At 62.2% G+C, this 115343-nt stretch carries 103 protein-coding genes and 1 pseudogene (1 of these 104 only partly in view); 27 read left to right on the forward strand and 77 right to left on the reverse strand.

The window, feature by feature from the left end; all coding sequences use genetic code 11:
- The 3 genes from GYH35_RS08160 to GYH35_RS08170 all read right to left on the reverse strand — a co-directional run.
- A partial coding sequence (locus GYH35_RS08160) for a TonB-dependent receptor plug domain-containing protein (protein WP_161828129.1) occupies positions 1–638 on the reverse strand: 638 nt, incomplete at its 3' end.
- 66 nt (positions 639–704) lie between these two features.
- Positions 705–1442 carry an SDR family oxidoreductase gene (locus tag GYH35_RS08165; RefSeq protein WP_161815057.1) on the reverse strand — a complete coding sequence of 246 codons (738 nt, stop codon included), beginning with the start codon at positions 1440–1442 and terminating at the stop codon, positions 705–707.
- 18 nt (positions 1443–1460) lie between these two features.
- Positions 1461–2303: an SDR family NAD(P)-dependent oxidoreductase gene (locus GYH35_RS08170; protein ID WP_161815056.1), complete on the reverse strand. Its 843-nt coding sequence runs from the start codon at positions 2301–2303 to the stop codon at positions 1461–1463.
- 224 nt (positions 2304–2527) lie between these two features.
- Here GYH35_RS08170 and GYH35_RS08175 point away from each other — a divergent pair, with 224 nt between their 5' ends.
- Positions 2528–3283 carry an SDR family NAD(P)-dependent oxidoreductase gene (locus GYH35_RS08175; protein WP_161815055.1) on the forward strand — a complete coding sequence of 252 codons (756 nt, stop codon included), beginning with the start codon at positions 2528–2530 and terminating at the stop codon, positions 3281–3283.
- A gap of 3 nt (positions 3284–3286) precedes the next feature.
- Here GYH35_RS08175 and glcF read toward each other — a convergent pair whose 3' ends face one another.
- The 8 genes from glcF to GYH35_RS08215 form a co-directional block, all read right to left on the reverse strand.
- The gene (gene glcF / locus GYH35_RS08180) at positions 3287–4588 is read right to left on the reverse strand and encodes a glycolate oxidase subunit GlcF (RefSeq protein WP_161815054.1); all 1302 of its coding nucleotides are present in this window, start codon (positions 4586–4588) and stop codon (positions 3287–3289) included.
- Positions 4578–5756, reverse strand: a complete 1179-nt coding sequence (locus GYH35_RS08185; RefSeq protein ID WP_161828130.1) for an FAD-binding protein — start codon at positions 5754–5756, stop codon at positions 4578–4580. Before GYH35_RS08185 ends, glcF begins: the two co-directional genes overlap by 11 nt.
- On the reverse strand, positions 5753–7246 hold the full coding sequence (locus GYH35_RS08190) for an FAD-linked oxidase C-terminal domain-containing protein (RefSeq protein ID WP_161828131.1): 1494 nt from the start codon (positions 7244–7246) through the stop codon (positions 5753–5755). The genes GYH35_RS08185 and GYH35_RS08190 overlap by 4 nt, the downstream gene beginning before the upstream one ends.
- A 41-nt stretch (positions 7247–7287) precedes the next feature.
- Complete coding sequence (locus GYH35_RS08195) at positions 7288–8022, reverse strand: GntR family transcriptional regulator (RefSeq protein WP_161815051.1); 735 nt, start codon at positions 8020–8022, stop codon at positions 7288–7290.
- 73 nt (positions 8023–8095) lie between these two features.
- The gene (locus GYH35_RS08200) at positions 8096–9880 is read right to left on the reverse strand and encodes an IlvD/Edd family dehydratase (protein WP_161815050.1); all 1785 of its coding nucleotides are present in this window, start codon (positions 9878–9880) and stop codon (positions 8096–8098) included.
- A gap of 61 nt (positions 9881–9941) precedes the next feature.
- Complete coding sequence (locus GYH35_RS08205) at positions 9942–11339, reverse strand: ABC transporter permease (protein ID WP_161815049.1); 1398 nt, start codon at positions 11337–11339, stop codon at positions 9942–9944.
- The gene (locus GYH35_RS08210) at positions 11336–12181 is read right to left on the reverse strand and encodes an ABC transporter ATP-binding protein (protein ID WP_161828132.1); all 846 of its coding nucleotides are present in this window, start codon (positions 12179–12181) and stop codon (positions 11336–11338) included. Before GYH35_RS08210 ends, GYH35_RS08205 begins: the two co-directional genes overlap by 4 nt.
- A 66-nt stretch (positions 12182–12247) precedes the next feature.
- Entirely contained in the window at positions 12248–14869 is a 2622-nt protein-coding gene (locus GYH35_RS08215; RefSeq protein ID WP_161828133.1) for a DUF7133 domain-containing protein, read from the reverse strand.
- A gap of 81 nt (positions 14870–14950) precedes the next feature.
- On the opposite strand from GYH35_RS08215, the gene GYH35_RS08220 reads away from it, so the two are divergent.
- Both GYH35_RS08220 and GYH35_RS08225 read left to right on the forward strand, forming a co-directional pair.
- Positions 14951–15598, forward strand: a complete 648-nt coding sequence (locus GYH35_RS08220) for a VTT domain-containing protein (protein ID WP_161828134.1) — start codon at positions 14951–14953, stop codon at positions 15596–15598.
- Positions 15599–15869: 271 nt separating this feature from the next.
- Entirely contained in the window at positions 15870–16031 is a 162-nt protein-coding gene (locus GYH35_RS08225; RefSeq protein ID WP_161828135.1) for a hypothetical protein, read from the forward strand.
- A gap of 260 nt (positions 16032–16291) precedes the next feature.
- Here GYH35_RS08225 and GYH35_RS08230 read toward each other — a convergent pair whose 3' ends face one another.
- The 3 genes from GYH35_RS08230 to GYH35_RS08240 all read right to left on the reverse strand — a co-directional run bounded on the left by GYH35_RS08230 (position 16292) and on the right by GYH35_RS08240 (position 19309).
- Positions 16292–18022, reverse strand: a complete 1731-nt coding sequence (locus GYH35_RS08230) for a bifunctional protein-serine/threonine kinase/phosphatase (protein ID WP_161828136.1) — start codon at positions 18020–18022, stop codon at positions 16292–16294.
- Positions 18023–18031: 9 nt separating this feature from the next.
- Positions 18032–18856, reverse strand: coding sequence for a formate/nitrite transporter family protein (locus GYH35_RS08235; RefSeq protein ID WP_161815027.1), 825 nt, complete (start codon positions 18854–18856; stop codon positions 18032–18034).
- 312 nt (positions 18857–19168) lie between these two features.
- Positions 19169–19309: a hypothetical protein gene (locus GYH35_RS08240; protein ID WP_161828137.1), complete on the reverse strand. Its 141-nt coding sequence runs from the start codon at positions 19307–19309 to the stop codon at positions 19169–19171.
- Between the two features lie 205 nt (positions 19310–19514).
- Between GYH35_RS08240 and GYH35_RS08245 the strand changes: the two genes are divergently transcribed.
- The gene (locus tag GYH35_RS08245) at positions 19515–20147 is read left to right on the forward strand and encodes a LysE family translocator (RefSeq protein WP_161815025.1); all 633 of its coding nucleotides are present in this window, start codon (positions 19515–19517) and stop codon (positions 20145–20147) included.
- Here the strand turns inward: GYH35_RS08245 and GYH35_RS08250 are convergent.
- Positions 20144–21649 (reverse strand): thiol-disulfide oxidoreductase, encoded by a 1506-nt coding sequence (locus tag GYH35_RS08250; RefSeq protein WP_161828138.1) that lies wholly within the window; start codon positions 21647–21649, stop codon positions 20144–20146. The two genes, GYH35_RS08245 and GYH35_RS08250, sit on opposite strands and share 4 nt — an antisense overlap.
- Positions 21650–21888: 239 nt before the next feature.
- Between GYH35_RS08250 and GYH35_RS08255 the strand changes: the two genes are divergently transcribed.
- Positions 21889–22047, forward strand: coding sequence for a hypothetical protein (locus GYH35_RS08255; RefSeq protein WP_161815023.1), 159 nt, complete (start codon positions 21889–21891; stop codon positions 22045–22047).
- Positions 22047–22448 carry a DCC1-like thiol-disulfide oxidoreductase family protein gene (locus GYH35_RS08260; protein WP_161815022.1) on the forward strand — a complete coding sequence of 134 codons (402 nt, stop codon included), beginning with the start codon at positions 22047–22049 and terminating at the stop codon, positions 22446–22448. Before GYH35_RS08255 ends, GYH35_RS08260 begins: the two co-directional genes overlap by 1 nt.
- A gap of 2 nt (positions 22449–22450) precedes the next feature.
- On the opposite strand, the gene GYH35_RS08265 is transcribed toward GYH35_RS08260, so the two are convergent.
- Positions 22451–23380, reverse strand: a complete 930-nt coding sequence (locus tag GYH35_RS08265) for a LysR family transcriptional regulator (RefSeq protein ID WP_161828139.1) — start codon at positions 23378–23380, stop codon at positions 22451–22453.
- A gap of 102 nt (positions 23381–23482) precedes the next feature.
- Here GYH35_RS08265 and panB point away from each other — a divergent pair, with 102 nt between their 5' ends.
- Positions 23483–24334 (forward strand): 3-methyl-2-oxobutanoate hydroxymethyltransferase, encoded by an 852-nt coding sequence (gene panB / locus GYH35_RS08270; protein ID WP_202624164.1) that lies wholly within the window; start codon positions 23483–23485, stop codon positions 24332–24334.
- A gap of 7 nt (positions 24335–24341) precedes the next feature.
- Here the strand turns inward: panB and GYH35_RS08275 are convergent, their stop codons facing one another.
- Together GYH35_RS08275 and GYH35_RS08280 are read right to left on the reverse strand one after the other, a co-directional pair.
- Complete coding sequence (locus GYH35_RS08275) at positions 24342–25877, reverse strand: carboxylesterase/lipase family protein (RefSeq protein WP_161828140.1); 1536 nt, start codon at positions 25875–25877, stop codon at positions 24342–24344.
- Between the two features lie 12 nt (positions 25878–25889).
- On the reverse strand, positions 25890–27530 hold the full coding sequence (locus GYH35_RS08280) for a carboxylesterase/lipase family protein (protein WP_161828141.1): 1641 nt from the start codon (positions 27528–27530) through the stop codon (positions 25890–25892).
- 102 nt (positions 27531–27632) lie between these two features.
- On the opposite strand from GYH35_RS08280, the gene GYH35_RS08285 reads away from it, so the two are divergent.
- Complete coding sequence (locus GYH35_RS08285) at positions 27633–28301, forward strand: class I SAM-dependent methyltransferase (protein WP_161815018.1); 669 nt, start codon at positions 27633–27635, stop codon at positions 28299–28301.
- Between the two features lie 9 nt (positions 28302–28310).
- Here the strand turns inward: GYH35_RS08285 and GYH35_RS08290 are convergent, their stop codons facing one another.
- The 3 genes from GYH35_RS08290 to GYH35_RS08300 form a co-directional block, all read right to left on the reverse strand.
- Positions 28311–29993, reverse strand: a complete 1683-nt coding sequence (locus GYH35_RS08290) for a galactose-binding domain-containing protein (protein ID WP_161828142.1) — start codon at positions 29991–29993, stop codon at positions 28311–28313.
- Between the two features lie 156 nt (positions 29994–30149).
- Positions 30150–30413, reverse strand: a complete 264-nt coding sequence (locus GYH35_RS08295) for an MbtH family protein (RefSeq protein WP_129648496.1) — start codon at positions 30411–30413, stop codon at positions 30150–30152.
- 209 nt (positions 30414–30622) lie between these two features.
- Positions 30623–31336, reverse strand: coding sequence for a class I SAM-dependent methyltransferase (locus GYH35_RS08300; protein WP_161828143.1), 714 nt, complete (start codon positions 31334–31336; stop codon positions 30623–30625).
- Positions 31337–31536: 200 nt separating this feature from the next.
- Between GYH35_RS08300 and GYH35_RS08305 the strand changes: the two genes are divergently transcribed.
- Together GYH35_RS08305 and GYH35_RS35255 are read left to right on the forward strand one after the other, a co-directional pair.
- A complete protein-coding gene (locus GYH35_RS08305) occupies positions 31537–32046 on the forward strand; it encodes a cytochrome c (protein ID WP_161828144.1) in 510 nt (169 codons plus the stop codon).
- Positions 32033–32713: pseudogene (locus GYH35_RS35255) on the forward strand (HupE/UreJ family protein); the annotation flags it as partial. The gene GYH35_RS08305 and the pseudogene GYH35_RS35255, both read left to right, overlap by 14 nt.
- 391 nt (positions 32714–33104) lie before the next feature.
- Here GYH35_RS35255 and GYH35_RS08315 read toward each other — a convergent pair.
- Positions 33105–34064, reverse strand: coding sequence for a pyridoxal-phosphate dependent enzyme (locus tag GYH35_RS08315; RefSeq protein ID WP_202624165.1), 960 nt, complete (start codon positions 34062–34064; stop codon positions 33105–33107).
- Positions 34065–34261: 197 nt separating this feature from the next.
- On the opposite strand from GYH35_RS08315, the gene dgcN reads away from it, so the two are divergent.
- Complete coding sequence (gene dgcN, locus GYH35_RS08320; RefSeq protein WP_161828146.1) at positions 34262–35338, forward strand: N-acetyltransferase DgcN; 1077 nt, start codon at positions 34262–34264, stop codon at positions 35336–35338.
- A gap of 30 nt (positions 35339–35368) precedes the next feature.
- On the opposite strand, the gene hutH is transcribed toward dgcN, so the two are convergent.
- A complete protein-coding gene (gene hutH / locus GYH35_RS08325; RefSeq protein WP_161828147.1) occupies positions 35369–36913 on the reverse strand; it encodes a histidine ammonia-lyase in 1545 nt (514 codons plus the stop codon).
- Between the two features lie 221 nt (positions 36914–37134).
- Between hutH and GYH35_RS08330 the strand changes: the two genes are divergently transcribed.
- On the forward strand, positions 37135–41007 hold the full coding sequence (locus GYH35_RS08330; protein ID WP_161828148.1) for an ATP-binding protein: 3873 nt from the start codon (positions 37135–37137) through the stop codon (positions 41005–41007).
- Here the strand turns inward: GYH35_RS08330 and GYH35_RS08335 are convergent.
- From GYH35_RS08335 to ccmA, 11 genes are read right to left on the reverse strand one after another with little or no spacing between them, the layout of a single operon-like run.
- Entirely contained in the window at positions 40994–41536 is a 543-nt protein-coding gene (locus GYH35_RS08335) for a nitroreductase family protein (RefSeq protein WP_161828149.1), read from the reverse strand. The genes GYH35_RS08330 and GYH35_RS08335 overlap by 14 nt on opposite strands.
- Before the next feature lie 17 nt (positions 41537–41553).
- Positions 41554–42441: a MaoC family dehydratase gene (locus GYH35_RS08340; RefSeq protein ID WP_161815008.1), complete on the reverse strand. Its 888-nt coding sequence runs from the start codon at positions 42439–42441 to the stop codon at positions 41554–41556.
- A 39-nt stretch (positions 42442–42480) separates the two neighbouring features.
- The gene (locus GYH35_RS08345) at positions 42481–43572 is read right to left on the reverse strand and encodes a tetratricopeptide repeat protein (protein ID WP_161828150.1); all 1092 of its coding nucleotides are present in this window, start codon (positions 43570–43572) and stop codon (positions 42481–42483) included.
- Positions 43569–44000, reverse strand: a complete 432-nt coding sequence (locus GYH35_RS08350) for a cytochrome c-type biogenesis protein (RefSeq protein ID WP_161828151.1) — start codon at positions 43998–44000, stop codon at positions 43569–43571. The genes GYH35_RS08345 and GYH35_RS08350 overlap by 4 nt, the downstream gene beginning before the upstream one ends.
- Positions 43997–44530, reverse strand: coding sequence for a DsbE family thiol:disulfide interchange protein (locus GYH35_RS08355; protein WP_161815005.1), 534 nt, complete (start codon positions 44528–44530; stop codon positions 43997–43999). The genes GYH35_RS08350 and GYH35_RS08355 overlap by 4 nt, the downstream gene beginning before the upstream one ends.
- 13 nt (positions 44531–44543) lie before the next feature.
- Complete coding sequence (locus tag GYH35_RS08360) at positions 44544–46499, reverse strand: heme lyase CcmF/NrfE family subunit (RefSeq protein ID WP_161815004.1); 1956 nt, start codon at positions 46497–46499, stop codon at positions 44544–44546.
- A gap of 8 nt (positions 46500–46507) precedes the next feature.
- Entirely contained in the window at positions 46508–46966 is a 459-nt protein-coding gene (ccmE, locus tag GYH35_RS08365; RefSeq protein WP_161815003.1) for a cytochrome c maturation protein CcmE, read from the reverse strand.
- Positions 46963–47160 carry a heme exporter protein CcmD gene (ccmD, locus tag GYH35_RS08370; RefSeq protein WP_161815002.1) on the reverse strand — a complete coding sequence of 66 codons (198 nt, stop codon included), beginning with the start codon at positions 47158–47160 and terminating at the stop codon, positions 46963–46965. The genes ccmE and ccmD overlap by 4 nt, the downstream gene beginning before the upstream one ends.
- Positions 47161–47168: 8 nt before the next feature.
- A complete protein-coding gene (locus GYH35_RS08375; RefSeq protein WP_161828152.1) occupies positions 47169–47900 on the reverse strand; it encodes a heme ABC transporter permease in 732 nt (243 codons plus the stop codon).
- Between the two features lie 6 nt (positions 47901–47906).
- On the reverse strand, positions 47907–48578 hold the full coding sequence (ccmB, locus tag GYH35_RS08380; RefSeq protein ID WP_407700201.1) for a heme exporter protein CcmB: 672 nt from the start codon (positions 48576–48578) through the stop codon (positions 47907–47909).
- Positions 48579–48607: 29 nt separating this feature from the next.
- Positions 48608–49255, reverse strand: coding sequence for a cytochrome c biogenesis heme-transporting ATPase CcmA (gene ccmA / locus GYH35_RS08385; protein WP_161828153.1), 648 nt, complete (start codon positions 49253–49255; stop codon positions 48608–48610).
- 625 nt (positions 49256–49880) lie between these two features.
- On the opposite strand from ccmA, the gene GYH35_RS08390 reads away from it, so the two are divergent.
- Positions 49881–51086, forward strand: coding sequence for a tyrosine-type recombinase/integrase (locus GYH35_RS08390; protein ID WP_161828154.1), 1206 nt, complete (start codon positions 49881–49883; stop codon positions 51084–51086).
- Positions 51087–51185: 99 nt separating this feature from the next.
- Here the strand turns inward: GYH35_RS08390 and GYH35_RS08395 are convergent, their stop codons facing one another.
- Both GYH35_RS08395 and GYH35_RS08400 read right to left on the reverse strand, forming a co-directional pair.
- Positions 51186–53468, reverse strand: coding sequence for a S8 family peptidase (locus GYH35_RS08395; protein ID WP_161828155.1), 2283 nt, complete (start codon positions 53466–53468; stop codon positions 51186–51188).
- Positions 53434–54597 (reverse strand): AAA family ATPase, encoded by a 1164-nt coding sequence (locus tag GYH35_RS08400; RefSeq protein WP_161828156.1) that lies wholly within the window; start codon positions 54595–54597, stop codon positions 53434–53436. The genes GYH35_RS08395 and GYH35_RS08400 overlap by 35 nt, the downstream gene beginning before the upstream one ends.
- A 495-nt stretch (positions 54598–55092) precedes the next feature.
- Between GYH35_RS08400 and GYH35_RS08405 the strand changes: the two genes are divergently transcribed.
- Entirely contained in the window at positions 55093–55260 is a 168-nt protein-coding gene (locus GYH35_RS08405) for a hypothetical protein (protein ID WP_161828157.1), read from the forward strand.
- A gap of 285 nt (positions 55261–55545) precedes the next feature.
- Here GYH35_RS08405 and GYH35_RS08410 read toward each other — a convergent pair whose 3' ends face one another.
- From GYH35_RS08410 to GYH35_RS08545, 28 genes are all read right to left on the reverse strand, one after another.
- Positions 55546–55725, reverse strand: a complete 180-nt coding sequence (locus tag GYH35_RS08410; protein ID WP_161828158.1) for a hypothetical protein — start codon at positions 55723–55725, stop codon at positions 55546–55548.
- Between the two features lie 153 nt (positions 55726–55878).
- Positions 55879–56073 (reverse strand): hypothetical protein, encoded by a 195-nt coding sequence (locus GYH35_RS08415; RefSeq protein WP_161828159.1) that lies wholly within the window; start codon positions 56071–56073, stop codon positions 55879–55881.
- On the reverse strand, positions 56070–56447 hold the full coding sequence (locus GYH35_RS08420) for a helix-turn-helix transcriptional regulator (RefSeq protein WP_161828160.1): 378 nt from the start codon (positions 56445–56447) through the stop codon (positions 56070–56072). The genes GYH35_RS08415 and GYH35_RS08420 overlap by 4 nt, the downstream gene beginning before the upstream one ends.
- A complete protein-coding gene (locus tag GYH35_RS08425) occupies positions 56444–56668 on the reverse strand; it encodes a hypothetical protein (protein ID WP_161828161.1) in 225 nt (74 codons plus the stop codon). Before GYH35_RS08425 ends, GYH35_RS08420 begins: the two co-directional genes overlap by 4 nt.
- Before the next feature lie 418 nt (positions 56669–57086).
- Positions 57087–57386: an addiction module antidote protein gene (locus tag GYH35_RS08430; protein WP_161814995.1), complete on the reverse strand. Its 300-nt coding sequence runs from the start codon at positions 57384–57386 to the stop codon at positions 57087–57089.
- Positions 57387–57388: 2 nt separating this feature from the next.
- Positions 57389–57685 (reverse strand): type II toxin-antitoxin system RelE/ParE family toxin, encoded by a 297-nt coding sequence (locus GYH35_RS08435; protein ID WP_161828162.1) that lies wholly within the window; start codon positions 57683–57685, stop codon positions 57389–57391.
- Between the two features lie 242 nt (positions 57686–57927).
- The gene (locus tag GYH35_RS08440; RefSeq protein WP_161814993.1) at positions 57928–58446 is read right to left on the reverse strand and encodes a GspH/FimT family pseudopilin; all 519 of its coding nucleotides are present in this window, start codon (positions 58444–58446) and stop codon (positions 57928–57930) included.
- 3 nt (positions 58447–58449) lie between these two features.
- A complete protein-coding gene (locus tag GYH35_RS08445; protein ID WP_202624166.1) occupies positions 58450–61533 on the reverse strand; it encodes a pilus assembly protein in 3084 nt (1027 codons plus the stop codon).
- 31 nt (positions 61534–61564) lie between these two features.
- Positions 61565–62092, reverse strand: a complete 528-nt coding sequence (locus GYH35_RS08450) for a pilus assembly PilX family protein (protein WP_161814991.1) — start codon at positions 62090–62092, stop codon at positions 61565–61567.
- Positions 62089–63516 carry a PilW family protein gene (locus tag GYH35_RS08455; RefSeq protein ID WP_161828394.1) on the reverse strand — a complete coding sequence of 476 codons (1428 nt, stop codon included), beginning with the start codon at positions 63514–63516 and terminating at the stop codon, positions 62089–62091. Before GYH35_RS08455 ends, GYH35_RS08450 begins: the two co-directional genes overlap by 4 nt.
- Positions 63513–64085, reverse strand: coding sequence for a prepilin-type N-terminal cleavage/methylation domain-containing protein (locus GYH35_RS08460; RefSeq protein ID WP_202624167.1), 573 nt, complete (start codon positions 64083–64085; stop codon positions 63513–63515). Before GYH35_RS08460 ends, GYH35_RS08455 begins: the two co-directional genes overlap by 4 nt.
- On the reverse strand, positions 64073–64477 hold the full coding sequence (locus tag GYH35_RS34865) for a type IV pilin protein (protein ID WP_161814990.1): 405 nt from the start codon (positions 64475–64477) through the stop codon (positions 64073–64075). Before GYH35_RS34865 ends, GYH35_RS08460 begins: the two co-directional genes overlap by 13 nt.
- Positions 64478–64633: 156 nt before the next feature.
- On the reverse strand, positions 64634–65290 hold the full coding sequence (locus GYH35_RS08470; protein ID WP_161828164.1) for a glutathione S-transferase family protein: 657 nt from the start codon (positions 65288–65290) through the stop codon (positions 64634–64636).
- A 69-nt stretch (positions 65291–65359) separates the two neighbouring features.
- On the reverse strand, positions 65360–66115 hold the full coding sequence (locus GYH35_RS08475) for an ABC transporter ATP-binding protein (RefSeq protein ID WP_161828165.1): 756 nt from the start codon (positions 66113–66115) through the stop codon (positions 65360–65362).
- The gene (locus GYH35_RS08480; RefSeq protein ID WP_161814987.1) at positions 66105–66863 is read right to left on the reverse strand and encodes an ABC transporter permease; all 759 of its coding nucleotides are present in this window, start codon (positions 66861–66863) and stop codon (positions 66105–66107) included. The genes GYH35_RS08475 and GYH35_RS08480 overlap by 11 nt, the downstream gene beginning before the upstream one ends.
- A 21-nt stretch (positions 66864–66884) precedes the next feature.
- Entirely contained in the window at positions 66885–67334 is a 450-nt protein-coding gene (locus GYH35_RS08485) for a cupredoxin domain-containing protein (RefSeq protein ID WP_161814986.1), read from the reverse strand.
- 19 nt (positions 67335–67353) lie between these two features.
- Complete coding sequence (locus tag GYH35_RS08490; RefSeq protein ID WP_161828166.1) at positions 67354–67932, reverse strand: SCO family protein; 579 nt, start codon at positions 67930–67932, stop codon at positions 67354–67356.
- An 8-nt stretch (positions 67933–67940) separates the two neighbouring features.
- Positions 67941–68960, reverse strand: coding sequence for an ABC transporter substrate-binding protein (locus tag GYH35_RS08495; protein WP_161828167.1), 1020 nt, complete (start codon positions 68958–68960; stop codon positions 67941–67943).
- A 57-nt stretch (positions 68961–69017) separates the two neighbouring features.
- Positions 69018–70238 (reverse strand): EAL domain-containing response regulator, encoded by a 1221-nt coding sequence (locus GYH35_RS08500; protein ID WP_161814983.1) that lies wholly within the window; start codon positions 70236–70238, stop codon positions 69018–69020.
- Position 70239: 1 nt separating this feature from the next.
- Positions 70240–71349, reverse strand: coding sequence for a protein-glutamate methylesterase/protein-glutamine glutaminase (locus GYH35_RS08505; protein ID WP_161828395.1), 1110 nt, complete (start codon positions 71347–71349; stop codon positions 70240–70242).
- Positions 71350–71375: 26 nt separating this feature from the next.
- Entirely contained in the window at positions 71376–72182 is an 807-nt protein-coding gene (locus GYH35_RS08510; RefSeq protein WP_161828168.1) for a CheR family methyltransferase, read from the reverse strand.
- 40 nt (positions 72183–72222) lie between these two features.
- Entirely contained in the window at positions 72223–73995 is a 1773-nt protein-coding gene (locus GYH35_RS08515) for a methyl-accepting chemotaxis protein (RefSeq protein WP_161814981.1), read from the reverse strand.
- Between the two features lie 29 nt (positions 73996–74024).
- Positions 74025–74390: a response regulator gene (locus GYH35_RS08520; RefSeq protein ID WP_161814980.1), complete on the reverse strand. Its 366-nt coding sequence runs from the start codon at positions 74388–74390 to the stop codon at positions 74025–74027.
- Between the two features lie 14 nt (positions 74391–74404).
- Entirely contained in the window at positions 74405–75394 is a 990-nt protein-coding gene (locus GYH35_RS34550; RefSeq protein WP_235936737.1) for a methyl-accepting chemotaxis protein, read from the reverse strand.
- 23 nt (positions 75395–75417) lie between these two features.
- Positions 75418–75954, reverse strand: a complete 537-nt coding sequence (locus GYH35_RS08530; RefSeq protein ID WP_161814979.1) for a chemotaxis protein CheW — start codon at positions 75952–75954, stop codon at positions 75418–75420.
- Between the two features lie 9 nt (positions 75955–75963).
- The gene (locus tag GYH35_RS08535; protein WP_161828169.1) at positions 75964–77667 is read right to left on the reverse strand and encodes a methyl-accepting chemotaxis protein; all 1704 of its coding nucleotides are present in this window, start codon (positions 77665–77667) and stop codon (positions 75964–75966) included.
- 16 nt (positions 77668–77683) lie between these two features.
- Entirely contained in the window at positions 77684–79663 is a 1980-nt protein-coding gene (locus GYH35_RS08540) for a chemotaxis protein CheA (protein ID WP_161828170.1), read from the reverse strand.
- Positions 79660–79968, reverse strand: coding sequence for an STAS domain-containing protein (locus GYH35_RS08545; protein WP_161828171.1), 309 nt, complete (start codon positions 79966–79968; stop codon positions 79660–79662). Before GYH35_RS08545 ends, GYH35_RS08540 begins: the two co-directional genes overlap by 4 nt.
- Positions 79969–80188: 220 nt before the next feature.
- Between GYH35_RS08545 and GYH35_RS08550 the strand changes: the two genes are divergently transcribed.
- Complete coding sequence (locus GYH35_RS08550; RefSeq protein WP_161828172.1) at positions 80189–80830, forward strand: glutathione S-transferase family protein; 642 nt, start codon at positions 80189–80191, stop codon at positions 80828–80830.
- 2 nt (positions 80831–80832) lie between these two features.
- Here GYH35_RS08550 and GYH35_RS08555 read toward each other — a convergent pair whose 3' ends face one another.
- Complete coding sequence (locus GYH35_RS08555; protein WP_161828173.1) at positions 80833–81732, reverse strand: ROK family protein; 900 nt, start codon at positions 81730–81732, stop codon at positions 80833–80835.
- A gap of 180 nt (positions 81733–81912) precedes the next feature.
- Here GYH35_RS08555 and GYH35_RS08560 point away from each other — a divergent pair, with 180 nt between their 5' ends.
- Positions 81913–83556: a GAF domain-containing sensor histidine kinase gene (locus GYH35_RS08560; protein WP_161828174.1), complete on the forward strand. Its 1644-nt coding sequence runs from the start codon at positions 81913–81915 to the stop codon at positions 83554–83556.
- A gap of 3 nt (positions 83557–83559) precedes the next feature.
- Here the strand turns inward: GYH35_RS08560 and GYH35_RS08565 are convergent, their stop codons facing one another.
- Genes GYH35_RS08565 through GYH35_RS08590 form a run of 6 tightly spaced genes read right to left on the reverse strand, consistent with a single transcriptional unit; the run spans position 83560 to position 89322 of the window.
- Positions 83560–84033, reverse strand: a complete 474-nt coding sequence (locus tag GYH35_RS08565; RefSeq protein WP_161814972.1) for a DUF6644 family protein — start codon at positions 84031–84033, stop codon at positions 83560–83562.
- A gap of 1 nt (position 84034) precedes the next feature.
- Positions 84035–84538, reverse strand: coding sequence for a DUF6644 family protein (locus GYH35_RS08570; RefSeq protein WP_161814971.1), 504 nt, complete (start codon positions 84536–84538; stop codon positions 84035–84037).
- Positions 84539–84556: 18 nt separating this feature from the next.
- Positions 84557–85507, reverse strand: coding sequence for a hypothetical protein (locus GYH35_RS08575; RefSeq protein ID WP_161828175.1), 951 nt, complete (start codon positions 85505–85507; stop codon positions 84557–84559).
- An 11-nt stretch (positions 85508–85518) separates the two neighbouring features.
- Entirely contained in the window at positions 85519–86298 is a 780-nt protein-coding gene (locus GYH35_RS08580) for a hypothetical protein (protein WP_202624169.1), read from the reverse strand.
- Positions 86299–86306: 8 nt separating this feature from the next.
- Positions 86307–86735 (reverse strand): DUF6152 family protein, encoded by a 429-nt coding sequence (locus GYH35_RS08585; RefSeq protein WP_161828176.1) that lies wholly within the window; start codon positions 86733–86735, stop codon positions 86307–86309.
- 10 nt (positions 86736–86745) lie between these two features.
- Positions 86746–89322: a TonB-dependent receptor plug domain-containing protein gene (locus tag GYH35_RS08590; RefSeq protein WP_161828177.1), complete on the reverse strand. Its 2577-nt coding sequence runs from the start codon at positions 89320–89322 to the stop codon at positions 86746–86748.
- A gap of 376 nt (positions 89323–89698) precedes the next feature.
- Here GYH35_RS08590 and GYH35_RS08595 point away from each other — a divergent pair, with 376 nt between their 5' ends.
- On the forward strand, positions 89699–91165 hold the full coding sequence (locus tag GYH35_RS08595) for a porin (RefSeq protein ID WP_202624170.1): 1467 nt from the start codon (positions 89699–89701) through the stop codon (positions 91163–91165).
- A gap of 23 nt (positions 91166–91188) precedes the next feature.
- On the opposite strand, the gene GYH35_RS08600 is transcribed toward GYH35_RS08595, so the two are convergent.
- The 4 genes from GYH35_RS08600 to GYH35_RS08615 form a co-directional block, all read right to left on the reverse strand.
- Positions 91189–92130, reverse strand: a complete 942-nt coding sequence (locus GYH35_RS08600) for an SMP-30/gluconolactonase/LRE family protein (protein WP_161828178.1) — start codon at positions 92128–92130, stop codon at positions 91189–91191.
- Between the two features lie 17 nt (positions 92131–92147).
- Positions 92148–94550 carry a TonB-dependent receptor gene (locus GYH35_RS08605; RefSeq protein ID WP_161828179.1) on the reverse strand — a complete coding sequence of 801 codons (2403 nt, stop codon included), beginning with the start codon at positions 94548–94550 and terminating at the stop codon, positions 92148–92150.
- A gap of 232 nt (positions 94551–94782) precedes the next feature.
- Positions 94783–95538, reverse strand: coding sequence for a TfpX/TfpZ family type IV pilin accessory protein (gene tfpZ / locus GYH35_RS08610; protein WP_161814965.1), 756 nt, complete (start codon positions 95536–95538; stop codon positions 94783–94785).
- 72 nt (positions 95539–95610) lie between these two features.
- Entirely contained in the window at positions 95611–96120 is a 510-nt protein-coding gene (locus GYH35_RS08615; protein ID WP_161814964.1) for a hypothetical protein, read from the reverse strand.
- Between the two features lie 187 nt (positions 96121–96307).
- Here GYH35_RS08615 and zwf point away from each other — a divergent pair, with 187 nt between their 5' ends.
- The 7 genes from zwf (at position 96308) to GYH35_RS08650 (ending at position 104975) form a co-directional block, all read left to right on the forward strand.
- A complete protein-coding gene (gene zwf, locus GYH35_RS08620; protein ID WP_161828180.1) occupies positions 96308–97771 on the forward strand; it encodes a glucose-6-phosphate dehydrogenase in 1464 nt (487 codons plus the stop codon).
- A gap of 111 nt (positions 97772–97882) precedes the next feature.
- Positions 97883–99481, forward strand: a complete 1599-nt coding sequence (locus tag GYH35_RS08625; protein WP_161828181.1) for an amidase — start codon at positions 97883–97885, stop codon at positions 99479–99481.
- A 69-nt stretch (positions 99482–99550) separates the two neighbouring features.
- On the forward strand, positions 99551–100528 hold the full coding sequence (locus tag GYH35_RS08630) for a glycosyltransferase family 2 protein (protein WP_161828182.1): 978 nt from the start codon (positions 99551–99553) through the stop codon (positions 100526–100528).
- 148 nt (positions 100529–100676) lie between these two features.
- Positions 100677–101828 carry a DegT/DnrJ/EryC1/StrS family aminotransferase gene (locus tag GYH35_RS08635; RefSeq protein WP_161814960.1) on the forward strand — a complete coding sequence of 384 codons (1152 nt, stop codon included), beginning with the start codon at positions 100677–100679 and terminating at the stop codon, positions 101826–101828.
- Between the two features lie 3 nt (positions 101829–101831).
- Complete coding sequence (locus tag GYH35_RS08640) at positions 101832–103007, forward strand: glycosyltransferase family 4 protein (protein ID WP_161828183.1); 1176 nt, start codon at positions 101832–101834, stop codon at positions 103005–103007.
- 77 nt (positions 103008–103084) lie between these two features.
- Entirely contained in the window at positions 103085–103834 is a 750-nt protein-coding gene (locus GYH35_RS08645) for a BON domain-containing protein (protein ID WP_161814958.1), read from the forward strand.
- 172 nt (positions 103835–104006) lie between these two features.
- Complete coding sequence (locus GYH35_RS08650; protein ID WP_202624171.1) at positions 104007–104975, forward strand: ATP-grasp domain-containing protein; 969 nt, start codon at positions 104007–104009, stop codon at positions 104973–104975.
- Here the strand turns inward: GYH35_RS08650 and GYH35_RS08655 are convergent.
- Positions 104968–107064 carry a spermidine synthase gene (locus tag GYH35_RS08655; protein WP_161828185.1) on the reverse strand — a complete coding sequence of 699 codons (2097 nt, stop codon included), beginning with the start codon at positions 107062–107064 and terminating at the stop codon, positions 104968–104970. The genes GYH35_RS08650 and GYH35_RS08655 overlap by 8 nt on opposite strands.
- Before the next feature lie 98 nt (positions 107065–107162).
- Between GYH35_RS08655 and GYH35_RS08660 the strand changes: the two genes are divergently transcribed.
- Entirely contained in the window at positions 107163–108446 is a 1284-nt protein-coding gene (locus tag GYH35_RS08660) for a PQQ-dependent sugar dehydrogenase (protein ID WP_161828186.1), read from the forward strand.
- 48 nt (positions 108447–108494) lie between these two features.
- On the opposite strand, the gene GYH35_RS08665 is transcribed toward GYH35_RS08660, so the two are convergent.
- Complete coding sequence (locus GYH35_RS08665) at positions 108495–111242, reverse strand: exo-rhamnogalacturonan lyase family protein (RefSeq protein ID WP_161828187.1); 2748 nt, start codon at positions 111240–111242, stop codon at positions 108495–108497.
- A 267-nt stretch (positions 111243–111509) separates the two neighbouring features.
- Between GYH35_RS08665 and GYH35_RS08670 the strand changes: the two genes are divergently transcribed.
- Both GYH35_RS08670 and GYH35_RS08675 read left to right on the forward strand, forming a co-directional pair.
- Positions 111510–114287: a TonB-dependent receptor gene (locus GYH35_RS08670; RefSeq protein ID WP_161828188.1), complete on the forward strand. Its 2778-nt coding sequence runs from the start codon at positions 111510–111512 to the stop codon at positions 114285–114287.
- A gap of 94 nt (positions 114288–114381) precedes the next feature.
- On the forward strand, positions 114382–115343 hold the 5' portion of the coding sequence (locus GYH35_RS08675; protein ID WP_161828189.1) for an alpha-N-arabinofuranosidase. 589 nt of this gene lie beyond the right edge of the window; 962 of the gene's 1551 nt are visible here — the first part of the coding sequence; it begins with the start codon at positions 114382–114384; its stop codon lies beyond the right edge, outside the window.

Genomic DNA, 115343 nt, shown 5'->3' on the forward strand with positions numbered 1-115343 from the left:
TCCATGAAGAACTTGCCGGCCGCGAGGCTCACTTTTTCCTGCTCGTTGTCGCCGCGACTGGAGACGCCGCCTTGGACGGATCCCTTGATGCCTTCAAACTTGGTATCGAGAATGAAGTTGACCACGCCCGCGACCGCATCCGAGCCATAGGCGGCCGAAGCGCCGCCGGTAACGACGTCGACGCGCTGGATCAGAGCCTGGGGAATGATGTTGGCATCGGTCGTGCCATCGAAGCTCGTCGGCGGCAGTCGCTGTCCATTGAGCAGCAACAGCGTCTCGATCGAGCCCAGCCGGCGCAGGTTCAGATAATTGCCGGCACTCGGTGTGCCCGCCTGGGAACTGGTGACGTTCGAGCCGGCGGTGCCGACGAACTGAGGCAGCTTCGTGAGTCCGGCGGCGATGCTTTCCGGCGCCTTCTTCAGCAACTCCTCGCTCGTGACCAGTGTGATCGGAGTAGGGGCCTCATAGCCATTGGCCGTGCTGATGCGAGACCCGGTGACGACGATCATTTCAACACCGGCCGGGCTATCGGGCGAGTCGGCGGGAAGATTGACGGATTGAGCCTGCACCAGAGGCGAGCCCACGAGAAACGCCGCACCAAGCACCGCGCGGACCTGCTGAGTCTGCCGTTGTTTCATTTGTCCCCCGATAGTTGTGCGCGTTGGCTCGCGCACTAGTGTGAATAAAATATACAGCTACATCGATCAGAGGCTCATGCCGCCGTCGATGATGATGTTCTCGCCCGTCATGAAGCGCGCTTCATCGGAGGCGAGCAGGGTAGCGACCGCCGCAATCTCTTCGGGTGTGCCGAGACGGCCCATCGGCTGGCGAGCGATGAAAGCTGCGCGGGCTTTCTCGACATCGCCTTGCGCAGCCATCCGCGCTTGCAACGAAGGGCTTTCAACGGTGCCTGGACTGATTGAGTTACAGCGCACGCCCTCGCTGATGAAATCGCGCGCGACCGATTTCGTCAGTCCGATGACGGCCGCCTTGGTGGTGCCATAAATGAATCGTTCGGGCGCAGCCTTGACCGAGGAAACGACCGAGGCGATGTTGATGATCGAACCGTCGCGGCGCGCTCGCATTCCTGGCAGGAACGCTCGGATCATGGACGCCATCGTCACCACGTTGATGCGAAAACTGCGTTCGAGATCCTGGGTGGCGCCATCGAGCACGGTGCCGGTCGCAACGGCGCCGACGCAATTCACAAGGACCTGCACCGGGCCCAGCTCCACAGCCCATCGCTCGATCGCCTTCTCGTCGGTGGCATCGAGAACGGCAGTGCGAACGCCCGCAGGCGTCGCCCACGCCTGCAGCACCTGCCGTTGCATATCGACCGCGATAACGTCGCCATCCTCGCGCTTGAACGCTTCGGCGATCGCTCGACCGATGCCTTGCGCGCCCGCTGTAACGACGCAGGTCTTGCCGCTTAACTTGCCCAAGTACGCACCCTCGATGATTTACGCCGCATACAAACCGGCGGCGCCGTCGATTCGCATGACCTGTCCCGAGACGTAGCGGCTGTCGGGTCCGGCGAAAAAGCTGACCGCATCGGCGATTTCCGCGGGAGCCGCGTAACGTTGCAGCGAGGGGCCATCTTCAAGCATTGCCGGATCGGTGGTCCGAGTCGCCAGGAAACGTGCGGTCTTGGCTGGGCCGGGGCTCACGACATTCGCACGGACGCCCGAGGTTCGCAGCTCGAGTGCGAGGCAGCGGGTGTAATGGGCAATGGCTGCCTTGGCGCACGCATAACCGATTTCAATGGCGCTGCCCTGGTGAGCGAGAATGGAAGCGACATTGATGATCGAGCCTGCTTCTCGTTTCATCATGCCTGGCGCAATTGCCCGGCTCATCAGCATCGTGCCGATGAGATTGCGGTTGAGCACGGCATGAACGTCTTCGAGCTTGAAGTTCGTCGGCGTCGAAGGGTTGGGCTTGTTGCCGTCCGCGCCGATGTCGCCGCCGGCGCAATTCACCAAGACCGACACGGGACCGAGCTGCTCTTGCGCGGCCATGACCATCCGTTCGACTGCGGCGCTGTCAGTAATGTCTCCGGTGACGGCGGCAGTGTTGGCGCCTCCGGCTTTCAGCAGTTTCGCCAGCGCCGACAGGCTCTCGACTTCGCCGAAGCGGGCTGGCGCTTCTTCGGATATGTCATGCAGCACGATGTCAGCCCCGAGAGACATCAGTTTCTCTGCAATCGTGCGGCCCAAGCCGCGGCCGGATCCCGTTACGAAGGCAACCTGGCCGTGCAACGGCAGGGATGATCCGTGGGTACCGCGAGAGGACGGCGTGACGACCATATGAGTACTGTCCTTGGGCTGGGTCTGAACGATAATAGTATTTAATATACAGTTGTAGCAAGACTGAAGCGGCATTACTGACCTTAGAGCGCCGCAATGTTGTCTCCTCAATATTTTGATAATCCATTTAATTGGTCGATGGCTGAATTTAGTATACAGTTATGGCGACTCTATCGGGTCGCGACGACTCAGTCCACAGCAAAGCTTCTGAAGAGGGTAACGCCTTGAAAATCGACTTGACGGGCAAGACCGCTGTCATCGCCGGCGCCAGCGGCGGGCTTGGGGAGGCGATGGCGCACGCGCTTAGCGAGGCCGGCGCGCAGATCGCACTGGTAGCGCGCAATGAAGCCAAGCTGCGGGCGCTGGCGGATCAGCTGTCGGCGAAGGGCGGCACGGTTGCGTACTTCACCGCGAACCTGGTCGACGAAGCCGATGTCGCGAGACTCGCCGCGGCGGTGAACGAGCGGTTCCCGAAGCCGCAGATCCTGATCAATAGCGCCGGCACCAACCTGCGCAAGAACCTGATCGAGTTCACCCTGGAGGAGTTCAGAAGCGTCGTCGATTCGAGCCTCATCAGCACGTTCCTGGCGTGTCGCGCGTTCGTGCCCGGCATGATGGGCTCGGGCTATGGCCGCATCATCAACCTGGCTTCGATGCTGTCGCACGTGTCGTTGCCGGGACGCACCGCATATTCTTCAGGCAAGTCGGCATTGTTGGGGCTGACCCGAGCGCTCGCGCTCGAGCTGGCGGGGCAGGGGATCACCGTCAACGCGCTCAGTCCGGGGCCGTTCAGTACGCCGCTGAATGCGCCAGTGATGAACGATCCCGTGGCCAACGCCCAGTTCCTTGCGAACCTGCCCGTTGGACGTTGGGGGCGCGTCGAGGAGATCGGTGCGCTCGCTTGTTATCTTTGCTCGGACTACGCGGGGTTCGCGACGGGTACGGATATCGTGATCGACGGCGGGTGGACGGCGCGGTGAGTTTCAGCGCCGGTTGAAGTTGATGAGCGCCGGCGGGACAGGGCCGCCGGTTGCCCAATCGAGCAGTTCCACTGTGTGCACGACGGGAACGCGGGCGCCGCTCGCGATCTGCATGGCGCAGCCGATGTTGCCGCTGGCGATGACATCCGGTTGCAGTCGCTCGATGTGAGTCAGCTTGCGATCTCTCAACTGGCGCGCGAGGTCGGGCTGCAGAATGTTGTAAGTTCCGGCGGATCCACAGCAGAGGTGCGCCTCGTTCGGCGTCCGGACCTGGTAGCCGACGTGGGCCAGCAGCTTTTTAGGCGTCTCCGTCACCTTTTGTCCGTGCTGCAACGAGCAGGCAGCGTGATACGCGACAGTAATGTCCTTGCGCGCTCCCTCGGGTAGCCCTTGGCTCGCTAAAAACTCGCATACATCCTTTGCGAGCGCTGACACGCGTGCCGCCTTGTCAGCGTAAGCCACATCTTCGCGCAGCATGAAACCGTAGTTCTTGATCGTGGTCCCGCAGCCCGATGCAGTGATAATGATTGCATCCAGCCCACCGTCTTCAATCTCACGAATCCATGCGTCAACATTGCGCCGCGCGGCTTCCAGGCTCGCGTCCTCACGACCCATGTGATGAACCAGCGCTCCACAGCAGACCTCTCCGCGCGCGAAGATCACACCGCAGCCGATGCGGTTGAGAAGGCGCACGGTGGCAGCGCGGATTTCCGGCTTGAGCACCGGCTCGGCGCAGCCCTGCACGATGGCGACGCGGGCCGAAGACCTGGCGGCGGGCGATGATCGATCGGAGGGCTTTGGAGCAATGGCATCGGGTGCGAGCGCCAACATGGCAGCCATCGGTTTCAGTGGCGGCACCTTTGCAATCAGTGGCGTCAGGGGGCGCGCCAGACGCGCCAGTCGAAGCGCGAGCCGAAATCTTTTGGGATGAGGCAGCACGGAGGCGAGAAGCCCACGGAACAGCCTCTCGCGCAGTGGCCGCCGATAGCGACGCTCGATATAGGCTCGCGCATGATCGACCAGGTGCATGTAGTTCACGCCCGACGGGCAGGTGGTCATGCACGACAGGCAAGAGAGACAGCGATCGAGATGTTTGACCACCTCGGCGCTGGGCTCGCGCTCGTTCTCGAGCATGTCCTTCATGAGATAAATCCGCCCGCGCGGACTGTCCAATTCATCCCCGAGCAGCACATAGGTGGGGCAGGTCGCGGTACAGAAGCCGCAATGCACGCATTTGCGAATGACCGCTTCGGCAGAGGCCAGGGCAGGATCGCCGAGTTGCTCGGCCGTGAATTCAGTCTGCATTGCTTTCGTCCAGGAAGCGCCCGGTCTCGAATATTCCGTGCGGATCGAACGCGCGACGCACCCGAAACTCCAGCGCTGCTACAGCGGGTACGCGAGGATGGTGTGCCGGAACAACGGTGCGCATCGCTTCCGGAGCGCGCACGAGCATGGCGTGGCCCCCGGCTCGTTCGGCCGCCGGCCGAACCCGTCCGGCATCGCCATCGAAGGCCAGCCAGATCAATCCTCCTGCCCAGTCGAACAGCCAGCGCGCACCGAGCGATTCGAAGGCGTCGACGATCGCCGGCCCTGTGGAAGGAGCCACATCGATTCGCCACAGAGTTTTGCTGCTCGCCAAGGGGGTGACTTCGCGCACCGCTCGCCAGAACGATTCCGCTTCGGCGGCGGGCAGCGTGTGGAGCGTGCCATGGTCGCGCAAGACATCGACCAGCAATGCGCAGCGGGCGGCAACCGACGGCTCGAAGCCCTGAATGCACAGCGCGGTCGTCGATCGTTCGGCGCCACTCACCTTTGGGATATGCGCCGCCGCCGAAACTTCTGCGTGGCTGCTCATCGCCCGCGCCATGGCGGCATGAGCTCGAACAGGCGATAACCCGTAGATCACCATCGTCGCGCTCGCACGCGGCCTGGGCAGAACTTTCAGCGTCAGCTGTGTCATCGCTGCGAGCCTGCCCCAGCTGCCTGCCATTAGTTTGGGAAGGTCATAGCCGGTAACGTTCTTGACGACTTTCGCTCCGCCGACGAAACGTTCGCCTTTTCCCGAGATCGCTTCGAAGCGCAAGAGATGATCCCGTGCACCGCCCCGGGTCAGCCGTCCCGACCCAGCGACTCGCGCGGCAACGACACCGCCAATGGTCGCAGCTCCGGCGGGCTTGCCAAACAGTGGACCGTGATCCCAGGGCTCGAACGCGAGCATTTGTCCATGCGCGGCTACGAGCGACTCGACCTCGGACAACGGAGTACCGGCGCCAACCGTCAGCACCAGCTCGGGCGGGTCATAGTCGATGATCCCGGCGAAACCTCGCATGTCGAGCCGCACGGCATTGGATGGTTTGCCGATCTCGGTCTTGCTGCCGCCGCCTGCGATAGCAAGTCGAGTCCCGCTACGCGCGGCATCGGCGATAGCGTCGGACAAATCATCCGAGGTGGTTGGCGTGAGAACGGATGTCACAAGCGCGGCAGGTCGGGAAATGACACCTGGCCACGATGAACGTGCATTCGTCCAAGCTCGGCGCAGCGATGCAGTGTGGGGAACACCTTGCCGGGATTGAGCAGCAGCCCGGGATCGAAGGCGCATTTGATCCGCTGCTGGTGAGCAAGATCGATTTCACTGAACATGACCGGCATCAGATCTCGTTTTTCGACACCGACACCGTGCTCCCCGGTCAGCACTCCGCCGACTTCCACGCACAGGCGTAAAATATCGTTGCCGAATGATTCCGCCCGCTCGAGCTCGCCCGCTCGGTTGGCGTCATACAGGATCATCGGATGCAGATTGCCATCTCCGGCATGAAAAACATTGACCACTCGCAGGCCATGGCTTGCCGACATTCCGGCGATTCGCTGCAGAACCTCGGGCAGGCGGCGTCGCGGGATCGTTCCATCCATGCAGTAATAGTCCGGTGAAATTCGGCCAACGGCGGGGAAGGCGGCCTTGCGCCCCGCCCAAAAGGCGAGCCGCTCGGCATCGTTACGCGACACCCTGGTCGTTACCGCCGCGTTGGCTCTCGCAATCCGCTCGACTTCGCCGATGAGATAGTCGCATTCGGCCAGGGGGCCATCCAGCTCGACGATCAGCAGCGCTTCCACATCCAGTGGATAGCCGACATTTGCAAATGCTTCCGCGGCGTGAACGGCGGACCGATCCATCATTTCCATGGCAGCAGGAATGATTCCTTCCCCAATCACATCGGCAACGCATTGTGCCGCGCTCTGAATCGACGCAAAGCCAACCAGAACCGCGCGCGCGGTTTGTGGCCGTGGAAGGATGCGGACCGTCACTTCAGTTACCACGCCGAGCAATCCTTCCGATCCAACGATGACTCCGAGCAGATCGAGCCCCGCGGCATCGAGTTGGCGGCCGCCGAGGCGGATGATTTCGCCGTCCATCATCACCAGCTCCACCCCCAGCACATTGTTGGTGGTGACACCGTACTTGAGACAATGCACTCCGCCGGCGTTCTCGGCGACGTTGCCGCCGATCGAGCAGGCGATCTGGCTCGACGGGTCGGGTGCATAGAAAAAGCCCATTTCCTCGACCGCTCGGGTGATCGCGAGGTTGGTCACGCCGGGCTGCACGACCGCGAGCCGATTCTCATAATCGACGTCGAGTACGCGTGAGAACTTGCTCAGGCCGAGCAGCACGGCATCCGCGAGCGGCAATGCTCCTCCAGACAACGAAGTGCCCGCGCCACGAGGCACCACCTTCACGCCCTGGGCGTTGCAATAACGCATGACGGCGGATACCTGCGCCGTTGTTTCGGGCAGCACGACCGCCATCGGAGGTTGGCGATACGCGGTCAGGCCGTCTGTCTCATAGGGCTTCAGCTCGTGAGGCTGGCTGATCACGCCCTCGCCAGGCACGATCCTTCGCAAGGCCGCGATGATCTCGCCACGCCGCGCGAGGATCGCATCGTCGGGTTGCGGCATTGTCAGTGACATGCGGCTCTCATCTGGATCCTTCGTGCGAGCCGCTGTCCCGGTCAGGAGCGCTTCGCTTTGGCGGAGGGCTTCTGCGCAGGAGCAGGAGCCGCAGGCGCGGCCAGGCTGGAGAAGCGCTCGGGCTCCGTATAGGCCATGCGCAAATGGGTCAGCAACGCCATCTGCGGATCGCTGTTGTCGGCGCCCGTGACCAGGTCGAGCAGGGCCCGATGATGGTTCAATCGCCAGCGGCGAATATCCTTGCTGACGTGTTCCAGTGCTTTGTGCGCGAACAAAGAGGTCGTCAGGGAGTCCAGCGTGCGCTCGAGATACGGGTTGCCCGAGGCGCGCCAGATGACCGCATGAAACTTCCGGTCCAGCGCGGCGGCGTCGATCAACGGACCATCCCAGTGTTCCATCTGTTCGACCAAAGCTTCCAACTCGGCGCGGATCTGCGGCGTCATCCGTGCGCGGGCGAGTCGTAATGCTTCGCTTTCGATCACCAGGCGGAGGCTGTTGATCTGCTGCACCTCCTCGTTACTGAGCTGCAGGACGAACATGCCGCGCCGCTCGCGGTTTACTACCAGGCCCTGGTCTTGAAGCTGGGAAAGCGCCTCGCGAACAGGAATGCGGCTGATATTGAACTCGCGCGCGATCTTGCTCTCGTTCAAACGTTCGCCGGGCTGGTAGGTGCCGTCCATGATCTGCGTTCGCAACACCTTCACCAGATGGTTCCTGAGCGTCGAAGGCGGATGGTCGCGAAGTGCTTCGAGATCGGCAGCGTGCGTAGTTGCCATATCCATCGATGATTGAGTGCCGTTGATACCATACAATATACAGCACGGAGCCTGAAAAAGCCCCGGGCGGAGGCTAATGGTTGTGTCGGGGAGGCACCCGGCCGATGTGCTGAAATTGCGTTGCCATCTCCAGGCAGGCCCCCGTTTCCAACGAGCCGACATGAGCGCGATAGAGCGCTTCCCAAGGCGTATGGCTGGGCGCTGGCTTTGGCGCCGCCGTGGATTGTCGAGCGGCAATCTCCGCCTGCGACACCAGTGCGTCGCAACGGCCGGTATTCAGATCGATTCGGATGCGATCGCCCGTGCGTAGCCACGACAGGCCGCCACCGGCCGCGCTCTCGGGGGAAGCGTGCACGATCGACGGGCTGTCGGAGGTGCCTGACTGTCGGCCGTCTCCGATCGTGGGAAGGCTGGCAATACCGCGCTTGAGCAATGCATCGGGCGGCTGCATGTTGACCACTTCGGCCGATCCGGGCCAACCGACGGGGCCGGCGCCGCGCATGACCAGAATGCACTGCTCATCGATCTGAAGCGCCGGATCGTTGATACGGCGGTGATAGTCCTCGCCGCCATCGAAGACGATGGCTCGGCCTTCGAACACGCCTTCCTGGCCGGGCCGCTCGAGGTAGCGCCGCCGGAACTGCGGGGAGATGACACTCACTTTCATGAGCGCAAAATCGAACAGGTTGCCGCTGAGCGGAAGCAGCCCCGCGTTGAGTTTGAGCGGCTGGTCGTAGGGTCGAATGACCGCCCGGTCACGTGCTTCGCAACCTTCCAGGTTGGCGGCGAGAGACTGACCGTTCACTGTCAGCCGGTCGATGTGCAGCTTTCCTGCTCGTGCCAACTCCCACATCACCGCAGGCACACCTCCGGCTCTGAAGAAGCGCTCGCCCAGGAACTCACCGGCGGGTTGCATGTTGACGAGCAGGGGGATCGCATATCCCGTATCTCGCCAGTCCTGGGTCGCGATTTCGACGCCGGCGTGGCGCGCCATTGCGGCGATGTGAGGTTGTGCATTGGTGGAGCCGCCGATCGCGCTGGTCACTGCGATTGCATCCAGAAATGCCTCTCGTGTCAGGACCGCGGAGGGTCTGAGATCTTCATGAACCATGTCGACGATTCGGCGGCCTGTCTCGTATGCATATTGCGCGCGTTCGCGATACACGGCAGGGATGGCCGCGCAACCAGGCAATGAGAGACCGAGGGCTTCGGCAACGGCGTTCATCGTCGAAGCAGTACCCATGGTGTTGCAGTGGCCGAGTGAGCTTGCAGACGCGACTGCGGCGTCGAGGAACTGTTCCTCGTCGATCTCGCCGGCGGCAAGCCGCTTGCGACTTTTCCAGATCACCGCCCCGGACCCAACCGTCTCGCCTTCGAAGTGGCCATCCAGCATGGGCCCGCCCGATAACACGATGGCCGGCAGATCGACCGTGGCGGCTGCCATGATGCCGCTCGGCGTCGTCTTGTCGCAGCCGGTCGTGAGCACGACGCCATCGAGCGGGTAGCCATACAGAATCTCCACCAGCCCCAGATAGGCGAGGTTGCGATCGAGCGCGGCCGTCGGACGGCGGCAATTCTCGAAGATCGGGTGCACCGGGAATTCCATGGCAATGCCGCCCGCGTCACGAATTCCTTCACGCACGCGTCGCGTGAGCTCGAGATGAATGCGATTGCAAGGCGTCAGATCGCCGCCGGTCTGAGCGATGCCGATGATGGGTCGACCCGAACGCAGCTCCCGAGGCGTCAATCCATAATTCATGAAGCGTTCGAGATAGACGGCCGTCATATCGCTGCGCTCGCTGTTGGCGAACCAGTCCTGAGACCGAAGAGGCTTCGAGCGCGTCGTTCTGTTTTTCATAGTTGAATAAAATATGCAGTAGTGCCGTTGCGTCTGCGTGTAACGGCGTTCCCTTGGGACCTCAGTTTCGTGCTTGCAGAGGTGTGACGCGCTCGAGCAACTTGAACGCATACAGCATGACGCGGCCTCGGCTATCGCGCCGCGTGGGTCCATTGATCTCCGGCAGCCCCAGCGCGGGCAGGGCTGTGATCGCCGTGTCGTCGCCTTGTCCCGGATGCAGGGCCACCCAATAGAGGATTTTGGGCAGATCGGCAGGCGGTATCGACTGTCGCAGCCGACCGAGCACGACGGCCGGTAAGAAACGTTCGATGTCGGCCATCTGCAAGAGATCGGGCACCGCGGCGACAAAGAGGAGATTGCGAGCTCGTTGCACGGGATCCTCGACTTGGGCCGGCGTCCAGCCGAGCAGGGCAGTGCGAATTTCATCCAGGCGAGCGAGGGTGTATGGATCCGGCTCATCGCTCAGCGCCGCGATCGGCGCGACGATGCCGTCGTCCGGTGGCAGGCGCTCGAAGGCGATCTCGGCAAAGTCAGCTTCTGTGACCTCGCGCCAGGACTTCGGCGCCGAACCTTCCGTGAGGTAGTGGTCTGGCTCTCGCACCGGATCGGCCATCTCCGCCCGCACCTCCGAGGGCTGGACGATGATTCGATCTTGGAGTTCGGCGGCGACACCCACGCTCAGCCACACGCCGAGCACGACCAGGATCCACGGCTTGCCCTCGGCCGATGCAGAGTGACTGGGCTCCCAGCGAAACATTTTTACTGCGGCGAGGAGGCCAGCAAGGCCGATGAGGAGCAGCGCCACCAAGTCGAACGACACCGTATCGAGCGGCTGCCCGCCGAACGTTGCCTGCAACGACTGCACGGCGTACCGACCAGGAAAAAGTGCGGAGACGTGTTGCGCCCAGCCCGGCAGGCTCGATAGCGGCAGGGCGACCCCACCGACGATCAACATTGGCAGGAACACGCATTGGCCCAGGGCCTGCACGGCTGGGACGCTGTCACTGAGCATCGCGATCACGAGCCCGACACCCATCAAGGCGAAGGCCGCGAAAGTGAAGGCGAGCAGCAAGCTCAACGATGACTCAGGCAGGCTCGCGCCGATTGCGCATGCCAGGGCGAGTTGAATGAGCCCAGCGGTGAGCAACAGCAAATAGCGAACGGTCAGCAGGCTGACCAGAAACGCCCAGCTCGGCGTCGGCGCCAGCCGATACCGTCGCCACACTCCTCGCTCACGCTCGCTCACCAGTGTCGTTGGCAGGCCGAAGCACGCGCCGCCGAGCAAGGTGATGGTCAGGATCTCGCCCATGTGCCGCATCAGCGGCGGTTGCTCATGGCGATAGATGGCCCAGAAGGCGAAAAGAAACAACAGCGGGAACAGATAGCCGTAGATCAGCGCCATCGGGTTGCGGAAATTGAGCTTCACGCTGATCAGGAGATGGCGCAGCAAGCCCGTCATATGCCCGAGCTCGCGGCAGTCAACTCGAGGATGACGTCTTCCAGGGTGGCCCGCTCGCCCCGTAAGGAGACGATGCTGATCCGCTGCGCGTCGAGCGCAGCTACGAGCTCAGCCAGAGCAGCATTGACTTGGGTAGTCGCAAACCGAATGCCACTGCCGTCAAGGACGAGTTCAGTCGCGTGTGCGAGGCGCGGCAGGCGATCGAGAGGTGCACTGGTCTGCACGGAGATCATCGTGGTGTCGCGAGCGCGGGCGATCAGTTCGGTTGGCTTGCCCGCGGCGATGATGCGGCCCCGCGCCAGCACTGCCATGCGATCGCAGAGCCGCTCCGCTTCCTCCATATCGTGCGTGGCCAAGAGCACGGCACGTCCCTCGGATTTCATCTGACGGATATGCGTGTGGAACTCTCGACGCATTCGAGGATCCAGGCCTGCCGTCGGTTCATCGAGAACGATCACCTGTGGATCGTTGACGAATGCCAGGGCTAGCGCGAGTCGCTGCTTCTGACCTCCCGAGAGCGTATCGAAGCTTGCATGGGCAAAGTCCCGCAGGCCAAACCGGTCGAGCAGGGTGCCCAGATCGACTCGCCGATCGTAGAGGTCGGCGAACAAGCGGAGCGCCTCGCAGGAGGTGATCTTGTCCTGCAACCCCGTCGATTGCAGCGCTGCGCCGATGTGCGCCTTCGCCACCTGGGGATGGCGGCGTGCATCGATGCCGCAGACTTCGATTTCGCCGGCATCGGGCTGGATGAGGCCGATCAGGGATTCGAGCGTCGAGGTCTTGCCGGCGCCGTTCGGGCCGAGCAAGCCAAAGATCTCGCCGGCCGCGATCTCGAAGCTCACGTCGCACGCGGCTTGGATCGAGCCGTAACGTTTAGAAAGATTCCTGACAGCAAGCTTGGGCATGTCTCAGCGTTTACGGCGCACCAGCTCATCATCGCTCCACGGCGTCGTGCGATGAGCGTAGGCCGCCCGCGTCTCCTTCACTGCGGACGGGGAAACCGGCGTACCCGTATTGCTCCAGGACTGGCGAATGAAGGTCAACACCGAGGCGACTTCCTCATCCGACATCGCCGCGCCGAGCGGAGGCATGACACCCAACCGACCTTCCTTACCGTTGATGAGGATGCGGATGATCGCATCGCCGTCAGCGTTGGCGTAGGGGGAGCCCACCAACTTCGCGCCGACAGGTGGCGAGCCCTCTCCTTGCGCGAGGTGGCAGCCCACGCAAGTGTTGGCATAGACCTGCTTGCCAGCTACGAACAGTTTTTCTTCCGCCGGTGTGCGTGAGGCGAGGCGAGGCGCTGGTTTGCCAGGCCACGTGACCAAAGCGACCAGCGACTTTGCGGCATCGGCGAGCGCCCCTGAAGCGCTGGCCAGTTTGATGAGAGCGGCTGGCTCAGTCGGCAGCTGCAATCCTGCCGTGACAGTGCGACGACGGCCCATGCCTGGAATACCACTGCCGGCGCGACCGCCGGCGACGGCGCGGCCGACATCGCTGGCCGCGCCGCCTTGCACGCCCAGTGCAACACCGTTGAGCAAAGCGATGCGGAGAGGCTCGGGCTGCCGAGCGTCGGTCGCCATCGCCAGTGTGGCTTGGATGCCAGCGAGATCGCCACTATGGCCCGTCGCTCCCGCAAGGACTGAGATCGCATCCAAGTTGAATGGCGCCTGGCGGGTCAATTCCGTCAAGGCTTCGTTTTCCTGGCCGTGCAGGCCGCTCACCGCGATATCGACCAGGATCGGGTCGGAACCGTACTTGCGTAGCATCGCGATGATCGGTTTGAGCCGTTCGTTCCTTGGCAGCTCTCCCAGCGTGGCTGTGAGCTGGCGACGGACAAATCCATTGCCGTCATCGATTTTCTCGAGCACTGCTGTGCGGATGGAGGGATTGCTCAGCCAGCGCTCGGAAAGTCGGATCGCGGCCGCGCGAACATCAGGCGAGCGGTCATCCAACGCTTTGCTTACGCTCGCGGCTTCGAGCACGCCGAGGCCATCGAGCGTCCACAGCGCCTGGAGCCGTGTGTAGGGCGCCGGCGACTCTGCCGCCATCGTCGTGAGTGCGGGCGCGATCGACTTGTCACCGCGCTGAATCAGCAGCTGCTGCGTGGTGTCTCGCCACCAGCCGTTCGCATGAGTCAAATGCTTTACCAGCTGCGCGGACGTTTGTTTACTCATACGCGGCTCGTCATCGAACGACATGCCCTCGTGGACCACGCGGTAAATGCGCCCATAGTTGATGCCCTTTGCAAGGCCGCGCCGGGCGTTATAACTGCGCAAATAATCGGTCTGAATAGGCCCGTCCTGCGAGATGCCACGATACATGTCGACGACATATATCGCGCCATCCCAGCCGCCGACGACTTGCACAGGACGGAAACGCACGTCGGTCGAGGCGAGGAATTCGCCTTTGGGGTAATAGTCGCTCGCGCTGAGCTCGCCGTTGTCATTTTTCAGTTTCAGCAGATGAACGATGTTGGTGGGACCGTCCACGACAAAGGGTTGGTTGCGAATTTCTTCCGGCAGCCGGTTTCCTCGGTAGATCAAGGGCGAGGAGACGCCGCCGTAGTACGTGGATGAACCGTCCTCTCGAAAGATCTCGGCACGATAACCACGGTTGACGCCGCGAGTCGGATGCACCGGCCAGATCAAGGTGTCCTCCTGCTTCACCAGGGATTCGTACAGCCCCCGAGTTCGCACGGCATTCGGATTGCGAACGTAGTACCTGGCCGCCACGTAATCGACGAAGAGGGGATCGGTGTTGACGTTACGATAAATGCGCCCGCCATTGTCTTGAGTCACGCCCCATTGGCCCCGTGACAGCGTCGGAACGATCCGCAGCTTGCCGTCCTCGAGCTCCAGATTGTAGGTGTGCTCGGAGACGACCAAGGTGTTGTCCATGCCCCAGTAGAGTCCGTTGGCGCCGTGCTCGACGACTCCTTGAGTCGAGAAATGGGCGTCGATGAGCTCCTTGGTATCGGCGCGCAGGTCGCCATTGGTATCGCACGCCTTCCAGAGATTGGGAGGTTCGCCAATGAGGGCGCAGTTGTTATCGAGCACCTTCATGGCACGCGGCATGATGAGCTTGTCCATGAAGACGGTGCGCTTGTCGAACACGCGGTCATCGTTCGAGTCTTCCAGGATGACCACCTCATTGATCGGCTCGAATGAGTTGTCCATGCGCTCGTTGATGGAGAAGGCGTGCAGTTCCACCACCCAGGCGCGACCGTCGCTGTCGAACTCCAATAGGATCGGATCGCGAGTGAGCGGCTCGGCGGCGACCAGTTCCAGGCGGTAACCGGGCGCCATGTGGAAGGTCTTGATTGCCTCTTCCGGGGGCAGCGGTGGCGATACCTCGGGCTCGTCTTTCGTCACCGGCGCCGGCCACGGCCGATTGGCGACGGACGTGAGTGGTTTGGCGCCGGCCGTTTGCACGATGGCCATGAAAAGCACGATCAGGGCCGCGGCAGTGACCGCCGCCCACAGGGCAGCGCCAGTAATCCCCGCCCAAATTCCAGGTCGTGGCTGCATGTTCAAGGAAGTCCCCCGGCCGCGTGCGAAGCTTGAATGATATCTGTATTCTATATACACCTGACCGGGCGAGGAGGTCGAGTGTTGAAAATTGCTTTCGCAGGCACTCTCACTGCGGCCATCTTCCTGCTGCTATTTGCACTCGCCTGCTGGTTACGGATCGACGTGTTGATCGACACCGCGTGGCTTGCCGATCTCGATTCGACCATCGCCGCCGTTGCCTGTGTGGCTCTGCTGATAGCAGATGCGGTGTTGCCAGCCCCTTCGAGTCTCCTGCTCATTGCACTCGGTGCGCTGCTCGGCAAGGTATTGGGTGCAGCGGCGGGCTTCTTTGGAACCATGGGCGGCGCGGCGCTGGCGTTCTGGATTGGACGGAAAGGGTCCGTCCTGTTTGCGCGGATCGGCGGCAACGCGACCTCAGCGCAGCTGCAAAGCTACTTGAACCGATTCGGCGTGGTTACGGTCATCGCCACGCGACCCATTCCAGTGGTTGCGGAAACGGTCGCAGTACTGGCGGGCGCTTCCGGTATGGAGTGGGGCAGATTTCTGCTGGGTGCGGCTCTCGGCAATTTTCCCATCGCGATCGTCTACAGCATCCTCGGCTCATCCGCCGCCACGAATCGGATGCTGCTAGTCGCGCTCATCGCGATCATCGGCATCGCGACTGCATTGAGTCTGTTCCGGTCTCGACTGAAAGAGGCAGGGAAGGTCGAAGCTCGGCTTCCATGACGGCGAGCAGTCTGGCTCCTCCGGCCAATGGATTTGGCGCTGCGCCGATCCACACAATGTCTCCATTGCCTGCGGGCTCATCGACAACTGCATTGGAGATCGTCCCGACATGAAACTACTTCTCTCGACCCTATCGTTGGCAATCGCATTGACGGTCACTGCTTACGCTGAGTCACGTCTCACGAGTGGTGGAATAATTCGCATCACCTCAAGTTCGATCGAGGGCGGTTGGCATAGCGGCCGTCTGCATCAAGACGCGCGCAGGTGCTGGATGGTCAAGCTCGACAAACCCACCAAAGACCATTACACGATGCTGTCGTTGCTGGTGGTGGAACGGCTTCAACTCGCGAATGGCTCGGCCTGGAACGATGTAGCCGTGAAGCCGATTCTGCAGGATTCTCCGGCCGTGTGCCGTGAGTACGGCAGTGACTGAAGTTTTTGCCGCCGGTGAATCGAATCCGTCGCTTGCACGGCGAACGTCGAATGGACTTGACGATCATCAACGTCGATCAAGGGGCCAGAGGTGCTGGCGGTTCAGTCGTTCGCTGAAGCCACAGGTGTACGGCAAGGCTTCGGAAGCTCATACGAGCTGCATCTTTGAGATTACATAATATGCATTATGCGCCCTTGAGAGGTAGCAATTCGGGGTCGACCTCAGTCGCTTGCCGGCTTCCGGGAAAGGCTTTGGTGGCGCTAGCGGAACGCTAGCAGTACGATGACGATCAGCGTCAGGATGGCGCTAATCGTCTTCCAGAACATCACCGGATGTCGCTCCAACAACGGCTGCCGGTTTCTTCGTAGATAGGCTTCGTTGGGACGGCTCAGGTCGTACACGAACTCCGACAGCTCCTGATAGCGCCGGACCGGATCTGGATGCGTGGCTCTCTTTAGCGTCTCGTCGATCCACGCTGGTACATCGCGCTCATCATCCAGCAGCGATCGATACATCAAGCGTCGTTGCGCGGCCTTGGTGGTTGCCTGGGCGACGTCAGTGCCGAATGACAAGCGTCCCGTCAGCATTTGATACGTAATGACGCCCAGAGAAAACAAATCCGAGCGTGACGTGCCGGCGTCGCCAAGAAAGTATTCCGGCGCCGTGTATTGAGCCGTGCCGGCCGGTAGATTCTGTACCGACGCGGCGTTCTCGACGATGCCAGCAACCCGTGTGGATCCAAAGTCCATGATCTTCACCGTGCCAGTGGCGTCGATCATGATGTTTTCCGGCCGCAGATCCTGATGCAGCATTTCCAATCGATGGAACGCCTGCAAACCCTTGGCGATCTGCTGGACGATGCCTCGCACGGTGCTCAGTTTCGGCTTGGGATTATCAATCATCCATTGCGTCAGCGTCTGACCGTCGATGAACTCAGTGACCGTATACAGATAGTTGCGCTTGCGCGTTGGCGCGCAGGCTCGCACGACATGTGGGCTGTCGATACGACGTGCGATCCAATCCTCGAGCAGAAATCGTTCCAAATAGGCTGGATCGCCGCGCAGATCCACGGATGGCGTCTTGATGACCACCGCAGGGGCATCAGGCGCGGTGAGATCCGTGGCGAGATGCACGTGACTGCGACTGCTGATCCGGATGCTGCGAATGATTCTATAACCGTCGAACTCCATCCTCGGCGCAAGTTCCGGCGGCAAAGGCAGCTCGCTGAGCTGGTGATGGATCTCGCCTGCTTCCGCCTGGGGAACTGCATCGACGCGCACCAGCTGGATAGTGAGATTGTCGTCGCTGCCGTGCTCGAGCGCCTTGTCGGCGATGGATTTCGCAGCTCTATCGAGATCATCAGGGTGCTCGGACAAAACATCGATGATGACCTTGGGGTCAACGTACTCGTGAATGCCATCCGTGGCCAGAATGAGAACGTCGCCCTGCCCCACGCCCGCCGCCGAATAATCGATCTCGAGCTGTGGATTCACGCCCAGCGCGCGACCGAGATAGCTTTTCTCGCGAGAGATCCAGAGACGGTGATCCTGGGTGAGCTGCTCGAGCGATCGATCCCGCAGTCGATAGATTCTGGAATCGCCGACGTGAAAGATATGCGCCGTCGTGGACTTGATGACCAGCGCGCTCAGCGTGCACACGTAGCCGCGGTCCTGATCGTAGCGATACTGGCTCTGACGCGTTTGCGCGTAGAGCCAGGAGTTGATCGCCATCAACACGCGTTGCGCGGACTGCCGCACCGACCAGGCCGGTGAGGTGCAGTAGTAATCCTCCAGGAAGCCTTTCACGGTCGCCTCGCTGGCGATCTGACTGACATTGCTGCTGCTGACGCCGTCGGCCAATGCGACTGCGATGCCTTTGGCGGTCAGTTGCGGCTCGTCGGGAATGCACGCGCCGTGAAAGTCCTGGTTGATCTCCTTGCGGCCCCGGTCGGAATGCTGCCCTAAAGAGATCTTCAGTCGAACGGGCAGCATCAGATCCAATTACGCGGCACGCGGGAACGCCTGCTTCTTCGGCGCCGTGCGCAAGTGCGTCGAATACAGCGTCAGTCCGGTGAACGACAAGCCGCCGACCAGGTTGCCGATGACCGTCGGAATCTCGTTCCAGACGATGTAGTCCATGACCGAGAAATTGCCGCCCATGATCAGCGCCGACGGGAACAGAAACATATTCACCACGGAATGTTCGAACGTCATGGCGAAGAACACCATGATGGGCATCCACATGGCGATCACCTTGCCGCCGACCGATGTTGAAATCATCGCGCCCACGACACCGGTGGAGACCATCCAGTTGCACAGCACGCCTCGAACGAACAGCGTGAGCATGCCTGCCGCGCCATACTCTTTATAGCCAAGCGTGCGCGACTCGCCGATGCCGGCGATGACCTTGCCCACGGCATTCGGCTCAGTGGAAAAACCAAAAGTGAAGACGATCGCCATCATGATCGCGACCGTGACCGCGCCGGCCAGGTTGCCGGTGAAAACCAAGCCCCAGTTCTTGAGCACGCCGCCCAGCGTCACACCCGGTCGCTTGTCGATCAGCGCAAGCGGCGACAGCACGAACACGCCGGTCAGCAGGTCGAAACCGAGCAAGTAGAGCATGCAGAAGCCGACAGGAAACAAAATCGCGCCGATGATCGGATAACCGGTCTGCTGAGTGACCGCGACTGCGAACACCGCGGCCAATGCGAGAATGGCGCCGGCCATATACGCGCGGATCAACGTATCCCGCGTCGACATGAATACTTTCGATTCGCCCGCATCGACCATCTTGGTCACGAATTCCGACGGTGCCAGATAAGACATTGTTCTATTGCCTCTTGAATGTGAGCACGACCCGTTCGGAACCGGGCCGTTCGGGCATGAGCTTCAATGGGATCTCGAGCGCGTAGTGGACCGCGCGAGTGTTCAGCGGGAAGGAGAATTGCCCGCTATGGCAGCAGTGCCTTGCCGACCCGTCGTTGGATCGAACGAGCCTGTGCAGCAAGAGATATGCCAGTGCCCGAAGTCGCTTTTTGTGGGCTTAAATGCGGCGCTCATGCGCCGTTACGGTGCGGTCGATGTGGCTCGCTGCCCTTTTGCAGAGCTTTGGACGTCGCGAAGAGGTGTCGCGATAGTTTAGATCGCCGCCGCGACCACCCTGCTCCCGTGCTCAGCGGAGGCGGAGTCGGGCGTGGCGAGATTCATCACGGCTCCGGCGACGATGGCCGTCGCGGCGAGGGCGCGGAAACCGGAACGGAGGGGATGCTTGGCGAACATATCAATCCAATGAATTCGAGGAGACGTGAGCCAAGACTAACCAGGTGGCGAGCGAGGCTCTAATCGATTCTGTCCCCGGCGCCGATTGATGCTCTCTATGTGGGAGCACAGTAAGACGCTTGAATTTGCGATACAGCTCGCGAACTCGCGCGCGACTCCCACACCATCGTAAGATGACTCATTCTCCGGCCAGAAGGACTCGCCGATGCCCACGCTGAGCAATCATCTCCAGTTCGCGCTCGTGGCGCTCGCCATGGTGCTCACACCGGGACCGAACATGATTTATCTGGTCTCACGCGCGATTTGCCAGGGGCGCATGGCCGGATTGATCTCGCTTGGGGGCATCGCACTGGGCTTCGTGGTTTATCTGCTCTGCGCGGCGGCAGGTATCACTGCGATCTTCCTGTCGGTGCCGCTCGCGTACGATGCGCTTCGCATCGCCGGCGCGATCTATTTACTGTATCTGGCGTGGCAGGCGGTCAAGCCGGGTGGCCGGTCGCCGTTTCAGGTGCGGGATCTGCCCGAGGACAGTCCGCGTCGATTGTTCGGCATGGGCCTCTTCACCAGCTTGCTTAATCCGAAGATTGCGATTCTCTATGTGTCCCTGCTGCCTCAATTCATTCAGCCCGAGCACGGCAGTGTGTGGGTTCAGTCGCTGGTGCTGGGGCTCACGCAAATCACGATCAGTGTGAGCGTCAACGCAATGATCGTTTTCATGGCAGGCAGCGTCGCTCTCTTCTTTGCTTCGCGACCGTCATGGCAGGTGATCCAGCGATGGCTGATGGGCACTGTGCTGGCCGGGCTTGCCGTGAGAATGGCCGTCGAATCCCGACGCTAGTGCGTGCACACCTTCGGGCGCGCAAAGTCCACGTGCTTGAAGATGAGCAGCTTGCGCTCCCAGAAGCTCGCGTGGGTGAACGCGCCCAGTGAGTGAGCGGTCGCCTTCTCGTAGCGAACGCCATTCAGTTCGTAGGTGACCCACTGCTCGGGCTTCTTTCTCAGACGCTCCTTGAGCGAGAACATCACCAGGCCCTGGTTTCGATCCGCGAAGTGCTGCAGGTCAGGGTCCGAGGACGCCTTGATCATCGCGACGTCGCTCTGGTACGGAAACAGCGCCAGCGGCTGCGTGATCACCAGATGATTCGACACACCCGCCTCCGTGTGCAGATTGCTGAACATGGCGATGGACGCCTCCGTGCGCAGCCCGAGATAAGGCGCCGTGCATACGATAAATAGCGTCGCCGGCACGGCATACAGCCACATCGGCCGCTGCGGCCCGACCGTTCCACGCCATGGCAGATGATTGATGGCCGCATCCGCCAGCAACAGCATGGTCAAGCCACCGTACACGACCCACATCAGCACCCACACCGATTGGTAAGCGTGCGAGGGCGGAATGCTCGCCTGGCGGCTGAATACCGAAAGAACGCCGACCAGCGTCACCGCGCCGCCAATTACGACACCAAACGGCAATGCCTGACCCAGCAGGCCGAAGCGGTCGCGCAGTAGCCGGAACAATCGCGCGCAGCTGTCGTAGAACCGTTCGCTGACTTCACGCGGCACAGACAGGATATAGAGCGCCAGCACCAAGCTCGAGAAATCCATGTACCACGAGTACACGGAGATCGGGATCACGAAATGAAACATCAGCGCCAGCAGCAGGCCGACCGCGAACCAGCGCTTCCAATACAGCGAGACGATGGCGATCGCCTCGACGATGAACGTGCTCCAGATGGCGAGATACTTGCCGGTGAGGCTGTTCTGCAAGCCGAAGCCATCGGCCAGCGGCATGTACAACGCAACGGCGCAGCTGACCCGTGGATCGAGAAAGTCCGAGTTGATCTTGTGGAAGATGCCGTAGAAATACATGACGGCCAGCAGCGCCCGCGCTACTACACGCATGTTCTCGTAGATGTTTTCTCGCATCTGCGCCGAGTTGCCATAGCGCAGGACGGCATGTGCACAGATCGCGAGAATGCCTGCGTTCATGAACGCGGCGATCATTTTGTTGTTGCCGGCGACGGGCATGGCGATGGCGTAGCGCGTCGCCATCACGCCTGCCAGAAGCACCAGCAGAGGGGTCCAACGCGGACGCCAGATCAACAGGAGTGCGACCGAGATCGCGGCCCAGCTCATGAGTCCGAGCAACGGACCGTCGCGGAATAGCAGCATGCCGCGATCGCCGGCGAGGCTGAAAATAGCCGCGGCGGCCCACACGGGCGAAAACGCAATCAAGCCATCGGCAGAGACCCGTTCCGTCGCTTCACTCATCGATGGGCGCAACTGACGCCAGAAATTGTCCCAGAACCCGTGAACGGAACGATCCGCTTGAGCGCTCATGCTCCTGTGTCCCCTCCTCTACCCTATGTTTGTTTCTGATCGAGCGCTGTTTTGAAGTGGGCCGAGTGTGCCAGCGGCCTTGCCTCGGCGCCACCTGTCACCAACCAGCGCCACCGCGCCGCGCACGGAAGACTGAAGCGAAAAGCGTGCCGTCGTGTAAATACGGCATATGCGCAGTGCTAATGAATGTCACATCCCGTTGAAGTACTATCGGTGCGAGTTCAACAGGTACCGAAGGCATGCTCACACGCCGTAAATTGGCGCTTTATTTTCTTGCCGCCCTGGCGCTCGCCGGTGCGTACGACGCTTTGCGCAACCTGCCCGTGCTGAGCGGTTGTAATTTCTACTCCGAGTGCCCGGACAATTCTTCCTCCGCCACCGGCAGGCGCACCGACTGATGGAACCGTCGGCCAACTGGCTGCTCTACGATGGCGAGTGCCCCTTCTGCTCGCGTTACGTCGTTCATGTCCGCCTGCGCGCAGCGGTGGGGCCAGTGATGCTGGCGAATGCACGCGAGCATCCGGCACTGGTCGAAGAAGTGCGACGGCTCGGTCATGACGTGGACGAAGGCATGGTGCTGAAGCTGAACGGTCGCTACTACCATGGCGCCGATTGCATCCATGCGCTGGCGCTGCTGACGACGTCGGCCGGCTGGTTCAATCGGATCAACTCAATCGTGTTTCGCTCGCGGGCCTTTTCGCGCTTCGCCTATCCCATCCTGCGCGCGGGGAGAAACTTCACCTTGAAGCTGCTCGGCCGGTCGCGACTGGATCCCTCGCCCGCTTCCCACGACGGCTGACTTCAGCGGATCGCTGCCGACAATTCCAATCCCGGCACATTGTGGAGCTTGCCGATCTCCTGGTTGGTGATCGCCACGAACTCTCGCGCGGCTGGCGAGAGGTGGTGCCAATGCCGGAACGCCCAGCCGATGGCGACGGACGGCAGATCGGTGATCGGCACCGCCTTTACCGAGCCGCTGCGCTCGAAGTTATAGGCGTGCACGGCCGGCACGATGGCCTGCCCCAGGCCCAGCTCGACGAACAGCTTCGCGGTGTCGAAATCGTCGAATACAACTTCGGCCTTCAGCTCCACGCCGCGTTGTGCGGCGGCCTGTTCGATGGCGCTGTGATGGGTCGTGCCACCAGCCAGCCCCAGGTAACGAATGCCCTTGAGATCCTGCAACCGCAACTTGCGCCGACGCGACAACTCATCGTCCTTGGTCGTCAGAAGAAACATGCGCTGCTTGGCGATGGTCTTCTCGTTGATGCCGCGCGCCGGCTCGCCAGTTGTGACAAAACCCAGATCCGCTTGATTGAGCCGCAGGATCTCGAAACAGCGTCGGGTCGAGCTGGCTGGCAGAAATCGCAGGTTGACGCCGGGGTGTTCTTTTCTGAATCTCACTACCGCATGACGCATGAAGTGACGCACAGTGGTGCCGCCGGTGGTGATGGTCAGCGTATCGGACTCGCCGTGCTGTAACGCTCGCACCCGTTGCAGCCCGACCTCGATCGCATCCAGTCCTTCCAGCGCGAAGTCCTTGAGGATCTTGCCGGCGGCAGTCGGCTGCACGCCGCGGGCATGCCGTTCGAACAATCGAATGCCGAGCTCGGCTTCCAGCCGTGCGATGTGCTGACTGATGGAGCTCTGGGTTCGCTGCAGCTCGCGCGCCAGGGAGCTCATGCTGCCGGCCTCGCAGGCCGCGACCAGGATGCGGAGATCTTCGAGTGTCATGCAGCCATATAAGCATTTCCTTGGGTCGATGCAAAGAACCTTAGCGTTGACTAATGTCCGGGCAAATGGAATTGTGACCGCGCCGAGACTGGGGAGCACGCTGTGAAAGGCCAAAGACTTTCGACCAACGACATCGTCACGATGAAACGCCGTGGCGAGCGCATCGCCATGCTGACCGCCTACGACTACACGTCGGCGCAGATGGTCGATGCCGCCGGGGTCCACGTGATCCTGGTCGGCGACACCGTGGGCATGGTCGTGCAAGGCCAGGACACGACGCTCCCGGTCACGCTGGACCAGATCGTCTATCACTCCCAGATGGTCGCTCGCGGCGCGCAGCGGGCGCTGCTGGTCGGCGATATGCCCTTCATGACCTACCAGGTGAACGTCGAGGACGCGTTACGCAATTCGGCGCGCCTGATGACCGAAGGCAAGGTCGGTGCCGTGAAGATCGAAGGTGGCGTGGCGATCGCGCCGACCATCGAGCGGCTGGTCAATGTCGGCATCCCGGTGTGCGGCCATCTTGGCTTTACGCCCCAATCCACGCACGCGATGGGTGGTCCTCGCATTCAAGGCAAGGAGCCCTCCGCGGCTGCCTCGCTGGTCGCCGATGCCAAGGCGCTCGAAGCCGCCGGCGCGTTTGCGATCGTGCTCGAGCTCGTGCCTGCGTCCGTGGCTCAAGAGATTTCCCAGCGCGTGTCGATTCCGACGATCGGCATCGGCGCCGGGCCGCACTGTGACGGCGAGGTCCAGGTGTTTCATGACCTGTTCGGGCTGTACACGGACTTCAAGCCGCGTCATACCCGCCGCTATCTGAACGTGGCGCAGGACGTAGTCACGGCCGCCCGGCAATTCGTCAGGGATGTGTCGGAAGGAACGTTCCCGGGCGCGGAGCAAACCTCGGACATCGGCCCGGAAGCCAAGGAACGCTTCCGAGCCTTGTTGACCGCTTGAAAATCGCCTATCGCACGAGCTCCTTGCCCTCCCATACCTTGCGCTCGGGCGCACGCGGGTCGTTCACGACTTTCGACTGGGTATCGAAAACCATCGTGGCGCGGCTCTGGGCATCGTAGGTCGGCCAGTTCGGCAGGCCGGCATGATTCGGATTGCCGGTGCGCGCGAAGGCAATCCACGCCTCGCTCATCGCATCTTCGACGGCCTTCGCGCCCGGCCGCGCCGTTGGGCTCGCTGTCGCGTTGCTGAACACGAATGCGATTTCGGAGCCATGCGCGGCTTTCAACGGCGACGCCTCGAAGTCGAAGCTATACACATACACGGGCGAGACTTTCGAGGCGACGTCAGCGAGCCGCACTGTGCCGATGTGAAAACGATTGCTGCGAATCGCGACCATCAGATCCCACGGAGATGCTTGCGGTCGAGACTGCTTGTAGGCCGCGATCAGAGCATCCGTATTCACGCCGTAGTCACGCTGCAGGTCCTCACGGAGCTGTGCTTCGGTCATCTTGCCGAACAATGGATGCTCGCGTGCGTAGATCGAGTATTCGTCCTTGTTCGAGCCGACCATCACCGGGATGCCTCGCGCGCTTGCCGCGGCTTCGGGGTCGAACATGTTGGCGGGCAAATAGCTGCCATCAACGACCGGGCCGAAGTCCGGGATCGTGCGGCCCGTGGTTGTCACTGCGGCGAGCAGCTCATCCATGGGGACAGCCTGCAACTCGGCGACTGTTTTGACGCCCAGTTTCTGCATCACGGTCTGTGCGTTCCTGGTGGCCATGTCGGCAGCCATGCCTCGCCCACGTGCGCCGCTTTGAATGATGCCTCGCTGGAAGAGTCCTTTCGCTGACGGCACACCCAGCAGTGTCGACACCTTCACGCCACCGCCCGACTCGCCGAAGATCGTCACGTTGCCCGAATCGCCGCCGAAGGCTGCGATGTTGTCTCGGACCCATTCGAGCGCGAGTTGCATGTCCTGCACGCCCGTGTTGCCCGATGTAGCGAACTCTTGGCCCCCGGCCTCGGCAATATGCAGGTAACCGAACACATTCAAGCGATGATTGATGGTCACGACCACCACATCGCCACGCTTCGCGAGCCTCGCGCCGTCGTAAAGAGGCTCGGAGCCTGCGCCCGCATAGAAGCCGCGACCGTGCAGCCACACCATCACCGGACGTTTGGCGTTGCCGGCGATGGCCGGCGTCCAGACGTTCAGCACCAGGCAGTCTTCGCTGGGTGACAGCAGCTCGCCCGGCGTCGTCGTGCGACGGCCCGGGTCACCCGCCTGCGGACAGATCGAGCCAAATTTCACCGCGTCCTTCACGCCCTCCCACTTTGCGACGCGCTTCGGCGCTTTGAACCGCGCGGCGCCGGCAGTGGACTGGCCGTAGTGCACGCCTTTGAAAACATACACAGCGGGATCTTGCAGTTGAGCGCCCCGCAGGCGCCCTTCCTTGGTCGCAACGATCGGCTCATCCGCGTGGGCAGTGGTGAAACACAGCCAGGCGCTCGCGAACATCGCGAGCCAACGCCAGGTTCTCATGGGCCAGTCCTCTTATGAATTCGATAGCTTCAATGCCGATTGCATGGCCGCGCGTCGCGGCCCGAACGGGTCGTTCACGATGGCGCTGGAATCGTTGAGCACCAGGGTCGCGCGCTGTGCGGCCGTGTACGGTGTCCATTTCGGCAACTTCGAGGTATTCGGATCGCCGGTGCGCGCGAACGCGATCCATGCATCGGCCATCTTGTCCGCCAGCGCCGCGGCACGTGGGCCGCCGCCGGTGAACCTCGACGACCGCTCGGTGTTGTCGAACACGAAAGCGATCTCCAGGGCGTGGGGCGATTTCAATCGCCCGCCTTGTACAGGGGTTTCCCAGGTGAAGTAGTAACAATGCACCGGCGCTTTGCCGAGCGCTGCGCGCCGCTCCGCGATCGTCATCAGCGGCGCGCAGTAACGCTGATCGCTGATCATCAAAAAGAACAATTCGGAGGGCGTGGCGCTCGGCTCCGCCTTGCGATAAGCCGCGAGCACGGACTCGGCTTGATCCCCGAGCAAACCCTTGGCGCGGGTTTGTAAGCCCGCCTCATCGAGCTTGAAGGCCGCCATATCGCCCGCGAGCTGCAGCGTCATCTCCGTGCGATTGGTGCCGATGATCAAGGGCACGTCCGCCATCAATGCCGATGCCTGCGGATGAAACGGATGCTGCGGCAGGACCTTGCCATCCACGACCGGGGCGAAACCATTGGTCGTGTGGGACAGGCGATGCTTGCGGCTGGCGGCATAGAACGCGCCGATCATCTTGTCGACCGGCACTTCCTGCAGCCTGCGAAAATCAGTCCGCGAGATCTGCAACTCTGCGAGCAACGCCTCCGTCGACTTGGCCGCGTCCTCCTGTGAGACGACCTTGATCGTCGGCCCACTTTGATTGACCGCGGCGTGAAACAATCCTTTTGCGTCCGGCATCGCGAGCAAGGTGCCGACTTTGCGGCCACCGCCGGACTCGCCGAAGATCATCACCCGATTCGGATCGCCGCCGAAGCTTTCGATGTTGTCGCGGACCCAGCGCAGCGCCTGAACGATATCCAGCATGCCGACGTTGCCGGTGTTCGCGAACTCCGCACCGCCAATGCCGGCCAGATACGTGAAGCCCATGACGTTCAATCGATGATTGATCGTGACGACCACCACATCGCCGCGCTTGGCGAGATTGGCGCCGTCATAGCCGGGCGAGGATCCAGAGCCCGCCGAGAAGCCGCCGCCATGAATCCAGAACATCACCGGACGCTTGCCGCCGTCTCGCAAGCCTCGCGTCCATACGTTGAGGACCAGGCAATCTTCGCTTTCCGGACGATCGCTCAGTTCGCCAATCAAGGCCGCTGGGCCACCGGTCGCGGGTTCTCTGCCGGGCTCTCTTTGCGGAGTACTCGGGCCGTAGTCGAGCGCATCGCGCACGCCCTTCCAAGCCATCGGCGGCTGAGGGGGCATGAAGCGATTGCGCCCGCCCGTCGGCGCGCCGTAAGGCACGCCCTTGAAGATGTGCACGCCTTCTCGAGTGAGGCCTTTGATTTTGCCGGCGGTCGTTTCGGCGACAGGATCCGTTGTGGCGAACGCCCGGGCAGTTTGTAACAGCCCGACGGTTACCGCCGCGCCCACACCGCTCGCAATGATTTCACGCCGCGAGTACTTGCCGGCCATAGTCCCCCTCGATCATGCATTCGTTAGTGTGCGACCATACTAACCCTGCGCACCGGCCTGGCCAGTGCTGACAATGTAAAGAAAAGTGTCCTGACTCCAGATATGGCCCTGCCCAAACGCGCGATCGCTGCCAGCTTCCTGCCGGATCGATATCGTTACTGGTACTCGCTGAGCAAACTCGCGATGGATCCGCTGTACGAAGCAATGCCCGGCGCTTTCGACGACGAGCGCGAGCCGCTACTGGATCTGGGATGCGGAATTGGCCTGCTATTGCACTGCCTGCGAGCCGGCGGCTGCAACCTGCCTTATGTCGGTGTCGACACGGACGCCATGAAGATCGACGCCGCCCGGGACGCCTCGGCACGGGGCGGGATCACCGACGCGAACTTTCAGGTATGTGACTTGAGCGTGCAGTTCCCGAAGCATCACGGCAGTGTCGCATTGCTGGACGTCCTTCAGTATCTGCCGCAACAAGCACAGGGGACGTTGCTGGCGCAGGCCGCTCAGTGCGTCAGCAAACAAGGCAAGCTGGTGATCCGCACGGGACTGGCCGACGGCACGTGGCGAAGCGCGATGACGCGAGCCACCGATCGCTTCGGTCATCTGGTCGGCTGGATGAAAACATCCTTCAAGGCGCAGCCCTCGGCGCAGGAACTGCGCGCGGTTCTGCAACGACACGGCCTGCAGGCGGAGTTCAAGCCGCTGTGGGGGCGTACGCCATTCAACAATTGGCTGGTGATCGCGCGGCGCTCAGCGAGCGCCGCGGCTTGAGAGATCGCATCAAGGATAGATTTCGATTTCCTTGATGCCGTAGTTGCGTGCGCTCGTGCCCCGTTGGGTCGCGAACACCCGAATGAATCGTCCTGTTCCAGTCAACCCGCGAACATCGTCGACGCCACCGTCGCCTGCCGTGGTTTTATAGAGATTGGCCCACGTGTTGGTGCTTACCTGCGTTTGAATCGTGTATTCGGACGCGTACGCCGCGTCCCAGATGACACGCACACGTGAGATGGAATAACGCTGGCCGAGATCCACGTAGATCCATTGCTTGTCGGCGCCGCCCGGCGCGCTATGCCAGCTGGTCGAGGTGCTGGCATCGGTGACTTTGGCAGCGCTGTACGTGCTGCTCTCGGTCGAGCTCGGATAGGCCTTGCGTCCCTTCGCGAGATTGCTCGGCGATTGTGCCGCCGCCATGATCGTGCCGAAGCTCTTCCAGCCCGCAGCTTCGAGCGGCCGCTCGTCGCTCAGGAATGTCAGCCGGTCCGTGCCCGAAGCTTGCGGCCAGATTTCGACGACTTCCAAGTCCAGGCCTCGGCCCACCGCGGCGGCCAGACGCTCGCCGAGATAGATCGGATAATCGCCTTCGTCGACGGGGCCGCCGCCGGAGCGCGTCACACCGAAGTTGCCGGTGCCGGTCTCGGACAGCGCAAAACGTTTGCTACGAGCCAACGCGAATTCGATGGCGGCCGGCAAGCCCCAACCGCGCGTCGGGTTCCAATAGTCCGCTGCCGGGTAGTCCCAGATCACGCGACGATTCGCCGCGTTCGCAAGCCAGTCCGCGAGAGTGACATTCTGACCGCTCGTCCAGTCGTGATAGGCGGTCTTGTCACGCGAGCGTGTCGGGTTCCAGATCGGGCTGTAGTGAGTGGGCGCGACGATGTCGACATAGGCATCGCCCGGATAGCTGCTCTCCTCGCTCAACCCGTAGTTCGCGTACGAGGCCGATGGGCTCCACAGGGTCTCGATGACCATGCCATTGGCGTTCGCATAGGCATGCGCCAGATTGGCGACGTGACGCCAGGCCGCGATGTAAGCAGTGCGAGTCGCCTCGCTGCGCACCTGCCAGCCATACCAGTTGCCGTTCTGTTCCCAGCCGATGCGCAAATAAAACTTGCGAAAGCCGGTGTTCCTGAATACGTCGAAAATTGCCGGCCAGACGCGATAACGGCCTGCGCCATCGGCGTCGTACTTGCCTGCGGCGATGTCGTTCATCATCGCCACGGCCGCCGCTTCGCTGTACTTGCCGCGATCCGGATCGTCCGCCGGCAGATTGAGCTGATACGCCGTGGGATCGTCGGTGAGGCCGACGCTGACGATGGGAATCAGGGTGGGCCGTCCCTCGGCGTCGAGCCGATTCAGATAGTCCACCGAGCACAGGTCCGCCAGATTGCCGGCGGCCCAGGCGGCGTTATTGCGCCATTTGGGATCGTACGTGCCGGCGCTCCAGATCGGCTCGCGATAATCGACGAACACATTGGTGGAATTCGGGATCTGCTGCACCTTGCTGACGAAGGTGCGATAGGCAGGCGCCGCGGTTGCGGGCGTTGCCTCACCGACAAAAAAACCGAGCTTGTCGAACTGCTGCGCGTGAGCCGCCGCCACCGCGCCCATCGACATCCACAAAGCCAGCAACCGTGCCGCTACTCTCAAGGTCATCTCCTTCAGTGCCAGCCCGCGACTCATTCGCGGGTCCATTGCCTGTCCACACAGGATCGGCACTACGAAGGCAGTTTTTGATGAGCGCGACTGCCAAAGTCACGCCGGCAAAGCCGGGCAATGCGGATTCAGAGTTTTCCTTGCGTGTCCTAAGGGCGGCGACGCGTGCACCATGAGCGTGCGTCAAGTCTCCGGAGTCGCAGCTTCCGTCGATTCAGCGGCGGCGGTCTTCTTCGCGTGCTCTTCCATCCACACGCGCAACGATTTGGGCCGCATGTCGGTCCAGACTTTGCCGACATAGTCGAGGCAGGTTTTTTTATCGCCCGCGACGCCGCAGTCGGTCCAGCCGCGAGGAATGTCCATGCCGTCCAGCCACAGGGAATATTGCTCTTCCTCGTTGACCAGCACGCGGAACTTGCCGTTCTCGTCGTCAAACCCACCAGCCATGGCGCGCTCCTTCAGTAGTCAGTGCGATAAGCGGCGCGATGCTAACGGGAGTCGCGGCTCATGGCCGCTGCGAATGTTTGAGCAGTCGAGCGACGCAGCGAGCTCACAGGCGAGAACCTGCGAATTCGCTGCGTCGAGAGGGCTTTTCTCGCGATGCGAGGTGGCGTGCGACTGTTACACGTCTGGCATGGATTGTTGGGAACGTTGGATTACTTGATCCCGGCGATGCCGAGATTGATCCAACCGTGATCGTGGCCGCGAACCTGCGAGCGCTGCAGACGTTCGACATTCCGGCAGCCGGCCCGCTTCAACGCCTGCTCGAGATAGCGATAGGAGAACACGGCCAGGTGCCAGTTGGGATGTCCCAGCGTACCGACCCCATCGCCGTACGAAAAGATGCGCCCCGAGGCCCAGCGACACGGGTCCTTCTCATCGTTGAAACGATACCAGCCGTCCTGCTCGTAGTCGGGCGAGTGGCGCTCCTCCGCATCGACGAAGGCTTTGCAGATCTTCAAGCCGTCCGGGACCCAGATCTCCAGCCGTCCCTCCGGCGCGACGATGCGCACCCATTCCGCCAGCACCTCCTCGGTGCGGTACCAGGGGATGTGCTCCAGGATGTGACTGGCATAGACCACGTCGAACGTGCCGTCGCGAAAAGGCAAACGTTTGGCGGCGTCCCACAGGAAATCGACGTTCGAGGCGGGAATGACATTGAGCGTCTCGAAGCCGGCGATGCGTTCCTCGCCCGGACCGATTTCGAGCTTGCGATGTGTTCTGGAGCGTCGCACCAGCAGGTGCGCGGGCGTCAACACCAGTTTGTGGAGCGCCGTGAGCGGCAGATTGACGATGCGTTGACCGGCGAAGAAGGCGCGTTTAGCGGCGGGACGAAAACGAGGCGGGACGAGCGACTGCAGAGCGTTCAAAGCTTTCTCCGCTGTGAATAACTTTCATGACGACAGCCCCCGCCGCCGTACGTAGTGTACAGCAATCGGTCCGCTTGGAAATAACGCGAGGTGGATAGCTGCGTGTCTCGATCTGCATACGTGCGCAGGCAATTCTTGACGGTCGCAGCGCGACGGTGCGCTACGATAGCCGCCTCCTCGTTCGGTCGGTGCCCGAGCTCATGCGAACACTAACGATGGCGGCTGTGCTCGCCGGGTGCCTGCTTCAGGCGGCTTGCGGCGATCGATCGCCGGCGTCGCCAAAATCAGTCACCGATGCGGTGTCGTTCGATACTTCCGTCGATACGCGACAGTTGATGAACTGGATGATCGACCCGAGCTCCAAAGCGGTGTTCGGCGCCGTCGCGACCATCATCACCGAGCAGGGAGAGCAGAACGTGCAGCCCCACACCGATGAAGAGTGGAATCGCGTTCGTAACAATGCGGTCATGGTGCTCGAGGCTGGCAACCTGCTGATGCTCGAAGGACGCGCCCGCCCATCGTCGGTTCAGGATGTCGCCGATTGGAATGCGAAAGCCCGGGCCATGAGTGCGGCTGCTCGAACCGCCATCGAGGCGACCGACGTCAAAGATCCCGAAGCGTTGTTCGCCGCTTCCGGGGACATCTATCAGACCTGCACCGACTGTCATGAGAAGTACATATTCACCGCGCCGCCAGATGGTCGGCAGTAAACATCTGATCCTTGCGCTCATCGGCTGTCTGCTCGGCAGCCAGGCACTGGCGCATGGCGTCGCGCCCGAGGATCAAGCGCTGCTGCGGAATGCCAGCGGCCCGCAACTGCTGACATTCATGTATCTCGGCGCCAAGCACATGGTCACCGGCTATGACCATTTGCTGTTCCTGTTCGGCGTGATCTTCTTTTTGTATCGACTCAAGGAAGTGGTTGCCTATGTCACGCTGTTCGCGATCGGTCACAGCGTCACGTTGCTGTTCGGGGTGTTGAGCGGCCTCAAGGTCGATCCTTATTTGATCGACGCCATCATCGGCTTCTCGGTGGTCTACAAGGCGCTCGACAATCTCGGTGCGTTTCAGCGGTGGTTCGGCATACAGCCTAATAACAAGGCCGCCGTGCTGGTGTTCGGTTTCTTCCATGGCTTCGGCCTCGCGACCAAGCTGCAGGATCTGTCCCTGTCGGCCGATGGGCTGGTGCCGAACATGCTGGCCTTCAACGTCGGCGTGGAGATCGGGCAGGTGCTCGCGCTCAGCGCCATCCTGATCGTGATGACCTGCTGGCGCAGGGTGCCTTCATTCACGCGACATGCGACGGCGGCGAATGTGCTGTTGATGGCGGCCGGTTTCGGGCTCGTGGCCTTTCAGCTGAACGGTTATTTCGTCAACGACGCACAGGCCAGCACCGAAGCCCGCGTCATGCATGCACATCCTCGCAAGCCTCGCACGGTGCGCATCGAGATCAATGTGCAGCCTCGCGAAGAGCTCGAATACAAAGCTGAGCTCGCAGCGGGCGAACCCTTGCTGTATTCGTGGACCACGCAGGGCGCCGGCCCGGTGTACTACGAGTTCCACGGCGAGCCGACCGAGGGCGAATGGCCCAAGGACTACTATCGCAGCTATGAAACCGTGGAGAGCAGCCAGACGGCGCACGGCTCGTTCGTCGCGCCCTTCACGGGCAGGCATGGCTGGTACTGGCGCAACCTCAGCGATGCACCGCTGACCATCGTGCTCGAGGTCAACGGCTACTTCACCAAGCTCGGCCGGATCGAAGCGCCCGCTACGCTTTAGCGGGCGTCATCCAGGGCAGCGTGTCCAGATCCAGATTGCCGCCGGTGAGCACTATGCCGATGCGACGGCCCGGCATATCGAGCTGACCGTCGACGAGCGGAGCGTAGCCAACCGCGCCCGAGGGCTCGACGATGATCTTCAGCACTTCCCAGATCGTGCGCATCGCGTTGACGATCTCCGTTTCGGACACGGTGACGATGCCGTCGACGTGACGCTGAATCTCCTCGAAGGTCAGCTCGCCAAGCGTGCCCCGCAGGCCGTCGGCGATGGTGTTGGGAGCAGTACATGGAATGATCCGTCCCGCCGCCAGCGACTGCGCGGCGTCATCCGCCCCTTTCGGCTCGACCCCGAACACACGGATCTCCGGATTGATGCTCTTGATCGCCACCGAGATGCCGCTGATGAGACCGCCGCCGCCCACGGGGCACAGGATGTCGGTGAGGTCCGGCACATCCTCCAGCAACTCCAGCGCGGTAGTGCCCTGCCCCGCCATCACTCGTGGATCGTTGAACGGATGAATGAACACAGCGCCGGTGCGTTCGACCACGCTGTTCGCAGTGCTTACTCTCGCGGCATAGGTCGGCTCGCAAAGAATCACTTCCGCCCCATAGCGCCGCACCGAAGCGACTTTCGCCTGAGGAACGGTCGACATCATGACGACGTATGCCGGAATGCCTCGCAGTTTTGCAGCCCGCGCCAATGCGGCGGCGTGATTGCCGGAGGAATGCGTCACCACGCCGCGCTTCGCTTCTTCATCCGTTAGCAAGGCAACGGCGTTGGTCGCACCTCGCGCCTTGAAGGCGCCGATCTTCTGCAAATTCTCACATTTGAAGAACAGTCGCGCGCCCGCCTTCTCATCGAGCGCCTCGCTGGTCATGACCGGCGTGCGGTGAATGCGATCCTTGATGCGGGTGTGAGCGGCGCGGATGTCGGCCAGGGTCAGAGTCATTCGCATCCCCGTGAATGGTGTCGGTGCGGGCGGGTGGCATTATACGCCCATGCGCATGCGACAAATCGAAGCGTTTCACGCCATCTTCACGACTGTCTGTCGTCGCTGCGGAAGACGGCGCCGTGACGACGTGTTGCGATGGGTGCTGTAAGCTTCGCTATCGGACGCCCTCGACCGGATGAAAAATCATTCCCGTCATGAATATTCCTGCGCCGTATCTGCTGTATCTCGGGGCTGCGACGGATCCGCTGTCCATCAAGACGTCGCGCGGCGTGGCTGACTGGCGTCGCGAGCTTTGCGTCGGGCAGCGTCGCCTGCCTGGCTGCGATCTCACACTCGGACTCGACGATCTTTCCTATTCCGAAGCCGTGGCGCGCGGCGCGAAGACGATGATTCTCGGCGAAGCGAATGCGGGGGGCGTGCTCAGCGAAGTTTCCGCGCGAGAAGTTGTGGCCGCGTTGGAAGCGGGGTTGAATGTCGCGTCCGGGTTGCATCAGCGGCTGGCCCAACATCCCGACATTCGAGCTGCCGCTCAACGCACGGGACAGTTGCTGTTCGACGTTCGGGAACCGCCCGCCGACCTGCCCATCGGCAACGGTCGTCCCCGCCCTGGCCGCCGCTTGTTGACGATTGGCACCGACTGTTCCGTGGGCAAGATGTACACCAGCCTCGCCCTGGAGCGAGAGCTGCGTCGACAAGGCCGGCTTGCCGATTTTCGTGCGACCGGTCAGACGGGCATCCTGATCGCAGGCAGCGGCGTGCCCATCGATGCGGTGGTCGCAGACTTCATCGCCGGTGCGGCAGAATGGTTGTCGCCGGCTCGCTCCGATGGCGGCTGGGACATCATCGAAGGTCAGGGTTCGCTGTTTCATCCGTCCTACGCCGGCGTGTCTCTCGGCCTCCTGCACGGGTCACAACCGAACGCCTTGGTGATGTGCCACGAGCCCACGCGGACTCACATGCGCGGGCTGCCAGGACGAGCGTTGCCCTCGCTCAAGGAATGTTTGCTCGCAAACCTCGAGGCGGCGCAAGTCACGCAACCTGACGTTGTCGCGGTCGGCGTCGCGTTGAATACCTCGAAGCTCGACGAAGCGTCCGCGCGTCGATTGTGCGAGCAGGTCGAGCACGAGCTGAACCTTCCTTGTGAAGATCCCATCGCCATGGGCGCCAGCAAGATTGTCCGCCGGCTCCTCGAATGCTTCCCGGATGGGACAGCCGCCGGCGCCGGTATGTTCAGCCGATGCAGAATCGGAACGGCGGCACGAGCTCGATAGCCAGCGCGGTGGTTTCAATCAGACCGAACTTCATGCAGCCAGCAGCGTCGACGGCAAGCGCACGCCAGAATTCGCCACCGTTTCCAGCAAGCGCCCGGACTGCAGCAGCGTGAGCGTCGCTCGCATGTCGGCGTGCAGGTAACGATCGTCTTCCAACGCAGGCGAGAGCGCCCTGACCTGCTGTCTCACCTGTTCGAGCGCCTTGCTGCTCGATAAGGGCGTGTGAAAGTCACAGCCCTGCACGGCCGCGAGCAGCTCGATCGCAATCACTGCATCCGCGTTCGCAGCCATCGGCAGTAAGCGGCGTGCAGCGTGGGCGGCCATGGAAACATGATCTTCCTGATTCGCCGACGTGGGGATGGAATCGACGCTCGCCGGATAAGCCCGTTGTTTGTTCTCCGAGACGAGCGCCGCGGCAGTGACCTGCGGCAACATGAATCCTGAGTTCAATCCAGGGCGTGGCGTGAGAAAGGCAGGCAACCCCGAGAGCGCCGGATCCACCAGCATGGCGATGCGCCGCTCGGCCAATGAGCCGATCTCACAAAGCGCCAGAGCGATGATGTCGGCCGCAAAGGCTACCGGCTCCGCATGGAAGTTGCCGCCCGAGAGCACCGCGTCGTCCTCGGCGAACACCAACGGATTGTCGGAAACGCTGTTCGCTTCGATCTCGAGCGTGCGAGCCGCGTGACGCAACAGGTCGAGCGATGCACCCATCACTTGAGGCTGACAGCGCAGACAGTACGGATCTTGTACGCGAGCGTCATTGTCACGATGTGACGCGCGAATCGCCGAGCCTGCCATCAGCTGGGCCAGCGCTGTCGCCGATTCGATCTGGCCACGATGCCCGCGCAGTCGATGGATGCGCTCATCGAACGGCGTGTCGGAGCCCTTGGCCGCTTCGGTCGACAGCGCGCCGGAGATCAAGGCGTGACCGAACAGTTGCTCGGCTTCAAACAATCCAGCGAGCGCATAGGCGGTCGAGAATTGTGTGCCGTTCAGCAGCGCCAGACCTTCCTTCGGGCCAAGCGTGACTGGCTTCAACCCGGCCGCAGCCAATGCGTCCGCGGCAGGCCGCGCTACGCCATCGACCAGAATCTCTCCAACGCCAATCATCGTCGCCGACATGTGTGCGAGCGGCGCAAGATCGCCGGATGCGCCAACCGATCCTTGCGCCGGCACGACCGGAAGCAAGTTGCGCACGAGCATGGCTTCGAGCAATTGCAGCGTCGGCAATCTCACGCCGGACGCGCCTACCCCGAGACTGGCGATCTTTAGCGCCATCATGAGCCGCACGATGGCGGGCGGCATGGGCTCGCCGACCCCCGATGAATGCGACAGCACGATGTTACGTTGCAAGCGCTCCAGATCCGCGATCTCGATGCGCACCGAGGCCAGTTTGCCGAAGCCTGTGTTCACTCCGTAGACCGGCGCGCCGTTGTTGACGACGCGCTCGATAGCAGCGGCGCTGCGTTCGACGGCTGGGAAGCAGGATGGATCGAGCGTCGCGGACGCGCCTCTGTATACACGCTGCCATTGTTCGAGCGTCACCGCACCGGGTTTTAGTATCTCGCTCATCGCCCGATCCTCCGCAGGCATGCTTCAACGCGCCAAGTATATCGCCGCCAGCCCGAACCCTCGGGCGGCGCTCATCGGCGCGAAGTGGCCGCCGATAGCCAGTCGGCGTCGGGCCGGCAGTGACGATAAAAATTGCCGGTTCCGGCCCTCCGCAGGGAACCGCTCAGTTGTTAACGCGATTGTGCTGAGTAGTTTACGCATCGACGCTAACCAGGACCCTGATGGCGATTTCCGCGGCGCCTTCTGCCAGCCCGATCTTCAACAACGGCAGTGAATTGGGCCGACTGGTGAGCGCCTTCGATTGGTCGAAAACCCCGCTGGGTCCGCTCGAACGCTGGCCGACGAGCCTGCGCACCGCTGTCAACCTGGTGCTCGACTCCCGTCATCCGATGTGGATGAGCTGGGGGCCGCGAGCCACGTTCCTCTACAACGATGCCTACGTCCAGGTGCTCGGTCCGGCGAAGCATCCCTGGGCGTTGGGGCGGCCAGCGGAGGAAGTCTGGGCCGAGATCTGGGACGTGTGCGGTCCGCTCGCCGACAAGGTGTTCCGGCATGGCGAGGCCAGCTTTGTGGACGACGTTCAGTTGTTCATGAGCCGGGGCGACTTTCTGGAGGAAACGTACTACTCGTTTTCGTACAGCCCGATAAGGGACGAAACCGGCCGCGTCGCCGGCCTGTTCTGTCCGAGCGCCGAGACCACGCACAAAGTGCTGAATGCGCGTCGCCTGCGCACGCTATCGGAGCTGGCGGCCAAGGCGCTGGTGGAGCGCTCCGTCGAGACGGCGTGCGCTTCCGCCATCGATACGCTCGCCAAGAATTCGGACGACGTGCCATTTGCCCTGCTCTATTGGATCGATGCCGAGCATCGCAGGGCCGTGCTCAATCGCAGTACCGGGGTGACCGACGGCGCCGATGAATGTGCTGCGCCCAGTCTGGATCTCGACGTAGCGAGCGCCTTCTGGCCGGTGCGGGAAGTGGTAGAAACCTGTCAGCCCCGGTCGGTCCGCATAGAGCCATGCGACTCCCTGCCGCTCGGGCCCGCGGCTCGACCGATCGTCGAAGCAGTGCTGGTGCCGATCATGTCAGGCGGCCAGGATCAACCCACCGCGGTGCTGATCGGCGGCGTGAACTCAACGCGTCGACTCGATGAGGAATACCGGACATTCTTCAACCTGATCGCAAGCCACGTGGCCACTGCAATTCACAACGCCCGCGCCGTCGAAGAGGAGCGCGAGCGCTTGCAGCGCCTGGCCGAGCTGGACCGCGCCAAGACCGCGTTCTTCTCGAACGTCAGTCATGAATTCCGCACGCCGCTGACCTTGATGATGGGGCCGCTCGAGGATGCGCTTGCAGATTCCGACGCGCCGTTGCCCATCACGCAGAAGGAACGTTTGCAGGCCGCGCATCGCAACTCGCTGCGATTGTTGCGGCTCGTGAATACGCTGCTGGATTTTTCACGCATCGAGGCGGGCCGCACCAAGGCAAAGTTCCGTCCGACCGATCTCGCGAGGCTGACGGCCGAATTGGCATCCACGTTCCGCTCGGCACTCACTCGCGCATCCCTCAGCCTCAACGTCGACTGCCCGCCTCTGCCGGAGCCGGTATTCGTCGATCGCGACATGTGGGAGAAGATCGTCCTGAACCTGCTCTCCAATGCGTTCAAGTTCACCTTCGAGGGCGGGGTCGATGTGAGCTTGCGCACGACGCCGCGAGGCGCCGAGCTCAAAGTGAAGGATACGGGCGTCGGCGTGCCGCCCGAACAGCTGCCGAAACTGTTCGAGCGCTTCCATCGCATCGACGGCCAGAGGAGCCGCACGCACGAAGGCAGCGGCATCGGCCTGGCGCTGATCCTGGAGCTGGTGCGGCTTCATCACGGCAAGATCCATGCGGACAGCCGGGTAAACGAAGGCACGACCTTCACGGTCATCATTCCCTTCGGCTCGCAGCATCTGCCGGCGGATCAGATTTACGACGCAACCGCTGACAGCGTCGGTAATGTCGAGCGTTCCCAAGCGTTCGTGCAGGAGGCGCTGACGTGGCTGTCGGATGAGGGCCTGGGCATCCAGGAGTACCACGACGCCTCCGCGGGCGACGATCTTGCGCAGGTCGAAGGCTCCAGGTTGCTGCTGGCCGACGACAACGCCGACATGCGTCAGTACGTCTCCAGGTTCCTCAGCAAACATCTCCACGTCGAGGCTGTGGCAGATGGCGCGGCCGCCCTCGCTGCGATTCGAGCCCATCGACCCGATCTGGTGCTGACGGACGTGATGATGCCCGAGCTCGACGGCTTCGGTTTGTTGAAGGCGATTCGCGAAGATCCCGAGCTGCGCGATCTACCCGTCATCATGCTGTCCGCGCGGGCCGGCGAAGAAGCTCGCATAGAGGGCCTGGATGCCGGCGCCGATGATTATCTGATCAAGCCTTTCTCGGCGCGCGAGCTCACGGCTCGCGTCCATGCCAATCTCAAGCTCGCCAATGTGCGCAAGGAAGGCATGGCAGCGCTGGCGGAAAGCGAACGCCGCTTCCGGAACATGGCGGAAAACTCGCCGGTGATGATGTGGATCACCGATGCCGACGGTCGGTGCATTTATCTGAACAAGAGCTGGTATGACTTCACCGGGCAGACCGAAGCGCAAGCGCTGGGGCTCGGCTGGACGAAGGCGGTTCATCGGGACGACCGTGACAGCGCGGCCCGCACCTTCATGGAATCGAGCGGCGAGCACAAAGACTTCCGCGTCGAATACCGGTTGCGCCGGCACGATGGCGAATATCGCTGGGCCATCGATGCTGCCTCGCCGCGCTTCGACGGCAAAGGCGAATTTCTCGGCTACATCGGCTCGGTGATCGACATCACCGAGCGCAAGCGGGCCGAAGAAACATTGATGAACCTCAATGAGACCCTCAAGCAACGCGTCGAGGCCGAGATCGGAGCCCGTGGCGACGCGGAGAAGGCGCTGCGTCAGGCACAAAAAATGGAAGCGCTGGGCCAGCTGACTGGAGGCATCGCGCACGACTTCAATAACATGTTGAACGTGGTCATCGGCAACCTGGACATGCTGTTGCGGCGGCTGGCGCGGGGCGATGCGAACGTTCAGCGCTTTGCTTCGTTCGCGCTCGAGGGCGCGACGCGGGCGGCGCAACTGACCGAACGTCTGCTCGCCTTCGCTCGCCAACAGCCGCTGCGGCTCGAGCCGGTCAATGCAAACAAGCTGGTTGCCGGCATGTCCGACCTGATGCATCGGACGCTCGGCGAGACCATCCGCACCGAGACCGTGCTCGCGGGCGGTCTCTGGCAGATTCAGACCGATGGCAATCAGCTCGAGAGCGCCATCCTGAATCTAGCGGTGAATGCACGCGACGCGATGCCTGAGGGCGGCAAGCTCACGGTGGAAACTGCCAATGCGCATTTGGACGACATCTACGCCGCTCAGCAGGCCGGTGTGCCGCAAGGTCAGTACGTGATGATCGCCGTGACCGACACGGGCTGCGGCATGTCCTCCGACACGATTCAGAAAGCGTTCGATCCGTTCTTCACGACCAAGTCGGTGGGCAAAGGCACGGGTCTCGGATTGAGCCAGGTGCACGGCTTCGTGCATCAGTCCGGCGGGTACGTGAAGATCTATAGCGAGATTGGCCAGGGTACGACGGTAAAGATCTACCTGCCGCGCTTTTACGGCGGTTTGGAGGACGCCCGAGCCCATGTACGCTTCGCTCCGGCGCTTTCGGGTGCAGGCACGACCATCCTGGTGGTCGAGGATGAGGAGAGCGTGCGGCACGTGAGCGTCGAAGCGCTGAAGGAACTTGGCTATGACGTGCTGGAAGCGAATGGCGCGGCGATGGCGCTAGGGCTGCTCGATCAGCACCCCGAGATCGAGATCATGTTCACCGATGTCGTGATGCCCGAGGTCAACGGGCGCATGCTGGCGGATGAAGCGCGCCAGCGGCGACCGAATCTGAAAGTGCTGTTTACGACCGGCTACACGCGCAACGCCATCGTCCATAACGGCGTGCTCGATCCCGGTGTGCACCTGATCGGCAAGCCGTTCAACCTGGAACAACTCGCGCGCAAGCTGGCCGAGATCAGAGACGTTTGATGTCGACCGGCGCTTCGACCAGCGGGCCCGGCGAAGTCACCGTGCCGAGATAAACGATGGCGACGATGTGATCTTCCGGCGCAAGAGCGCACAGCGCTTTGACGCCAGCATCATAGGCCGCCGCACCCGTCTTCCACTGTGCGCCGAAACCCAGTGCCTGTGCCGCCAGCAACATGTTCTGCACCGCTGCGGCCGTGGCGCACACCTGCTCGATCTCGGGAATCTTGCCCTTGCTGATCTTGGCGCCGACGATGATCACGACCGGCGCGCGCATCGCTTTGCCCTTCTCGGCATCCAGATGTTCCTGCGTCGAGCCCGGCACTCGAGCACGCAGTGAATTTGCCATGGCTTCGCCGAGCTTCTCGCGGGCCGCGCCTTCGAACACCGTGAACCGCCAGGGCCGCAGGCGACCATGATCTGGAGCGCGCGTGCCGGCGCGAATGATCTGTTCTACCTGCGCGGCGCTCGGCGCCGGCGCTGCGAGCTTCAGCGGAGAGGTTCGCGACTGAATACCTTCCAGCAAGTCCATCGTCTGTTCTGTCCTCTTCAGAGCGTCCGCACTTGCATGGCCAGATGCAGCCGGTCACCCTTCATCGTGCACATCGAAATGTCCGCGCCGCCCTCGACCGCCCAGGTGCGAGCCAGCGCTTGCGAGGGAATGTAGACCGGCAGCTTGAACTGCGTGTCGATCTGAATCTTCATGTTCGGAATATGCGGGGCGGCCGAGGCCAGGCACCGCCCCATGGACCACATGCCATGCGCCACCGCCTGCTTGAAGCCGAACATCTGCGCGGTGCGCGCCGTCAGGTGAATCGGATTGAAATCGCCGGACACGCGCGCGTAGCGCCAGCCGGTGTTGTCCGCGACTTCGAGCGTATCGGTGTGCGTGCCGGTCTCGGGATGGTTGGAGCGCTCGATCACCGGGCGCTTGCTGCCCTCTTTCGGGCCCGACGTGCCGCGAGCAAACATCGTGCTGATCTCTTCCCACACCAGCGCGCCGTTCTGCTCGTAGCTGGTGGTGAAGTCGTATTCCTGGCCGTAGTCCGTCTCACGCATGGTGTCGAAGTGCACCCGCAGACGCAGCGGCGCGCGCTCATCGACCGGCGCGAGTACTCGAATCGTATTACGCAGGTGAATCAGGCCCAGCACCTTCACCGGGAAATTCTTCACGACGAACAGCTGCATGTGCAGCGGCATCGCGAGCACGTGCAGATAGGCAGGCGGCAATCCCCGCGCCGACGCGGGCACGGCGCATACATCGCGATAGCGCTGCAGATGCGCCGCCGACAGCTTCACCGTGCGTGCTTCGAGCTCGACCGGCTCGATCACCGTGCCTGAGGGCGCGCTGTACGGCTTCTTGCCGAGCAACACGCGCGCGTACGCAGGCACCATCGAGGGGCGGCGGGCAAAAGAAATCTTGGTCGGTGCTGACATCAATGAGCGACGGCTAAAGGACAATGACGGTGACGAAGCTCAGGGCACGACGCGATCGATGACGATGGTCAACGGACCGCTGCTCTTGCCGAATTCGTATTCGGCCTCGCCATATAAATCTCCGCTTTGCTGCTGAGGGCTGCCTCCGCGCGACAACCGTGCAACAACTACCACCTTCGGCACGGTGGCAATGGAGCGGGTCGGAATCATCGCATCACTTTCCGAGAGTGTCACATTCAACGGCAGCGAATCGGAGCTATGCCGCTGCACGGCGAGCGGCGGACCGCCTGCGCTCGGGTCGCGGGCCAGGATGAAGAGCGGCACAGCACCGGTCAGCTGCTGGCGCAGTTGCGGCGACAAAGAGACGGAAACTTGAATCGCCCGCGCTCCGGCCGCCGGCGCCGCCGAAGGTGGGGAAGCCTGCGACGGCGGTGCTTCTCCACCGGCAGCTGCAATCTGCTCATTCAGATCCTGGATCTGCCGGGCGAGCACACCGCGTATTTCTGGGGGCGGATTCTGCGCCATGAGCAGCTGCAGTCGATCCCGGCCAAGACGCAGATCGCCGGAGCGCAACGCCGCGACGCCGCCGTACCACAGTGCCTTGGGATCGTTCGGCGCAATCGCCAGCGCCGCATCGAACAGCTTGCCGGCACGGCCTGCCAACGAAGCCTCGTCGGTCAGCGCCAGCGCCTCGCCCAATCCGGTGACGGCTTCGACGTTCTGGCCCTTCGACAGGTCGTACGCCTGCTGGTAGGCATCGGCGGCGCGCGGATAACGGCTCATCGCCGTATACGAGCGACCGAGCATGATCCAGCCCTCCAGGTTGTCCGGATTCTCTTTGAGTTTCGCTTCCAGGCCGGCGACCGCCTGCTCCATGTTGGCCGCCTGCGCGCTCTCGATCTGCACGGCTTTCCAATCCCAGTTGCTGAGACCGGCGTACATGACGACGGCGAGCACGGGGACCAACAGCGCCACCGCAAGGCCGGAGAAGCGCCGCTCGGTTCGATACGACGCGAGCTCCGTCGACTCTGTCGCCGTTCCCTTCTCTTGGGGCGCGCGCAGCAGCGGCAGCACCATCCACAACAGCGCCGCCAGCAGCATGGCGACGCAGACGACGATGAAAGCGGTCACGAGGCACCCAGGCCGGGATCGGCGGGATCGGTGTCAGGAAGCTTGGATTTGCGCGAGATCACGATGGCCGCGACGATGCCGCCGCCGATGACCAGCAGCGCAGGCGCGGCCCACAGCAGCCAGGTGCGAGGCGCGACGGGCGGCTTGTAAAGCACATAGTCGCCGTACCGATCCGTCATGTACTGCATGATCTCCTGATCGCTCTTGCCGGCCGCCATCAATTCGCGCAGCTGCCGGCGCAAGTCGGCGGCGAGCTGTGCGTTGGAGTCGGCGATCGTCTCGCTGCGACACTGCAGACAACGCAGCTCGCGCGCCAGCCGCTCGTAACGAGCCTGCTGCACGGGATCCTCGAACGCCGGCGCTTTATCGATGGCCAGCGCCTGCAAGCCGAACAACGCAAGAATCGCGGCTAAGAGAAGTTGTTTCATGGCGAGCCCGCCTTGGCCTGCGCCAACAGCGGCACGAACTCCTGTTCCCAAATCTCCACCGTGATCGGCGCGACGTGTTTCTTGATGACCTTGCCGTTCGCATCGACCAAAAACGTTTCCGGCGCGCCGTACACGCCCCAATCGATGCCGACGCGTCCTTCGCCGTCGAACGCGCTCACGACGTACGGATTGCCCAGCTGCTCCAGCCAGTTCAGCGCTGCCTGGCGCTCGTCGTTGTAGTTCAAGCCGACGATGGGCACTTCGCCGCGCCGGGCGATCTCGAGTAACGCGCCGTGCTCCTGCCGGCAGCCCACGCACCAGGAGCCCCAGACATTGAGCACGTACGGCTTGCCGGCGAACTCGCTGTTCGAGAAGGTCTTGCCGGGATCGTCCAGGCGCGTCAGCTCGAAGACCGGCGCGGCCTTGCCGATCAGCGGCGATGGCAGCGTCTCTTTGTCGCGGCCCAGGCCGAAATACAGGAAGCCGACGAGTACAGCGAACAGTCCGACAGGAAGCAGGTACTTAAGCATGCGGTAGCGAGGCTCAGGCAGTCTTTGCGCCGGCCGCGGCGGCGGCGCCTTCATCGACGGTCACCCGCTTGCGGTAACGTCGATCGCAAATGGCAATCAGGCCGCCCAGCGCCATCACGGCCGCGCCCAACCAGATGAACCGGACCATGGGCTTGTACTGCAAGCGCAGGCTCCAGGCGTCCTCACCGAGCGGCTCGCCCATGGCGACGAACAGATCGCGGTTCCAGTGCGCATCGATGCCGGCTTCGGTCATGGCGTTCTTCTGCACGCGGTAAACACGCTTCTGCGGATGCACCACGGCCACTTGCTCGCCATCGCGCGTGATCACCACTTCGCTCTGCACGGCTTGATAGTTCGGACCGTCGACGTCTTCGACCTTGGTCATGGTGAACTCGAAGCCCGCGTGCTCGGTGGTCTGGCCGGGCTTCAAGCTCAGATCGGTCTCTTCCTTGTACGACTCGACCGTGGTCGCGCCAATGATGAAGAGCGCGAGGCCGAAGTGAGCGACGCTCATGCCGATGATGCTCGCCGGCAGCGAATGCCCGTTGCGCCAGCGGCTGATCGGGTCGACCAGGGCCGCGCCCGCGACCCAGAACGCCGCCGTCAGACCGACGACGGTCATCACGGAATTCCAGCCGTACGCGCCCACCGAGACCGCAAGCGCCAGCACGATCGCCACGCCCAGCAGCAGGCCGAGAATTTTCTTGGTCGAGTCGAAGGAGGCTTTCTTCCACGCCGCGTGCATGCCCGGCGCGAGCAGGAACACCATCGGCAGCATCGGCACCAGGAACATCGCTTCGAAATACGGCGGACCGACCGAGACTTTGTCGAGTCCGAACGCATCCATGAACATGGGATACGTCGTGCCCAGCAGGATCACGATGGTGGCGCCGACCAGCAGCATGTTGTTGAACAGCAGGAACGACTCACGCGATACGGCCGCGAAGCCGGCATTCGAACGAAACAAAGGCGCGCGCCAGGCGTACAGCGCCAAGGCGCCGCCGACGCAAACCCCAAGGAACGACAGGATGAACAAGCCGCGACCCGGGTCGCTCGCAAATGCGTGCACCGACTCGATCACGCCCGAGCGGACCAGGAACGTGCCCAGCAACGACAGCGAGAACGCCGTGATCGACAGCAACAGCGTCCAGCTCTTGAACAGCCCACGCTTCTCGGTGACCGCCAACGAATGAATCAACGCGGTACCGATCAGCCACGGCATGAACGATGCGTTCTCGACGGGATCCCAGAACCACCAGCCGCCCCAACCGAGCTCGTAGTACGCCCACCAGCTGCCAAGCGCGATACCGCAGGTCAGAAACATCCAGGCGACCGTGGCCCACGGACGCACCCAGCGCGCCCACAGCGAATCGAGCTTGCCCTCGAGCATTGCGGCCACCGCGAACGCGAACGGCACGGAGAAGCCGACGTAACCGATGTAGAGCATCGGCGGATGAATCGCCAACGCCGGATCCTGCAGCAGTGGATTGAGATCGCGGCCATCCGGCGCGGCCGGCCACAAACGCAGGAACGGATTCGAAGTCATCAGAATGAACAACGCGAAGCCGGCGCTGATCAGACCCAACACACCGAGGACCCGGCTGGTCATCTGCTGAGGCATGTTGCCGCTGAAAGCCGCGACGCCGAGCGCCCAGGTCGCCTGCACGAGCAGCCACAACAACAAGGAGCCTTCGTGCGCGCCCCAGACAGCGGCGAAACGATAGAACGTCGGCAGCTCCGAGTTGGAGTTCTGCGCGACGTACAGCACCGAGAAATCGTTTTGATAGAAAACGTACGAGAGACAGGCGAACGAGAACAGCGTGAACACCCACTGACCCGCGACCGCGCGATTCGCCAGCGCGATCCAATGCGGACGCCGCCAATGCGCGCCCATCAAGCCGAAAAATGCCTGAGGCAGCGCCAGGCAGAACGCCAGGATCAGCGCGAAGTGTCCGAGTTCGGCGGCCATGTCGCTTCCTAAGTGGTGGGCAGCGGCCCGTCGGCCGGCGGCTTCTGATGCTGCTTCTTCAGCGAGTCCGCCACTTCGGGCGGCATGTAGTTCTCATCGTGCTTGGCCAGCACTTCTTCGGCGACGAATACACCATCGGCGCCCATGCGGCCGCGCGCGATCACGCCCTGCCCCTCACGGAACAGATCCGGCAGCACGCCGGTGTAACTGACCTTCACGTTGTGTGCGTAATCGGTGAGCACGAAGTGGGCCTCGAGACTGCCGGGTTCGCGCGTGAAGCTGCCTTCGGGAACCATGCCGCCGACGCGGAACACACGATCCGCCGGCGCTTTGCCCGCGCTCACGTCCGAGGGCGAATAGAAGTACAGCAGATTGTCCTGGAAGGCAGTCAGCGCGAACGCGGTGGCCGCGCCCACGCCCAGGACGATCAATGCAACCAGCGTCATGCGGCGGCGACGAGGGGTCATGACGGTGACGACGACTCCGAGTTGATTGGGTTATCGAGTGAATGGGCGATCTTGAGCCGGCGCCGGGCACTCAGCACCTGCTCGGCCAGCGAGCGCTTGCCCAGCCACACATTCAGCACCAGCACGGCCAGCACCAGCCCATAGCAGGACCAGACGTAAACGCCGTAATCCCCCATGTCAAGTACGTCTTTCAAGTTCATGATCAGGCAAGACTTTCGCTTAACCAACTGGCGTTGCGCTCGCGCCGGAGGATCTCCCCGCGCAGGCGGTCACAGAGCACCGCGCCGAAGTACAGAATGAAGGCCAGCATCATGATCAACAACGGCCAGAGCATGGACCCTTCGATGGAGGGGGCGGCAAGTTTCGAGATACTGGGGCCCTGGTGCAAGCTGTTCCACCAGACCACCGAGTATTTGACGATGGGCACATTGACCACACCGACGATGGCCAGGATCGCGCTGGCCCGATCGGCCCGCTGCGTGTCGTCAAATGACGCTCGCAAGGCCATATAGCCTAGATATAAGAAGAGCAGGATCAGTTCCGAGGTGAGGCGCGGATCCCATTCCCACCAGGTGCCCCACATGGGCTTGCCGTAGATGGAGCCGGTCACGAGCGTCGCGACGGTGAACCAGGCGCCGATCGGCGCGCAGGCCGCGGCCACCGCGTGGGCCAACTTGATCCGCCAGATCATGCCGACACCCGCCGCCACCGCCATGACGGTGTAGATCATCAATGACAGCGATGCGCTCGGTACGTGGACATAAATAATGCGGAACGCATCCTTCTGCTGGTAATCCTCGGGCGCCAGCACCAGGCCGCCGATGGCCCCGACGATCATCAACAGGATCGCCGGCCAAAACAGCCACGGACGCACCAGACCGGCCGTGCGGTAGGCGTAAGGCGGCGAGCTGAGCTTGTGAAACCACAGCCACATAGCTTGTTAGGACTCCACACTGATCCGCATGGCGGCAGCCATGGCGAAAGGCCCGAGGCTGACGAAGAACAACAACAGCGCTGCCAGCAAGTTTAGCGGACCGGCCACCGGTTCGCCGTGCATGGCCAGATCCACGGCGCGGGCGCCGAAGATCAGCACCGGCATCTCCAGCGGCAGCACCAGCAACGCTAACAGCACACTGCCCCGCCGGACACTCACCGTAAGCGCCGCCCCGATGGCTCCAAGGACCGACAGCGATCCGGTGCCCAGGGCCAGCGTCGCGGCCAGCACCGGCCATACAGACTGCGGCATTCCCAAAGCAGTTCCCACGATCGGCGCCATGAGCACCAACGGCAGCCCGGTCAGCAGCCAATGCGTGAGCGTCTTCGCCAGCAACAACAGGGACAACGGCTGGCCGGACAGAACCCACTGCTCCATGGTCCCGTCTTCGACGTCGGGCCTGAATAGCGATTCAAGCGCCAGCAACGAAGCAAGCATGGCCGCCACCCACAGCACCCCCGGCGAAATCTTGCGCAACTCGTCCAAGGCCGGACTGATCGCCAGCGGGAACAACGTCGTGACGATCACGAAAAAGATCAGCGGCTGGAGCACCTGATCCCAATGACGCACGGCCAGCCGCAGGTCGCGCGCCAGCACCAGCATCAGGATTTTGCCCAGCCCGGGCGTCGTCTGAACGGACGACTGCATCAGCGCAGCTCCAGTGTACGTACCCCAGGCTGGCCCTGAAGTAGCAGCTGATGTGCGGCGGTGAGGATCATGCCGCCGGTTCGCATGTGCTCGGCGATCCGCGCTTCGAACAGCGCGATGCCTGCCTTGTCGAGGTTGGTAATCGGCTCGTCCAGAATCCACAGCGAGGCGCGGGTCAGCATGATGCGGGCCAGAGCGACTCTTCGCTTCTGCCCCGCCGACAACGCGCGCACCGGCAAGTCTGCGCAAGCTTCCACGTGCAGTAACTGGAGAGTTTCGCGTAGCTCCTCCGTAGTGACTGCGCGGCGGACGGAGACGCCAAACCGCAGATTTTCCAGCGCGGTGAGCTCGGCTTTGAGGCCGTTGACGTGCGCCAGATACGCAAGCTCGCGATGAAACTCATCCCGCCCCTCCGGCAGCTGCTGCCCCTGCCAGACGATCTCGCCCGACTCGGTCGGCAACAAGCCCGCCACACAGCGCAGAAGACTGGTTTTGCCCACGCCATTCGGTCCGACGACCTGCAGCAGCTCGCCGCTGTAAAGGGCAAAGGACACGCCGCGTAACAGGTGTTTTTCGCCGCGCCAGAGATGGACGGCGCGCGCTTCTAATTGCGGCTGCGGCGAAGTCGCAGCGACCTGTGCAAGCATGCTTGGTGTCGCGCTAAGTTCTGTGTGTAATGGTTTGTGCGCGCGCAGTTTAGCATGCTGCCCTCAAGTGGCTTACAATCCCCGTCCCGCCCGTGCCTGGGTGGCGAAATTGGTAGACGCAAGGGACTTAAATTTTGAGCACCCGGCTCGGAAACGGCCGGTGTGAATGGGGTCAAATTCGGGGAACCAGCCTCACGCTCGCGCTTCACCGCGCACGTGCCTGCAATCCCGAGCTAAGCCTGGGCGCTGCCCAGGAAAGTGTAGAGACTTGACGGCCCCTGTCTAACTTCCGCGCTCAGCGTGCGGAACACGACAAAGAGAAAGTCCAGACTCCAAACGACCAACGGATCAACAGTCCGTCAGTCGGCAGTGAAAACTGTAGCGAGTACGAAAATCCCTCGGGGGCAACTCCGTACCGGTTCGATTCCGGTCCCAGGCACCATCTCTCGATCCGCGGACTTCCACTAGAGTCCGCCCTACCTCACCGAAACCCTAGAAATCCAGGGTTTTACGTTCCACCGCGAGATCCGATTGTCTGTGGACAGCGTATCACGCGTCGGGGGAACTTTGGGGGGAACTCCACTCGCAAAGTGGCCGGGAATCGAACTCGTGGGGGGAACTTTTGATGGCGTTAACGGAACTCGAAATCCGTTCGGCAAGGGCGACGGAAAAGCCGATCAAACTGTTCGACGGCGATGGCTTGTATCTGTTCGTTCAACCGAACGGTGGTCGATGGTGGCGCTTCAAGTATCGCTTCCATGGGAAGGAGCGCGAGCTGTCGTTGGGCGTGTATCCGGAAGTCTCGTTGAAGCTCGCACGGACTCGTCGTGAAGACGCGCGGCGCGCGGTGGCGCAAGGAATTGACCCGAGTGCTGAGCGCAAGGCGGCTAAGGAAGCGCGGCAAGTTACCTTCGAGTTGATCGCCGAGGAATGGTTGGCACTCCAGGCGAAGAAGCTGGCGCCGGTCACTTACGACAAGGCTCGCTGGATGCTCTCGACGTTCATCTACCCTCGCCTCGGATCTCGACCGATTGCCGAGATCACGGCGCCAGAACTGCTGGCGGCGCTCCGGGTGATCGAGACACGCGGTACGCACGAGACGGCACACCGAACCAAGCAGCGAGTCGGCCAAGTGTTTCGCTATGCCATCGCGACTGGACGTGCGGAACGTGACATCTCGGTCGACCTTCGCGGCGCTCTGGCTCCAATCGTGACCACACACCATGCCGCAATCACGGACCCTATTGCGATTGGTCATCTGCTGAGAGCCATTGATGGCTACAGCGGTCAGCCGGTGACTGTCGCGGCGCTCAAGCTGGCTCCGCTGATGTTTGTCCGGCCCGGTGAGTTGAGACAGGCCGAATGGTCTGAGATCAATATGGACGCCGCAGAGTGGCGTATTCCAGGCGGGCGCATGAAGATGCGCGAGGCGCACATCGTGCCACTAGCTAAGCAAGCGGTTGAGATACTTCGGGACCTCCAGCCACTCACAGGCCGGAGCCGGTATGTCTTCCCGTCGCTGCGAAGCAGGGACCGACCGATGTCGGAGAATGCGATCAACGCGGCGCTACGCCGGCTAGGATACGGACATGAGGAAATGACCGCTCATGGCTTTCGAGCGATGGCTTCCACTTGCTTGAATGAACAAGACTGGCATCCGGACCTGATCGAGCTTCAACTTGCCCATGCCGAACGTAACAAAGTCCGCGCAGCTTACAATCGATCGACGCGTCTCGCTGACAGAAAGAAGATGATGCAGGCTTGGGCCGACCATCTAGATACTTTGCGCGCCGGTGCACAGGTCATCCAGCTCCGGCGGCAATCTGGATGAAATGCGCAAGAAAGGGAGCCACTGCCGCCGGTTCCCTCCGGCGGCCATGTATAGAGCATCCGCGTGAGCCAACACGCCGAGTCGATAACGTCCGCGGCCTTATACGCGAACGCGCCCGCGGACCGCGACTGCAGCGTTGAAAGCGTGGCCGCGCTGCTTCAGAGCCCGCACACCATCTCTGTACACCGGCTTGTCTGACTCAAGCGCGCGGACCGTAACGATGCAGAAAACTTCTTGCGGCAGATCTGGCGGGGTTTCTCCTGCACGATACAGAACCTCGAAACGAAGCTGCCAACGATTTCCCTCGACTCCCCGCGGAAAGCGCTTGCGATAAACCTTGGTTGGCGACCACTTGAATCCATGCTCGATGAGTGAGGATTCGAATCCTTCGCCCTGCGATCCGGGGTCGGGTGGAACGACCCCATCGAATTTGAGCTTGCGCACCGTAATCTTGGCGCCACTGGTCTTATCAATTTTCGTTACGTTGCCCATTTTCAGAGTGCCCATGCTCACATTGACGTTCGATCGGCAGTATTCGGCGCCGTTCTTCGAATCGAGCATTGGGGCATAGCACGCTGTGACTACTATTTCTCCGCGAAATCTTCCGTTCTCGAGGAGGCACTCGGGCATTGGGAACTCATGCTGCACCGTCTTGCCGTTGGGAACGTAGACTCGGTGCCAAGTGGTAAATTCGTGATCTTCGCAAGCTAAGACGTTCTCAATCGCGCTTGGCACCCCAAAGCCGAAGTATCTGAGCTCATCTGGATGGCGTGATGCCGATGATGTAGCTGCTGCATGGATGACGACTGCACGCACCATAGGGGCGCTGACCTGATGGCCGCCCGCGTTCAGGCGGCTCCATGCATCTGCAGCCGCACTTGCTACCAAAGGAGCTGCATAACTTGTTCCCCACCCCAGCACGTGATTATCGGAGGGCGATAGAGATCCAATGCCGCAACCATCTGCCGTATTTGCTACTGTGCAGTTTCCGCCGAAGTGAACAAGCTCAGGCTTAGGCAACATTCCAGGACCTGGGCCACGTCGTGAGTAGGCCGTCGGATGGCCTGCTTTCACCGCACTGTCAGCACTGTGCTGATGTGCTAGGGATCCAACGGTTAGCACCAGAGCAGCATCTGCAGGGGGGCCGATCAAGTCGCGGCCGTCTGCGTGCCAACCCGCCAGTGGCCACGTGCGAAGCGGCGGCTGTACATAGTTACCCGCGGCCACCACGAACAACACCTGCTCGCTCTGCGCGATCTCATCGAGTTCGCAGGCAAATGGGCTGAACTCCGGGCCGATGCATGGAACCATGGACCCCAAGGAGAGATTCCACACTTTTACATCACGATGAGCGCGGACCACGTCCTGTACGCGAGCGATGAGATCTTCGACGCCCAGAGGTTCGTAGTTGCTGAATACGCGTGCCGAGAAAATTCGGCAGGGACTCACCGGCAGATCAGCTAGCCCCGGATTCAATGCCTGACCGCCGGCTATGAGCCCGGCAATGAATGTTCCGTGAGCGTAGTCGTTATTATCGGCAGAAGCTGGTGCAAATGCAGCCTCGCCAGCAATCCAGGGGCGCAAGCTAATGGCAGTAGTACTAACGCCGGTGTCTAGGACGCCAACGACTGGAAGTGATCTATCAGCCGGCGGCATCTCTAGCTTCGCTGTTGCCGCACTAGTTGCGATAGCAGGCTGTGCCTGAACGAGCACGTTTGGCCAAATGCTGCGCACGGCGGGGTGGCTGGCAAGCGCCGAGATAGTCTCGGCATCCGTTGTTCTAACCAGGTAACGTCGGGTCTTGCGTTGCAAGACCTCCACGCCCAAAGATTTGAAGTATGAGGCTAAGTCCGCCGCTGATTCTTTGTCGGCGGATGCATCGTGGTAGTCAAACACGTTCAGGACAATTCCAGCGGCCTGCGGCATCTTATCGGGCGACGTGTGTAGCACATCTTCAGTCGAATAAGGTGTAATCGAGTCAATCGTGGTTATGTCGGCCTCGCCGTCTTGGGTCGTTATAGTCAAGATGGCGTCGCGAGTGGCTTCGCGTGAATGCGCTGACACCGCGACGAGCAACGTGCCGATCTCGCGCGCCCCCACGAGACGAGCACGGCCGGCCTGCTGAAATAGGTAAAGGGGACGATGTGATTTCGCGATTGCCTTGGATCGGAGCTTTACTTTGACAACTCCATTGCGAATGCCACGCTCATTCGCTCGGGCGAGAACCGCATTCGCGGCAGCCATCCATTGGTTCGCAATGTTACGCCGAAGCGTAGGCGTCAGCGGTACAAAGAGCTTCCGCCCGCCACCACCACCGATTACCTGCCTGTACTCTTGGGCACCGTGATCAACGACGAGAGCCGGATTCTCCTGTTTGGCCATTTGCTTTCCCCTTTTGTTTTTTGTGTGATGTTCTATTCTTGCCCTGTTTCAGCAGTTGTCGCATAGATGCGCCCGTCCCTGCTGCTATGACTCGTAGCGGTACCGATTTCTCCAGTAGGAGCTTTGTTATCTCCTCCCTTGTCGGTTCGCGTTTCTGTGCACTTAGCACGCTATGCGCAATGCGCGTTAACAACGTTCCCTCGGATACCGCAGGCTCATTGGCAAGCACGGCCTGCCGAATGCAATCTTCTACGGCCTGACGGATCAATCCTCCGCTCAGCCCCGCAGTGAGTTCCACAGCTCGTACCAACGACAAATCCGGCGCCGCGAATCGTCCCAGATAAGACTGTAGCAATGCGAAGCGCAGCGCCGGTGGCGGTAAATGAATTTGCAGGCGATAGTTAAAGCGTCGCCATACGGCAGGATCCAATAGTTGCTCATGATTTGTCGCAGCTACCACAATCGTTTGTGGCGGCAACGCGTCCATGTTCTGCAGCAGCCCGACCACCACGCGCTTAAGCTCGCCAAGCTCTTGCGCATCATCCCGTGCCTTAGCGAGTGCATCGAATTCATCTAGAAAAAGCACGCACGGCCGCTGCGACGCGTGATCGAACAGATAGCGAATGTTCTTCGCTGTGCTACCGAGAAATGACGAAATGAGGCTATCGCATCGCGCGGTTAGCAGCGGCAATCCCAACTGAGCCGCTATAAAGCGCGCCAACTGGGTTTTGCCGACGCCGGGCGGGCCAAAGATGAGCATGCGCGGCCATGCTTGGATTCCGGCGGCAAAGAGTCGATCCATGTGCAACACGTCGGCGAGGAAGCGTTGAACTTCGTCGCGCAAGTGTTCATCAAGCAGTACGTTCGGCTCATCGACAGGCACGTGTTCTTCGTGGGCAAGCCCAAGACGACTCTCATGATCGATAGGGACCGTGCCAAACTGGCCACCTGACAGTGGCACGAGTGCCGAGGGTAGAGTGTCCAGCTTGCGCTGGATCAGACGGGCCTGTTGGTGTTCGCCTTCCTGCTCCAATTTCTCAACCAGCAAACGCGCATAGTTCACCGCCTGCTCGGCGTTAGATCGCAGCGCGCCCTCCAAGATCTTCAGCACTTCCGGCAAATAGTTCAATCCGGCCTCCCGCAGCCATGCGGCATTATGCCCGAAATGAGAACAAAGTGAGCAAAACCGAGAACAAAAGTCGAAGGATCGTAAACAGACGGATAGGGTTTCTGGGTTCCGGCTCACGCATCCACGAGGACCGCCGACGCGCATAGAGGCCGTGCGTAGACACTCGCGATGTAGCGCTCGCTACCGTGCTCCAGGTCCGTTGACGTTGCGTCGCGCGCCTCCCGCTCGCGATAACGTACGTGTTGAACGTACCGAAGCGGCCCTCGCGCGTGTAATGCGCGCCGACCAACTCGTAGCCACTCCGATCGAGATCGGCTCGAAGTTCATTCTTTCTGCTAATCACTCCGACTCCCAATTGATCCTCAATTCACAACACGCACATCCGGACATTCCCGGCAGGAAACATTCCCGCCTTTCTCCATCGCGAGCGGCCGGACGTGCATTGATCCGGTCTGGTGAGTTTCGTGGCCTCACAGCAGCACGTGCCGGTGGCATGTGCTGCTGCTCACGCGTGAGCGTGAGATTGAGGCTGCCCTTGGCGGGCCGCTCGCGGTGGCTGACATCAACATCGACGGAGGGAGCTTCGTTGCGAAGCTATGGTTGATTGCGTCCGTTGCAGACGCGGTGCCACTTTCTCGCATCGGTGAAAATGCGTTGCAGTGACAGTGAGTTGCGGCAGTGGGCCGTGTGCGTCACTCTCTCGGCTTCGCCGAAGACAGTGACGCACGCGTGGAGGAATGCTGCTGTTGGCGCAGCTTTGTGTAGTTACGTTGTTAGAAGAATGGTTGCCGCAGGAGACGACCGCTGGACAGCGGTTAATAAAGAAAGGCGTCAGCGCCCGAGTGATGAGGTCATGACCACAACCTGATTGGCTGCGCAGCTCTGCCTGGTCTGAAGCTGCTTAGGGGTGCCTGCAACGCAGGCGGGGTTACGACGATGCCCTCGTCGTCAGGGAATAATCGGAGCTGAGAATGCGCCAGCGCCGAGCGAACTGCAAACAATCATCGCGAGTGCGAGCGCTCTGTGTCCGCTGAGTTCCAGGGAGAGCAGCAAGCCGAGCAATTGGCGCTTCAGTTCGCTGGACTTTGCGCAGCGGCTGCGCTCGACCACCGCCGCGTCGTGGGCCACGTGGCGACTCTCTCCCCTTGAAAACCTTCTTGGTTCGGCTGCGGCAAGGCTCGGCGCTCAATGCGAGAGACTGCCCTTACTGAGGAGAATACGGGCGGCCCGCCACGTGGCGGAGCCGCCCTCCAATTGGCCGCCGTGAGCACGGCCTATCACTCACCGCTTCGCGAAGTGTGCAGTCAGCGCCTCGATGACCTCTTCCACGAGGGTTCGAGCCGTCCGAATGACAGACGCGATAGCACCTGGGTAGTTCTCGATGTTTTCCGGTTGCACCAAGTCTTCGGCGACCTTGAGGAGATCGACGGCTTGCTTCAGGCAGACCAGCTCATCCGTGATCGGTCTAGGCGTCATCGCGCGTACCCCCGACGGCCGTTGCTGTCTTCGAGTACATCGATGATCCTCACGACGAATCGCTGTTGCGTCTTCGACAGTGCCTGCAACCGCTCCGCGTGCCTGATACAACGCGGAGACAGCCGCCCCTTCCGCTCGCGTACCTGCTTGGACAGGCCGACGAGGTCCCCAACCGGGGTCGAGAATATCCTTGCAAGCTTGGCAAGCACGAGCACCGAGATGCGACGGTCGCCGAGTTCGTACGCGAACACGGCCTGCTGTGATACGCCGATGGCCCGCGCCAGCTCGGCTTGTGTCATACCTCGCGATTTGCGGAGCACCGTGACATGCGCGCCGAGGGCTTTGAAGTAGGCGCGGCTTTCCTGTTTGATCATGGCCGCACCTCCGCCTCGATCTCAGACGCGATGAGGCTCACCGCGTCCCCCACGTCCTCGACCAACTCCAGTACGACGCTAACCGCGTCGGCCAGACTGAACTCGAATTCCTCCTCGTACTCTGCGACGTATTGAATACATGCCAGGACTGCGGCAGCTCTCTGCAGACGCCGAAGCTGACCGCTTAGCCGTTCTCGAACCGATACCTCTTGATCGCTCATGCCGGCCCACCCTGCCGCCCGACAATGGGCGGCGCATAGGCAGCCAGCGGCAACGGGATAGAATCTCCAGCAGCCATGACTTGCACCTCTGTTGTGCAGGTTGTGGTTAGCCGCCCGTCGTGGCTGATATCCACGGCGGGCGGCGCCCGACAACCGGAGATGCGGGGGAACTTTGGGGGTAGGCGCCCTAGATAAATGACAATAGATTGAAAGACTTCAAGAACTTAGTTCTTGAATGCGGTGCCGGTCCCAGCACCATCTCGCGTTACGCCGCCAGCCGCAGCTTGGGCTGCAGCCCGGCTCTCGCTGCCAAGCGGATCAACAGGTCCAGGCTGAACTGATTGATCTTGCCGCGCTTGATGTCCGACACCCGGTCAAACTCGCGGTGGGCTAGCAGCCGGCGACGCAGAGTTAGGTGTCAGGCGACCTTCGCTGTTAGCTTTAGTCCCAACGCTTTGACCACCTTCAACACCGTCGCGAGACTCGGATTGCCCTCCGGCGAGAGAGCCTTGTAGAGCCCTTCGCGCGAGATGCCTGTGTCCTTCGCGAGCTGAGCCATTCCCCGAGCACGCGCGATATCTCCTAATGCCGCAGCGATGTACACGGCGTCGTCGCCTGCCTCTTCCATGCAGGCTTCGAGATAGGCTGCGAGGTCTTCCTCGCTTTTGAGGTAGTCGGCAACGTCGTACCGAGAGAACTTTTCTTTCTTGCGCACCATGATCAAGCGCTCCAGTCTTCCGCAATCTCCATTGCACGCTCGATGTCCGCTTGCTGTGTCCGCTTATCGCCGCCGCACAGAAGAAGAACCACCAACTCGCCGCGTCGTGTGAAGTACACGCGATAACCCGGGCCATGGTCGATTCGCATTTCGCTCACGCCTGAACCTACCGGTTTTACATCGCCTGGATTTCCACGCGATAACCGGAGAATCCGCGCCTCGATGCGCGCGCGGGCGCGTGGGTCGCGCAGCTCACGCAGCCAGCGATCGAATGATTCTGACCTGAATATATCGAGCATGGGGACTGTAAACCATAGATCACAGAGCCGTCAACTATGGTTAACACGTGCGGTGAACGATAGTCGTGGGGACCCTGGCAGGCGCTCCCTGGAAGTTCGCCTCCATTGCCCACAACAGTCGCAGGACGTCCGCCGCTCTCGTTGGCAGAAAAGTGGCTAAAGCTTTGCGAACAGCCCCTTTCTTTTTTCTGGATTTGTGCCAGGGGCAGAAACAAACATTGCAGCGTCGCGATCCGCGACCGCTACGAACAGACACCCCTGCTCGTACGCTTCACAAACGCCCGTCCGGTGGCATCCATGCTGACCACTCGCTCTTGGCTGCCGGCACTGGGGCGGGAGCGGCACAAAGTGAAGCTAGCGGCCGTGGTGTCGACGCCGGTGGATTGAAACAGGAGCGTGGCGTTACCAGAGGATTCGGTGAGCTGGAAGTCGGCGGGGATGGCGCCGGCGCTATGAAGTATCACTGCTTCATGCAACCCATCCGCTTCCCTCAGCACGAGCCATCCCTCGTGCCACTCGCCACCGCAGTTCTCGCCGTCTGAGGAGGCGCACAGCGTCACCGTCGTGCCGCGCTTGATCGCTTCGCTGCGGGCGAGATTGATGCTCGCAATGAGATCGTTCGCAGACGCTCGCAGTTGGCTGTTCAGTTGAGAGTTGCTGTACGAGGGCACGGCGATCGCGAGCAGGATAGCCGCAATGGATAGCGCGACGATCAGCTCGACGAGCGTGAACCCTTTCATCGATGAGATTCGTCGGCTCATGGCTCAGCGCTCGATGTACCAGTACACACGATTCTTCGGCTGGACTGGCAGGCTGGAGGGCGGAACCTTCGGTTCGCTGCCTTCGAGCGGCGAGTCGGAGGTGCAGCCGATGCAGAATGGCACCGTGCGCTCATCGTCCAACGTCACCAATCCGGCGACCGGCGACGGCGGCAAGCCGATGTCAGGCGGCAACTCCTCGGAACGTTCTTTGTTCGGGCCATGGCCCGCTGCATTCAGATAGGAAACGTTGTAGACGCGCGCCTTGCCAAGGTTGGAGCCGCAGGTATTGGGCGCCGCCTCGGCCGGCTCATGCGTGCTGAACGTGAGATTGCCGAAGATCGTGATCGCCGAGGTGACGACCTGTTCGGTCGGAAGCAGTTCCAGGTACCAGCCCTTTCTGGCAGCCAGCTGTTCGCTGGTGGGCGTCGGCTGTTTCTGAAGAATCGGCGTGAGCGAGTCCAAGCACAGGACCGAGGCCGTGCAGTTGCTCTGCTCCGTCGACAGCCAGGTCGGATCCTCCGGCTTGTCCTTCAGCATGAAGAAGTAATTTTGCACCGTGCTCGTGTACTCACGCGGCTTCTCACGATCGCCCGAGCCGAGCAACAGCACGTAGGCGCCGTTATCGAGCAGGATGTCCGGTGCGAACATGAATTTACGGTTGTAGGTGCAGCTCGTGTCGGCGGTATCGCAGCCGAGGGCAGCGATCGTCGTCATCGTCCAGTCGGCGGGCACGTCCTCGCCGATGTCGATGCGATACACGTTGCCGCCAAGATCGACCGCGTAGGCGTACTTCGCCAGACCGGTGGTGAGGTCCGGCACGACAGCCACTTCGGCGATCACGCCACGCTTGGTGTCGAAGGTCTGCTTGACGGCGCCCGTGGCCGCGTCGAGCACATACACTTTGTGACCTTTGCTGCTCGAGGTGCACTTATGCGGCTTGGCATCTTCACAGGTGTCGTAGCCGCCGCCCATGATCAGCAGGGGCTGCGGCGTACTGCCCGACTTGTAGCCTGCCGCCGTGAAGGGTTTGGCGGGCGACCAGGTCTGACCGATCTCGCTCAGCGCACTGCTCGTGCACTGCGAATCGTCGCAACCGATCTTCCATTTGAGGGTGATATCGCCAGGCTTGCTGGCAGGGACATCGAATGCGTAGACGGCGCGTCCGCCCCGCCGCATCGTCGCGAACACGGTGGCGTTCGAGTCGCCGCGAACAGCGGTGATCGCGCCATCCATGGCATACGGCTTCGGCTGCGGCGAGCCGGTAGTCACATTCGGAAAGCTGATCAGCACGTCGTTCTTGTAGAGGCGCTCGAAGTGCTTGTGGAATTCCGGCGGCACGAAGCCCCAGAGCTCGCCGCCGGGCGCCACGTCGTTGAGCGCTCCGTCTTTGGGGCGGTTACCGTTGATGGCTCGGAACACGCCGTCATTGGCCGCGTAGAACACGACTACCTGAGGCGCTTCGTCGGTGCCGAAGTTGAGCGCGACCGGCCGGGAGTGCACCACGTCGCCATGCACCGAGGGTCGCATCGCTTTCGACGTCGCGGCCGCGGGATCCACATCATCCATCGTATGTTCGTTATCGACGTCCTGGCCGCGCGCCCAGTTGACGATCTTCTCCCGTTGCGCGTCATCGGCAACGCCGAGCAGGGTCGATGGCACATTTTTGAACTCGAACGTCGTCACCTTCGAGCAATCGAAGCTCGTGCACGTGTTGAGCCGCCGCGGCGTCTTGCTTTCGTCTACCGCTCTGAGCTGCTGAGCTTGACCGCCCTTTTCGACGAACTTGCCGTCCGGAGAGTCGGAGGCCGGCGCATCCACCCCGCAGAGCGACTGGTCCTCCTCGAACTGCTGCGCGCGGAAGTTCCAATATTTATTGGGACTCGACCAGAAGCTCTGGGAGCAGACCTTGACGAAACCCGTGCTGGGCTCGACGGCCGCGTCGCTCAGTGCATCCTGCAAGCGCAGGTCGCTGCCGCTGTAACCCAGCTTGTACTGCTTCAGATTGCCGTCCCAACGCGGTTTCGCATTGCCATCGGGACGGAACAAGCCGACATAGACCTGATTGATATAAGTGCCCTGAGCACTCGCGCTCAACGGCAAGCTCACCGACGCGAACACGCTGTTGGTCGCCTGGATCTCCGCGAACACATCGCCGAGCGCCTTTTTGATCTCCTCTTTCGTGGTGCCCACGTCCTGATATGCGCCGTCGCTGACCTCGGCCATCTTTGCCAACAGAGCCGACCAACCCGGGCCTTGCCCGGAGGTCTTCTTGTTCACCTCGATCACATGAGTGATCACGCCCAGACGGTCATGGAGAAAGCGGGCCCATTCGTCGGTGACATTGTCCTGAGAGCCTGCGATGGGCAGCGGGATCGGCGTCGTGTCGCCGCCCGCTTCGCGCAACATCGAAGTGGCGTCCGAGATGATCGAGGCGCTGTCCTGCGAAGGGCCGTTGCTGATGTAAATGATGAACCGATTGCTGCAAGTCGCATCGCCCGCCGGCTTGGTATATTGGGCCGCGAATTTCTCGCTGAGTGCATAGCCGTCCAGATCGTAGATGGCCCGCATGGCAGTCTTCGAAGCAACGGTCGTGGCGCTCTTGGACCAATCCGCGGCGGTATTGCCGTGGTAATCCGCCTTCGCCTTGCCCTTTCCGGAGCGCGCAGCCCCACCGCTGAGATAGCGATAGGCTTCCGCCATTACCAGGCTCGACTGACCACTGTTGCCCTTGTCAGCACCGACGTCCATGTAATCGAACATGGCCGCATACTTGTCTTTAACGTCCTGGCTCATCGGCCGGATCGCCGCGCGAACGTAACCGCCTTGCACATTGCTGTCGCTGCTGCTCGTTTCAGCCGCGAGCATGACGCCGACCTGGATCTTGTCGGCAGGCAGATCGTGGAAGAGCTCGGTCAGGGCGCCCATCTCGTTCTTGAAGGCCTGCGTCCAGTTCGCCGTGTTGTCGATGATGAACAGCACCTGCGGTTGCCCGCCGGAGCTCGACTGGGCGCCGATGAACAGATCGATGTCCTCCGCCGGCGCGTTCCAGCACGCGCTGGCGGCGAGAGCTCCGATCAACCATTTCATGGACCGTCTCATGACCCGCTCCCGCTCCCGCTTACGCGGCGCAAACCGCGTTGTACTGGACTTCAGTCAGCAGCACGCGCACGCCTTGATGAACCTGCACTGCCGTGCCGTGTGCAATCGTGCCTTCGTCGAACGCCGAGACATTCGCGTGCAGATCCCACACCGTCTGGTAGGCATCGCTGGTCGAAGACGCGAATGAGGAACCCAGGAAGACGCTGCTCGGCGGCACGCTGGCGCCGGCGATGCGCTCGGCTTTGATGCAAGTGGGCTTGGCGAAATCCACGTGAAAATCCATCGTGCCGTCGTTGTCGATGTCGACATCGACGGTCTGCGCCGCCGGCGCCTCGGTAAAGGCCGAGCTCATCACGAGCTCGATGCCGCGATTGGCCGCCGCGATCGCTTCATCGCGCAGCTGCATGTTGCCGACGGATTGCACATTCGTGCTGCTCACGTTGAAAGCTCCGACCACCATGATTGTGATGAGGGTCAGGAGGATGAGTCCGACGATCAGCGCCGCGCCGCGCTGCTGTCTCGCCGCGGGCAGGGATGACTTGTTCATGGCTCGGGAGTTTCCCTGCGGCCGGAAATATTGTTGAGCCGCATGCTGGTCGTGAAGACGTGGCGCTTGAAGGTGTCGTTCGCGGCGGCGATGGTATTCACCGCCGGGCACGAACCATCCGCGTCGGGTTCACCCAAGCAATAAGTTTTGCTGTCCTTGTGGCCTGGCGAGGGATCGCGGCTGCGGACCAGCACGTACAGCTTCACCGCGACCACGTTCATGAGCTCATCGGCGGTACACGGATCGGCAGCGGTGCAGCGTTTGAACCAATCGGGCGAGCCGTCGCCGCGATTCGTCGGCCGCATCTTGGTGGTCACATCCTCCCATTGCACGGCTTGAGCATAATTGACCGTCGCGCCGGTCTTGCCCGTGTCGTCGATGCCGAGCTCGACGCGCAATGCCTCCACTCCATCGAGCAATCTCACCGGCGGCCGCTGCGCGGTGACACCGCCGGAAACATCGAGTTGGGAGCGCATCAGCGTCGGCACGCTCAGCCCGTTCTCATCCGGATGCGGCAGATCCGCGATGTAGTAAATGTTCGAGATCAAGCGGCGCTTGGCCGCAAGGGTGCCTGCGGTGACTGGCAGGCTCGCTGGGGTGCCGGTGCCTTCGCAATCGCGCGTATGCAAGGGAAAGGCGCTGGTGCTCAGCGCATAGTCGAAGCCGTACACGGAGGTGTTGTCGGGAATGACGCCCCACGCCGAGTCGAACGTTGCCGTCCTGGTGCTGCCGACGTAGGTGCGGATGGTGCGCACCTGGCCCATACCGGTGCCGCTCACGATGCGCAGGACGACGCCGGCGTACGCGCCATCGGTCCCGGAGGCGTCGCCGTCCAGAACGATGCTGTTGGAGGTGGCTCCGCTCACGGTGCCGGCATTCTTCTCCGCTTCGCACATGCTGGTTTGCATGTACAAGCGCCCTGCGGTATCGGCATCGCAGTTCGTTCCGCCAGGCACACAGGTTTCCGCGTGCCGAATCACGATGACATCGGTGCCGGCGCGTTGCGCTGGGAATGAAACGCAGCCCGTGCCGGACGGCAATGTGTCCGCGCTCTGCACCGGTATGCCGAACAGATTGGTCCGGTATTCACCGCTCCACGACGCGTACGCGAGACACGCATCGGGAATCGCCGTGGGCACGTCTGCGGGTACCCGCTCGAAAGTCAGATCGTCGAACTGCGGCACGAAGCCGGCCCAATAACCGGCGTGCACCAGGTCGTTCTGCAATAACTGGATGGCGGAGCGCCCGCTGTCGATCAGGCCGCTGCTCTTCGTCATCTCATCGTTCGCGCGCGCGAGATTGACGTAGACATTCACGAGCGCCAGCAGAACCAGCAGCGAGATGGTCATTGCCACCATCAGCTCGACCAGCGTCAAGCCGGTCGGTCGGCGCGGAATGTTTCTGGTGACAGTGCGCATGGTCATCGCAGATCCGCGATTCGAACCAGGGTGGTCACGGCGCGACGGCACAGATCGTCCGGGCACTGCTCATCGTCATAAGCGCCCTCGCCGCACCCGAGGCTCGCCGGAGGACTGGCGACCGGTGCGATGCCTTGCCATGCAACCGTGATCAAATATTCGTTGCTGGAGAGCGCTTCGACGCAACCGCGCGCCCCGATCATTGCACCGGCTTTGCTGCCGCCTTCAATTTCCGCCGCGCCGAGCAGCGCGTTACACCATTCATTCGCATCGATCTCCGCCCGCGTGCCCACCGTCATCGGGCAAACGCCCGCATTGGGCAGCGGATTGGCCGTGCCTGTGACATAGCTGGCCGCATGCGCTCGATTGGTCGAAATGCGGCTCGACATGTCCTGCAGCAGGATCAGCGCCTGTGCACGCTGGTAGCTCTCGACTTGCGAAACGCCCAGACGCGATTGCAATCCGGCCAGGCCCAGCAGGCCGATCGCGAGGATGACGACCGTGATCAGCACCTCGATCAGGGAGGTGCCGCACTGTCTGTGATGTTTCCGGCCGGCCGCGGTCATCGCGACCATTTCTCGGCCGGCGCCTTTCTTCCTTGGCTGTCGAGGGTGAGTTCGCCGTCGCTCGCCTGCGAGCCGATGGCCGTGAAAGTGATCTCGAAACTCGGTCTGGATTCCATGCCCTCGATCGGGCCCATCTCCCACGTATAGTTGTCGCTGACCTCGCCCGGCAGCGTGTAGCCCGTCGCCTCGAAGTCCGACTTATCGGCGTAACTGCGGTGAGCCAGCAGGTACTGCTGCTGGCGATTGGCGATGTCCATCATCGCCGCCTTGGCCGCCGCTCGATGGGTCCGGATCACGTGCTGGCGATAGCTGGGAAGCGCGATGGACGCGAGGATCGCGACGATCACGACCGTGATCATCAGTTCGATCAGCGTAAAACCTTGTTGCGAAGACTCGCGCATGTGCCGGCCAGTGATGAAGCTGGCCGGATTGTTCTGATTGGTGCACCGTGATTTCTAGGCGGGAATCACACTTCGCGGCGCGCATGTGGAATTTACTTATCTCAGCGCGTCCGCAATAAGACAAACACGGCTACACCCCAGGGTTTCGCTCATGTCTCAGTCGGGGCTGTGCCCCTTGAGTGGAAAATTCTCGCGCCATGGTCGCGCTTCATCGACGACTCGCGCGACCGACGGACGCGCAAGCAAGCGCGCTCGATAATTTCTCAACGCGGTGAGCGACTCCGGTATCGGATAGCCCCAGTGGGCGTAGAAGAGCGCTGGCGCGGCTGCGCAGTCGGCAATGCTGAAAGTATCGTTAGCGGCCCACTCGCGCCCTTCCATCCAGCGATTCAGCCACGCATAGCTCTTGTTCAGCACGGCCTTCGCCTCGACATCCGCATAGGGATCGCGCTTATCTGCGTCGCGCAACGCGTTCAGAACCATCCGCGACAACGGCGTCATCACGTAGTCATCGAAGACACTATCCATCTGTCGCGCTTCGATGGCGGCGCGTGGATCCGACGGAATCATCGGCGGTGCGCTGCCGTGATGAAGATCGAGATACTCGATGATGGCCGCCGATTCGATCACGGTGCGCTCGCCATCGACCAGCACCGGAAACTGACCGGTCGGCGCGAGCCGGCCGATGGCAGCGGCGTGCTCGGGGTGATCGGCGTCGACCATCAGGAACTCGAACGGCACATTGCGTTCATAGACGGCGATCAGTGCTTTCCAATAGAACGCCGCGAACGGGTGACCGTAGATTCGAACCATCGACTTGCTCTCCGACGCTTCAGACCGGGGCGCAGTCTACCCGTTCGTGGAGCGCCGCAGCTGAACGGCTCAGTCCTCGGCTTCGACGCCCAGCTCTTTGAGAATCGCCTGGCGCAGTTGCTGAACTTCCGGGCTCGTGAGCTTGCGTGGATGCGGCATTTTCACATCGAACGTGGCCTGAATGCGTGTGGGCCGGGGCGAGAGCACCATGATGCGATCGGCGAGGTGAATCGCCTCCTCCACGTCATGAGTAATCAGCAGCACCGTGTGCCGCTCCTGCCCGAGGATCTTCAGCAGCTCGTTGCGCATGCGCAAGCTCATCAACGCATCGAGCGCAGAGAACGGCTCGTCCATGTAAAGAATGGCGGGCTTCACCGCGAGCGCTCGAGCAATCTCGACGCGCTTGAGCATGCCGCCGGAGAGCTCGTGCGGATAGGCGCCCTCGAAGCCTTTCAGGCCGACGATGTTCGCGTAGTGATCGGCAATGGCGATCTTCTCGGCGGTCGACTCGACCGCATTGAGTCCGAACATCAGATTCTCTTGCACGGTGAGCCAGGGGAACACCGAGCCGTGCTGTGAGATCAGAATGCCTTGCGGCCCCGGCTGAGTGCGAACCGCGCCGTCGATCAGCACGCGGCCGGAATCGGGCGGGATGAAGCCTGCCATCATGCGCATCAGCGTGGACTTGCCGCAGCCCGACGGGCCGACGATGGCGATGAACTCGCCGTCGCCCACTTGCAGGCTCACATCGTCGACGACGGTGAGCGTGCCTTTGTCGGTGCTGAAGCTTTTGCGGAGATTCGCGACGTCGATCTTAATGGGCATAGCGCCACCGAACCATCTTCAATCCTTCCAGCAGGCGCATCAGCCCATCGAGCATCAATCCGATCAAGCCGATGATGATCATGCCGGCGATCACGAGGTCGTAACGATTGCCGGCATTGCGCGAGTCGATGATCAAATAGCCGAGGCCCGAGCGCAGCGCGATCATCTCGGCCGCGACGACCACCAGCCACGCGACACCCAAGCCGATGCGCATGCCGACGATGATCTGCGGCAACACCGCCGGAATCACGACTTGAGTAAACAGTTTGTAGCGCGACACGCCGAAGTTCTCGGCCGCACGCAGATAGCGCTTCTCGATCGTGTGCACGCCCGCGACCGTCTGCACGACCATCGGGAAGACCGAAGAAATGAAGATCAGGTAGATCGGCGACGCATTGCCGACGCCAAACCACAGAATGGCGATCGGAATCCAGGCGATCGGGGAGATCGGGCGCAGGATCTGGAACAACGGATTCAACGTGTCATAGGCGCCCCGCTGCCAGCCCATCCACAAGCCGAGCGGCAAAGCGACCGCGAGCGCCAGGAAGAAACCCGCACCGACACGGCCGAGCGATGCGCCGATATGCATCCAGAGCGTGCCATCGCGAATCAGCTCGACGGTGCCGGTGACCACCTGCCACGGCGTTGGAAAGATCACGCTGCGGGTCGTGACCACGATCAACCACCAGGCGGCGATCAACAAGACGATGATCGCGATGCCCGGCAGGAACTGCCGAAGTCTGCTCATGCGGAAAGGCTCAAAACGAAATCACTCGCTCGGTTCATGGCTCTTGTTGCCGAAGCTTGCAGCCAGTTGTAGTGCCCGCCAGCGCAGCCTGCCCCAGGGTGAGGCTGGCAACGGGTCGACAATGATAGTCATTTGTCCGCTGCTGTGCGCGGTGCAAGCGAATTGATATTCGGAGGCGACCTCGAAGGGCAGCCGGAAACTTTGTCCCGGCATGAGCAATGCGGGGCCGAAGGTCTGAGGAACCGTATCCTGGTTCTCGAGCAGCAGCACGTCGTTGATGCCCAACGTCAGCCGGATCTGCTGTGGAAGGATATCGACGCGGTCGCCCGACATGCGTCGTTGCCAGGTGCCCTCGGGAATCACAAAAGGTTGTTCGCGACTCTCGCGCGCGGGCAGCGGCGCCAATGCAGCCCAGCTAACGACGACTGCAAAGCCGATAGCCAGGATCAATAGCCCGACTCGGGGACTCATGACGCACTCACTCGAGCGTTCACTCGCTCAGCAACGCGCGAACGTCGTGCACGAAATCATCGGGCAGTCGGCCGTACGGCATCATCCCGCGAAGCAGGCCTTTCTGGTCGATCAGATACACCGATGACGAATGAGCGACGGTATAGCTGTTCCCCAAGGATTTTCGCTCGGCCATCACGCCGTAGTTCTTTCGAACCGCGGCCAGCTGGGCAGGCGTGCCGGTGCCGCCGACGAAGCTCGGATCGAAGCCGCCGAGATACGCTCGCATCCGCTCAGCACTATCGCGCTCGGGATCGACCGTGACGTACACGACCTGCAACTGATCGGCCTGCGGACCGAGACGCTTGCGTGCTTGAGCCAGGGTCGCCAAGGTCGTCGGACAGACTTCGGGGCACGAGGTAAATCCAAATCCCATCAGAATGACTTTGCCCCGGTAGTTTGCGAGCGACAGCTTGCCCCCGCTCGATGCCTCCAACGACAGCTCCGGCGCCGCCCGCGGCGGCTCGAACACACCGGCCTTGAGGGTCGGACGATCCGCTGCGACCGCGACCATGGCGAACAGCAATGCCAACAACGAGCCTGCGACGCGATGTTTCATGGCGGGCATCAGAGGGTGATGGCCGCGGGCTGCGCGACCTTTGCGAAACTCTCGTCCATATAAGTTTCGTAAGCGATCGGATGTTTGATCGTGCCCGCCTCGATCGACAGCTGCATGAGCTCTTCGAACTCGTCGCGGATCATGCGCAGATCGCCGTAAGTGACCCGGTCCGTCGGGTTCTCCATGACGAAGCGGATGATGTTGGGGTCCTGATTGAAGTACTCACGGCCGGCGGCAATCTGCACTGCCTTGTCCCGATTGGCTTGTTGCTGGTCGAGCCACTGACCCGCGCCGAGCACATGATTCACCAGGTCCTGCACCAGCGGCCGATTCGACTGGATCAGCTCCTCGCGCACGGTGAGCACACAGCAAATGTAGTTGCGCCACTCATCGCGAGTCATGCGCAGCGGCCGTGCATAGCCAGCGCTCTGAGCGGCCGCACCGAACGGCTCGCCTGTGCAATAGGCATCGACGGCATTTGCATAGAGCGCCGCCGGCATGTCGGGCGGCGGCATTTCCATGATCTCGATGTCCGCGGGCGTCATGCCTTCCTGCGCCAGCATCTTGCGCAGGAACAGGAAATCGACCGCGAACCGGCTGGGAATGGCGATGCGCTTGCCGGCGAGCTGGCGAAACTTTTGATACGGCGAATCGGTGCGCACCATGATGACCGCGCCGGAACGATGTCCCAGCGACACGATCTTCACCGGAATTTTCTTGTCGGCCAGATCCATGACCAGCGGCGCCAGCATGTACGCGGCCTGGATGCGCCCGGCCATCAGCGACTCTTTGATCTCCGGCCAGCCGCTGTACTTGCTGTATTGGAAAGCGGCGCCCGCGGCCCCGGCCGACTTGGCCTGCGCGACGCACGCCACCGGCAAAGTCAGATTGCAGGTGACCGGCAGGCCGCCCACGACCAGGGCATTCGACGACGCTTCATTGGAGCAGGCAGCCAGGCCAGCGGGCACCGCCGCGGCCATCATTGCCTGAAGCAATCGTCGACGTCCGATCTGATAGGTACTGAGCATCGCCCACGAGCCGGGTGGAAAATCGGCGCGTAGTGTAGCCGAACGCCCGGGGCAACCCTAGGCGCGCAGCTGCGCGGCCTGCACGCGATGTTGTTTCATCCAGCCGATCAAATCGTCGCCGGCCATGGGTCGGGCAATCAGCCAACCCTGCCCGAGCGTGCAGCCGAATTCCTGGAGCATGCGCCATTCTTGCAGGGTCTCGACGCCCTCCGCGACCGTGACGAGCCCGAGCCGATTGGCCATATCGATCGCGGAGCGCAGGATCACCTGCAGACTCTCGCGCTCCGGGGCGCCCCGCACGAAGCTGCGATCGATCTTCAACTCAGTGAATGGAATGCGCGCCAGCTGTTGCATCGATGAGAAGCCGGTGCCGTAGTCATCGATGGACAGCCCGAAGCCGCGCAGACGCAGCTGTGCAAGCACGCTCAGAGCCGTGCCGACGCGAGTGACCAGCGAGCTCTCCGTAATCTCGACCACGATGTGATCGGGCGTGAGCCCGTGACACTGTTGTAACGACGAGATCTCCAACGCGAGGTCGGCGCGCTCGAGCAGCGTCGGCGACAAGTTGATCGCGACCGGCAGATGCAAACCCCGCGCGCGCCACGCCGCGTTCTGCAACATCGCCTGATTCATGACGTCGATCGTCAGGCGATGAATCAATTGACTGCGCTCTGCCAACGGAATGAACAGGTCCGGCGGGATCGGACCCAAGGTCGGATGTGTCCAACGCGCGAGGGCCTCCACACCGCGCACGATGCCGGTACGAATATCGGCCTTCGGCTGGTAGTGGACGTAAACGTCGCTACGCTCCAGCGCATCCGATAACGCCGTCGCATCGATCGCCAACTCGGCGCGATGCGAAGTTCGCCGCAATTCCCTCGCCGTCGCGTTCTGAATGGCGTGTCGCAGGACCGAGGCTTGCAGGGGCTTCTGAACTGCAGCGAGCACTCGCAGCCCGAGCACCCCGCCCATCTCACGAACGGTATCGATCAAGGCACGCTCGCGCGATGACGCCACGATCACCGGGATGTCGAATCCCCGCTCCTGCAGTTTGACCAGGAACTCCGGCCCGTCCATCGTCGGCATTTCCAGATCGACGATGACCAGCTCGGGTCGAGGTGCGATGGCGGTCAACAGCGCCAGCGCTTCGCGGCCGTTGCTCGCCTCATGCATTTTTTCGATGCCGAGCTCGCGACAGATCGACACGGCATGATCACGCTGCACGAGGCTGTCATCGACGATCAGCACCGAGCCGATCGGTACGGGCGGAGGACTCATATCATTTGCCTTCGATGCGCTTGCCGGCGCCGAAATCCAATATGGAGCGCGGCAGCTCGCCGAGCGACTGGACGCGTTGCGCGCCGCCCAGGCGGATCGCTTCTTTGGGCATGCCGAACACCACGCAACTCGCCTCGTCCTGCGCGATCGTGTTCGCGCCGGCGTCACGCATTTCCTTGAGCCCGCGCGCGCCGTCATCGCCCATGCCGGTCATGATGACGCCAAGGACATTGGGGCCGGCGCACTTGGCGGCCGAGCGAAATAAGACATCGACCGAAGGCCGGTGCCGGTTGACCAGCGGCCCGTCGATGACTTCCATGTAGTAGTACGCGCCGCTGCGCTTGAGCATCATGTGCTTGCCACCGGGCGCGATCAGCGCCAGGCCAGGCAACAGACGCTCGCCATGTTTCGCCTCGCGCACTTCGATCTGGCAAAGATTGTTCAGCCGGCTGGCAAAGGCCGCGGTGAACTTTTCGGGCATGTGCTGGACGATGGCGATGCCGGGACTGACGCGCGGCAAGCAAGTCAGCACTTGTTCCAAGGCCTGCGTGCCGCCGGTCGACGTGCCGATCGCAATGATGCGCTCGGTGGTCTGTTGCATGGCCTTGGGGCCGCTGGGCGCCAGGATCGCATCGGCCGTGAACTTCGGCGGCGCGACGCCGGGCTGCTGTTGCGGCTCCGTACGATGGGCCACTCGCAGTCTGTTCACGTTGGCATGCGACGCCGCTTTCACGGCGGAGGCGAGATCCGCCGAAGCATCTTCGATGAAACGACGCAGCCCCAGCTTGGGCTTGGTGACGATGCTTACCGCGCCCGCCGCCAATGCTTCGAGCGTCGTGGCGGCGCCCGCTTCGGTGAGCGTCGAACAGATGACCACCGGCGTCGGCCGCTCGGCCATGATTTTGCGCAGGAAGGTCAGCCCATCCATGCGCGGCATTTCGACATCGAGCACGATGACCTGCGGCCACTTGGTCTTCATGCGTTCCATCGCGAGCAGCGGATCCGCGACGGCGCACAGCACTTCGATGCCCGGATCGGCATTGAGCACTTCGGTCAATGCCTGGCGCACGACCGCCGAGTCGTCGACGATCATCACCTGCACGCGCCGCAAAGGAGCGTTTTGCATGGGGCGCGCGCTCATCCTTGCTTGCGATAAATCGAGGGAGCGATCGGCACGGCCGATGTGTTCAGCTCGTTCAAGGTCTCCGAGTGGCCGATCAACAGGTAGCCGCCGGGCTTGATCACCGACAGGACCCGCTCCACGACCTGCCGCTTGGTATCGGCGCTGAAATAGATCATCACATTGCGCAGGAACACGAAGTCGAATGGCCCGATCTTGGGTAACGTGGTATTCAGGTTCACCTGCATGAACCGCACTCGATCGCGCAGCGGACGGTCGACCAGCACCGTGCCTTCCTGCGGACCGGTGCCTTTCAGGCAGAACTGTTGCAAGTACGCTCGCGGCGTGTGCGTGGTGCGCGAGGCTGGATAATGGCCCGTGCGTGCCCGATCGAGCACGCGCGAGCTGATATCCGAACCCAGGATTTCGAACGACGTGCTATGCAGCGTCGCTGCCAGCACCATCGCGATGCTGTACGTCTCCTCGCCGGTCGAGCACGCGGCGCTCCACACCTTGAACGGCTGCCCGCGACCGCGCGCCAACTCCGCCTGCTCACGTAGCAAATCGAAATGTTTCGGCTCGCGGAAGAAATAGGTTTCGTTGGTGGTCAGCAGATCGATCGCGGTCTGCACCTCCTGCGCGTCCTGTCCGCTGGAGAGCACCTTGAAGTACTCGGCGAAGGTCGTCAGCTTGCGCAGGTCGAGGCGTTTGGAAAGACGGCTCATGACCAGCGCCTTCTTCGCGGGCGACAAAGTGATGCCGGCCGCGTCGTAGATGAAACGCTGGAAGAGCGCGAATTCCTTGTCGGTGATGGCAATCGTCATCGGCGCAATCGTCGGTACAGTGAGCTATGCGGGATAAAGATCAGAATTTCGCGAAGCTGCCGAGATCGGGGTCGCTCGGCGCCAGCGCCACGTTGCCCACCGTCGCCAGGGCCCTTTTGGCAGGCTTTTCGGCTGCCGGCTTGGTGGCGCGCGATTTGGCCGTGCGTGCGCCTTCCACTTTGAAGAAAGCCACGGTGTGCTGCAGCTGTTCGGCCTGGCCGCTCATTTCTTCGGCGGTCGCCGCCAGCTCTTCGGAAGATGTCGCGTTCTGCTGCGTCGTCTGGCTGAGCTGAGTCACCGCCGCATTGATCTGATTCACGCCCGACGCCTGCTCCTGCGAAGCGGCTGAGATCTCCTGCACCAGGTCCGAAGTCTTGGTGATGCTCGGAACGATTTCGTCCAGCAACTTGCCGGCGCGCTCGGCCAGTTCGACGCTGTTGGTCGCGACCGTGCCGATCTCCTGAGCGGCAACCTGGCTGCGCTCGGCAAGCTTGCGCACTTCGGCAGCCACGACCGCGAAGCCCTTGCCATGTTCGCCGGCGCGCGCCGCTTCGATCGCCGCGTTCAGCGCGAGCAGATTCGTTTGATAAGCGATGTCATCGATGATCGTGATCTTCTGCGCGATCTGCTTCATCGCGGCGACCGTGGCCTTGACCGCTTCGCCGCCTTCGCTGGCTTCAGCAGCGGACTTGCGAGCCATGCTGTCGGTGACCTTGGCGTTCTCGGTGTTCTGGGCGATCGACGCGGTCATCTGCTCGATGGAGGCGCTGGTCTCCTCCACGCCCGCGGCCTGCTCGCTCGCGGCCTGCGACAGCGATTGCGCAGTCGTGCTCACTTGCTCGGAGGCGCTCGACATGGCATCGGTCGCGGTGTTGATCTCGCCGATGATCATGGAGAGTTTCAGCACGGTGCTGTTGGCGTACTCCTTCATTTCGTTGAAGACGCCTTCATACTGCTTGTCGATCGTCTTGGTCAGATCGCCCTCGGAGATCGCCCGCATCACACGCGACACATCTTCGATGCTGCCGCCGGCGGCGGACACCATGTCGCGCATCGCGCGCAGCATATCGCCAACTTCATCTTTGGCATTCGATTCGATGGCGACCGAGAAATCGCCCTTCGCGAGACGATTGGCCGCGGCGACAGCGACGCCGAGCGGTCGGGTCACGCCGCGGCTGATGACAAGCGCCAGCATCACACCGATGATCACGCCGCCGACGAGTGTCGCGATGATCCAGTTGCGACTGACTTCATAAACGGCTCCGGTTTCCTCGAGCGCCTGCTTGGCGCGCGCCTGTTTCTGATCGGTCAGCTCGGTCATCATCGCATCGAGCGAATCCGCATGCTGGCGCACCAGATCGAGCGAGCGGACCAGCTCTTCACTGCGGGTTTGCAGGGGCTGCTTCGCGGCCAACGCCAGGGCGCGCTGCATTTCGGCATCGTATTCGCTCCAGCTCTTTTCGATCTGTGCGAACAGCACCTGCGCACGGTCGGAAACGAACAGCGGTACGGCCTTTTCGATCGATTCCAGCGCGCCGGCCGAGTTGTTCTTGATGGACTGCAGATGCTTGCCGCGCTCGTCCTCAGTGGTCGCGAGCAGGAAGTTGGAGCGGGCGCGACCGATGGCGATCAGCTGAATGTTCGCCTCTTTGATATGGGACAGCCCCATCAGCTCCTTGGTGTACATGTCCTCGGCTTTGCCGTCGATCTTGCCGGCGCCGTACAGACCCACCACGCCGATGACGATGCTGATCGCCACCAGCACCATGAAGGCCGCAATCAGGCGGGGGCCGATCCGCAAGTTCTCGAGCATCGCAATCTCCGTTTAATTTCGTCAGGGAATCAGGCCAGGCAAAGCTTGGCGACCGCATCCAGCATGGTCTGCGGCTGGAACGGCTTCACGATCCACGCCTTCGCGCCGGCGGCGCGGCCTTCGTTCTTTTTGTCTTCGCCGGCTTCGGTGGTCAGCATGATCACCGGCGTGAATTTGTAATTGGGGTGCGCCTTGACGGCCTTGAGGAACGCGATGCCGTCCATGCGCGGCATGTTCACGTCGCTGATGATCAGGTTGATCTTGCCGGCGAGCTTGGCGAGCCCGTCCTGGCCGTCGGTGGCCTCGATGACCTCATAGCCCGCGCGCGTCAGCGCGATGTTCGACACCTGCCGCACCGAGGCGGAGTCGTCGACGATCAGGATTCGCTTAGCCATTACCTTTACTCCGTTCAAAAGAATTCAATGTCCGACCCGCCCTGCACCTTGAGGGTCGGCGCGGGCACGCTGCCCGCCGTTGCCTGGTGATTCCGGCGCTGCTCGTCGGTGGTGTATGAGCTGACCATCTGCGCCATGTAGGCCTGTGTATCGATCTGCTGCTGCTCGCCACGCGCCACGGCACTGGCGCGATCGTCGAGGTCGTTCATGCTGCCGACCACCTGCGCCATGATCTGGCCCACGCGGTCCTGGAACTGCAGCTGCACCATCGACTCCTCGATCTCGCCCTTGATGATGCCGCTCTCGCGGCGCAGATCCTCGGTGGAACGAGCCAGGCCTTCGCTCATGTCGCTGAAGTTGCCGAGCACGCCCTGAATGCGATTGCCCGAGTCGCGCAGCGCCTCGCCTTCGCGCGCCGACACGGTCTCGTTGGTCTCGATGATCTGCTCGAGCGATTGATTGACCAGCGCGATCTTCTGCGTGATGCCTTTGCCGGTCTCGCGAGAGGCAGTGGCGAGGTTACGGACTTCGTGAGCCACGACCGCGAAGCCGCGACCGGCCTCGCCCACGTGCGCCGCTTCGATAGCGGCATTCAACGCCAGCATGTTGGTCTGGAACGCGATCTGCTCGACCTCGCTCGCCATCTTCGCCAGCTCGCTGCTGTGCGCGGCCAGGGAGCGGATTTGTTCCGCCAGCGTCGAGCGGCTGCGATGGATCTCATTCAAAGCGCTCATCACTTGCGCCAGCTCCCGCTTGCCCTCGTCCAGCGCCCCTGCCAGATCGGCACTGCCGGAATTGTGCTGGGAAGCATCGAGCGCCAGATCCAGACGATTGACGATGCCGGCAAAGCGCGCGGTGAGCGCCACGATGGCCTCTTCGGTCTGCACACGCGCCGTCTCGACCTGTTTGCTCCAGATCGGCAGCGCCTGGATGCAGACTGCGTCCGCGGCGTTGACCTCGGTCTGCGCCGGTGGCGCAACTCGCGCCCGGCTGAACAATTTCACAACGTTTTGCACGATCTGAAGTCCTATGCGGCTGGCTGCACGACATCGGCCGAGGCGGCGGCTTGTGTCAGCATCTCCATCTCTTCGACACACAGCACGCGATCCACGTCGAGGATCATCACGAACTTGCCGCGCACCTTGCCCATGCCTTCGATGAAGTCGGCGCGGATCGAAGCGCCGAAGCTCGGCGCCGGCTCGATCTCACTGCCCGGAATTTCGAGCACTTCGTTCACGGCATCGACGACCACGCCGATGACGTGACTTTCGTCCTCGACGCGAGTCTCGACGATCACGATGCAGGTCTTCTTGGTCACGGCCGCGCTCGGCCGGCCGAAGCGCGCGCACAGATCGACGACCGGCACCGCTGCGCCACGCAGATTGACGACGCCCCGGATGAAGGCCGGCATCATCGGAATCTCGGTGGGCGGCGAGTACTCCAGGATCTCCTTGATCGACAGAATGCCGAGCGCGAAGGTCTCGCGCCCGAGCACAAAGGTCAGATATTGGTTCTGGTCGTGCCGACGTTCGGCGTCTTCGATAGTTTCAGCAGTTTTGTTCATCGTCTGCTCCTAGAAGCGCACGAACTGATCCAGCGGCATGCTGTGATCGTGGCCGTTGCCGTTCGCCTTGCCATTGCCATGAGCATGCGCAGTCATCGCAACGACGGCGGCGGCTGGCATTTCCGCGGGCTGTTTGGTCGCCCAGCTCGACGGCATGCGGTTCGGGCGCACCGCAGCTTTCACCGCAGGCTTGCTCGGCGTGTTCGAGCTCGAGCCTTCGACCCTGAAGAACGAGATCGCAGCCTGCAGCTGTTGCGCCTGGCTGCTCATCTCCTCGGCGGTCGCGGCCAGCTCTTCGCTCGACGACGCGTTCTGCTGCGTCAGCTGCGACAACTGCGTCATCGCGGTATTGATCTGGCCAACGCCCGAGGACTGCTCCTGGCTCGCCGCAGTGATTTCCTGCACCAGCTCGGAGGTCTTGCGAATCGCGGGAACCATTTCATCGAGCAGCTTGCCGGCGCGTTCCGCGAGCTCGACCGACGAGCCGGCGACTTCGCCGATCTCTTGCGCGGCGACTTGCGAACGTTCCGCGAGCTTGCGCACTTCAGCGGCAACGACCGCGAAGCCTTTGCCATGCTCGCCGGCGCGCGCCGCTTCGATCGCCGCGTTCAACGCCAGCAGGTTCGTTTGATAAGCGATGTCGTCGATGATCGAGATCTTCTGCGCGATCTGCTTCATCGCCTCGACCGTCTGACGCACGGCCTGACCGCCTTCGGCGGCTTCGGACGCGGCCTTGCTCGCCATCTGATCGGTGACCTTGGCGTTGTCGGTGTTCTGGCTGATCGACGCCGTCATCTGCTCGACCGACGCCGAGGTCTCCTCGACACTGGCGGCCTGCTCGGTGGACGCCTGCGACAAGGACTGCGCTGTCGCGGACATTTCTTCCGAGGCGCTGGTCAAGGTATCCGCCGAGGAGCGCACTTCGCCGACGACTTGCGACAGCTTCTCGGTCATCGTGCTGATCGCGTGCAACAGCATGCCGGCTTCGTCACGCGAATTTGCGGTGACGCGCGCCGTCAGGTCGCCTTCGGCCATACGGTTCGCAACCGAGGCTGCCAGGCTGATGGGACGCGTGATCGACAACGTCACCCACACACCGGCGATGAGCGCCAGGACAGCGGCGATGCCCGCCCCGGTCAGCATCATCTTGCTGGCGTCGAGATACGTCTGTTCCGCCGCCTTGCCGGCTTCGCTCACCGAGGCTTTCTCGTGATCGAAATAGGCATCGGTAACGGCCTTCATCGCTTCGCGAGCTTCGCGCTGTTCGCCGCGCAGCCAATGCATGGCTTCTTCTTTCTTGCCCGCCTGCAACAGCTCGACCAATGTGTCCTGCGCCTTCGAGTAGTCGTGGCGCACGCGCATCACTTCGCCGAGCTTCTCCTTGCCGCGCTCGGAGGTCACCGTCGCGGTCAGCGTCTCGAGAACTTTGTTATTGCGATCACGCACGGCCAGCATCTGCTGCACGGCCTTGTCGAGCTGCTTGGCATCGCTGGCCATCAATTGATCTCGAGCGATCAAGCCGAGCGACTCGGCGTTTCTCTGCAGTTCCAACGCGAGCTCCATCTTTGGAACCCTGTTCGTGACGATGTCGTCGGTGCTGACTTTCATCAGCTTGAAGCCGTCGATGCCGACGTACGTGACTACGCCGAGCAGCACCAGGATGAGCGCGAAGCTCAGTCCCAGGCGAATGCCTATCTTCAGATTGCGAAACATGAAATCTCTCCGGGATTCAGTCCATGAGTGCGCGGCGAGGCGCAGTGTGGGCCTGACGTGTGTTCAAACACAGATCGAGTAGGCTGGTCACGTCCAATATCAACGCCAGCTGGCCCGTCCCGAGGATGGTCGAACCGCCGATGCCCCGAATGCGGCTGAATAGCCGTGACAGGGGCTTGATCACCGCCTGCATCTCGCCGAGCAGGTCATCGACGACGATGCCGATGCGCTGGCCGGCGCAGCGGATCACCACGATGCTCTCGCGGCGCGAGGCAGATGATCGGAGGGAGAACATTTCACGCAGTCGCACGAACGGCAGCACCGCTCCGCGCAGATTGATGTAACGCTGGTCGCCGTCGGGCGAGCGATGCTCATCGCCGAGCTCGACGCACTCTTCGACCAGTTCCAACGGAATCACGAAGGAGGAGTTGCCCACGCCGACCAGGAAGCCATCGATGATGGCGAGCGTCAGCGGCAGGCGAATGCGCACCGTGGTGCCCTCGCCTTCCTTGCTGTCCAGTTCGACCGTGCCGCGCAGCGCATTGACGTTGCGCTTGACCACGTCCATGCCGACGCCACGGCCGGACAGGTTTGTCACCTGCTCCGCCGTCGAGAAGCCCGGCTCGAAAATCAGCGCAAACGCTTCGCTGTCGGTCAGCGAGCTGCCATCGGCGATCAGGCCGCGCTCGATCGCCTTGGCGACGATGCGCTCACGCTTCAAGCCGCCGCCGTCGTCGGCGACTTCGATGACGACCGAGCCGGAGTCGTGATACGCATCCAAGCGCACCACGCCTTCGACGTTCTTGCCCCGCGCCCGACGGACCTCGGCAGTTTCAATGCCGTGATCGATGGCATTGCGCACCAGGTGCGTCAGCGGATCGGTGATGCTCTCGATCAAGGTCTTGTCGAGCTCGGTCTCGGCGCCGCCGATCTCGAGCCGGATCTCCTTGCCGATCTCACGCGCCACGTCGCGCACGATGCGCTGGAAGCGCGAGAACGTCGGGCCGATCTGCACCATGCGCAGCTTGAGCGCCTGGTCGCGTACTTCTTCGACGAGGCGCGCGAGGCGCAGCGTCGATTCATTCAATTCGGAAAGTCCCGCTTTACGAGCGGTAATCGTGGTCGTGGCTCCAGCCGTCACCAGCTCGCCGATCAGGTCGATGAGCTTGTCGAGCTTGTCGCCATCGACACGCAGCGAGCGGCTGTCGCTGCTCTTGCTGGCTTTGCTCTCTTTGGCGTCGACCTCGCGCTTCTCGGCTGCGACTTCTTGGGCGGCCGGCGCTTGCGGACGAACCTGCAGAGTGCAGTCCTCGCGCACGAACTCGAACGCCGCTTCGATGCGCTCTTGACTCTCGCTGCTGGCCAGCTCGATCTCGAAGCCCAGATAGCAGGCCTCGGCATCGAACTCTTCCACGGCCGGCAGACGCTCGGTCAACGACTTCAGCGCGACAATGTCGCCGAGCGTGCCGAGATAACGGATGAACGACAGCGGGTCCATGCCATTACGCAGGACCTCGGTATGAAACTGCACATTGATCTGCCAGTGCTCGCGGCCTGCGGCCGGCGCAACCGGAGTCGTGGCAATTGTATGCGTCATTGCTGAGCCAACTCCGCCTGCGCGCGCAGTCAACCTCTGTAGCAAGCCCTCGCCCTTGGTGGCGAGCTGGATGTCGTCGGATTTGCCGTCGGCGACGGCGTTCACCAGGTGTTCGATGTGGTCGCGGCATTCGAGCAGGATCGCAGCGAGCGTGCGGTCCATCTGCAGCGTGTTGGCGCGTACCCGATCCAACACGCTTTCGACCACATGAGTGAAGGCGACGATGCCGTCCAGGCCGAACAGGCCGGACGAGCCTTTGATCGTGTGGGCCGCACGGAAGATGGAGTTGACGGCTTCGGCGCCGGTCTCCCCCTGCTCGCATTCGAGCAAGGCCGCTTCCATTTCGCGCAGCAACTCGCGGCTTTCCGCGATGAAAGTAGGCAGTGCGGAGTCGGTCATGCTGCGGCCTGCGTCGGGTCGGTCGTCAGGGCGACGTTGCAGAGATCGAGCACCTCGGCCACGCACTGGCTTGGCCGCACCAGGTCGAGACGATGACCGTTCGCCTCCACGATGCGGCGAGCCATCAACACCAGCTGCAAGCCGGCGGTGTCGAACTCGGACACGTCCGACAGATCGAGCTTCACATCGCCAGCATGCGCACGCACCGAGGCGAACAAAGTCTGCGCCACTTCATTGGCGCGATAGATGGTCATCTCGCCATCCACTCGCAGCTCGCCCATCGAAAGTTTTTGATCCAGGTCCATCGTATAGTCCTTCGGCTCCACGGTACGTATCGGCCGGGAAGCGCGTTGGATGAAGCGCGGAGAATCCCTGAATGTCCTTCGGGCAGGTCACCCTGGTGCCTATAAGACATCGCCCTGAGTAGCGCGGTGCGACTGTGCTGCACGTCCGCTGCGGTAATTGATTCTTCTATCGCGGCCGTCGTAGGGTTAGTTTGTTGTTGAAGCCGTTCACGGAACTCACATGACCTCATTGCAAATCGTCGGGCGACGCAGCTCGCATTTCACGCGCATCACTCGCCTCTTCGCCGAGGAGCTCGGCTTGTCGTACGAAGTCGTGCCGATCTACGACATGACGGCGCAGGACTCGACGATCTATGCGAACAACCCCGCGCTGAAGCTGCCCATCCTGCGCGTCGGCGACGAGGTCGTGTTCGGCACTGAGAATATTTGCCGTGCAATGGCCGAGCGCGCGCATAAATCAGTCGCAATCGTGTGGCCGGAGCAACTTCGCGGCAATGTTTCGCGCAATGCCCAGGAACTGGTCTGGCATTGCATGACCACGCAGGTGCAGATCGTGTTCGGTACCGCGATCGCCAAGCTGCCGGGAGACAACCTTTATTTCGAGAAGGCACGCCTCGGCTATGCGGGCGCGCTGGCGTGGCTGGATGCTCACGTGTCGGACGCGCTGAATGCGCTGCCTGCCTCGCGCCAGTTGAGCATGTTCGAGGCTTCCCTGTTCTGCATGATCGAGCATCTGCACTTTCGCCCGACCCTGCCGGTCGAGCAGTACTCGAATCTCGAAGCCTTCAGGAAATCCTTCGCGGCGCGCCCATCGGCGCAACGCACGGCGTATCAGTTCGACGTGCCGCCCGGTAACGGTTGATCTCAACCAGCCGACGCAAGCGCTCGCTCGGCCAGCAGGAACGCACCGGCAATCCCGGCTCGCGTTCCCAGCTGTGGGCCGCAGATGTACGAATCGATGGCGCCGGGCTGACTCAACGGCTCGAGATAGTCCTTGAGCGCAGTCGCCGCCGCGGCCCGGATGTGAGGAAGTAGCAGGCCATTGGCCATCACGCCGCCGCCGAAAACAACGCGCTCGACGGAGACCATCAGCGCAATCGTGGCGACCAGTTGTCCGAGATAGCCGCCGATGATGGACCACGCTTCGTGGTGAGGCGGCAGGGCATCGAGCTGGCTGCGCCAACGCGCCTGGATCGCAGGGCCGCTCGCCAGTCCTTCCAGACAATCGCCATGAAACGGACACACGCCGGGAAAATCCTGTTCTCGCGCGTCTCGACGCACAAAAATATGCCCCATCTCGGCGTGCATCAGTCGACGCATTCCCAGATCGTGAGGCGCCACGCCGCCGCCGATACCGGTGCCGACGGTGACGTAGGCAATCGAGCCCAAGCCACGTCCCGCCCCGAGCTGCCACTCCGCCAATGCAGCGGTTGACACGTCCGTATCGATCGACACGGGCGCATTGAAACGCGACTGCAGCGGCTTCAACAGATCGACACCGGACCAACCGGCCTTCGGCGTCGCCAGCATCCGTCCATGACTGGGCTCATGAGCACGCAGATCGATGGGCCCGAAGCAGCCGAAGCCGAATGCCGCGATCGGCCCGAATTTCTGTTCCGCTGTGCTGAAAAACTCCACGCACGCGGCCAGGGTCGATGGCGCGCTCGCCGTCGGCAGCACCACGCTCTCGAGCACGTCTTGCGACGATGTGCCGACCGCGCACACGAACTTGGTTCCGCCGCCCTCGATGGCTCCGTATAACAAGGCGTTCCGCTCCCCGATCGAGTTTCTATTGATGTCGTCAATATAGCCTTTCAGCCCGGCGTGAACCGCATCACTCAGGCCGCTTCGGCAATCCCTCACTTGAGGTGAACGGCCTCTCAGTTCAGCAATGCATGCAGGTCTGGACCCTCATGGCACGGCTGCCACGGCCGAAGAGCTAGCATGTCTTCTGAAAGTCCCCTCTCGACCGGCCTCGAATCCTCCGCTGTGGCCGTTGCCGAGGCGGGCGCTGCGCGTGCCCCGATTCCGTCGAACGAGGCGTCTCGCCTGCTGGCCTTGCAGGCCTACGACATCATGGACAGTGGCCAGGAGGCGCGCTACGACGACATCGCCCTGCTCGCCTCCCAGATCTGTCGCACGCCCATGGCGTTGATCTCGCTGATCAACGAAGACCGGCAGTGGTTCAAATCCAAGATCGGGTTGGAGGGCACGGAGACCCCGAGGGACCTGGCGATCTGCGCGCATGTCATCCTGGAGCCGGACAACGTTTTCACGGTGGCCGATGCGCGGCTCGACCATCGATTCTCTGCAAATCCATTGGTCACCGGCGCTCCACACATTCGCTTTTATGCAGGCGCGCCGCTTGTGTCCGCGGACGGTCATGCGCTCGGCGCATTGTGCGTCATCGATCGCGAGCCGCGACACCTCCCGCCCGATCAGAAGGACGCCCTGCTCGCTTTGTCACGCCAGGTCATGGCGTTGATGGAAGAACGTCGCACGTCGGCCGCGCTGCGCGGAGCGATGCAAGCCTTGACTCGCAGCGAAGCGCTGTTTCGAGAAGCGTATGAGAACGCGCCCATCGGCATCGCGCTCGTGTCGCCCGAAGGCGAGTGGCTGCGTGTGAATCAATCCTTGTGTGACATGCTGGGTTACGCGGCCGATGAGTTGACTCGCACTACGTTCCAAGCCATCACGCACCCCGAGGATCTGGAGTCCGACTTGCTGCTGGTGCGGCGGATGCTGGCTCGCGAGATTCGCACTTATCAAATGGAGAAGCGTTACCTGCACCGGACGGGCCACGCCGTGTGGGCGCTGTTGAGCGTATCGCTCGTGTGGGACAAGTTGCGACCGCTGTATTTTATTTCGCAGATCCAGGACATCACCGAACGCAAGAATATCGAGCGCGGCAAGGCCGAGTTCCTGACGATGGTGAGTCATGAGCTGCGCACGCCGGTGACGGCGCTGCGTGGCGCGCTGGGAATTCTTGCGGCCGGCGCTGCAGGTGAATTGCCGCCCAAGGCTCAGGCGTTGACCGCCCTCGCCGATCGCAATGCCGATCGATTGCATCGCCTGGTGAATGACATTCTGGATATCGAAAAGATCGAGTCGGGCGCCTTCGCCTATCGTCGCACCGACATCGATCTGAATCAGCTGGTGACACAGGCTGCCGTGGAGCTCAGGCCCTACGCCGATCAGTATCACGTCAAGATCGAGGTGCGCTCGGACCTGCCCCGCGCCTTCCTGCACGCCGACGCCGATCGGTTGATGCAAGTGCTGGCGAATCTGATTTCGAACGCGGTCAAACACTCACCTTCGGGCGGCACCATCGACGTGCACGTCACCCGCACGGATCAAAGCATCCGGGTCAACGTCACGGACCGGGGTGACGGCATTCCCGAAGAGTTCCGCCGCGATATCTTCGAGAAGTTCGCGCAGGCCAATTGGACCGCGACCAACCGCAAGGGCGGCTCCGGCCTCGGCCTCAACATCAGCCGCGCGATCATCCAGCATCACGGCGGGGTCCTGGCTTTCGAGACCGAAGTGGGCGTCGGCTCGACGTTCTATTTCGAGCTGCCGATCCTTTAGACCCTAGATAAACCCGATCATCCGTCCCGCCATCGCGACGCTGAACCACGCGGCGAGCGAGATGCCGACGCTGGCGCGGGCGAATCTCGGCGTCGGGGATGTCTGCGCCGCGGTCTGGCGAAACAATACAAGCTGCACGAGCACGGCCACGAAGAACAGGATCATCTTCAGGCGGAACGCCGGATTGTAGAAATACAGCTTCGGCGTGGCGATGAACATCAACGTGCCGCTCAGTGCGGTGAGCGCAAGGCCCACCCACACCAGCTTCGTGGCTTCCTTGGCAATATCCGTCAACGGCTGCTGTTTGAACGCCAGGCCGACCAGGTGCAGGCCGATCAGCACCAGCGACGCAAGCAGCGCGACCAGCCCCATGACATGAACGATCTGCAGGCCGGCGCCGACCAGGTGATCGGTCTTGCTGATCGCGTGGGCCAGCGCGCTGTCCTGCAGCCAGGAGAGGATTTCAAACGTCGTCATGTCAGCCCCAGGTCGGCAGGTAAGGAATCAAGCGGCCGCATACCACGACCAGCGTCCATAGCCCGAATGAAGCGACGCCCGCGTAGGCGACACTCGAAGGCAGGACCGTATGGCTCTCCTGCACCGGCGCACGCTGGGCGATCACCAGCTCGAAATACAGCGCATTGAGCCCGGCGAAGAGCATGAAGATCATCTTCGCAACGAACGCCGGGCTATCCAGCATTCGCGCCGCCGCGGACCAAAACAGCAGACCGCCGGAGACAAACACCGCGATGAAGCCTCCGATGACGTACGGACGCAGATGACGCAGCACGTCGATCACCGGCACTCGTTTCATGAACAGATTCATCAGGCGCAGATCGGTGAGAAAGATCAGACCGACCGAGATCGACAAGCCGATGAGGTGAATGCCCTCGATGACGGGATAGGCATAACGCGACTCGGCGATGGCCACGCCAATCGCCGACGCCTCGATCTGCTCCGCCAATGCATACAGCGTAGACATGAAAGCTTTCCGAGCGGGTTATTTGGCGCCGAGCACGGCGATGTTGCCGAACGGTCCGTTGTTCTCGACGCAGATGCGCTCATAGCGCTCGATCAACGGCTCTTTGCCGGGCGGTTGATTGGCGAGCGCCACTTCGTAGTGCCAGCCATCGGGCTCGTCCTGGAGCGAGAAGCGCCGCGCCGGAATGGTCGCCGTCCACGGCCGCGTAAACACGGTCGGATCGGTAATCGTCGCCACGTAGTTGTAACGAGTGCCATCGCTGTTGAAGATGTAACGCTCTTCGATGTGCACGTTCTCACTGAAGAACTCGCCGGTGCGAGCCAGGCGCGCCTTGGCGTTGTTGTTCGTCACATCGACGATCAGCGTATTGCCTTCCCAGCGGCCGCGCGAGTCGGCGTTCCACAGCTTGATGTTCTCTGGCAGGTGCGGCTTGCCATCCAGATGGATGACGCGCGTACCGGAGTTGAACAGGAACAGCACGTAACCGGGGAACTGCCGGATCTCATAGCCATGCCACGTGAACGACTTCGGTACACCGGCCGGCGCGCAGCGCGCGAGCGGCTCGATGTACTCTTCCTTGATCGGGTTGTGGAAGTACTTCAGAAAGTCCTGCTGAACTGCGCGCGCCCACGGTTGGAATGGCACCTCACCGTCCGCCGGATCGCTCACACGACTGGGCGCTCGCTCGGAACGCGGCGTCTTTGGCGGACCGTTGCGTCCCGGATCGCCTGGCACGCCGCCTTGCGGATCGGTCCAGTTGTTGTGATTGGCGATGGTGTTCGACCAATGCCCCTGCACGTCCGGTTGCCCGTCCGCCAGACGCTTGCCGGTCCATCGGCCCGGCTCGAGTTGCGTCACGGTCTTTTCGCGTTGAATGCCCGCACCCGGCGGCGGCTGTTGCGCGTGAGCCTGCGTCCCAGCGAGCAACGCCGCCGCCGTTGCGATCTGTACCAACCAATTCGTCTTCATGCTGTAAGCCATCATTCGGTCGTGCCCTGCTGCGGCACCGGGTAGAACTTGTCGTAGCCGAGCGTGAAGCAATAGTTCTCGATTAACTGGAAGTCCTTCTCGCGGTGCCGGTTCAGCAGCACCGTCAAGCTCCAGGGGCGCGAGAACACGTCGGGGTCTTCCAGGGTCGCCTGATACTCGAGCGTGTTCTCGTCGAGAAACTGCCAACGCTCGACCACATGCAGCTTCGGGCCATGGAAGTTGCCGGCTCGGTCCAGCCAGGTTTCGGTGTTGAAGTCGGTCACGTCGACGACCAGCGTGTCGCCTTCCCAATGACCGCGCGAATCGCCGAGATAAAATTCGTTGTCCGTGACCTCGGGATGCAACGTGCCATTGGTGTGAATGGTCCGCACCGAGTGGCCGAACTGGAACAGCAGCGTCAGATCGCGATCGCGCTGGAAGATCTGGAACGGCTCGCGATAGTAGATGCCGCGCGGCGTGCCGAGCGTCCAGCATTTCAAACGCGGATCCTCGACGCCGCGAGCGGCGAAGTTTTTCTTCTTCTGCTCCAGGGCCGCGGGCAGGTATGGAATGTATTTTCCGTCAATCACGCCGGCGCTCGGCGGAGCGTCGGCGCGACCGGAGTGCGGCTCCAGATCGTATTCGGCCGCACTGGTCGTTTCCCAAATGCCCGAGAAGTCTGGCTTGCCGCTCTTCAGTCGCGGAATCTTCGGTGCGGCCGTTGCCAACGATGCGGCCAACAACCCACCCATCAGTACCGCCGCTAGGCGCGCTTTACTTGTTGATGTCATCGTGGCTCTCACCGAGTCACGCTCGCCGTGCGCGCGGACGGCGCGTCTTGAGCGCCGCCGGTCTGGAACTCACGTCCATCCGGCAGCCTGACGATGACCGAATAGCCGTATGGCCCGCCGTTCTTCGCGAGATACCCGCGGATGTGAACTTCGGTGCCCGGTGCGACATCGGCCTTCTTCAAACCGATCTTCGCCAGCTGATTCGGCGCGCCGAACTCCACACCCCAGTTGGTCACGGCGCCTTTCGCATCGGTCACATCGAAGTACAACCAGCTATGCGGATTGACCCACTTGATCTTCGTGACCTTGCCTTTCAAGTCGATCGGCTTGTCGGCATCGAACTCCGCCGCGAAGGCATGATGCGCGGCGACCTGGCTCGATCCCGCCAGCAGATAAGCGGCAGTGAGCACGGATAAGAACGTTTTGGCGTTTTTCATACTGCTTCGATCAGAATGTGAAGGTCACGCCGCCCTGGATGAAGCGGCCGGACGCGCCGTTGGGCGCAATGAACGAGTACGGATTGATGCCGCTCGAGCGGTTGCCGTCGACGTACTTCTCCGGGTACTTGTTGAACACGTTCTGCACCAGCAGGTTCAAGCGCAACCCCTGCAGCAGTTCGTAATCGCAGCCCACATCCACATACGTCTCGGGCGAGAATTCCTGGTCGATGTTGCCGTTCGGAGTCGCGAGGCCCGGTACATTGCCGACGTTGTACGTGTAGCTGTCGTAGTACGTCCCCGTCAGCTCGAGCGACCATGGGCCCTGGCTGTAACGGCCATTGAGGATGTATTTGCTCTTCGGCACGCCAGTCTCGGCGTCGCGGATACGCGAGTTGCCAATCACGATAATGTCCGTTCCACCTACGTTGACGGAGCGATGCACGCTTTCGACTTCGGTGTCGAGGAAGCTTGCCGCCGCGGTGAGGTCGAGCGTGCCGGCCGAGAAGTTGATTTGTTGCCGGCCCACGAGATCGACGCCGCGAGTGCGCGTATCCCAGGCGTTCAAGTAGTACGTAGCCTGCGTGTAGCCATTCAGGCCAATCGCATTGAACGCGGACGTGACAGTCGCGCCTTGGATGGTGTCCGTGATCGTGATGACATCGTCTACGTCGAGCTGATAAGCATCGACGGTTACCGAGCTGGTGCTCGTCGGACGCAGCACCAGGCCCAGCGAGATCGTCGTCGACTCTTCTGGATCGAGCGGCTTGGCGCCGAAGCCCGCGGCTTGCACGTCATCCGAACGGAACAAACGCGTGCGGCCCGGCGTGAGAATGCTCGTACCGTTGTTGGTGAACGTGCTCGTGTAACCCGTGGACTGATTGCCCAGCTGCGCGAGGCTCGGCGCATGGAAGCCGCTGCTGAGCGTGCCGCGCAACGCCACGGCTGGAATGAACTCGTAGCGGCCGGTCAGTCGATAGTTGGTCGTGCTGCCGAAGTCGGAATAGTCCTCGAAGCGCGCCGTCAAACCCAGATCGAGCTTGTCGAACACAGTGAAGTCGAGGCCGGCGTAGCCGCCGTAAACGTCGCGCGTCACCGAGCCTGCGTCGATGGGATTGATGCCCGAGGTCGACGAGCCCGTCGCCCCGACCACCGAGGTGTCGGTCGCGAAGTTCACGCCCGGAAATAGCGACGCGTACTGGTTATAGATTCCGCCCGGGCCATACAGCGAGGCGATCGTGCGACCCGCAAGCGGACCGCTGGTGTAGCCGGCCGCATCGCCGAAATCCGCGACACCCCAGTACTCGTGTCGATACAACACGCCCGAGGACACGACCGAAGACTGTAGGCCCGGAATGTTCAGATCCTTGGTGTAATCCAAGGTCACGCTGGTCGTGCGGCTCTTCCACGAGCCGAGATAGAACCTGGTCGGGCTGTCCGGACCGTAACTCGGATTGATGGTGTTCTCGGTGGTGCGGCCCGTCTCGTTCTGGCCGAACGAGACCGCGAAATCGAGATCGCCGAGCGCCGCGCCCTCATAGCGCACGCCAGCGACGGCTGCGACGTCCTCGGCGTCGTAAGTCATGAACGGTTGATAACCATTCGGATACACCGGAATCACCGCGGTTTCGGACACGCGAGTCGGCTCGGTTGCGCTCGCGACGCGCGTGTTCGCTTTGACAATGCGCTCGGGATTGACGTAATTCAGCGCCGATTTGTCGGCATAGTTGGCCCAGCCATAGGCACGCACGCTGTCGCTCAGGCCGAGCTCGGCATTGATCAGCGCGGTCCAGTTATCGCGCGTGGATTGGCCCCACTGGCCATACTTCTTATTGAATGTTTCATTGCGAGGATCGCCGTTCGGGAACAGCTGACGCCAGTCCGCCTCGCTGCGATCGACGTTGTCGTTCTTCAAGCGATCGATGCTGACATTGACGAAGCCGTCTTCACCGAGCGATGTGGCGATATTGCCGAGCAGCTGATGCGTTTCGCCGCCGCCATCGCTGTATCCGCCGTAGCGACCGCCAAGCTCCGCGCCCTGCGAGTCTTTGCGAAGCACGACGTTGATGACGCCGGCGATCGCGTCGGAGCCGTACTGAGCGGCTGCACCGTCCCGCAGGACTTCGACACGCTCGATCGCGTTGACCGGAACGGTGTTGATGTCGACGACCTGCGCCGCCGGCCAGGGATCCGTGCCGGAGAGCTGAGCTGACAGATGACGACGCTTGCCGTTGACGAGCACCAGTGTGTACGCAGGCCCCACGCCGCGCAGCGACGCCGAGCGCACGCCCTGCCCCTTCACCGCGTTCTGGCCCTGCGGGAAATTGAAAGAAGGATGCAGCTTCGAGAGCGCCTGATTGACCGTCACCGCACCGGTCTGTCGCAACTGTTCGGGCGTGATGACATCGACGGGCGCCGTGCTGGTCAGAGCCGTCGTGTTCTCACGGGCAGTGCCGAGTACCACGATGCTGTCGATTACACCGGCGTCCGTGCCTGCTCCATTTGCGTCCACATCCTGTGCGTGCAAGGTCGACATCGATCCAAGGCTCAACAAAGAAACAAAGGCCGCAGCAGGGACGCGACGCATGATGGCAATTCTTCCTCGAAAGACCTACAGGCGGCGCAATCTAGCGACGCGCGCTCATGCGGCGAAATGCCGTGTCGTTATTTGAATTGCATGGAACCGTATGTGATCGCTTTCTAACCTGGCCACGACCGGGAGCACGGCGAAAAGTGACCGCCGCCTTCCTTGCCGTGATCTTGTGACCGCCGCGTAACTCGAAGGCTCAAGGGCTGTTACGGGCTTGAATCGCTCGAACTGGATTGTTGGCGCCTCGCTCGCGCAAGCGGTGCTTCGAGAACGGCCCCTGTCATGCCACTGCAATCTTTCCTGAGACCGTAACAATCGAGCAACAAATCCTTCATAGAATGAGCGTGCACACCGCGATTGATAGAAGGCATCGATGAACACATTGGCTCCGTTCTCCCGCGCCCTCGCGATTGCCGCAGCCGCCTTTGCGCCGTCGAGCTTCGCCGAGAGCCTGGAACTCTTCATGGATACCGAGACCAAGCAGATCTATGCGGAGCCCGGCCCCAAGCGGGTCCCGCTGGGAAAATTCCGGCCGGTGGATGAGCCTGAAGCCGATGCGACCGCGCAGGCGCCTGGTAACGACGCGCCCGCCGAGCCGCTCGAACAGAGGCTCGAACGCAACGAGCAAAAGGTTGCCGCCCTCGAGGAACGCAACTCGGATTCTTCACGGAGTCCCTTCAACGACCGCTTTCAGATTCGCGGCTATCTGCAAACCCGCTACACCGAGATGCTCGGCGGCGACGAAGGCATCAACCTTTGGTCCGACCGCTCGGTCGGCGATCAGAATTCCCTCGGCGATGCCGACAAGAACTATCTGATTCGGCGCGCGCGCCTGGTTTTCCAGGGCGATGTCGGCGACAGGCTGTCCTTCTACATCCAGCCCGACTTCGCCAGCAGCGCCGGCACCACCGGCAATGTCGCGCAGATGCGTGATGCCTATGGAGATGTTTATCTGACCACCGACCGAGTGCATCGGCTGCGCGTCGGTCAGTCCAAAGTGCCTTTCGGTTGGGAGAATCTGCAATCGAGTTCCAACCGCCTGGCGTTGGATCGCGCCGATGCGCTCAACAGCGCGGTGCGCGACGAACGCGATCTCGGCATCTTCTATTACTTCACACCGAAAGGTGTGCAGGCCCGCTTCGATGAGATCAACAAACGCGGCCTCAAGCACAGTGGCAATTACGGGATGTTCGGCGTGGGCCTGTACAACGGTCAGGGCGCAAACCGCGGTGACCGCAACGACAATCAACACGTCGTCGCCCGTGTGAGCTATCCATGGAAGTTCGCTGGCGGACAGTTCTTCGAAGCCGGCGTACAGGCCTACAGCGGCGAATACGTTCCCAGCACCGCGGCTTACCGGGCGCCCGATGACGTGAGCCTCACACCAACCATTGCCGATGAATTCAGATTCGGCTACGACGATGAGCGCGTGGGTGTGAGCGCCATCTGGTATCCGCAGCCCTTTGGCATACAGGCCGAATGGAACTGGGGCACCACGCCGGGGCTCGACGTCGCGACCAATAGCATCGTGGAACAGGATCTCGAGGGCGGCTATGTGCAGGCGATGTACAAGCTCGACCATCGCTTCGGCACCTTCCTGCCATTCGTCAAATGGCAGTATTTCGGCGGCGCCAGCAAGGCCGAGAACAACGCGCCGCTCAACGAAGTGAACGATCTCGAGATCGGCGTGGAGTGGCAGATCGCGGCGCCCCTGGAACTGGCGGCCGTCTACCATCGCATGAACCGCACCAACCTGGTGACCGGCAACCGGGCCGGTCGCATCGACTATCGACGTTTCGAGGCCGACGCATTGCGCCTGCAATTGCAGCTCAACTTCTGAGCTTGACGTTCTTGCCAGTGCGACTACTTCACCCGGCCGGCAAAGCCGGGGGTGAGCACGGCGATCTTATAAGCCGCGCCCCGACCCACGATATAGAGCGTCTTCTTGCCTTCGCCTGCGAAGGCGAGATTCTGCGGAGCCTTCGGCAATGGAATCGTGCCGAGCGCCGCACCCTTTGAATCGAACACCTGCACACCGGCCGCAGACGCCACATACAAGCGTCCCTTCGCATCGACTGCCAGACCGTCGGCGCCACTCGTGACGCCGGTTTCCGTCTGAGTCACACCGTCGAGCTTGGCAAAGTTTCGACGCCTGCCGACCGAGCCATCGTTCTGGATGTCATAGGCCAGGATGTGATCCCCGAAGGTGTTGGCAACGTAGAGCGTCTTCTCATCCGGGCTGAGCTGAATGCCATTGGGACGTCCGACATCCGTTGCAAGCCGTTTGAGCGCGCCCTTGGGTGGCAAGTAATAAACGGCCGTTTGAGGCGCTGGCTGCCCCGGTTCCGGGCGCGCACCCGGATCGGTGAAGTACACGCCACCGCGCTGGTCGACGACCAGATCGTTCGGACGGTTCAATGGCTTGCCCTCGTATTGATCGACGAGCACTCGCTGCTTTGCCGCCGGCGCCAACACCGCGATGCCGGGCTTCGTCGTTTGAACCGCGATGAGCTCACCGGCGGCATTGAACGCCAGGCCGTTTGCACCGCCGGAGTTCTCCAGATACGGCGAGATGCTGTTGTCAGGCGCGATGCGAGTGATTTGATTGATCTGCCCTTCCGTGAACGCCACCGAGCCGTCAGGCAGCGCAATCGGCCCTTCCGTGCCTTTGAAGCCTTCCTTGATGAGCACGATTGGTGTGCCGCCCGCGACGACACCTTCGATGGCGGGCGTCACCAGTCCATCGGCTTGTGCGCCGAGCGCAATCAATAAACCGGCGAGCGGCCAGGAGCGAATCTTGTTCATGTGAGTTCCCTGTTCGATCAGAAGCTGGAGCGCAGGATCACGCCGACGTAGCGACGCGGGCCGATGCCGTCGTAGCCCACCGGTGCGCTGTTGCTGAAGTCGTTGACGCTGGTCGTGTACTTGGTATCGAACGCATTCTTCGCGACGATGCTCAGTTCGTACTTCGCCGAATCCGTCTCGTGCGTGATGCCGGCGCCCAAATCCGTGAGCGAGTAGCCGGACTGCTCGCCGTACGGCGACAGCAACTGCTCCAGGTTGTGCTTGGAGCGATAGACATGGTTGCCGAAGAAATGCGCACCGAAGCCCGACGCCAGCGGCAACTGGTAATCGAAGCCAAAAATGCCGGTCCAGCGCGGCGCGCCGACGATCTGCCGGCCGGTGTTGTTGCAAACCGCGACCGATGACGGGAACGAGCGCGGGCACGTGGCGGTCGACCAGTCTGTGTATTCCGCCTCGTTGTACGCACCGCCCGCTGTGATCTGCAGGTTCTCGCTCACGCGAAAGGCCGCATCGAACTCCGTGCCGACCGCCCGGATCTCCGGAATGTTTCCGAGCCGGGAGCTGAAACCGGTGGGCGATGTCGGATCCGGCTCGCTCGTGACGTTCTGATAGTCACGCACACGGGTGTAGTAGACATTCACGTTCAGCGTCAGCAGATCGTCGAAGAATTGGCTCTTCACGCCGGTTTCGAAGTTCAGCGACTTCTCCGGCTCGACGTTCGCAATGCCGCCGTTGTTGTCGAACGCCACCGCGCCGGATTTCTCGCCGGCACTCGCCGAGGCATACAACAACACGTCGTCGCTCAACTGGAAGCTGGGATTGATGAGCCAGGCGATCGAGTCATCCTTGATGCGCGTACCTTCGATCGTTCCGTAGTTGGCGCCCGTCTGCGCCGAGCGGATCGCGTCGGCGGTCGCATTGCCGGTCGACACCAGCGCCGAGCCATCGAGCAGCGTCGTGCGACGATAGACCACGTTGGTCTTGTATTCCCAGGTCTGACGCAGACCGATCGTCACGCTGGCTCGCTCGGTCAGATGCCAGTTCACCTGGCCGAACACGGCGGCGCTATCGGACACCGGCTTCTGATTGGTCACTGCGAAGACGTCGCGCAACGATGCCTGCAGCAGCGGTCGGCCCGCGGCCGTATTCAGAGCGCGATACTGCGAGTCGCTGGCATAGAACGCGCCGGCATCCGCGCCATACGTGTTGCGGCTGGTGGTGTCCGTATCGATGTTGAACAGGTAGATGCCTGTCTGATAATCGACGCGATCGTTGATCGCGCCCGTGAGACGAAACTCCTGCGAGAGCTGACGCGTATCCACCAGCGTGCCGCTGCGCGCGACTGCAAACCGGGTCTGTTCCTGATCGTTCTTCGCGTCGAAGTGAAACCAGCGCGCCGCGGTGACGGATGTGAGCTCCACCGCGCCTGCATTCCAAGTCACAACGGCAGACGCGCCGTAGTTATCTGTGATCAGCGGTCGCGCCATGTCCAGCTCGATCTTCTCCCACGAGCCGATGATGGGCGTGTAGCCACCGAAGTAATCGCGAGCCAGACGCGTCGTGTATGTCGTCGAGCGCACCGAGCCGTCGTTCAGCGTCGTCGGATCGACCATGAACGGTTTGGTGTTGCTGTTCTCATGCGTGAATGCGCCGTCGAGATTCAGCTTTACGGACAGCGCACTGCTCGGCTGCAGCAGAAACTGCACGCGACCCCCATGGCGATTGCGCTCGTGCCAATGCCCGCCGTTGGCGACATTCTCGATGTCGCCTTCCTGTCGGTCGACAAAGGCGGATGCACGGAACGCCAACAGATCGTCGATCAATGCATTGGAGTACGAGCCGCGCGCCTTATATGACTCCGTGCTCAGGCCGCCTTCGAGTTCCAGACTGGCTTGCGGAGAAAAGGATGGCGCGCGGCTGGTGTATTTGATCGCACCCAGCGACGTGTTCTTGCCGAGCAAGGTGCCTTGCGGACCGCGCAGGATTTCGACGCGCTCCAGATCGGTAAAGTCCTGATAGGTCATGCCGACGTGACCCAGGAACACATCGTCGACGATCACGCCGACGGCAGGCTCCATGTTGTCGTTGCCGCTGGTCTTGCCGATGCCGCGAATCGAGATGCCGGAGCGGCGCGCGTTCGGCGTGGTTGCAGTCAGGCCGGGCGCTCGCTGGCTCAATTCGGCCACGGTGAACGTGCGATCGCGATCCAGCGTGGCGCCACTCAGGACCGAGATGGGAATCGGCACTTCCTGCGCGCGCTCGGAGCGATTGCGAGCGGTGACCACCACCTCTTCCAGCCCGCGATCGGCCAAGCCAGACCCGCCGCTGGCGTCCTGAGCGAACGAAGCAACATTCAACGCCACGCCGCCGCTCAGCGCCGTGACCAACCCGAGCCAATGTTTCATGTGATGAGACCGCATCGCGCCCCTCCTGAGGGCGGATGCAATCTATGACCAGGACGGTCAACGGATCAGTCACGAAGCGGTTGCGACTGAGTCACCTGCGCAGCAGGCGCTGCAACCGAAAGGCTGCGCGCCCCAAAGAGCGCGGCCGGGGGAATCCCGCGGGAAACCGGAAGTGCCGGCGGAATACACCGTCGGCGGCCCGGTCACCGCGGTAACATCGTATTAATAGATAACGAATCGATTGGGGTTACGAGTCGTACGGGTCGAGCGGCAGATAAGCCAGCGGCGGCCCGCCGTTCGCATCCAGCAGCACGGTCCAGAACCCCCGGCCCTGGATCGGCAACCAGCGCAACTCCGACTCTGGCACGGCGAGTTTGGCAGCCTGGACCAGTTGTTTGGCCTCGGGATGATGCTTGTAGAGCGCCTCCATCGGCTGAGCGCGCCGCTTGAGCTCTTCCTTGGCCGTCTCGTAAGGCACGTAGTAGCGCGGCTGCGCCTGGATGTCCTTGCCGGCCAACGCCGAGAACAACAGATCGTTACGTTCTTTGACGTCCGTCGGCATTTGGGTGGCGATCAACTCGGGCCCCCACTTCGGACGGGTCCGATACGGATCTCTGCCCGCCTGCAGATTTTCATCCGTGAGGTCGCTGGCGGCCACGACTTCGAAACGAGTGCCCACGAAGGCCACGTAGACAGGACGCGCATCGGCAATGGACAGCACGCCGTAGACGAGCGCCGCGAGCTGCACGGCGCCGACGATGCTGTAGTCGGTGATCAGCTCGCGTCGCGACTTCTTGCTGTTGTAGATGACCAGCGAGATGAGCGGACCGAGCGCCAGATCGCAGGCGCTGATCAGCAGGAACAGCTTGGTGCCTCCCATCATGGCCTGGAAGGGATCCGGAAACCAGACGAAGAAGATCACCGCCGCGGCCACGGCAGCCACCGCCGCCGTGACCAGGAAATGCAGCAGCAACGCACGAAACTTTTCGCGCCAGACGATCATGGGACCCACAGCTCCAACGACACGAGACTCGCAAATTATCCAAAGCGGCAGGCCAGCGGTGTGTGCGATGGATCACATCGCCGGCTGGTCCCGATTCATCCCGGGGCTGGGGCCGGCGCCCGTCGCCGCCTGAGCCTTGCTGCTCGCAATCGCAATCGGCACGCCGATGCCGAAGGCGTGCACGATCAGACTGGTGATGAGCAGGATGGGCACGAATTTGACCTGGCTGGGAAACGCCGACAGCGGCAGCACCACCAGGTTCATGACCCAGTAAACGAGAAATCCGTACAACGCCCCCCACCCGATCGGGTGCGTCACCAGGAACCGCAACCGGGTGCTGGCGAAGTAATAGATCGCCGCGATGATCAGCATGAGAACGAAGTGCAACACGAAGCCGAGAATCGCGGTGGCCACACCGCCTTGAAACGCAGGCGAGCCCAACAAGCCGCTCGCGACCGACTGGAGCAGGCGCATCGGCGGCACACCGCGCGTGGCCGAGAAGCCGATCGCGTAGGTGATATCGATGGCGCCGGCGACCAGGCCGCCCCACAAAATGGCGTAAACAGCGCGATTGCGCGTCATCGTTCTGTCCCCTTGTGTCCTACGGCGCGTCGGCCGCTTGTTCTTGCCATTATGCGAGCAATCTAGCGAATCGGCCGGCAAATGTCTGCGGCCAATCCGAGGGCGGATCCGGCTACGGCATGTGGCGATCAGCCTGTTGCCGGGTCTGAGCTATGCTGCGCGCTGAAGTGAGTATCGGATGCGCTCGATGGCGAAGATTCCCCCTGGCGTCGGCCCGCGGTTTCCCCAAGTCGTGGTGCTATTCGGCGCAACCGGCGACCTGGCGCGGCGCAAGCTGCTGCCCGGCCTGTTTCATCTGACCAGTGTCGGCTTCATTCCCGGCTGCCGCATCGTCGGCGTCTCGCTCGATGAGTTGAGCCCCGACGGTTTTCGCGAACTGGCGCGGGAGGCGCTGACCCAGTTCTCGGCGCGGCCGGTCGCCGATTCGGAATGGCAGGACTTTGCAAACAGCCTGGATTACGTGCCGCTGAGCGCCGGCGCCGCGGCGCTCAAGGCGGCGGTCGAAAAAGCCGAGACTACCTTCACTGGCGAAAGCCGCCGGCTGCACTATCTGAGCGTACCGCCGAATGCGGCGCTGTCGGCCGTGCGCATGCTCGGTGAGGCCAGGCTGGTCGAGCGCTCACGCATCGTCATGGAGAAGCCGTTCGGCGTGGATCTCGCCAGCGCCGTGAATCTGAACAGCCATCTGCACGAGGTGTTCAAGGAAGATCAGATTTTTCGTATCGATCATTTTCTCGGCAAGGAGCCGGCGCAGAACATTCTCGCGTTCCGTTTCGCCAACGGCCTGTTCGAGCCGATCTGGAACCGCAACTTCATCGACCACATTCAGATCGATGTGCCCGAAAGCATCGGGCTGGCAACGCGCGCCGCGTTTTATGAGGCGACCGGTGCGTTCCGCGACATGGTCGTCACTCACTTGTTTCAGATCCTTGCCTTCGTCGCCATGGAGCCGCCGACTTCGCTCGAGCCGATTCCGATCAGCGAGGAGAAATACAAAGTCTTTCGCAGCCTGTGCCCGATTCAGCCTGGCGATGTGGTGCGCGGCCAGTACGCGGGATATCGCTCCGAGGAAGGCGTGAATCCGCAGTCGGACACCGAAACCTTCATCGCCTTGAAGTGCGTGATCGACAACTGGCGCTGGGCCGGCGTGCCGTTCTATCTGCGCACCGGCAAGCGCATGGCCGAAGGCCAGCGCATCATCTCGATTGCGTTTCGCGAGCCGCCGAAGAGCATGTTTCCGGCCGGCTCCGGCATTGGCGAGCGCGGCCCGGATCATCTCACCTTCGACCTGGCCGACCAGTCCAAGATGTCATTGTCGTTCTATGGCAAGCGCCCGGGTCCGGGCATGCGCCTCGACAAGCTCAGTCTGCAATTCGCCATGCGCGACACCGGCCTGATCGGCGAAGTGCTGGAAGCTTACGAACGTTTGATCCTGGATGCGATGCGCGGCGATCGCACGTTGTTCACGACCGCCGAAGGCATCGAGCGGCTGTGGGCGCTCTCGACCGGGCTGCTGGAGCATCCGCCGCCCATCCGGCCTTATCCGCAAGGCTCCTGGGGACCGAATGCCATCCACCAACTGATCGCGCCACGCGCCTGGCGCTTGCCGTTCGAGCGCGTCTGGCGCGATCCGGACAAGTTGGGCAGTTGATCTGTATACAAGAAGCGCAGCCTCCCGGCGGGCTCGCTGCTCCTTGTCGCTGAGCCGCAGGTTGGATATACCTGCCCGCCATAGCCAATCTGGCGCCGATGGAAACCAATAATGCTGTCGATGAAGGGGAGCTTCTGGGCGGTGGTGGCAACGTTGGCGGCGGCAGCCGGCGCCGCGCATGCGGCCGACGATCCCGACACACGTACGTTGAGTGAGCTGCGCGCCGATCTCGACGCACGCAAGACCACGTCGGTCGAACTGGTCGAGGCGTTCACGCGACGGATCGAGGCCATCGACCGAAACGGTCCGCAACTGCGCTCCGTCATCGCAATCAATCCCGACGCGCTCAAGCAGGCCCGTGCGCTCGATAAAGAGCTGCAGACCAAAGGTCCGCGCGGTCCCCTGCACGGCATCCCCGTGCTTCTAAAGGACAACATCGAGTCCGCCGATCCGATGCCGACGACCGCGGGTTCCCTGGCGTTGGTCAACAACTTGACCAAGCGCGATGCTCCGATTGCCGCCAACCTGCGTGCGGCCGGCGCCATCATCCTCGGCAAGACCAACTTGAGCGAATGGGCAAACTTCCGTTCCCGCAGCTCGACCAGCGGCTGGAGCGCGGTTGGCGGTCTGACCAAGAATCCGCACGTGCTCGATCGCACGCCTTGCGGTTCGAGCGCTGGCAGTGGCGCCGCCGTCGCCGCGGGCCTCGCGCCAGTCGCCGTCGGCACGGAAACCGACGGCTCCATCATCTGCCCGTCGGCAATGAACGGCATCGTCGGACTGAAGCCGACGTTGGGCCTGCTCTCCGGCAAGCACATCATTCCGATCGCGCACAGCCAGGACACCGCAGGTCCGATGACGACCAACGTGAAAGACGCCGCGTTGCTGCTCGCCGCGCTGGTGGGCGACGCGCCCGCTTGCGATCCGCCGTCCGCCGGTTGCGCCAAGTCCGATTACACCAAGGGCCTCGTGCCGACGGCGCTGAATGGCAAGCGCATCGGGGTGCTGCGTTTCGAGCCCGGTCGAAACGCCTATATCACGCCCGTGTATGAGCGGGCGCTCGATCATCTGAAGGAAGCCGGCGCCACGCTGATCGAGATCGAGATGCCGGACCTGCCCGGCGTCGACGCAGCCGAAGACATGGTGCTGCATGCTGAATTCAAGGCGGACCTGACGGCCTACCTGGCAGGCTCGCCCGCCAAGATCCCGGTGCGCTCGCTGGAGCAGCTGATCGAGTTCAACAAGAAGACGCCGGCGGAGCTCGCGCTGTTCGGTCAGGACACGTTCGAGAAGGCCAACGGCATGCCGCCCCTGACCGATGCGAAGTACATGACCGCGCGCGCCGATGGCAAGCGTCTGGCGGGCGTTCAGGGCATCATGAAAATGCTGGCCGAAAACAAGCTGGATTTGATTGTCGCCCCGAGCACCGGCGTCGCGCCGCGCGTCGATTCGATCAATGGCACTCGCTCTCCGGGTTCGTTCACTTCCCTGCCCGCCGTGGCGGGCTATCCGCACCTCACGGTTCCCATGGGTGAGCTGAAAGGCTTGCCGCTGGGAATGTCCTTCATCGGCGCGCCGTGGTCCGAAGACGTGCTGCTCTCGGCGGGTTATGCATTCGAGCAGCGCGCGAAGGCGCGCATCACGCCGAAATTCACGCCAACGATCGAGACCGAGCAGAAGGCATTCGCCCCGGCGCTGCCGTCGCTCTAGTGCCTTTCGATCGGCGGCAGTTCTCGCTGCCGCCGATGCCTGCACCGCCGTGCAGGTAGAATACGCCGCATGGCAACGCCCGAACCCACATCGACCCGCCGCTCCCCCGCTTCGATCAGCGTCATCGTGCCCAGCTACAACGGCGGCCAGCGGATCGCCGAGGCGCTCGATTCGATCCTCGAGCAGACCTTGCCGATCGAGCAGATCATCGTCGTCGACGACGGCTCGAGCGATGACACGGCCAACGTGGTGGGCGGCTACAAGAACCGCCGGATCCAGTACCTCCGCCGGCCGCATGAAGGCATGGCCAGCGCCTGCAATGCCGGCCTCGATGCCGCTCGCGGCGACTTCGTCACCTTTCTGTATGCCGGCGACCGCTGGAGTCCCTCCTTCGCCGAGCGCATGCACGACTATCTCGCCGAAGATCCCGGCATCGCCTGCGCCTTCAGCAATTTCGTCCACCTCGATGACTCGACCGGCAAGATGCTCGGCGATCAATTCCAGCTCTATCCCGAGATCAAGCGGCCGGTGCTGCTGCGAGACGCCCCGAATGCGCACGGTCGCATTCCGAAGGAACGAGCGTTCGGCGCATTGGTGAGCTGCAGCGACATTCCAGCCTATCTGCAGGTGATGATGTTCCGCCGGAGCGCGATCGAGAACCTGCGCTTCGAGCCCGCCCTCGGGCAAGGCGCCGACACGAGCTTCGCCCTGCAGGCTTTCATGCGAGGCATGGTCGTGTTCACCGATGAAGTCCTGGCGATCGTGCGTCAGCCGAGCGGCCAAGCTGCCCCGGACCTTGCGGTTCCCAAACTCGGTGGCCTGAAAGCACTCGCGCCGCATGTCACTCGAGACCGCGACCTGGCCCCATACCAGGAACGTCTGATCAAAGCTCACATCGACGCGGCGCTGTCTTTGATGAAACGAGGCCAGGTGCGTGCCGGCCTGCGCACTTATAAGGATACCTTCCAGTTTCCCGGCTCGGGACTGCGCAAGTTCAAAGGCTCGTTACGTCTGTTCGCGGCGTTGCCACAGGGCCTGGCGAAGTAATTTTCGTTCAGCCGTCTCAAATTCCTCACGACCTACGAAACAAAATCCCGAGTTGAACGTTTGCATAGGCGGCGGATGCCTCAATTTTGCAAACAATAGTGCCGGCACGCGTGAACTGACCGGCGGCAAGGCACGGGAGTATCTAAACTTGACTGAGTGGCGCGTTCCGTTGTCCGTGCTGGACTATGGAATCGAGGAAGCGGATGCCGCGCAACGCGTCATCGCCAGCAAATGGCTATCGATGGGCCCCGAAGTGCAGGCGTTCGAACGTGAGTTCGCGCAAATGCAGTCGGCGCGTCACGCGTATGCCGTGTCCAGCGCGACCGCCGCCCTGCATTTAGCGATGCATGCGATTGGCATCGGCCCGGGCGATGAAGTCATCCAGCCCGCGATCAATTTCGTCGCCTCCGCCAACATGACGCTGCTCGCCCGCGCCGTCCCCGTGTTTGCGGATATATGCAGCCTCGCCGAGCCGACCCTCGATCCGGCGCATGTCGAGCGGCTCATCACGCCGCGCACCAAGGCCATCATTCCCATGCACTATGGCGGCAATCTTGCCCGCATGGCCGAGCTGGTCGAACTGTGCAAGCGGCATGGGCTGGCATTGATCGAGGACTCGTGCCACGCGGTGGGCGCCGCCTATCACGATCCGCAGGGTCGCGAGCCGCACGGCCTCATGGCCGGCAGCATCGGCGATCTCGGGACGTTTTCATTTTATGCGAACAAGAATCTGGCGTGCGGCGAAGGCGGCATGCTGGTGACGAACCGCGACGATCTCAGCGAGCGCATTCAAATGATGCGCAGTCATGGCATGACGCGCTCTTCCTGGGAGCGCCATCATGGCCGCCCTGGTTCCTACGACATTGCGTTGGCGGGTTTCAACTATCGTCTCGACGAGGTACATGCGGCCCTGGGGCGCGCGCAACTCGCCAAGCTGCTGCCGGGGAACGAGCGGCGCCGACAACTATTGAAGCGTTATCGCGAAGGACTGCAAGGCGCCGAGCGCTGGCTGATGGTGTACGCCGATCGGATCGAGCATTCCTCGGGGCACTTGATGGTCGCGGTGGCGGACTCGCCCGAGACGCGGGCGAAGGCGGTGCATGCGCTGCGCGAGGCCCGCATACAGACGAGCATGCATTATCCGTCCATCCTGGAGTTCAGCGGCTTCCGCGATCGCTTCCCCGAGCGGCTGGAATTGACCCATCAGTTCGCGAACCGCGCGATCACTTTGCCATTGCACCCGGGACTGAGCACCGAGCATGTCGATGAGATCACCCAAATCCTGCGCGCGATCGAATAACGCATGAAGGTCGCTCTGTTTGCCGCCCCCTTTGGACAGGGCGGCCAGATGCATATCCATTGCAGGCGTTATCTGCGGCTCCTGCAGCTCGCAGGCTGCGACGTGACGCTGGTCGAACACAGCGGCTTCCAGTCGCCTCCTATTCCGGGCGTCGACCAGCGCACATATCCGCGACGCATGCGGCGGCTCGATCCTCTGCTGACAACCCGGGCGCTCTCCTTCTTGCACAAGCGCCGTCTCGAGCCGCTGTTGCGCTCGGCGAACGCGGATCTGTGTCATATCCAGTGGGTGGATGAGCGCGTGATCGACGTGAGTCTGGCGGGCGGACGTCCCTTGGTGGCCTTCGCCTGGGGCAGCGACTTGAACGTGCCTCTGCGAATGTCACCTACGAACCCTGCGCGTCAGCGCATCGGCGCCGTGCTTCGTGAGCTCGATCTGCTCATCGTCGATTGCGACGACAGCGCCGCGGTCGCGAACGAGCTGGCCGGTATGGAAGTCCCCGTTGCATCGCTGCCGATCGGCATCGACACGCAGCTGTTCCAGCCCGACCTCCCGAAGGAGCGCGCCGAGTGGCGGCAACGATTTCAGATCGAGCCCGACGCCCTCGTTTTCCTGTCAGGCAGACAACTCGGTGCGATTTATCGACCCGCCGAGATCATCGAAGCCTTCGCGCGCATGCCGGCGGCTGCCCGCCAGCGTTCCTATCTGATCATGCGAATATTCGGTCACAGCGTCGGCACCTCGCTGCGCTCGCTGCAACAGCTGACGCGCTCGCTCGCCATCGAACAGCGCATACGCTGGGTGGGCGGCATGCCCTACGAGCGCCAGCCTGGATTGTTCGTCGCCGCCGACTTCATGGTGAATTTTCCCCAGATGGACGCGTTCCCCGTGACCTTTCTGGAAAGCCTCGCGTGCGGCGTGCCGGTGCTGACGAATCGGCTCAAGTCTTATGAGTCGAACGGCGCGACGCCCTACTTGACCTTCGCCCAGGAAGACTCGGTGGCCGCACTGAGCGCGACCATGTCGGCAGCGCTCGACGATGTGCAGGCATTGCAGGCGCAGGCCGCGCGAGGCCGCGAACACGTCGTGCGAAATTTCGACGAGCGCATCAGCGCCGCCCAGCTGAAAGAAATATATGACAGCGTGCTCCTGCGCCATTCCGCAAGGAACCGCAGGTAAGCCGACCCGTTTGTTCCTTGCTAGCTGCGCCTGGACACGCAGCCGTCGGAAAATCACCGAAGCGCGAGGACACGACCATGGCACTGAGAGACTTTTTTCGAGGCGGCCGCCGCGAGCGCGACGAGCACCCTCGCTATCCGCTGGATCCACTGTCGCGAGAATCGTGGCACGAAGACTCCGAGGCCCGTTTCGGCGCGGACCAGCATCGGGATTACGACGACGAGCGTCGTCGCTTCAACGATCGCTGGGAAAATTCATATAGTGGGCCTGGCTACGGGCGCTTCAGAGAAGCGGGCGAGAACGAATACGGCGGCTCCAGCCGCAATCCGTTCTACGGCGAGCATCCGCTGACCCGCGCCGGCTCCGAATATGACTATGATTATTTCGGCTCCAAGGCCGGGCTGCCGACGACCAAATGGCGCCGCGACACGGACAGCCAGGAGTTCGACGATCTGGTGTACGGTGGCCGCTCGTTCGATCCGTACGCACCCGATCAAATTCGCGGTCAGTTCAGTGGCCGAGGACCCCGCGGCTATCGTCGCTCCGACGAACGAATCCGAGACGATGTGTGTCAGTGCCTCACTGACGACGATCACATCGACGCCAGCGACATCGAAGTCACCGTGAACGATCGCGAAGTGATGCTGACCGGCACCGTGACTTCGCGTATGCAGAAGCGCCATGCGGAAGACTTGGTCGAACACTTGCCCGGCGTGCGCGATGTGATCAACAGCATCCGCGTCGTCAGCGAGACACAGGGGACGCAGTCCACTGGAACGCAAGCCACGGGATATCAATCCACTCGCATGGGTGGTCAGATTCGCTGAGCCCGTCGTCACGGCGGCGCGCATGGAACGCGCGCCGCGGCCAGGCACTTTGTAACCGCTCTGAAATGGACATGCCACGCCAGCGCGGGCAGCATGCGAGTTTGTTGACCTCAACGACGAGGACCGTCGCATGCATTGCTGGCTTCTCTTTCATCGGGAACTCCGTCGCGACGTGCCCGAAGCAGCAGAAGTGTTCCGCTTCCAGCAGTCCGCCGCGCAGGCGGGCATCCGCCTCGACGTGCTCAATCCCCGCGATTTCGAGCTCATCGTCGATTCCACCGAAGGCTGGTCGGCGGTGTATCAGGGCCGCAAGCTCGCCAAGCCCGACCTGATCATTCCTCGCACCGGCAGCGAGACCAGTTATTTCACGCTGGCGGTGCTGCGCCATTTCGAGCGTCAAGGCATCGCGATGGTGAACGGCCCGGCTGCGGTCGAAGCGGTCGCCGACAAGCTGCAAACTTTGCAAATCCTGTCCGGCGCAGGCCTGCCGATTCCCAAAACCATCCTGGGTAAATTTCCGGTCGACGTGAACGTGATCGAGCGCGAGCTGGGCTTTCCCGTCGTCGTGAAAACTTTGCGTGGTACGCGCGGCAATGGCGTGTTGTTGTGTGCGAATCGCGAACAGTTCAACGATCTCGCCACTCTGCTCGATGGCGCGCAGTCGAGCGCGGACTTCATCTTCCAGGAGTATGTGAAAGCAAGTCACGGCCGCGACGTGCGCGTGCTGGTGATCAACGGTCGCGCCGTCGCCGCGATGGAGCGCCGCTCCACCGATGGCAGCTTCAAATCGAACATCTCATTGGGCGGTGTGGGCTCGGCGTTCGAGCCGCCGCCGGACATGGCGGAGCTCGCCGTTCGCGTCGCGAGCACGCTAGGCCTCGATGTGGCTGGCGTCGACATCCTGCTCGACGCCGATGGCTATCGGATCTGCGAGGCCAACTCCTCGCCCGGCTTCCAAGGGTTGGAGAAGGCCTGTCGCATCAGCGTGCCCGATGCGATCTTCAGCGCCATGCGAGATCGGCTCGGATTGCCGACCAGCAGCCGTCGTCGCACGTCCTGGCAGCGGCTGCTCGACTCGCTGCGTAATGCCGTGCGGCTCGACAATCGTCCCCCGCCGACAACGGTGCGCGAGCCTACTTAGCCGTCGTTGCGTGCGCAGTTCCCCGAAGATGCATCAGTGGCCAGACGCTGCTGTATTGATCCGACCACCCGGCGAATGACTCGGGCGCGGTTGCCTCGTACGTGTCCGCGTTGCCGAATTCGGGTCGCGCCAGCAATGCCTCATTCGAGGTGACGATGACCCAGATGCTGGTGTCGTAGGTGCCGTCGTTGATACTGCGCACGACTCGGGCCGATCGATTCACGTACTGCGCGGATCGGGCGCACACGGGCACCAGATCGATATATCGGTTCGAGATGTGCACGGCGAGCACGCCGTCCGGCTGCAAATGTTTGAAGTACAGCTCGAATGCTTCGCGCGTCAGCAGATGCGTCGGGATGGCGTCGCTCGAAAAGGCATCGATGGCGAGCAGGTCGAAGCCTTGCGGCGGCTGACGTTCGAGCGTCAAGCGAGCATCCCCGAGCAGCACCTCCACGTCACCGGCCTTCCTCGCCTCCGGCAGAAACGTAAAGTGTGAGTCGGCAAGCTCGAGCACTTGCGGATTGATTTCATACAGCCGCGCGTAGTCGCCCTTCCGCACGTAGCCCGACAACACCCCCACTCCCAGGCCGACCACGCCCATCCGCACCGGCCCTTGCGACTGCAGCGCCGTCAAGGCGAGCCCGACGCCCGAATGTTTCGAGAAATAGGACGAGGGTACGCGACGCAACTCTTCGTGCAGATATTGATAGCCGTGGCTGATCGTGCCGTGAATCAAGTATCGACGAGCGAGCTCATAGGAGATCGGATCGTCCTGCACGCTCAACACGCCATAGAAGTTTCTGCGCACCAGCACGCTTTGCCGGCGATCCTCCAGCTCCGAACGCAGCAGCTCTCCCATGAGCATGAGGACGCCAAGGACCATCACCACCCGGATCAGCAACAGCGTTCGTAGCGAACCACGCCGATACCACTGCAGCATCACGTACAGCTCGGCGATCAGCACCAGCAGCAGCGGCAACTCGACGTAGGTGTCGAATATATTCGGAGCGATCAATCCGACGAACGCGCCACCCAGCACGCCGCCAAGCGAGACCAACAAATAGAAGCGCGTGAGATACGCTCCGGCTGGCCGTCGCATCACCAACTCGCCGTGACACGCCATGCAGATCACGAACAGGCTCGCCAGATACGCCGGCACGACGTATTGGATCGGCCAGTTTTCCAGGCGCTGTGTGTACAGGTACGCCAGGCCGCCGAGCGACAGCGCCACCAGAGGAAAATACCAGGTCGGGTGATAGATGCGGTGATGGCTGAACGCCAGAATGAACGTGAGCAGATACAGCGCCAGCGGCACCACCCACAACAACGGAATCGGTGCGACGTTCGCGCTCAGATTCGCCGAGACGCTGACGAGCAGTCCGGAGGCGCACGCCGATAACAGCGCCCACAAGACCATTCGCCCCACCGTCGGCGCGGAAGCGCGGGCCTTGTCGACAGCCTCGCTCGACGCCGCCGCTTCGGAGAGCGGTTGTTTGCTGTTCAAGTAGGCGATGCCGATGCAGAGCACGCAGAACCCGACGAACAGTGCGCTCCATCCCATCGCCAGCGTGCGAGAGGTGAATGCCGGCTCCAGCAACAGCGGGAAACTGAGCAACGCCAGCAGCGAACCTGCGTTGGACCACGCGAACAGCCAGTACGGCGGCTCGCTGCCGGTCCGGCGCATGTACCAGACCTGCAGCAAGGGGCTGGTCGAGCTCAGCATCAGCGAGGGCAGACCGACCGTCACTGTCAGCAGCAACAAGATTTGTAGCGCGGGATCGCCCGTCCCGTCCGGCCGCAAGGCTTCCGAGGGCAGGATGGGCATCGTCAGGCAGCTGACGATCAGCAACGCGGCATGAATCAGACTTTGCCGTCGGGGCGACAGGGTGCTGAGCCAATGGGCATAGCTGTATCCGCCCAGCACGCACGCCTGGAAGAAGACCAGGGCCGCGCTCCAGACGGCGGAGCTCCCGCCGAACCAGGGCAGAATGATTTTCGCGATCAGCGGTTGAACCAGGAACAACAGACACGCGCCGACGATCACAGTAGCGGCGTATAGCGGTGTCCAGCGTGCCCGTGCGTCGGGCATCAGTTCTGCGGATGACTGGGCGCTCATAACTTCCGAGGATAACGCATATACTCCGCAACATGACTCATCCTTCCAATCGAGACATTGCGAGACATCGTATGCACCCGACGTACCAGCATTCATCGCTGCTGAAGGCGGCCACTCTGTCGCTGTTGGCCTTGTGTGCCGCCTGCTCGCGCGAAGCCACGCCGCCGGCAGCGGACGCGAGCGCCGCCTCCACCGCATCTGCTTCGACTGCGGGCGCTGGCGCAGCGCTCGAAACGCGTCCTCCGAATGGCGAGGACTTCAAGCCCGCGTTCGCCGGCCAGACTCGCGCTCCGGGCCTCAAGAGCGAGTTTGCTCTGGATATCTCGGAAGTCGCGAAGGGTCTGAACGGCGCCTGGGCGTTCGAATTCCTGCCGGATCAGCGCATCCTGGTCACGGAGCGCCAGGGCAATCTGCGCATCGTCGGCAAGGACGGCAAGATCTCCGCGCCTTTGAAAGGACTGCCCAAGGTTTATTTCGAAGGCCAGGGCGGCCTGCTCGACGTGGCGCTCGACCCGCAGTTCGCCACCAATCGCACGATCTACTGGAGCTACGCGGAGCCGCGCGAAGGCGGCAACGGCACCGCACTCGCCAAGGGCGTGTTGTCGGCGGACGACAGCAGCGTCGAGAAGGTGCAAGTGATCTTCCGCCAGATGCCGACGTGGGAATCGAAGCTGCACTTCGGCTCGCGCATCGTGTTCGCGCCCGATGGCAAATTGTTCCTGGCGCTCGGCGAGCGCTCGTTGCCCGAAACTCGCGTGCAGTCGCAGGATTTGAACAGCCACTTCGGCAAGGTGGTGCGCCTCAATCCCGATGGCAGCGTGCCGAGCGACAATCCGTTCGTCGGCCGCAGCGAGGCCAAGCCGGAGATCTGGTCGTACGGCCATCGCAACATCCAGGCCGCAACGCTGGATTCACAAGGCAAGCTGTGGACCATCGAACACGGCCCGCGCGGCGGCGACGAGTTGAATCAGCCGCAAGCGGGTCTGAACTACGGCTGGCCCGTCATCACCTACGGCATCGAATATGCGGGCCCGAAAATCGGTGAAGGCATCACCGCGAAGGAAGGTCTCGAGCAGCCGGTGTATTACTGGGATCCGGTCATCGCGCCCTCCGGCATGATGTTCTACGACGGCGGCATCTTCCCCGAATGGCAAGGCAACATCTTCGTCGGCGGCATGGCCAGCACCAAGCTGGTCCGCCTGCAACTGCAGGACGGCAAGGTCGTCGGCGAAGAATGGCTGCTGCAAGATCGCGGCCGCCGCATCCGCGACGTGAAGCAGGGACCGGATGGCGCGGTCTACGTTGTGACTGAAGCAGCCGATGGCGAGTTGCTGAGGATTGGGCGGAAGAGCTGATCGCTCGTAATGAGGATCGCGTGCATCAAGCATGCGATCCTCAGAGCGTCAACTGGACAGTCCCTCAGCGGCGAACGCCAAACACTCGATCGCCGCCAAGCCCCACTGCGCAGCCTCGTTGGTCGACACCCACGCGGCCTCATCCACCGGATTCATCACCGCCGGGCCGCCGATTAGCTTGGTCTCAAATCGCTGATCGGCTTTGAATCCGGCGCGCCCAGCGTAAAACTCCTGCCACGCGCGGCGAGCGAGCTCCGGATCTCGTTTCATGTTGGCCGCATACGCCGTCAGTCGCGAGTGCCCCTGCCCCAGGTTCATTTCGCCGAAACTCTCGCCCAGCTCCGCCTTCTGCTGCGCCGGAGACGCGTTGTACAGCGCGCAGTATTGCACCCAGGCACGCTCGAACTCCGGAACCTTCAGCAACTCGATCAATTCCGCACACACTTCCGGCAAGCCGAAGGCGGCGCTCAGGTGAGAAACATTGAGCGCTTTGTCTTTGGCGATATCGAACGCGCCGGTGTCCAGGTTCATGCGTCCGCCGCCGGTGAAGAATCCTTGCGGCTGCGAGCCAATCGAGCGCATGCTCGCGACGAGCCGATCGCGCATCTGGCGCGAGCCCGTTCTCTCCCACTCCGTCAGCCACGCGCCGGCAATCGAGCCCCAGTCTGTTCCGAAGCCGAGTCGCGCATAGTCACCGTTGGCAGTCTCGCGTTGCCGGTCCTGCGCCTCCGGCAACTTCCGCTCGGGGACCACGGTGCGCAGCGTGCGCGCGGCCTCCAACTGCTCGCGTAACAGATCGCCAACACGCTCATCCGCCGTCAGGAAGTAGTAATAGCGGCGATTCAACGCCGTGCTGATGCGCAACTGCTTGGCGCTGCAACCCCAATGCATCACATTGTGTCGCGAGCCGAGCGGCGCGAACTTGCCCAAGTGATGAACATCGACCTCGCCGGTGTGGCGCGTCATCGCCTCCGCGAATCGATAGACGTCAGGGCGGCCGGTACGCAGGAAGTACAGCCAAAGCCAGATATCCGTCGACAGCTCCGAGTTATCCCACGCGTACCCGCCGACGTCGTAGCGCCAGGTGTGGCGGTCCGAGTCGTAGGTGTGCATGACGTCGCCGAAGTTCCAGAAGCCATACCAGCTGTGTTGATCGCGCTGCTTCTCGTAGAAATCAAACAACCAATCCAACTGCTCCTCGATCCGCGCCTGCTTCGCTGCCGCTCGATCCGGCAGTGAGAACGTGCGACCGAAGACACCGGCCCGATGCACCGTTTGTGGCACAGCGACCATCACCGCCGGCGTGCGCACTGCCTCTGCAAGCTGAGCGAGACGCTCGCGCTCGGGCGTCGCTTCAAGCATCCACAATCGCATTTCGCTGGTGCGCGCGACGCCGCTCGGCGTGCCGAAGCCCGGCTCGTAATCCTCGTAAGTGATATTGAGACCTTCGAGCTGCTGCTCATGCGTGTCCTGGCCCAGACCGTCGTGATAGAAGCGCAGATCCATCGGCGGCGCGTCCGGCGCCCACAGCCACATCGTGACTTCGGCCTGCTCGGCGCGGGCCTCTCGAATGTCCAACTGGGCTGGATGACTCTCCCAGAAATTGCGGATGCCGAACGCCACGCCGCCGCTCGGTCCCCCGAGATATCCCAACCCGGACGCGCGACGACCGCGACTTGAATCGAGCCATGCATGCCGTGCGGCCGTGCGCTTGCGGATTTGGAACGAATCCGCCGTCGTCTGCAGCAAGGTCCAGTCGCCGAACGCCGGAATCAACTCGAGCCCGCCTGCGACTCTCGGCTCGATCGACGTCACTTCTCGGCCTGCGATTTGCGCCTCGCGAGCAGCGGCGCCAGGATCGCGGCGCAGACCGGTCAGGCCTCGCACCGCCTCGCCGAACACGCCATCGTTCTCGCCGACGAAACGAACGTGTCGATTGTGAAGAGCATCCACCAGCGGCACATTGAATCGCAGGCCGATGCCTCGAATGAAATCCCGCGATTCGACGCCGTCGTACACGAACGTATGAATCACGCGCACATCGTCGCCACCCGCATAGAAATACAGCCGCACCGTGAATGGCAACCAAAGACGTCCGTTCAGGCGTCCATGCCGGCCGGAGATCTTGATCACCGCGCGCACCGGCCCCTGCTGTTCGATTTCGGCCGATTCGATCAGCGACTCGAAGGTTTGCTGTTCGAAGGCGCCGTCGGGCTGCTCCTCCGGCAACAGATTCTGGCGAATCGCGATCAGGCGACCGTCGTTGAGCAACTCCCTGTCGCCGCGACGGATCGAGTCGATGCAGGATCTTCCGGAACGCGCAACCCGGCAGGTGATGACTCCAGTGTCGATCTCGATGGCGCCTGCCTCCTCCTTGACCTTGAGCGCGGTCGAAGGCGCAGGTCCCTTCTGACCCGGTTCGATTTGAAAGGCCGTGCTTGTCGAAGTCACATTGGCCGCAACAGCATGGGCCGTCCACTTCAGCGAACCGTCGGGCCAATATGCGAGCGGCCAGGTCTGCAGCGGCACGCGATTGCCCTCGCGGTCACGCAAGGAGAACTGCGTTCGCGGCGAATGTTTGCTCCGCGGCCAGGGCATGCCCCACGTTGCACCGGTCGCGACATCCGGTACGCGGTCGTCGAGCCAATGACACCACGCTCCCTTCGCGTATGTTTGCTCGGTGAGCACGGTCGTCGAAGCCCGCGTCGTCGTCTGTGAGTTGGATGCGCCGCTGAACGCTGCCGGCGCGAGCGCGCTGCCGGCAATGAAGTGCCGCCGCGAAATTCCCTTCGTCATTCATTCCCCCATTTGGCCTTGCTCGATCTTGAGCCCCGGTCGCGATTGAAATTGATCAATACGCCCGATCTTTTGCGTCGCAAAGACGATTTCTCTGACAAATGATTGCAAATTCGATCAAACTAGCGCAAATATTAGCAACGGGCGGCTGGCCGTCGTTCCGGATTGTTACCGGTGTCACGGCCGCGTCCTGAATGATTAAAGCACCGCTGGGCGCGCTCGCAGGCAGCGCCCGGCGACCAGAAATGAACGTGATTTGGGGGACTGATGGCGAATATCTTGGGATATCGCGGCCAGCGCTCTGCAACGCGCGCGCCGTGGGCAGTGGCCACCTCCGTGTTGTTCTTACAGGGATGGTCGACAGCGGCACTCAGTGCCGAGCCGGCAGAGCTCGAAGAAGTCGTCGTTACCGGCATCCGCGCAGGCTTGCGCTCCTCGCTCGAGGTCAAGCGCGAATCGATCCAGGTCGTCGATGCAATCTCGGCCGAGGACATCGGCGACTTTCCGGACAAGAATCTGGGTGAAGCGCTCCAACGCATCACGGGCGTGCAGATCAGCCGACAGGACGGCGAAGGCCGTGGCGTCAGCATCCGCGGCGCCGAGCCTGGACTGAACCGGGTCGAGATCAATGGCGTCACCGCCCTCTCGGTCACGGTCGCCGGCGGTCGTGATGTCGACTTCCGCGATCTGCCGGTCGAGTTCGTCTCCCGCCTGGAAGTGTTCAAGTCTTCAACGCCGGAGATGACCGAAGGCGGCATCGGCGGCACGGTGCGCGTGATCACGCGTCGTCCGTTGGACAGCACCGAGCCGTATCTCGCGGGCTCGACCCAAATGGTCTACAGCGACCTCGCCAAGGAGTACGACCCGAAGTTCGCCATCATCGGCAGCCGCACGTTCTTGAACAACACGCTCGGCGTTTTGGGCGCGGCAACCTACGAAGAGCGGCATCTCAACAGTCACAACGCGCGTACCACCGGCTGGCTGCGTCGAGCACCGGCTCCAACGGGTCTCGGCGCCACGCCCGGACGCGGCACCGATGTGAATGGCGACGGCACGCTCGATTGGATTCCAGAGATCCCGCGCTATTCGCTCGAGCGGCGCGAGACCAAACGGCCCGCCTTCCTGGGCATCGTCGAATGGGCGCCTTCCGATACGATGAAAGTATTCGCCGAAGGCAGCTACGCCAAGGCCAGGGAACAGGTGAGCAGCATGCTCATGCAGCTCAGCGCCGCGAGCGGTCTGATCGATTACGAAAACAGCGTGGTCGGACCGGACAATACCGTGACGCACCTGGAAGTGATTCCCCACCCGGATTTCCAGACCGATCTTGCCTATCGCAACATTGGCGGCTCCCTCGAGCGCGAGCAGTACACGACAGCGTTCGGTGGCGAGTGGAACCTGGGTTCGTTCAAGCTCGATGGCCGCGTGACCTACGCGTCGGCCGAAGTGCAGAACGACGAAAAGAACTCCGTGGCCACCATCTTCGGCGTGCCGCGCGCCATCGTCGACTACAACAACAGCGAAGGCGCGCCGAACTTCACGTTCCCCGGCATCGACACCACCACGGCCGATGCGGTGAACAATCTCACCGCCGTGTTCAATCCCAGGACCAACTCTCAGGAAGAGACCAGTGCGCAATTCAACGTGGAATATCTGCCCGAGAGCAACTGGTTGACGTCGATCAAAACCGGCGTCGAAGTGCGCGAGCTGACCATGGACAGCATTCTGTTCCAGCGCACGATTCAGCTGACCAGCCGCACGGGCATCCGCAGCAGCGGCTCGACCCTCAGCATCGCCGTTCCGCAGTCGGTGATTCAGGACATCATCAATTCCAACTCGGGCGTCAATGACATCCGCTTCTTCGAGACCGGCGATCTGGGCTTCGGTGGGATCCGCTATTGGAACGACAACGGCGACCCCACCTACGACGCGACCATCGCCGCGAGCGGCCTGGGCAACATCGACCCGCATGCATTCAATCCCAACACCGAGACCAACAACAGCTTCCAGAATTATCTGGATACCTGGGAGGTCGAGGAAAAAACCAACGCCGCGTATGTGCAAGGCTCGTTCAAGTTCGACGGCCTGGCCATTCCCATCAGCGGCACGCTGGGCGTGCGCTACGTCGACACCGACACGCTGTCTTCAGGATACAACCGCATCAAACATGGCCCCGGCGATGTGGAATTTCCGCGCGCCTCGCGCGACGGCGGTTACAGCAAATGGCTGCCCTCGCTGAATCTGCGCTTCGACCTGCGGGATGACCTGGTCGGACGCATGACGGCGGGCAAAGTACTCGCACGGCCGAACCCGAGCCAGCTGGCATTCCGTCGCTCGCTGGACAATGTCGGCCTCAGCGGTTCTCGCGGCAATCCTGCACTGAAACCGTATGAAGCGCTTCAATACGACCTCGGTCTCGAGTGGTACTTCTCGCGGGACGGCTTCCTCTCCGCGACCGCTTTCCGCAAGGAGATTTCCGAGTTCGTCATCAACACGTCCGTTACGGAGGAAGCCGACGATGGGACCGGCACTGTCAGGCGATACACGGTGGCCTTCCCGATCAACGGCGGCGACGATGTCACCATCAACGGCATCGAGGCCGGCGCTCAATACGCCTTCGACTTCCTGCCGCAACCGTTCAATGGCTTCGGTGCGCTCGCCAACGTGACCTATCAGAAGGACGAAGGGTTCAAGGGTCCGAACATCATCACCGGCGAAATACTGCCCTTCCCCGGGCTGTCCCGGCTCAGCTACAACTACTCCCTGTACTTCGAGAACGAGCGCTTCGGCGCTCGCGCTTCCTACAACTGGCGCGAGAAATGGCTGGCCAGCGCATCGGGCCGCGGCGGGCTGCCCGAGTTCAACGAAGACTTCGGCTCGCTCGACGCTTCCCTGAACTACAACATCCTGCCGCAGTTCACGGTGTTCCTCGAAGCGATCAATGTGCTGAACGACCAGCGCATCGAGCACAACACTGCACTACGACGAATCGCGAACGAGACTTACGGATCGCGCTACTTTCTCGGAGTGCGAGCGCGATTGTGAGTGCGGTTCGAGGCGGCGCGCAGCATGACAGCCCCCTTTCGTGGCTGCGCGCCGTCTCGCAACCGATTTACGGCCTCATGGAAAAGCCAGAGACATGACCATTCGTTTATCGGCCCTGTTGCTGTCGTCCGTTGTTTCCTTTTCCGCCGCCCAGGCGGAGTCGCTTCGAGCCAGCGTGACGGTGCAAACCGATCGGCCCGGCAGCGTGATCGATCCAGGCATCTATGGCCAGTTCGCGGAGCATCTGGGCCGCGGCGTCTATGAAGGCGTCTGGGTCGGCGAGAGCTCGCCGATTCCCAACACTCGCGGCATACGCAACGACGTCGTGGCGGCCCTGAAGGAGCTGGGAGTGCCGGTGCTGCGCTGGCCCGGTGGCTGCTTCGCCGATGAATATCACTGGCGTGACGGCATCGGTCCGCGCAATCAGCGGCCGACGCGCATCAACACGACCTGGGGCGGAGTCGTCGATGACAACGCCTTCGGCACGCATGAGTTCATGGACTTCGCCGAAATGATCGGCGCCGAAGTCTATGTGAATGGCAACGTCGGCACCGGCTCCGTGCAGGAGATGGCCGAGTGGGTCGAATACATGACCGCCGACAACAACTCGACGCTGGCGCAACTGCGTCGCGCGAACGGTCGCGACAAGCCCTGGCGCCTGCACTACTTCGCGGTCGGCAACGAGACCTGGGGCTGCGGCGGCAACATGCGGCCCGAGTTCTACGCAGATCTGTACCGCCAATACGCGACCTTCATCAAGACTCCGCGTGATAACAAGCCTCAGCGCATCGCGAGCGGTGCAAACGGCAGCAACACAGAATGGACCGAAGTGCTGATGCGCGAGGCCGGCAAGCACATGGATGCCATCAGCGTGCACTACTACACCTTGCCGCGTGGCGAGTGGAAGGACAAAGGCGCTGCCACCCGCTTCCCCGAGTCCGAGTGGATGTCGACGTTCAAGCGCACGCTGCGCATGGACGAGATCCTGACCAACCACGGCAAGATCATGGATCGCTACGACCCGCAGCGGCGCGTCGCGCTCCTGGTTGACGAATG

It is taken from the genome of Steroidobacter agaridevorans, assembly GCF_009932555.1.
Lineage (GTDB): Bacteria > Pseudomonadota > Gammaproteobacteria > Steroidobacterales > Steroidobacteraceae > Steroidobacter > Steroidobacter agaridevorans.

What these genes read in the sequence shown, in the direction of transcription:
- GYH35_RS08170 (WP_161815056.1), bottom strand. Translation starts at nt 2,303, where the DNA reads ATGGTCGTCACGCCGTCCTCTCGCGGTACCCACGGATCATCCCTGCCG.
- glcF (WP_161815054.1), bottom strand. Translation starts at nt 4,588, where the DNA reads ATGCAGACTGAATTCACGGCCGAGCAACTCGGCGATCCTGCCCTGGCC.
- GYH35_RS08190 (WP_161828131.1), bottom strand. Translation starts at nt 7,246, where the DNA reads ATGTCACTGACAATGCCGCAACCCGACGATGCGATCCTCGCGCGGCGT.
- GYH35_RS08195 (WP_161815051.1), bottom strand. Translation starts at nt 8,022, where the DNA reads ATGGCAACTACGCACGCTGCCGATCTCGAAGCACTTCGCGACCATCCG.
- GYH35_RS08200 (WP_161815050.1), bottom strand. Translation starts at nt 9,880, where the DNA reads ATGAAAAACAGAACGACGCGCTCGAAGCCTCTTCGGTCTCAGGACTGG.
- GYH35_RS08205 (WP_161815049.1), bottom strand. Translation starts at nt 11,339, where the DNA reads ATGACGGGCTTGCTGCGCCATCTCCTGATCAGCGTGAAGCTCAATTTC.
- GYH35_RS08215 (WP_161828133.1), bottom strand. Translation starts at nt 14,869, where the DNA reads ATGCAGCCACGACCTGGAATTTGGGCGGGGATTACTGGCGCTGCCCTG.
- GYH35_RS08225 (WP_161828135.1), top strand. Translation starts at nt 15,870, where the DNA reads ATGGTCAAGCTCGACAAACCCACCAAAGACCATTACACGATGCTGTCG.
- GYH35_RS08230 (WP_161828136.1), bottom strand. Translation starts at nt 18,022, where the DNA reads ATGCTGCCCGTTCGACTGAAGATCTCTTTAGGGCAGCATTCCGACCGG.
- GYH35_RS08235 (WP_161815027.1), bottom strand. Translation starts at nt 18,856, where the DNA reads ATGTCTTATCTGGCACCGTCGGAATTCGTGACCAAGATGGTCGATGCG.
- GYH35_RS08240 (WP_161828137.1), bottom strand. Translation starts at nt 19,309, where the DNA reads ATGTTCGCCAAGCATCCCCTCCGTTCCGGTTTCCGCGCCCTCGCCGCG.
- GYH35_RS08245 (WP_161815025.1), top strand. Translation starts at nt 19,515, where the DNA reads ATGCCCACGCTGAGCAATCATCTCCAGTTCGCGCTCGTGGCGCTCGCC.
- GYH35_RS08250 (WP_161828138.1), bottom strand. Translation starts at nt 21,649, where the DNA reads ATGAGCGCTCAAGCGGATCGTTCCGTTCACGGGTTCTGGGACAATTTC.
- GYH35_RS08255 (WP_161815023.1), top strand. Translation starts at nt 21,889, where the DNA reads ATGCTCACACGCCGTAAATTGGCGCTTTATTTTCTTGCCGCCCTGGCG.
- GYH35_RS08260 (WP_161815022.1), top strand. Translation starts at nt 22,047, where the DNA reads ATGGAACCGTCGGCCAACTGGCTGCTCTACGATGGCGAGTGCCCCTTC.
- GYH35_RS08265 (WP_161828139.1), bottom strand. Translation starts at nt 23,380, where the DNA reads ATGACACTCGAAGATCTCCGCATCCTGGTCGCGGCCTGCGAGGCCGGC.
- GYH35_RS08275 (WP_161828140.1), bottom strand. Translation starts at nt 25,877, where the DNA reads ATGAGAACCTGGCGTTGGCTCGCGATGTTCGCGAGCGCCTGGCTGTGT.
- GYH35_RS08280 (WP_161828141.1), bottom strand. Translation starts at nt 27,530, where the DNA reads ATGGCCGGCAAGTACTCGCGGCGTGAAATCATTGCGAGCGGTGTGGGC.
- GYH35_RS08285 (WP_161815018.1), top strand. Translation starts at nt 27,633, where the DNA reads ATGGCCCTGCCCAAACGCGCGATCGCTGCCAGCTTCCTGCCGGATCGA.
- GYH35_RS08290 (WP_161828142.1), bottom strand. Translation starts at nt 29,993, where the DNA reads ATGAGTCGCGGGCTGGCACTGAAGGAGATGACCTTGAGAGTAGCGGCA.
- GYH35_RS08295 (WP_129648496.1), bottom strand. Translation starts at nt 30,413, where the DNA reads ATGGCTGGTGGGTTTGACGACGAGAACGGCAAGTTCCGCGTGCTGGTC.
- GYH35_RS08305 (WP_161828144.1), top strand. Translation starts at nt 31,537, where the DNA reads ATGCGAACACTAACGATGGCGGCTGTGCTCGCCGGGTGCCTGCTTCAG.
- GYH35_RS08315 (WP_202624165.1), bottom strand. Translation starts at nt 34,064, where the DNA reads ATGACTCTGACCCTGGCCGACATCCGCGCCGCTCACACCCGCATCAAG.
- dgcN (WP_161828146.1), top strand. Translation starts at nt 34,262, where the DNA reads ATGAATATTCCTGCGCCGTATCTGCTGTATCTCGGGGCTGCGACGGAT.
- hutH (WP_161828147.1), bottom strand. Translation starts at nt 36,913, where the DNA reads ATGAGCGAGATACTAAAACCCGGTGCGGTGACGCTCGAACAATGGCAG.
- GYH35_RS08330 (WP_161828148.1), top strand. Translation starts at nt 37,135, where the DNA reads ATGGCGATTTCCGCGGCGCCTTCTGCCAGCCCGATCTTCAACAACGGC.
- GYH35_RS08335 (WP_161828149.1), bottom strand. Translation starts at nt 41,536, where the DNA reads ATGGACTTGCTGGAAGGTATTCAGTCGCGAACCTCTCCGCTGAAGCTC.
- GYH35_RS08340 (WP_161815008.1), bottom strand. Translation starts at nt 42,441, where the DNA reads ATGTCAGCACCGACCAAGATTTCTTTTGCCCGCCGCCCCTCGATGGTG.
- GYH35_RS08350 (WP_161828151.1), bottom strand. Translation starts at nt 44,000, where the DNA reads ATGAAACAACTTCTCTTAGCCGCGATTCTTGCGTTGTTCGGCTTGCAG.
- GYH35_RS08355 (WP_161815005.1), bottom strand. Translation starts at nt 44,530, where the DNA reads ATGCTTAAGTACCTGCTTCCTGTCGGACTGTTCGCTGTACTCGTCGGC.
- GYH35_RS08360 (WP_161815004.1), bottom strand. Translation starts at nt 46,499, where the DNA reads ATGGCCGCCGAACTCGGACACTTCGCGCTGATCCTGGCGTTCTGCCTG.
- ccmE (WP_161815003.1), bottom strand. Translation starts at nt 46,966, where the DNA reads ATGACCCCTCGTCGCCGCCGCATGACGCTGGTTGCATTGATCGTCCTG.
- GYH35_RS08375 (WP_161828152.1), bottom strand. Translation starts at nt 47,900, where the DNA reads ATGTGGCTGTGGTTTCACAAGCTCAGCTCGCCGCCTTACGCCTACCGC.
- ccmA (WP_161828153.1), bottom strand. Translation starts at nt 49,255, where the DNA reads ATGCTTGCACAGGTCGCTGCGACTTCGCCGCAGCCGCAATTAGAAGCG.
- GYH35_RS08390 (WP_161828154.1), top strand. Translation starts at nt 49,881, where the DNA reads ATGGCGTTAACGGAACTCGAAATCCGTTCGGCAAGGGCGACGGAAAAG.
- GYH35_RS08395 (WP_161828155.1), bottom strand. Translation starts at nt 53,468, where the DNA reads ATGGCCAAACAGGAGAATCCGGCTCTCGTCGTTGATCACGGTGCCCAA.
- GYH35_RS08415 (WP_161828159.1), bottom strand. Translation starts at nt 56,073, where the DNA reads ATGACGCCTAGACCGATCACGGATGAGCTGGTCTGCCTGAAGCAAGCC.
- GYH35_RS08420 (WP_161828160.1), bottom strand. Translation starts at nt 56,447, where the DNA reads ATGATCAAACAGGAAAGCCGCGCCTACTTCAAAGCCCTCGGCGCGCAT.
- GYH35_RS08425 (WP_161828161.1), bottom strand. Translation starts at nt 56,668, where the DNA reads ATGAGCGATCAAGAGGTATCGGTTCGAGAACGGCTAAGCGGTCAGCTT.
- GYH35_RS08430 (WP_161814995.1), bottom strand. Translation starts at nt 57,386, where the DNA reads ATGGTGCGCAAGAAAGAAAAGTTCTCTCGGTACGACGTTGCCGACTAC.
- GYH35_RS08435 (WP_161828162.1), bottom strand. Translation starts at nt 57,685, where the DNA reads ATGCTCGATATATTCAGGTCAGAATCATTCGATCGCTGGCTGCGTGAG.
- GYH35_RS08440 (WP_161814993.1), bottom strand. Translation starts at nt 58,446, where the DNA reads ATGAGCCGACGAATCTCATCGATGAAAGGGTTCACGCTCGTCGAGCTG.
- GYH35_RS08445 (WP_202624166.1), bottom strand. Translation starts at nt 61,533, where the DNA reads ATGAAATGGTTGATCGGAGCTCTCGCCGCCAGCGCGTGCTGGAACGCG.
- GYH35_RS08450 (WP_161814991.1), bottom strand. Translation starts at nt 62,092, where the DNA reads ATGAACAAGTCATCCCTGCCCGCGGCGAGACAGCAGCGCGGCGCGGCG.
- GYH35_RS08455 (WP_161828394.1), bottom strand. Translation starts at nt 63,516, where the DNA reads ATGACCATGCGCACTGTCACCAGAAACATTCCGCGCCGACCGACCGGC.
- GYH35_RS08460 (WP_202624167.1), bottom strand. Translation starts at nt 64,085, where the DNA reads ATGGTCGCGATGACCGCGGCCGGCCGGAAACATCACAGACAGTGCGGC.
- GYH35_RS34865 (WP_161814990.1), bottom strand. Translation starts at nt 64,477, where the DNA reads ATGCGCGAGTCTTCGCAACAAGGTTTTACGCTGATCGAACTGATGATC.
- GYH35_RS08470 (WP_161828164.1), bottom strand. Translation starts at nt 65,290, where the DNA reads ATGGTTCGAATCTACGGTCACCCGTTCGCGGCGTTCTATTGGAAAGCA.
- GYH35_RS08475 (WP_161828165.1), bottom strand. Translation starts at nt 66,115, where the DNA reads ATGCCCATTAAGATCGACGTCGCGAATCTCCGCAAAAGCTTCAGCACC.
- GYH35_RS08480 (WP_161814987.1), bottom strand. Translation starts at nt 66,863, where the DNA reads ATGAGCAGACTTCGGCAGTTCCTGCCGGGCATCGCGATCATCGTCTTG.
- GYH35_RS08485 (WP_161814986.1), bottom strand. Translation starts at nt 67,334, where the DNA reads ATGAGTCCCCGAGTCGGGCTATTGATCCTGGCTATCGGCTTTGCAGTC.
- GYH35_RS08490 (WP_161828166.1), bottom strand. Translation starts at nt 67,932, where the DNA reads ATGAAACATCGCGTCGCAGGCTCGTTGTTGGCATTGCTGTTCGCCATG.
- GYH35_RS08495 (WP_161828167.1), bottom strand. Translation starts at nt 68,960, where the DNA reads ATGCTCAGTACCTATCAGATCGGACGTCGACGATTGCTTCAGGCAATG.
- GYH35_RS08500 (WP_161814983.1), bottom strand. Translation starts at nt 70,238, where the DNA reads ATGAGTCCTCCGCCCGTACCGATCGGCTCGGTGCTGATCGTCGATGAC.
- GYH35_RS08510 (WP_161828168.1), bottom strand. Translation starts at nt 72,182, where the DNA reads ATGACGATTGCCATCACCGACAAGGAATTCGCGCTCTTCCAGCGTTTC.
- GYH35_RS08515 (WP_161814981.1), bottom strand. Translation starts at nt 73,995, where the DNA reads ATGCTCGAGAACTTGCGGATCGGCCCCCGCCTGATTGCGGCCTTCATG.
- GYH35_RS08520 (WP_161814980.1), bottom strand. Translation starts at nt 74,390, where the DNA reads ATGGCTAAGCGAATCCTGATCGTCGACGACTCCGCCTCGGTGCGGCAG.
- GYH35_RS08530 (WP_161814979.1), bottom strand. Translation starts at nt 75,954, where the DNA reads ATGAACAAAACTGCTGAAACTATCGAAGACGCCGAACGTCGGCACGAC.
- GYH35_RS08535 (WP_161828169.1), bottom strand. Translation starts at nt 77,667, where the DNA reads ATGTTTCGCAATCTGAAGATAGGCATTCGCCTGGGACTGAGCTTCGCG.
- GYH35_RS08540 (WP_161828170.1), bottom strand. Translation starts at nt 79,663, where the DNA reads ATGACCGACTCCGCACTGCCTACTTTCATCGCGGAAAGCCGCGAGTTG.
- GYH35_RS08545 (WP_161828171.1), bottom strand. Translation starts at nt 79,968, where the DNA reads ATGGACCTGGATCAAAAACTTTCGATGGGCGAGCTGCGAGTGGATGGC.
- GYH35_RS08550 (WP_161828172.1), top strand. Translation starts at nt 80,189, where the DNA reads ATGACCTCATTGCAAATCGTCGGGCGACGCAGCTCGCATTTCACGCGC.
- GYH35_RS08560 (WP_161828174.1), top strand. Translation starts at nt 81,913, where the DNA reads ATGTCTTCTGAAAGTCCCCTCTCGACCGGCCTCGAATCCTCCGCTGTG.
- GYH35_RS08565 (WP_161814972.1), bottom strand. Translation starts at nt 84,033, where the DNA reads ATGACGACGTTTGAAATCCTCTCCTGGCTGCAGGACAGCGCGCTGGCC.
- GYH35_RS08570 (WP_161814971.1), bottom strand. Translation starts at nt 84,538, where the DNA reads ATGTCTACGCTGTATGCATTGGCGGAGCAGATCGAGGCGTCGGCGATT.
- GYH35_RS08575 (WP_161828175.1), bottom strand. Translation starts at nt 85,507, where the DNA reads ATGAAGACGAATTGGTTGGTACAGATCGCAACGGCGGCGGCGTTGCTC.
- GYH35_RS08580 (WP_202624169.1), bottom strand. Translation starts at nt 86,298, where the DNA reads ATGACATCAACAAGTAAAGCGCGCCTAGCGGCGGTACTGATGGGTGGG.
- GYH35_RS08585 (WP_161828176.1), bottom strand. Translation starts at nt 86,735, where the DNA reads ATGAAAAACGCCAAAACGTTCTTATCCGTGCTCACTGCCGCTTATCTG.
- GYH35_RS08590 (WP_161828177.1), bottom strand. Translation starts at nt 89,322, where the DNA reads ATGCGTCGCGTCCCTGCTGCGGCCTTTGTTTCTTTGTTGAGCCTTGGA.
- GYH35_RS08595 (WP_202624170.1), top strand. Translation starts at nt 89,699, where the DNA reads ATGAACACATTGGCTCCGTTCTCCCGCGCCCTCGCGATTGCCGCAGCC.
- GYH35_RS08600 (WP_161828178.1), bottom strand. Translation starts at nt 92,130, where the DNA reads ATGAACAAGATTCGCTCCTGGCCGCTCGCCGGTTTATTGATTGCGCTC.
- GYH35_RS08605 (WP_161828179.1), bottom strand. Translation starts at nt 94,550, where the DNA reads ATGCGGTCTCATCACATGAAACATTGGCTCGGGTTGGTCACGGCGCTG.
- tfpZ (WP_161814965.1), bottom strand. Translation starts at nt 95,538, where the DNA reads ATGATCGTCTGGCGCGAAAAGTTTCGTGCGTTGCTGCTGCATTTCCTG.
- GYH35_RS08615 (WP_161814964.1), bottom strand. Translation starts at nt 96,120, where the DNA reads ATGACGCGCAATCGCGCTGTTTACGCCATTTTGTGGGGCGGCCTGGTC.
- zwf (WP_161828180.1), top strand. Translation starts at nt 96,308, where the DNA reads ATGGCGAAGATTCCCCCTGGCGTCGGCCCGCGGTTTCCCCAAGTCGTG.
- GYH35_RS08625 (WP_161828181.1), top strand. Translation starts at nt 97,883, where the DNA reads ATGCTGTCGATGAAGGGGAGCTTCTGGGCGGTGGTGGCAACGTTGGCG.
- GYH35_RS08630 (WP_161828182.1), top strand. Translation starts at nt 99,551, where the DNA reads ATGGCAACGCCCGAACCCACATCGACCCGCCGCTCCCCCGCTTCGATC.
- GYH35_RS08640 (WP_161828183.1), top strand. Translation starts at nt 101,832, where the DNA reads ATGAAGGTCGCTCTGTTTGCCGCCCCCTTTGGACAGGGCGGCCAGATG.
- GYH35_RS08645 (WP_161814958.1), top strand. Translation starts at nt 103,085, where the DNA reads ATGGCACTGAGAGACTTTTTTCGAGGCGGCCGCCGCGAGCGCGACGAG.
- GYH35_RS08655 (WP_161828185.1), bottom strand. Translation starts at nt 107,064, where the DNA reads ATGCCCGACGCACGGGCACGCTGGACACCGCTATACGCCGCTACTGTG.
- GYH35_RS08660 (WP_161828186.1), top strand. Translation starts at nt 107,163, where the DNA reads ATGCACCCGACGTACCAGCATTCATCGCTGCTGAAGGCGGCCACTCTG.
- GYH35_RS08665 (WP_161828187.1), bottom strand. Translation starts at nt 111,242, where the DNA reads ATGACGAAGGGAATTTCGCGGCGGCACTTCATTGCCGGCAGCGCGCTC.
- GYH35_RS08670 (WP_161828188.1), top strand. Translation starts at nt 111,510, where the DNA reads ATGGCGAATATCTTGGGATATCGCGGCCAGCGCTCTGCAACGCGCGCG.